Raw genomic sequence first — 113311 nt, 5'->3', positions numbered from 1 at the left:
GGCAGCGCCAGCAGCACCAGCGCCACCTGCCACTGGACGACCATCACCGGGACCAGGAGCACGAAGGGCAGCAGCAGCATCGCGGTGAACAGAAGGCGGGTGCCGCGCTCCCCGAGCCGGACGGCGAGGGTGCGCTTGCCGGCGATCGCATCGGTGGGGATGTCGCGCAGGTTGTTGGTCAGCATGAGCGCCACGGCGAGCAACCCGATCGCGACGGAGACCAGCAGTGCGACCCAGTGCGGATGCGGCGTGATCGCATAGGCGGTGCCGTTCACAGCGACCAGCCCGAAGAAGAGGAACACGAAGACCTCGCCCAGCCCGAGATAGCCGTAGGGCTTCCGGCCGCCGGTGTAGAACCAGGCTGCGGCGATCGCGGCGGCGCCGATGAGCAGCGCGCCCCAGATCTGCGCGAGCACGATGAGCACGAGACCGAAGACTCCGCCGGCGGCGAGCGCACCGAATGCGGCGGCCTTGACGGTCCCCGGGGCGGCGGCTCCCGAGCCGGTGAGCCGGAAGGGGCCCACCCGGTCGTCGTCCGTGCCGCGGATCCCGTCCGAGTAGTCATTGGCGAAGTTCACGCCGATCTGCAGACAGAAGGACACCGCCAGGGCCAGCAGCGCGCGCGGCACGACCAGCGACCAGTCCACGGTGCCGGTGGTCTCGGCCAGCTGCCAGACGGCGACGCCGGTGCCGGCCGCGACGGGCGCGAGGGCGGCGGGCAGGGTGCGGGGGCGGGCGCCCTGCACCCACTGCGACAGGCTGGCCATCGTGCTCCTCAAGACAGGGGCCGCCCGATCGACGGCCTCCACGAGAATACGCCGCGGTCAGGGCCGGCGCCCGGGTCGTGGCCGACGGCACACGCCTGCCGGCGGGGCTCGTCGGCGAGTCGCTCAGCCGCCGAAGGGTCGGCCAGCCCCCGGGTGGGTCGCTCAGTCCCCGGTGGGCCGCTGGCCCTCGGCGAGGCGGCGCGCGGCGGCGCGGTCCAGCTTCCCGATGCCGAGCCGGGGCAGCTGCTCGACCGCGTGGACCCGCTTGGGGATCATGTGCGCCGGGACGTCGCTGGTGCGCAGCGCGGAGCGCACCAGGGCGGTGGCCTCCTCGGGATCGCTCCCCTCGGCCAGGGTGACGAGCGCTTCGACGCGCTGGCCCCATTCCGGATCCTCCACGCCCACGACGAGGCTCGAGAGGACCAGATCGCGCAGCATGAGGGAGCGGTCGATCGCCCGCTCGACATCCTGGGGGAGCACCTTGCGCCCGCCGGTGTTGATGACGTCGTCGGCGCGGCCCAGCACGGTCAGCGCGCCGTCCTCGGCGATCTGCGCGAGATCGGAGGTGGTGAAGCTGCGCATGATGGCGTCGCTGTCATGGACAGTCCCGCTGGTCTGGCTGGTCTGGCTGGTCTGGCTGGTCTGGCTGAACGGGCTCGTGTCGATGCCGCCGTCGGCCGTGAGATAGCCGAGCGCGAGCGTGGGGGAGGAGACGACCAGACGGCCCGCTCCCTCGGCGTCGGGGGACTGAGCGTGCAGGCGCACCCCCGGCAGCGGGAAGCGGTCGTAGACGCAGCCGCCGGCAGTCTCCGAGGAGCCGTAGGTGGTGCGGACGGCGATGCGCTGGGCGCGGGCGGCGGCGAGCACCTCCGGCCCGGTCGCCGCACCGCCCACGAGCACGCCCGCGAAGCGCTTCAGCACGGAGCGGGCCCTCGCGTCGGCCCCGGTGGCGCCGGTGAGGATCCGGGTGAGCTGCGTGGGCACCAGCGAGGTGAAGGCGGGCAGTCCGCGCTGCTCGGCCTGGGCGAGAGCCGGCTCGGCGAGCGCCACGAAAGCGTCGGCGTCGAAGTGGCCACGCAGGTCCGGCAGCGGATCCGGGAGCGCCGGAGAGTCCAGACCGAGCACCTCGGCGGTGCGATGTGCACGGGCGATCACCTGCACGCCGGCGATGTGCGTGGGCGGCAGCAGGGGCAGCCAGAAACCGTGGCCCCGGGTGCCGGTCGCCGTCCCGTCGGCCGCGAAGAGAGCCGCCGTCGCCTCCTGGGAGGCACGCAGCGCTGCGCGGCTCAGGGCCACCGCCTTCGCCGTGCCCGTGGATCCGGAGGTGGGCACCACCAGGGCGGTGTCCTCGAAGTCGGAGGGCAGGGCGGCGGGCGCCGGGAAGGGCCCCAGCCACAGCCGCCCGGTGCCCGTCATCACCTCGCCGATCGCGCGCACATGGGTCGTGAGCGACGCGGCCGAGGCGTCGTACGTCGGCGGGATCAGCCAGGGCGCGGTGCGCGCGGCGGAAGCGCCCGCTCCGGAGGGGCCGGAGGGGCCGGAGGGACCGGGGGGAAGGGTCATCGCCGTCAGCCCTGCGGGTGGGGGAACTGCGACCAGTCGGGCTCGCGCTTGTCCAGGAAGGCGTCGCGCCCCTCCACGGCCTCGTCCGTCATGTAGGCCAGGCGGGTCGCCTCGCCGGCGAACACCTGCTGGCCCATCAGGCCGTCATCGGCCAGATTGAAGGCGAACTTCAGCATCCGGATCGCCTGCGGGGACTTCGTGGCGATGGTCGCGGCCATCTCGAGCGCCACCGCCTCGAGCTGGTCGTGGTCCACGACGCGATTGACCGCGCCCCAGTCGTAGGCGTCCTGCGCGGAGTACTCCTCGGCGAGGAAGAAGATCTCCCGGGCGCGCTTCTGCCCCACCTGCTTGGCGAGATAGGCGGAGCCGTAGCCGCCGTCGAAGGAGCCGACATTCGCATCGGTCTGCTTGAACCGGGCGTGCTCGCGGGAGGCGATGGAGAGGTCCGAGACGACGTGCAGGGAGTGGCCGCCGCCGGCCGCCCAGCCGTTGACCACGGAGATCACGACCTTGCCCATGGTGCGCATCAGGCGCTGCACCTCCAGGATGTGCAGCCGGCCGCTGGAACCGGCGCGCACCTGGTCGGTCTGACCCAGCTCCTCGGCCTCGGAGTACTCGTAGCCGGCGCGACCGCGGATGCGCTGGTCGCCGCCGGAGCAGTAGGAGCGGCCGCCGTCCTTGGGGGAGGGGCCGTTGCCGGTGAGGAGGATGACGCCCACGCCGGTGTCCAGGCGGGCGTGGTCCAGGGCGCGGTACAGCTCGTCCACGGTGTGCGGACGGAAGGCGTTGCGCACCTCGGGACGGTCGAAGGCGATGCGCACGCACGGCAGATCCCGGGGCGCGCCTCCTGCCGTCCCTGCGGCCGCGGCCTCCCCGGCCGGGCGGTCCACGGCGCGGTGATAGGTGATGTCGGTGAAGGCCGGCCCGCCGTGCTCCTGCGCGGGGACGTCCCGCCAGCGGGAGGGGTCGAAGGTCTCGGAGACCTGACGGGGCAGAGGGGCAGGCGCGGAGGTCATGGCCTCAGGGTATCGCCGACGCCGTCAGCCGCGGGCGGGCTCCTCGTGCCACGGGAGCTCCGCCGTGGTCGGGACCGGATCGGTCCTCAGACGGCCGTGGGTGAGCACGTCGTGACGCTCACCGTCGATGAGGAACTTCGCCCTCTCCGTCCCCTCGTGCACGAACCCGGCCGCCCGGGCCACCGCGCCGGAGGCGGGATTGTTCGCCCGATGGCCGAGCTCGAGCCGCTCCAGGTCCCAGCCGCCCTCGGCCTGCGGGCGCAGCGCCCGGTTCGCGACGGTCGCCGCGGCGCGACCGCACACTCCCCGGCCGCGCGCGTCGGCGGCGAGCCAGTAGAAGAACCAGCCCAGACGGTCCTCGGGCTCGACGCTCACGCCCACCACGCCGACCAGCCCGTCGGTCGAGGTCTCGACGATCGCCATGCCGTGGCGGGACGGCGCGGCGAGCCAGGCAGCCATCTCGTGGGCCTGGTCGAGCGTGGAGACGTTCCCCTGACGGGCCATGTCCGCCGCGGAGGAGAACGCGGCGAGGATCGCGGTGGCATCGCTCTCACGGACGCGTCGCAGGGCGTGGGTGCTGGTGCTCATCAGGACCGATCCTAGGCGGGTCCTGGGCGTGCAGGGCCCGAGTTCGGTGGGGGAGGCCACGTCCGGCGGAGAGTCAGGGCGGCGGGTTCCCGGCCACGGCCCTGCGCCCGCTAGCCTCGTGGGATGCTCATCCCCTCCGCACTGCGCGAGCGCGGCATCGATCGCGTGCACGCCTGGACGATCCCCATGACCACGCGCTTCCGCGGCATCACCGAGCGCTCGGGCCTGCTGCTGCACGGCCCGGCCGGCTGGGCGGAGTTCTCGCCGTTCTGGGACTACGACGCCGAGGAGTCCTCGGCCTGGCTGCGTGCCGCGCTCGCCGACGCGACCGCGCAGCGCCCGGAGCCGCTGCGCCAGGAGATCCCGATCAACTCCACGATCCCGGTGGTCCCGGCCGTGCTCGCGCACCGCATCGCGACGGTCGGCGGCGCGGGCACCGCGAAGATCAAGGTCGCCGACCCCGGCTCGACCCTCGCGGAGGACGCCGAGCGGATCGAGGCGGTGCGTGATGCGATGGGCCCGTCCGCCCGCCTGCGGATCGACGCCAACGCCGCCTGGACCCTCGAGCAGGCCCTCGACGCGCTGCCCGTCCTGGACCGCGCCGCCGGCGGTCTGGAGTACGCCGAGCAGCCGTGCGCGAGCATCGAGGACCTCGCCGCCGTGCGCCGCGCCCTGGACATCCCGATCGCGGCCGACGAGTCCGTGCGCCGCGCCGGGGACCCGCTGCGGGTCGCACGCGCCGAGGCGGCCGACGTGCTGGTGATGAAGGTGCAGCCGCTCGGCGGCGTGCAGCGCTGCCTCGATCTCGCGGAGCAGGCGGGGCTCCCGGTGGTCGTCTCCTCGGCGCTGGAGTCCAGCGTCGGCCTCAGCGCGGGGCTGGCGTTCGCGGCCGCACTGCCGGAGCTGCCCTACGCGTGCGGTCTGGCGACCGCCTCCCTGCTCACCGGCGATCTCGTCGATGACCCCCTGCACCCGCGCGACGGTGTGCTGCCGGTGGGGCGCCAGGCCCCCGCCGAGGCGCCGCTGGACCGGCACGTCGCGCCGTCCGACCTCGCTGACCAGTGGCAGCAGCGCCTCCAGGAGTGCGCCGACGCCCTCTGAGGGGCACGGAGAGAACTACCCTGGCAGCATGCACGAGACCGCCGACATCGCCGCCCCGTCCGGGATCACGCCTCCCACACCCACCGGGTCCGGCGCGGTGGATCAGGCCTGCGCGATCTGGCACGCCCTGGCCGAGCTCGGTGTCCGGGACGCGGTGCTGGCCCCCGGCTCCCGCAGCGCCCCGCTCGTCTACGGGCTCGCTCGCCCTGATCTCGAGGCCAGGATCCGCGCGCACGTGCGGATCGACGAACGGGCCGCGGCCTTCACGGCGCTGGGCCTGTCGCGGCATGATCCGGCGCACCCCGCGGTGGTCGTGACGACCTCCGGCACCGCCACCGCCCATCTCCACGCCGCCGTGATGGAGGCCCACCACTCGCGGATCCCGCTGCTGGTGGTCACCGCGGACCGGCCAGCCGAGCTGCGTGAGGTCGGCGCGAACCAGACCACCCGCCAGGCGGGCATGTACCGCTCGCTGGTGCGGTTCGAGGCCGATCTGCCCGCGCCCACCGCCCGCCGTGCCACCGACGTCGAACTGCGCACCGCCGTCTCCACCGTCGCCCGCGCGCTGGCCGCCGCGACCTCCGAGCACCCCGGCCCCGTGCACCTGAACCTCTCCTTCCGCGATCCGCTCGTGCCGCACGTCGAGCCCCCTGCGGCCGACGCAGCGGGTGCATCCGCCGCAGCGGGTGCGCCGGCCGCGGACGAGGACGAGCACGCGACGGGCGAGAGCCGGGACGCGATCGTGCTCACCCGGCGCGCCCGCCCCGTCCCGCCGCAGCCGCAGCCGGTGCCGATCTCCTCGCGCACGGTCGTGGTCGCCGGCGACGGCGCCGGGCCGGCCGCTCGCGAGCTCGCCGAGCAGCATGTGCTGCCGCTGCTGGCAGAGCCCAGCTCGGGAGCGCATGCCGGCACCTCTCTGGTACCCGGCTATCCCGCCCTGCTCGCCCAGGTGATGGCCGACCGCGGGCATCCGCTGCGCCCGGACCGTGCGATCGTGATGGGCCGTCCGACCCTCTCGCGGTCCGTGATCGGCGCGCTGCTCGGCGCCGACGACGTCGACGTGATCGTCGTGGACCCGCACCTGGATTGGGCCGACGCCGCCCGTCGCGCCCGCCTCGTGGTACCTGCCGCGATCGGCGAGGACCCGGCCCTTGCGGCAGACGCGACAGACGAGACAGACACGACTGATGCGACTGATGCGACTGATGCGACTGACGCGACCGATGCGGCAGGTGCGTCAGCCGGGACCGGCGCGACCGAGCGCGACCTGACCGCCGTGACCGACACAGCCGAGCTCGCCGCGCGCCGGGCGCATCTCGCGGCCTGGAGCCGTGCCGCGGCGCAGATCTCCTCCGGGCTCCCACGCAGCTGGCAGCAGACGGCGGCGCTCGCCGTCTGGGACGCCTCCGGGGCACGGGACACGCTGGTCCTGGGCTCCTCCAGCCTGGTGCGCGATCTCGAGCAGCATGCCGGCCCCACCTCCGCCCGGGTGATCGCCAACCGCGGTCTGGCCGGTATCGATGGCACCACCGCGCTCGCCGGCGGCATCGCCCTGGCACAGCAGGACCCGCGCCGCGGCGCTGCGGACCCCGGGCGGGTGCGACTGCTGGTCGGGGACCTCACTGCGCTGCACGACCTCACCGGCCTGATCATCGGCCCCGAGGAGACGCGGCCCGACCTCGACGTGGTGATCGTCGACGACGGCGGCGGCCGGATCTTCTCCGGGCTCGAGCACTCCGCAGCGCCCCCGGAGCTGCTGCGCCGCTTCTTCACCACCCCGCACGGCACGGACCTCGCGGCGGCCGCCGCTGCACTGGGCGCCGAGGCCCGCGAGCTGACGACGGACAGCCTCGGCACAGCTCTGTCACAGCCGGGACCCGGGCTGCGGGTGTTTGTTGTGGTGCAGGAAGAGCACAGCACTCTCTCGTCGACCCTGTAGCTGGAGGTGTTCCCATGGCGGACATGAACGATCCGTACGAACCGACCGAGCGCCCGGAGGGCGCCATGCCCCCCGCCGACCACCCGAGCACCGGCACTCCTCCCCGTGACCAGCAGGCGTTCGACGACGGAGGGCAGCAGCCGACCAGCGGCTATGGCGCACCGTGGCAGCCCGCCTCCGGAGACGGCGAGGGCAGCCGGCAGCCCGCGCCCTATCCGGGCCCCGACGCCCGGACCGAGCAGCTCTTTCCCGCGCCCGGTTCCGCGCACGGCGTCGCACCGGCCCCCGGGACCGCCGATGGCGCTGACCCCTCCGCTCACGGGATGCCGGCCTTCGGCCCCTCGACTCATGGGGCGTCGGCCTTCGGCGCTGCCACCCACGCGGCTCCTGCCGCCGGTGGGGGCTCCCACGGGGCTCCTGCCGTCGGTGCGGCGGCTGCTGCCCCTGCGCGTCGACGCGGGCCCGGCTGGGCGGGCGTGACCGGTCTGGTCGCCCTGGGCATGCTGGTCTCCAGCGGCCTGACCCTTTCCGGAGTGGTCGCCTACGACCAGCTGCTGGGCCCGGAGACCGCTGCGACCTCGCAGGCCGGCTCGAGCACCGAGGAGCCGAGCACCGCTCGTCCCGCGTCGGTCTCCACGACCGACACCCCGGACTGGGGGACGGTCGCCGAACAGGTCTCGCCCAGCGCGGTCGCCATCCAGGTCGCGACTGATTCCGGCGCCGGGGAGGGCACGGGCGTGGTCCTGGACGACAACGGTTCGATCCTCACCAACAATCACGTGGTCGACGGCGCGCGCTCGATCCAGGTCACCATGAACGACGGCCTCGGATACACCGCGACCGTCGTCGGCACCGACACGACCACCGACCTCGCCGTGATCCGCCTGGACTCGCCGCCCGATGATCTCCAGCCGGCGACCTTCGCGGACTCCGCGACCGTCGAGGTCGGCCAGCCGGTGATGGCGCTGGGGACACCGCTGGGCCTCGAGAACACGGTGACCACGGGGATCATCTCCGCCGTGGATCGCCCGGTGACCGCCGGCGGCGAGGATCCCAGCGGCTCGGACGCCACCTACACCTCGGCGCTGCAGACCGACGCCGCGATCAACCCCGGCAACTCCGGCGGGCCGCTCATCGACGCCGCCGGGCAGGTGATCGGTATCAACTCCTCGATCGCGGGGATCGCCAGCAGCACGGGACAGGCCGGCAGCATCGGGCTCGGGTTCGCGATCCCGTCGAACACCGCCACCATGATCGCCGAGCAGCTCAAGGACAGCGGCTCCGCGGATCATTCCTTCCTCGGCGTCACCAGCAGCGACGGCACCGAGACCGTCGGCGACGTCTCCTATCGCGGAGCGCAGGTGCGCGGTGTGGAGGGCGGCAGCCCCGCTGCCGAGGCCGGGCTGCGCGAGGGTGACCTGATCACGAAGGTCGACGACACCCCGGTGGGCGGCGCCGCCGCCCTGACCGGCGTGGTGCGAGGGCTTCCCGTCGATTCCTCGCACACGCTCACGGTGGTGCGGGACCAGGACGAGCAGACCCTCGACGTCACCCTGGCGGGCCAGCCCTCCTGAGCCGAGCGCCGACGCGGATCGCGCGTCAGGCGCCGAGAGTGCGCGAGATGCGCGAGGTGTCGACCTCGCCGGTGCGCGGGGTGGAGCGACGCAGCGCCCGCAGCATCGGCCGGCATTTGGCGAGCGTCTCGGCATGCTCGGAGACGGGATCCGACGCCGCGACCAGACCGCCGCCCGCCTGCAGCGTCACCGTGCTGTCGCCGTGCAGATGAGCCATCCGCAGGGCGATCGCCCACTGGCCGTCGCCCGCCGCGTCCAGCCAGCCCACCGGAGAGGCATAGCCGCCGCGGTCGCGGGGCTCCAGGCGCGCGATGATCTCGTCGGCCCGATCCCGCGGCGTGCCGGAGACAGCGGCCGACGGGTGCAGCCGCGCGGCGACGTCGAGACTGGTGACGCCCTCGCGCAGGCGGGCGGAGACATCGGAGGCCAGATGCTCCAGCCCCGGCAGGCGCAGCACGAACGGGGCGGGGGAGACGTCCAGGTCCTCGGCGAGCCCCTCGAGACGGTCCACCACCGAGTCGACCGCGAAGGCGTGCTCGGAGAGCTCCTTGGCATCGGTGCGGAAGGCACGGCGGTCCACCTCATCGAGCTCGCTGTCGTCGGCGACCGGGCGGGTCCCGGCCAGGACCCGGGAGAAGATCCGACCCTCCTGGGTCTGGGCGAGCATCTCCGGGCTCGCGCCGATCACGTCATCGAGGTGGTACACCCAGGTGCTCGGATAGTCATGGGCCAGGCCCGCGAGCAGCAGCGCCGGCTCGAGGCGCTGCGGGGCGGTCACCGTGGTGCGCTCGGACAGGACCACCTTCTCGGCACGGCCCTCGCGGATCTCCGCCACGGCCTGCTGCACGAGCGACTGGTATTCGTCCGGCGTGTGATCCGCCTCGACCTCCAGCTCCGCCGGAAGATCCGACGCGGCAGGCGTCGAGCCGAACAGATCACGCCAGGACCTCGGCATCACCGGCTCCTCGTCGACCCCGACCACCGTCAGGAAGGCCTCGCCGTCGTGCACCCCCAGCAGGGCGCGGGGGACCACCAGGCGCGAGGGCCGCTCGGATCCGTCGGCGTAGGAGAAGCTGCCCAGGGCGATCAGCCCGGACATGCGCGTGCGCACCTCGTCATCGACCCGGGCGCGGGCCGCGATGCCCTGGAAAGCGGCACCCGCTGCGGCGAAGCGGTGCGCGCCGGCCGTCTGCACGCTCCAGGCGGTGCCGCGGGCGACCACGCCCTGGCCATGGCGCAACCATGCTCCGCTCACGTCGGCAGGGATATGGCCGAGCAGGTCGACGGGTTCCTCGATGCGCACGGTGCGCACCACCAGCGTCACCTCGGCAGCGGAGGGCTCAGGGGAAGACAGGGAGGCGGGCATCGGAGTCATTATGCGTCACCTGCCCGGCTCTGCGCCGTGACTCGCGTCCCGTCCCGAGGTGCGCGGGTGCGGGGCACGGAGGTGCGACCATGGACCGGCGACCGCGCCCGCGAGGTCGCTCGGCCCGTATCCGGGGCCGCTTCCCCCGTCGTGACCCGCTCAAGGAGCAGTTCGTGAACAGCACCGGCGACAGCATTGCGACGCCCCTGGTCCGTGGGACGATCGCCGCCGCCGTGTCCCTGGGCACCGCCATCGCCCTCGTCGTCGTCCCCGCGCTCGCCGCGCAGGTCGCCGGCACCCGATCCACCGCGACCGCGCTCGACGCGATCATCATCGCGCTGAACGTCCTGGTGCTCGGCCACGGCGGCGGGATCGTGCTCAGCACCGGTGTGGTCGACGGCGCGGTGACGCTCACTCCCTTCGGTCTGCTCGCGCTGTTGATCCTCGTCTCCACCCTCGGCATGCGCCGCGTGGGAGGCGCGCTGGAGCTGGTGCGCGACGACGGCGTGCTGCGCGTGCGCGCCCTCCGTGACGCCGGCGGTGCACTCGGCGCCTACGTCGGGGTGTACGCGATCGGCTTCACGGTGATCGCCGCGATCGGGCGCAGCAGCGAGAGCAGTCCCGTCGTGACCTCCGCGATCGTCTCCGGCGCGATGGTCGCCGTGGTGGGCGGCCTGCTGGGCCTGCTGTGGTCGCTGCGCCGCGAGCCGACGTCCACCGTGCCCGGCGTGCGGGTGCTCGGCCTGCTCCCCGCCCCGTACGGCGACGTCGCCCGCGCCGCGCTCATCGCCCTGATCGGGATGCTCAGTGCCGGGATGCTGCTGGTGCTGGTGATGATGCTGGTCTCCCTCCCCGCGCAGTCCTCCCTGTTCCAGACCCTCGACCCCGGAGCGGTGGGCGGCATCGTGCTCACGCTCGTCCAGCTGGCGCTGCTGCCGCTGCTTGCGGTGTGGGCGCTCGTGGTCGCCCTCGGCGGCACGATCGGCGTGGGAACCGCCACCTCGCTCTCGCTGAACGGCTCCGAGACCGGCGTGCTGCCGGCCCTGCCCCTGCTCGGGGCACTGCCGGGCCCGGGAGATTTCGGATGGTGGGTGTGGCTGCTGATCGTGCTGCCCGCGGTGCCCGTCGTGCTCGGTGCGCTCCGCCTGGTGCGGGACACCGGCGACCTCGGGCGGCGCGACCGGATCTCCGCGTGGGTCGCCTATCCGCTGACCGTGATGGTCGGCGTGCTGCTGCTCGCGGGGCTGTCCACCGGCGGCATCGGCGAAGGCCGGCTGGTGCATCTCGGGCCACAGATGGCCACGCTCATCCTGCCGCTGCTCGGCGTGGTCGTGGTCAGCACCGGTGGCGTGCTCCTCGTGCGCGTCTCGCCGCTGGTGCCGTGGGTGCAGGCGCAGATCGCCGCACTGCGGGACAGGGTCGAGAGCGCCGAGCGCACCGAGCGTCTGGGAAGGCCAGACGGCGCCGAGAGCGGCGCCGACTCCGATGAGGAGGGTGACGCCGACGACGAGGGCGGCGCCGGTCCCGACACCGACGCCAGCGCCGAGGACGAGCAGGACGGGTCGAGAGACCAGGAGAACTGATCAGCAGCCCTGACCAGCGGCCCAGATCAGCACGCCCGATTGACCGACCAGCGGCCCTGATCGGCACGCCTGACCGGTGCGCGGTGCCGAGGGTGATCAGCCGCTCAGCCGCTCAGCCGCCCAGCAGCTCGCTGACCCACGTGGCCATCGAATCCTGCGCGTCGGCCGTGCAGGAGGACCGCGCGTGCTCGGTGAGCGCGGAGGCGTGGCACTCCTGGATGTCGAGCATCGGACCATAGAACAGCAGCGAGAGCAGCGACCCGGTGACGATCATCAGCGTGGCCGGGACGCCCACGACGAGCGAGAGCACGGCCATGAGGTGACGACCTTGACGGAAGGTCTGCACCGCGGCCAGCACCAGCAGCACCATCGCGGCCAGCGCGGTCACACCGGCGGCCAGCGAATAGGGGAGCGGCGCGAGCAGCAGCAGCCAGGACGCGAGCATCGTCAGCAGCAGCGCGGTCAGCGTGCGGGGGCGTCGCGTGGTGGCCGGGTCCTGGGGGCGTTCCTGCCGCTCGCCGTCGTGTTCGCTGCTCATTCGTCCTATTGTGCCCGTTCCGGCGGCTGTGCGTGCGCCCGGCCCGAGCCCGCCCACATCGCCGTGGCCGCGGGGATTATCCTGGCCCGGTGACCCGCACCCCCATCACCGTTCTCATCTCCGGCACCGGTTCGAACCTCTCCGCCCTACTGCGGGCGACCGCCGAGCCCGACTGCCCCTACACCGTGGTGGGAGTGATCGCGGACCGGGACGCGACCGGGCTCGAGCATGCCCGCACCGCGGGGATCCCCACCGAGGTGGTGCGTCTGCGCGACCATGCCGACCGCGCCGCCTGGGACGAGGCCCTGGCCGCGGCCGTCGCCCGGACCGAGCCGCAGCTGGTGGTGCTGGCCGGCTTCATGAAGCTCGTGGGCCCGCCGCTGCTGGACGCCTTCGGGGGCCGCATCGTCAACACCCATCCCGCGCTGCTGCCCTCGTTCCCCGGCGCCCACGGCGTGCGCGACGCCCTCGCCCACGGCGTGAAGATCACCGGGGCCAGCGTGATCGAGGTCGACGCCGGCGTGGACACGGGGCGGATCCTGGCGCAGGTCGCCGTGGAGATCCTCGAGGACGACACGGAGGACACCCTCCACGAGCGCATCAAGACCGCCGAGCAGCCGTTGCTGGTGGACGTGGTGCGTCGCCTCGCCGCGGAGTCGACCGGCCGCTGAACAAGTCGTGCGGAGCGCGAGGGCGACTGGCTAGGATGGCCCCACACGACTGGCGAAGGTGGGCGACCACCGGGGAGTGACCGATACGAGCATCGACCGCCTGGGTGCTCGACGCAAGGACCCGATCCGAACAGGAGCACGCCTCGTGACCACCACTCAGCGCCGCCCGATCCGCCGCGCCCTCATCTCCGTCTTCGACAAGACCGGCATCGTCGACCTCGCCCGCACCCTGGCCGAGCATGATGTCGAGATCGTCTCCACCGGTTCCACCGGTGCGACCATCCGGGAGGCCGGGATCGACGTGACCGACGTCGAGACCGTGACCGGTTTCCCCGAGATGCTCGATGGCCGGGTGAAGACCCTGCACCCGCGCGTGCACGGGGGGCTCCTCGCCGACCAGCGCCTGGACTCCCACCGTGCGCAGCTCGCCGAGCACGGTATCGAGCCGTTCGACCTCGTCGTGGTGAACCTCTACCCGTTCAGCGAGACCGTCGCCGCGGGCGGCAGCTTCGACGAGATCATCGAGAAGATCGACATCGGCGGCCCGTCCATGGTGCGCGGCGCGGCGAAGAACTTCGCCTCCCTCGCCGTGGTCGTGGATCCCGAGAACTACTCGACCGCCGCCGAAGCGGTCGCCGTCGGCGGGTTCTCGCTGTCCGAGCGCCAGGAGCTCGCCACCATCGCCTTCACCCGCACCGCCGAGTACGACGAGGCGATCAGCGACTGGATGCTCTTCCAGCTCGCGGACGACGACGCCGAGGCCGAGGAGCAGGAGGACGAGCAGGAGGCGGAGTCCCTCAACATCCTCGACCTCAGCGAGGAGGACGCCGCGGAGCTCGGCTTCACCGCCACCCTGCGCTACGGCGAGAACCCCCACCAGCGCGCGCGCCTGGCCGTCACCGATCCCGACGTCCCCGGGATCGCCGGTGCGGAGCAGCTCGGCGGCAAGGCCATGAGCTACAACAACTACGTCGACGCCGACGCCGCCGTGCGCGCCGCCTACGACCACGAGCGGCCCTGCGTCGCCGTGGTCAAGCACAACAACCCGTGCGGCCTCGCCGTGGCCGAGGAGAGCGAGGACATCGCCGTCGCCCATCTGCGCGCCCACGGCACCGATCCGCTGTCCGCCTACGGCGGCGTCATCGCCACCAACCGGACGGTGACTCTCGCCATGGCCCAGCAGGTCAAGCCGATCTTCACCGAGGTCATCCTGGCCCCCGCCTATGAGGACGCGGCGCTCGAGCTGCTGCGCACCAAGAAGAACCTGCGGATCCTGCGGCTGCAGGGCGAGTACTCCCGCGAGATCGAGATGCGCGAGATCTGGGGCGGCCTGCTGATCCAGGACGCCGACGTGATCGACGCCGACGGCGATGACCCGTCGGCATGGACGCTCGCCGCCGGAGAGGCGGCCGACGAGGCCACCCTGGCCGATCTCGCCTTCGCCTGGCGCTCGGTGCGCGCGGTGAAGTCCAACGCGATCCTGCTGGCCTCGGGCGGTGCCGCCGTGGGGCTCGGCATGGGGCAGGTCAACCGCCTGGACTCCTGCCGCCTCGCGGTCTCCCGCGCGAACTCCCTGGGCGAGCACGCCGAGGGAGAGGCCGCACCGGAGCGCGCCCGGGGTGCGGTCGCCGCATCGGATGCCTTCTTCCCGTTCGCGGACGGCGCCCAGATCCTGCTGGACGCCGGCGTGCGCGCGATCGTGCAGCCGGGCGGATCCATCCGCGACGAAGAGGTCATCGAGGCCTGCCGCGCCGCCGGCGCGACGCTCTACCTCACCGGCACCCGCCACTTCGCGCACTGAGCGCATCCCGGGCCCGACACCGCACGCCGGGCCCGTCCAACCGACCGGTCGCCCCGAGATCCCGCTTCCGGGCTCGGGGCGACCGCCCTCCCGGCGTCCGCTGCACGGATCCGAGCCCGTCGTACGATGATCCGTTCACCGTCGCGACACCCGCGCCCCCTAGAGTTGGGGCCATACATCTGCGTGATCCCGAAGGAGTGGACGTGAAGATCCCCGATAACCAGAGCCTGCGCGAATACATCGAGCATCTGCGCGAAGAGGGGTATTCGGTCAAGGACGGGCACACGCCGGACCCGGATCTCATCGATCCGCAGGGCAACCCCGTCTACACCTGGCAGGAGGGGTACCCCTACGAGACGCGCATGGATCGCGACGAGTACGAGCGTGAGAAGTACAAGCTCCAGGTCGAGCTGCTGAAGTACCAGTACTGGCTCGAGGACAACGATCAGAAGTCGATCATCATCTTCGAGGGGCGCGACGCCGCCGGCAAGGGCGGCACGATCAAGCGCTTCACGGAGCACCTGAACCCCCGCACCGCCCGGGTGGTGGCGCTGAACAAGCCCAGCGACCGCGAACGCGGCCAGTGGTATTTCCAGCGCTACATCCAGCATCTGCCCACCGAGGGCGAGATGGTGCTGTTCGATCGCTCCTGGTACAACCGTGCCGGCGTGGAGCGGGTCATGGGCTTCGCCTCGCCGGAGGAGTACGAGACCTTCATGAATCAGGTGCCGTACTTCGAGCGCATGCTCGTGGACTCCGGCATCTTCGTCACCAAGTTCTGGTTCTCCGTGTCCCAGAAGGAGCAGCGTACCCGTTTCGCGATCCGTCAGCTGGACCCGGTGCGCCGCTGGAAGCTCTCGCCGATGGACCTCGAGTCGCTGGACCGCTGGGAGGCGTACACCGAGGCCAAGGAGGAGATGTTCCGCCGCACGGACAAGAAGTACGCGCCGTGGACGATTATCCGCTCCAACGACAAGAAGCGTGCGCGCCTGAACGCGATGCGGTACTTCCTGTCCCAGTTCGAGTACGAGGGCAAGGACCATGAGGTGGTCGGCGTGCCGGACCCGAAGCTCGTCATGCGCGGCAAGATGGAGGAGGCCGACGAGTGATCCCGGGCTCCCCGCGCGACGCTCAGCGCCCTGCCGCCTCGACGACGCCCTGCCCCGTTCCTCGCCACGGTGGCGGGGCGTCGTCGATCAGGGGCGGCGTCAGCCCTCGGTGGTCGGATCCAGCGGCAGCCGCGTGATCTCCCCGGAATCCAGTCCGGCGTCCGGTATCACCGGCATGGTGCCGGTGTTCGTCGTGCGGTGCGGGCTCGTCATCGAGTCGGGGGAGAGCAGGCTCTCCAGGCGCCGCTCGTCGAGCAGACCCCGCTCGAGCACCAGTTCCGCGACCGGCCGGCCGGTCTCCAGCGCGGTGGAGGCGACATCGGTGGCGGCCGAGTAGCCGATCACCGGCACCAGCGCGGTGACCACGCCGATCGAATGCCGCAGGTAGTCCTCGAGCACGTCCGTGTTCAGGGTGATCCCGGAGACGCAGCGGTCGGCCAGGGTGTTCATCGCCCGAGTCATGATCCGGGTCGACTCCAGGATGTTGAAGCAGATCACGGGCTCGAAGGCGTTCAGCTGCAGCTGCCCGCCCTCCGCGGCGAAGGTCACGGTGAGGTCGTTGCCGATCACCTCGAAGGCGACCTGGTTGACGACCTCGGGGATCACCGGGTTCACCTTGCCCGGCATGATCGAGCTGCCCGGCTGCACGGAGGGCAGGTTGATCTCGTGGAAGCCCGCCCGCGGCCCGGAGGAGAGCAGCCGCAGGTCGTTGCAGATCTTGGAGATCTTCACCGCGATGCGCTTGAGCACCCCGGAGTAGGTGACGAACGCCCCGGTGTCGCTCGTGGCCTCGACCAGGTCGTCGGCCACCACGAAGGGCACGCCGGTGAGCTCGGCGAGCTCCTGCGCCGCCATCTGGGAGTACCGCGGATCGGTGGTGATCCCGGTGCCGATCGCGGTGGCGCCGAGATTGATCTCCTGGAACAGCGTCGCGGAGCGGGTGAGGCGCTCGACGTCCTCCTCGATCGTGGTGGCCCAGGCGTTGAACTCCTGGGCCACCGTCATCGGCACCGCGTCCTGCATCTGCGTGCGGCCCATCTTCAGCACGTCCGCGAACTCCTCGCCCTTGGCGCGCAGCGTGGTGATGAGATGGTCCATCGCCTCGGTCAGCGCCGGGAAGGTGAGCAGGATCGCGAGCCGCACGGAGGTGGGATACACGTCGTTCGTGGACTGCGAGAGGTTCACATGGTTGTTGGGGTGCAGGAAGTCGTAGTCGCCCTTGGCATGCCCCAGGATCTCCAGCCCGCGGTTGGCGATCACCTCGTTGGCATTCATGTTCGTGCTGGTCCCGGCGCCGCCCTGGATCATGTCCACCACGAAGTCCTCGTGCAGGGACCCGTCCACGATCTCGGCGCACGCCTGCTCGATCGCGGCCGCGTGCTCGTCGTCCAGTGCTCCGAGGCGGTGATTCGCACGCGCCGTGGCCCGCTTCACCTGCGCGAGCGCCTCGATCAACCGGGGGAAGTGGTGCAGGGGCACATCGGTGATGTGGAAGTTCTCCTGCGCGCGCAGGGTCTGGACGCCGTAATAGGCATCGGCGGGGACCTCGCGGTCGCCGAGCAGATCGTGCTCGATGCGGTGCGCGGAGGCGGTCGTCGAACCGGGGCTGGTCATATCGGGGGAGTCCTCCAGGTCGTCTGCGGCCGACGTCGTTGCCGACCACGGCCAGCGTAGCCCCGGGCGGCCCGTAGCATGGGGCCGTGCGTGATGACCGATCCCCCTTCACCCTCGGCGCCGCCTGCAGGCGGCAGGCCGTGCTGGTCCTGACGGTCCCCGCCGTGATCGTGATCGTCGTGGTCGGAGCGGTGGTGGGAGCGCCCGTGGCCGGAACGGCGCTCGCCGTGCTGCTGGGCGTGCTCGCCCTGGCACGAATCGTGCTGCCCGTCCGCGTGGTCGGGGCGCTCGCCGTGCGCTCCCGAGGCCTGGACGCGAGCGTCCTGGCGCTGCTCGCGATCGGCCTCGCGGTGCTGTCGGTCTCCCCGAACCTCTGAGACGCCGGGGCGTCCCGGGAATGTGAGCAGAACACCGCGGGCGGAGCCTGTATGCGGTGAACCTCCTTGTGGGACGATCGGTGCGTGCCCACCGATTCTGTCCGGCTCCATGCCGTGTTCGACCTCGCCATGAGGATCGGAGAAGGCCTGCTCACCAACGGGGCCGCGGCGTCCGAGGTGACGGCGACCGTCCTCCGGATCACCAGCTCGTCGGGCCTGCGCAACGTCTCGGTGCAGGTCACCTTCGACGAGGTGGTCATCTCCTATCTCGCGGACGAGACCTCGACCCCCTTCACCAGGGTGCGCTCCGCAGCGGCCCGGGTGCAGGACTTCGCGCGCCTGTCCGCCTTCGAGGACATCACCCACGGCTACATCGCCGGTGATCTCCCGCTGGAGGAGGCCCGGCGGATGGCCGAGTCCATCCCGCGCACGCCCCCGGCCTACAAGCTGCCGCTGGTGGTCCTCGGCTTCGCCGTGATGGGCGGCGCCGCGGCGCTCAGCTTCGGCGCCGGCACGCTCGTGGTGCTGGCGGCGACCGTCGCCGCCGGGTTCCTCATCGCCTCCGGGGAGCTGCTGGGCCGCAAACAGATCCCGCCCTTCTACGGGCAGGCCATCGGCGGCTTCCTCGCCGTGGCCGCGGCGATGCTGGTGAGCCTCATCAACCCGAACGTGAACTCCTCGATCGTGGTCGTCTCCTGCATCATCGTGCAGCTGTGCGGACTCTCCTCGATCGCGGCCGTGCAGGATGCCGTGACCGGCTGGTACGTCACGGCCGCCGGGCGCATCCTGGAGACCCTCATGCTCACCATCGGCCTCGTGGTCGGGGTGCGCGGGGGCATGCTCCTGGCCGACGGGCTGGGCGTGGACATCTCCGTGAACGAGTCGATCCCGATCTCCCTGATCACGATCGCGTGGGTGGTCGTCTCCGGCATCGGGATGGGCATCGGCTTCGGTGTGGGCACCCAGGTGCCCTGGCGGGTGCTGCCCTGGATGGCACTGGTGGCCACGATCTCCGCCCTGATCTCCCACGTCGTCACCGGCCTCCTCCTGGAGCGGGTGTACGCGGTGACGCTCGCCGGGCTCGTCACGGGACTGCTCGCCGTGGTGCTCGGGGACCGCCTGCGCCGGCCCACCCTGCTGTTCGTCATGGGCGGGATCATCCCGCTGGTGCCCGGCAGCCTCATCTACCGCGGTCTGCTGCTCCTCGGGGAGGACGTCAGCGCAGGCGGTGCCCAGCTGTTCGGCGCGGCCGAGATCGCGATCGGGATCGCGGCCGGTGCGGTTCTCGGGCAGCTGCTGGCCTCGCGCGTGCTGCCGTACTTCCGTCGCAGCGAGATCGCCTACACCCCGAGCATCTCCTCGCCGTTCACCACCATGCGCCGGCGTCGTCTCAGCCTCGGCTCGCGCAGTCTCCGGCGTCGCAACGGCCCCCAGCTGGTCGAGCCGTCTACGATGACGGGCGAGATGACGGCGCTGTCACCCGCGATGTTCGACGAGCTGGAGGACTTCGATCCTCCCGCCCATGCGACGGGGACGGCCGCGGACCCCGAGGAGACCCCATGAGCCCCACCGCCCTGATCGCCACCGGCGGCTACTCGCGCAGCGGCACCGGCCGTGGCAGCGGTATCGAGCTGCTGCGGATCACCACCGCTGATGCCGACTCCGAGGCGGGAGCCGCGCAGCACCTGCAGGACGTCGAGCACCTGGCGACCGTCGACCTCCCGGACCCCTCGTTCGTGCTGTGGAGCGCCGAGGGCACCCTGCTCTACGCCGTGCTCGAGACGTCCCCCACCCGCGTGGTCGCCATGCGGGTCGCGGCCGACGGACGCAGCGCCGAGGTGGCCGCCGATCTCCCGCTCGAGGGCTCCGGCGGCTGCCACCTGGCCATCGGCCGCAGCCCCTCGACCCTGGTGGTCGCGGACTACGGCTCCGGGACCGTCGAGACGGTGCGCCTGGACGCCGACGGTCTGCCCACCGAGGTCATCGACGTGGACGATCACCACGACCGCGCCGACGGCCAGGATCCGCACCCCCACCAGGTGAGGACCCTGCCGGGGACCGAGACGCTCGCGGTGCCCGACCTCGGCCTGGACCGGGTCTTCCTCTACCGGCAGGATCTCGAGGGCCAGATGGGGCTGTGCGGCGAGATCCCCCTCAGCCGGGGCAGCGGCCCGCGGCACATCGCCCCTGATCACGAATCCGAGCTGCTGCACATCTCCTGCGAGCTGTCCGGCATGGTCGCCACCGCGGCCCGCCAGCCGCTGGAGTCCACGCGCTCCGCCCCGGCGGCTCTCGGCGGCACCGTGCACCGGTGGAGCGTGCGCTCGATGATCCCGGCCAGCACCCGCCCGGGAGAGAACTTCCCCTCCCACATCGAGCTCGCCGGCGAGGACGCGCTGCTGCTGGTCGCCAACCGCGGGCCGGACACGCTCTCGGTGCTGTCGCTGACGATGATGCGCCCGGAGATCGTCGCCGAGATCGAGGTGGGCGCCCATCCGCGGCACTTCACCCGTCTGGGGGACCTGGTGCTCGTCGCCGCCCAGGAGGCCGACCGCATCGACGTGCTCCAGCTGCAGGGCGAGGAGCTCTCCGTGGCCGGCGAGCCCATCCCCGCCCCCTCGGTGGCCTGCCTCGCCGTCCGCCCCTGAGGGACGGCTCAGCAGCGATGCGAGGGTGACGGCTAGACTCTTCCCGGCCGCGTCGGAGAGTGCCGCGGGGTTTTCGTCCCGCGCTCCGGCTCCTGATCGTCCTGGAGGAACAACCATGACCACTGCCGCAGATGCCGGCGCCGCTGATACCCGATACCCCGGTGCCACGGCCGCCCAGCCATCAGTGGTGGAGCTGTCCTCCGCCCCTGATCGCGGCGAGGCCGCTGCACGGGCGGAGGCGCTGTTCGAGGAGGCCTTCGGCTATGCGCCCGACGGCGTCTGGTCCGCTCCGGGCCGTGTGAACATCATCGGTGAGCATGTCGACTACCAGGACGGCCTGTGCCTGCCGATGGCGATCTCGCATCGCTGCTTCGCGGCCGCGGCCCGCACGCCCACCGACCGGGTGCGCCTGCGCTCCGCCCAGGACGACCTCGTGCTCGAGCTCGACGCTCGCGACCTGCGACCGGGCGCCGTCGAGGGCTGGCCGGCCTACGTGGCCGGCGTGCTGTGGGCGCTGCGGCCGCACATCTCCGGCGTCTCCACCCAGGGCATGGACATCATGATCGACGGGCAGGTGCCGCTGGGCGCCGGGCTGTCCAGCTCCGCCGCGCTCGAGTGCGCCGCCGGTGAGGCGATCGAGGCGCTGCTGTCGCTGGGCACCTCGCCGCTCGAGCGCGTACGGGCCGCGATCACCGCGGAGACCGACTTCGCCGGTGCCTCGACGGGTGGCCTGGACCAGTCCGCCTCGGTGCTCTCCCGCGCGGGCCACGCCCTGTTCCTGGACTGCCGCGACTTCTCGACCCGCGCCGTCCCGTGGGACCTGGCCTCCCAGGGCCTCGCCCTGCTGATCACCGATACCCGCGCCGAGCACTCGCACGTGGACGGCGAGTACACGGCCCGACGGGCCGACAGCGAGGCGGCCGCCTCCGTGCTGGGCATCGACACCCTGCGCGATGCGGACGTCGAGCAGCTCGACGAGCTGCTCGGCCGGATCCAGGACGAGGTGGTGCGCCGCCGTGCCCGCCATGTGCTCACCGAGATCCAGCGCGTGAAGGACTTCGACGCCCTGCTCGCCGCGGGCACCGTGCGGGAGAACGTCTCCGCCCTCGGCGCCCTGCTGAACGCCTCCCACGACTCGCTGCGCGAGGACTACGAGGTCACCGTCGAGCAGCTCGACGTGGCGGTCGACGCCGCCCGTGCGGCCGGCGCCCACGGCGCCCGGATGACCGGGGGCGGCTTCGGCGGCTCGACGATCGCTCTGGTCGAGGCCGACCAGGCGCAGATCGTCGCCGAGGCGATCGCGGCGGCTTTCGCCGAGCACGGCTTCACCGCCCCGGAGTTCTTCCTGGCCCTGCCCTCGGAAGGCGCCGGACAGGACCGCTGAGCCTCAGGAGGCGGCTGGGGGAGGGGCCGCGAGCCAGTCGCGCACCCCGTCCAGGAGGCGTGTCCTGGTGGCGTCGTCGGCCGCGGAGATCCGGATCGAGGAGGCGGCGAGGGCCGCGAGCTCCTCGTCGCTGAAGCCCATCTGGCGCGCGATCTCGTACTGCGCGACGAGCCGCGTGCCGAACAGCAGGGGATCGTCGGCGCCCAGAGCGATCTGGGCACCGGCATCGACCAGCTGACGCAGCGGCACGTCGGTGGGGTCCGCGACCACGCCGAGCGAGGCGTTGGAGGCAGGACACACCTCGAGGCCGACGCCCGCCTGCACGATGCGGTCCAGCAGTGCGGGGTCGTCGGCCGAGCGCACTCCGTGGCCCAGACGGTTCGGGGCGAGGTGGTCCATGACCGCCTCGACATGGGCGGGCCCCAGCAGTTCGCCGCCGTGCGGCACCGAGAGCAGGCCGGCCCGTCGAGCGATCGCGAAGGCGGGCCCGTACTCGCTGGTCACACCACGACGCTCGTCGTTGGACAGACCGAAGCCGATCACCCGGCCCGCGTGCTTCGCGGCGAGACGGGCCAGGGTGCGCGCGTCCAACGGATGGCGGGTGCGGGAGGCCGCGATGACGATCCCGACGCTCACCCCGGTCTCCTGCTCGGAGCGGTCGGCCTGGTCCAGCACGATCTCTGTGGCCGGCGTCAGACCGCCCACGAAGGGCGCGTAGCTCGTGGGATCGACCTGGATCTCCAGCCGGCCGGAGCCTTCCGCGGCGTCATCGAGCACCGCCTCGTGGAGGATCCGCCGCATCGCGGCCTCTGAATCCACCACGGTGCGCGCGGCGTCGTACTGCCGCTGGAAGCGGAACCAGCCCCGCCGCGTCGGCTCGACCTGCAGTGCGACGTCGTCGACCAACGAGCGCGGCAGGCGGATGCCGCGCTCGTCGGCCAGGTCCCACAGCGTCGTCGGCCGCATCGACCCGGTGAAATGGAGGTGCAGATGCGCCTTGGGCAGCGCGGAGAGATCCCGGCCGGCTGAGGCGGTCGCTGAGGAGGCAGCCGCTGCGGTCATCGCGTCTCCGCCCCGTGCAGGGGGCGGGGCCGTGTGCTCACTCGCACGTCGGGCTCATTCCGACAGCAGTGCCGCCACGCGGTCGATGCCCTCGGCGAGGTCCGCGTCGTGGAGCGCATAGGAGAAGCGCAGGTGACCGGGCGCCCCGAAGGCTTCACCGGGAACCGCCGCCACCTCGGCCTCCTCGAGGATCACCGTGGCGAGCTCGGTCGAGGTGGTGACACGGGTGCCCCGGATCTCTCGACCCAGCGCCCCGGAGACGTCCGGGAAGGCGTAGAAGGCACCGGTCGGGGTGGGCACCGAGAAGCCTGGCACCGCGGAGAGCTTCTCCACGATGGTGCGCCGGCGACGGTCGAAGGCCTCGCGCATCTCCTGGACGGGCTCCATCGGGCCGGTCAGCGCTGCGACCGCTGCCCGCTGCGCGATGTTGTTGACGTTCGAGGTCAGATGCGACTGCAGGTTCGAGGCCGCCTTGACGACGTCCTGCGGGCCGACCATCCAGCCCACCCGCCAGCCGGTCATCGCGAAGGTCTTGGCGACGCCGCCGAGGAGCACGGTGGTCTCGGCGAGCTCGGGCACCTCGGCGAGGATCGAGACGAACGGGACCCCGTCGTAGGTGAGGTGCTGGTAGATCTCGTCGGTGATCACCCACAGCCCGTGCTCGTGGGCCCAGCGGCCGAACTCCCGGATCTGCTCGGCGCTCATCACCGACCCGGTCGGGTTCGAGGGGGAGCACAGCACCACTGCCCGCGTGGCCTCGGTGCGGGCCGCCTCGAGCTGCTCGATCGTGGGCAGGTAGTCCTGGTCGGCACCGGCCAGGACGGGCACCTCGCGCGCACCGGTGAGCCGGATCGCCTCGGGGTAGGTGGTCCAGTACGGAGCGGGCAGGATCACCTCGTCGCCCGGGTCCAGGAGCGTGGCGAAGGTCTGGTAGACGGCCTGCTTGCCGCCGTTGGTGATCAGCGTCTGCGCCGACTCGATGGTCAGTCCGGTGGTCGCGGAGACGCTCTCCGCGACCGCGGTGCGCAGCTCGGGCAGCCCGGCGCCGGGGGAGTAGTGGTGGTTGGCGGGATCCTTCGCCGCCTCGATCGCCGCATCGACGACGTGCTGGGGCGTGGGGAAATCGGGCTCGCCGGCTCCGAAGCCGATCACGGGCCGACCGGCGGCCTTGAGCGCCTTGGCCTTCGCATCGACCGCGAGGGTCGCCGAGGGAGCGATCTCACGGACGCGCCGCGAGATGCGGTCGTGCGCGGCAGGCTGAGCGGAACGGGGGGCGGGGGCGGAGTCGTCGGAGGTCACACGCCTATCGTGGCAGAGGTCTCGCTCCGCTGCCAGGCCGACCGGTGTGCGGATGTCTCGGAGCATGTACTCTCGTGCCCGGTCCTCAGGCACGTCGCAGCACCAGCGCGGCAACGCGATGTGACGTGATCTGCGGCCGACGGATTCGCACCAGGTCCTTGCGGCTTGTATGCTGATCGCTGGTCAGAATCATGAATTCCGGCAACGGACTCATGGCACGACCGTTCGAGGGTTCTCCCTCGTGAAGGGCAGTGGCGCAATTGGTAGCGCAGCGGTCTCCAAAACCGCAGGTTGCAGGTTCGAGCCCTGTCTGCCCTGCCGGTCCGACCGGGTTCACCCGGTCGGATGCGGATGACCTCGACGAGATCGGACAGCTCAGACGTGAATTCCAGTCAGAACGCGCCGTCGACGCCCACCGGCGCCGACGCGGCGGGCCACAGGTCCCGCAACCCGTTCGTGGCTATCGGTCTGTTCGTCCGTCAGGTCATCGCCGAGCTCCGGAAGGTTGTCGTCCCGACCCGCAGGGACCTGGTCGTCTACACGATCACGGTCCTCGCATTCGTCGTGGCGATGATCCTGATGATCTTCGGCCTCGACGCAGCATTCAGCTGGTTGTCCCGGATCGCCTTCTCGGATCCCAGCGCGGGACTCTGAGTCCGGCCCGCGCCGTCGTACGCCGCACCGTGCCCGATCAGTCCCACCGCTGTCAGGAAGGCAGGTTCCCGCTGATGAGCGAGCAGACCTCATCCCCCGAAGACTCCTACCAGGACGTCGACGACTCCCTGTCGTTCTCGGCATCCCCCCAGTCCGAGGCCGCCGCGCCCCAGGGCGAGGACTCGGATCCCACGACGTCCGACGTCCAGGACGTCGCCGGCGAGGCTCCCACCGAGGATGAGGCCGCCGTCGAGACGCCCTCCGAGGGTGAGCCGGCCGCCGAGAGCGACGCGACCGTCGAGGGCGAGGCAGTCGCCGAGGGCGCGGAGGCCGACGCCGCTGATGCGGGCGACAGCGCGGAAGCCGGCGAGGCGGAGGAAGCCTCCGAGGAGACCGCCGCCGAGGACGAGGAGGAGGACCCCCTCGTCCAGCTCAAGCGCCACCTGCGCTCGGCCTTCGGCGAGTGGTACGTCATCCACTCCTACTCCGGTCACGAGAACCGCGTGAAGACGCAGCTCGCCACGCGCACCGAGACCCAGGACATGGAGGACTACATCTTCGAGGTCCAGGTCCCCATGGAGGACGCGACCGAGGTCAAGAACGGCCAGAAGAAGATCGTCCGCCGAGTGCGCATCCCCGGCTACGTGCTGGTCCGTATGGACCTGACCACCGAATCCTGGCGAGTCGTGCGCGATACGCCCGGCGTGACCGGCTTCGTGGGCAACGCCACCGAGCCCACTCCGCTCACGTTCGACGAGATCTACTCGATGCTCGAGCCGTCCGTCGGCCTGCCGGAGAAGAAGCGCTCCAGCGGCGGCACCCCGGCCAAGGCCCCGGCCGCGCAGAAGATGCCCGACTTCCACGTCGGCGAATCCGTCACGGTCATGGACGGGCCGTTCGAGACCATGCCGGCCTCGATCTCCGAGATCCACACCGAGTCGCAGAAGCTGCAGGTACTGGTCTCCATCTTCGGTCGCGAGACCCCGGTCGAGCTCGGCTTCGACCAGGTCGCGAAGATCTGACCCCGAGAACTGCTCGGCACTGCGGTCCTCCGACCGCAGGAGTACGACCAGGATCACTCGTGATCACGGTCGACGCCGACGCGGCGTGCAGGTAACGTCGCACCGGACCTCCTCGCGTTCCGCGCGAGCGGGGTCCCGCTGTGGGAGGAGCGCATGATGAGCTCCGCCCGAACCACGACAGAATGAGGAAGAGCAATGGCTCCCAAGAAGAAGATCGCGAGCGTCATCAAGCTCCAGATCCAGGCCGGCCAGGCCACACCTGCGCCGCCCGTGGGTCCCGCGCTCGGCGCTGCCGGCGTGAACATGATGGAGTTCGTCAAGGCGTACAACGACCGCACTGCTGATCAGCGCGGCAACATCGTCCCGGTGGAGATCACCGTGTACGAGGATCGCTCGTTCACGTTCATCACCAAGACCCCGCCGGCCGCTGAGCTCATCAAGAAGGCCGCAGGCCTCCAGAAGGGCTCGGCAACGCCGCACACCGACAAGGTCGGCAAGATCACCCAGGCTCAGGTCCGCGAGATCGCGGAGACCAAGATGCCTGATCTGAACGCGAACGACATGGAGGCCGCGGCGAAGATCGTCGCCGGCACCGCTCGTTCCATGGGCATCACGGTGGAGGGCTGACGATATGGGTTTCCGTAGCAAGGGTTACAAGGACGGCGCTGCCAAGATCGAAGAGGGCCGGGCGTACGCGCCGCTGGACGCTCTCCGTCTCGCGCAGAAGACCTCTCCCGCCAAGTTCGACGCGTCCGTCGAGGTCGCCATGCGTCTCGGCGTCGATCCCCGCAAGGCCGATCAGATGGTGCGCGGCACCGTCAACCTGCCCAACGGCACCGGCAAGACGGCCCGCGTGATCGTCTTCGCCACCGGCGCCCAGGCCGAGGCCGCGCTCGAGGCCGGCGCCGACGAGGTCGGCGACGACGAGCTCATCGCCAAGGTCGCAGGCGGCTGGACCGACTTCGACGCGGCTGTGGCCACGCCGAACCTGATGGGCAAGGTCGGCAAGCTGGGCCGCGTGCTCGGCCCCCGCGGCCTCATGCCGAACCCGAAGACCGGCACCGTCACGATGGACACCGCCAAGGCCGTGTCCGACATCAAGGGCGGCAAGATCGAGTTCCGCACCGACCGTGCAGCCAACCTGCACTACATCGTCGGCAAGGTCTCCTTCTCCGATCAGCAGCTCGTGGAGAACTACGTCGCCGCGCTGGACGAGATCCTTCGACTCAAGCCGTCCGCTTCCAAGGGCCGCTACATCTCGAAGATCACCGTGTCCACCACCATGGGCCCGGGCATCCCGGTCGACGTGAACCGCACGCGCAACCTGCTCGAGGAGACCGACGAGGCCTGATCCGGCCCGTCACCTCCTCAGGTGCGTCTCGGCGCCCCGTCCACCATCACGGTGGGCGGGGCGCCGTCGTGCCTGCCGTGCACCGCTGTGCGGGGCCCTTCCCCGCACAGGGGGAGGTGACGCGCGCAGTCGGCTCGGGCAGGGCGCGGATGTGACGCAGACCGCCGCTCTCAGCATGGCGTCGGGGTGCCCTCTGGTCTACGCTGGAGATACCGAAGACCGCCGGTTGTCGTGCTCGACCTCGAGGACGACCGAAGAGATCCCATGGGATGGCCTGCGCAGGTGAAGAAGCGACTTTCGCATGGTCGCCCGTCCGGCTCCGGCCGGCGCCCTCGTGGCGTGGGTGAACAGTGCGTTCGAGGCCTCGACACTTGCGTGTCGAGGCCTTTCCTGTTCCTGGACTTCTTCACCCGGTGGCGAGAGACCTCTGGAAGGAGGGCCATGGCGAACCCCGAAAAGGTGGATGCCGTCTCGGAGATCGCGGATCTGTTCCGCGAGTCCGATGCCGCCGTCATCACCGAATATCGCGGTCTCAGCGTGGGGGACCTCAAGGAGCTTCGTCGCTCCCTGGGTTCCGAGACGACCTACGCCGTGGTGAAGAACACGCTCACGGAGATCGCTGCCCGCGAGGCCGGCATCACCGCTCTGGATGGCACGCTCAGCGGTCCGACCGCTATCGCGTTCATCAAGGGTGAGCCGGTTGCGCCTGCAAAGGCTCTGCGTGACTTCGCCAAGACTCACGAGCAGCTCGTGATCAAGTCCGGCTACTTCGAGGGCAATGCGCTCTCGAAGGAGGACGTCCAGAAGCTCGCGGACCTCGAGTCCCGCGAGGTGCTGCTGTCCAAGACCGCCGGCGTCATGAAGGCGTCGATGGGCAAGGCCGCCGCTGTGTTCGCAGCGCCGCTGTCGAAGGCAGCGCGCACCGTGGACGCACTGCGCGAGAAGCAGGACGCCTGAGGAGCCTGAGTCCTCGGACTCGGTCCCCTCAGCCCCAGCGCTGTATCCCCGTCCGTCCCCTCCGGGATGCACGGACCGCATGACCTGGCGCGTAAGCGCCGCCTCACACCGCAGGGACTCCGGTCCCGCCCAAAGGAAGGAACGCCACCATGGCGAAGCTCAGCAACGACGAGCTCATCGAAGCTTTCAAGGAAATGTCGCTCATCGAGCTCTCTGAGTTCGTGAAGCAGTTCGAGGACGTCTTCGACGTCACCGCTGCTGCTCCCGTGGCCGCTGCCGCCGCCGGCCCCGCCGCCGGTGCGGAGGCGCCCGCCGAGGAGGAGAAGGACGAGTTCGACGTCGTCCTCGAGTCGGCCGGTTCCGCGAAGATCGCCGTCATCAAGGAGGTGCGCGGCCTCACCTCCCTCGGTCTGAAGGAGGCCAAGGCGCTCGTCGACGAGGCCCCCAAGGCCGTCCTCGAGGCCGTCAAGAAGGACGACGCCGAGGCTGCCAAGATCAAGCTCGAGGAGGCCGGCGCGACCGTCTCCGTCAAGTGATCTCCGGCGCTCGCTGACGTGAGCGCCGCACCTGATGGCAGTCGCACTGCTCCTGAAGGGCCGTCCCGCATCTGCGGGGCGGCCCTTCTGCTGTGCCCGGGAGCCGCACCTGTCAGGAGTGTCCGTCGGCGGCCCCCGTCGGGCGTGCCGGTCGGCAGCCCCCGTCGGCAGCCCTGGCCCGACGTGCCCGTCGGCAGGGCCCGCCTGCTGCCCCGGGTGACTCTGCGCCCGACCGGTCCCGTCGGGCCCCGCCTTGTCCGCGGGGCAGGATCCACGAGGTGTGCTCGACGATCCCGCTGAGGGGCTCGGTTGAGGATCGGCCTGGCCCGGTGAGCAAGGACACGACGGCGCGAGGCTCCCGGCACGACGGCGCAGGCCGTCACACTGCGCCGTCAGCCCGCGCTCGTGGGGGCGAGCGGCTTGGCCGTCGGGGGAGTGCGCGGGCCACGCGGAGCGGCGAGGAGCGGCGGGGAGGGACGGTCGCACCGACGATCGGCGGAACGGGCCGTCAGCGCTCCGACGTGCCGCGACACCCCGGGAACGACCCCTCCTGCTTGACTCCAGCACGATTTCCCTTCATTCTGTGTGCCGTACGGAGCTGTTCCTGCCGCATGCGTCCCGCTGAGCCGAGCTCGCGAGGGCCGGTCGAGCCAGACAGGCAGGGAGCACCGCAGAACTTCCGCGCCAGGCATATAGCGGCCGACGCGGATGGACCTCTCGCGTCGCGAGCCTTGTGTCCATCCGCGATTTTATGTATGCTCGGTCCTTGCGCTGCGCGTCGCCCGTGGGTTCTGCTGTTCTGACAGCATGATCGTCTTGCTCCACTGCCCTTTTGACGGGCCTCGCCGCGCCTGGGATTCCGTCATCGGCCTGTGGAAGGACCCCCCTTGGCTGCCTCGAGCACCGATCGCACTACCGACATTGCACTTCGTACCGCCTCTCCTCGCGTCACGTTCGCGAAGCTCGGCGACCCGTTGGACGTTCCGGATCTGCTGAGTCTGCAGACCACGTCGTTCGACTGGCTGCTGGGCAACGAGCGCTGGCAGGAGCGAGCCGAGGAGGCCGCTTCCGCCGGACGCGAGGACGTCCCCCAGACCTCTGGTCTCGCCGACATCCTCGAGGAGATCTCTCCGATCGAGGACTTCGCGGGCAACATGTCGCTGTCCTTCCGGGACCACACCTTCGACGACCCGAAGTACACGGTCGACGAATGCAAGGAGAAGGACCTCACCTACTCCGCTCCGCTGTACGTCATCGCGGAGTTCATGAACAACGAGACCGGCGAGATCAAGACTCAGACGGTCTTCATGGGCGAGTTCCCGCTCATGACCGGCAAGGGCACCTTCATCATCAACGGCACCGAGCGTGTCGTCGTCTCCCAGCTGGTCCGCTCCCCGGGCGTGTACTTCGAGGAGAGCATCGACAAGACCAGCGACAAGCGCATCTACAGCACGAAGGTGATCCCTTCGCGCGGCGCCTGGCTCGAGTTCGAGGTCGACAAGCGCGATCAGGTCGGTGTGCGCATCGACCGCAAGCGCAAGCAGTCCGTCACGACGCTGCTGCAGGCCCTGGGGATGTCCCATTCGGACATCCTGGAGGAGTTCGGCGAGTTCGAGTCGATGCGCTCGACGCTCGAGAAGGATCGCGTCTCCTCCCAGGACGAGGCGCTCATGGACATCTACCGCAAGCAGCGCCCGGGCGAGCCGCCTACGCGCGATGCGGGCGAGGCCATGCTGAACAACCTCTACTTCAACGCCAAGCGCTACGACCTCGCGAAGGTCGGCCGCTACAAGATCGACAAGAAGCTCGGTCTCGACGGCAGCCTCTCGGAGTCCACCCTGCGCCTCGAGGACATCGTGGCGTCGATCAAGTACATCGTCGCGCTGCACGACGGCGTCTCGGAGTACACCAGCAAGGATGGCAAGACCATCCGCGTGGAGACCGACGACATCGACCACTTCGGCAACCGTCGCATCCGCGCGGTCGGCGAGCTGATCCAGAACCAGGTCCGCACCGGCCTGTCCCGCATGGAGCGCGTCGTGCGTGAGCGCATGACCACGCAGGACGTCGAGGCGATCACCCCGCTGACGCTGATCAACATCCGTCCGGTCACCGCGGCGATCAAGGAGTTCTTCGGAACCTCCCAGCTGTCGCAGTTCATGGACCAGAACAACCCGCTGTCGGGCCTGACGCACAAGCGTCGCCTGTCCGCGCTCGGCCCGGGCGGCCTGTCCCGTGACCGTGCCGGCATGGAGGTCCGTGACGTCCACCCGTCGCACTACGGCCGCATGTGCCCGATCGAGACCCCTGAGGGCCCGAACATCGGTCTGATCGGCTCGCTGGCGACCTTCGCGCGCATCAACCCCTTCGGCTTCATCGAGACCCCGTACCGCAAGGTCACCGATGGCGTCGTCACCGACGAGATCGTCTACCTCACCGCCGATGACGAGGATCGCCACGTCATCGCGCAGGCCAACGCGAAGATCGACGAGACCGGCCGCTTCCTGGAGGAAGAGGTCCTCGTGCGCCTCACCGGCGGCGAGCCGGATCTGGTCACGGTCGACGAGGTCGACTTCATGGACGTCTCCGCACGTCAGATGGTCTCCGTCGCGACCGCGATGATCCCCTTCCTCGAGCACGATGACGCCAACCGTGCGCTCATGGGCTCGAACATGCAGCGTCAGGCCGTGCCGCTGCTCCGTGCGGAGATGCCGCTCGTCGGCACCGGCATGGAGCGTCGCGCGGCGGTCGACGCAGGCGATGTGGTCGTGGCGCAGAAGGCCGGCGTCATCGAGGAGCTCTCCGCGGACATCATCTCGGTGATGGCCGACGACGGCACCCGTCAGACCTACACGATCGGGAAGTTCCAGCGCTCCAACGCCGGCAACTCCTACAACCAGCGCGTGCTCTTCGACGAGGGCGACCGCGTCGAGGCCGGGTCAATCCTCGCCGATGGCCCCTCCACCGACGAGGGCGAGCTCTCGATCGGCAAGAACCTGCTGGTCGCGTTCATGTCCTGGGAGGGCCACAACTACGAGGACGGCATCATCCTGTCCTCGCGCATGGTCCAGGACGACGTCCTCACCTCGATCCACATCGAGGAGCACGAGGTCGACGCCCGCGACACCAAGCTCGGCAAGGAGGAGATCACCCGGGACATCCCGAACGTCGGCGACGACGTGCTGGCAGATCTCGACGAGCGCGGCATCATCCGCATCGGTGCCGAGGTCGGCCCCGGCGACATCCTCGTCGGCAAGGTCACCCCGAAGGGCGAGACCGAGCTGACCCCGGAGGAGCGCCTGCTGCGTGCCATCTTCGGCGAGAAGGCCCGCGAGGTGCGCGACACCTCGCTGCGCGTCCCGCACGGCGAGTCCGGCACCGTCATCGGTGTGCGCGTCTTCACGGAGGACGAGGACGGCGACATCCTGCCGACCGGCGTCAACGACATGGTCCGCGTGTACGTGGCCCAGAAGCGCAAGATCACCGATGGTGACAAGCTCGCCGGCCGTCACGGCAACAAGGGCGTCATCGCGAAGATCCTGCCGGTCGAGGACATGCCGTTCCTCGAGGACGGCACCCCGGTGGACATCATCCTGAACCCCATGGGCGTTCCGGGCCGCATGAACATCGGCCAGGTCATGGAGACGCACCTCGGGTGGGTCGCCAAGGCCGGCTGGGACCTCGACGAGTCGGATCCGGTGGCCGCCGAGCTGCCGAGCTCCGCTCTGCACGGCGAACCCGGCACCCCCGTGGCCGTCCCGGTCTTCGACGGCCTCTCGGCCGAGGAGGTCACCGGTCTGATCGCCAACCACCGTCCCAACCGCGACGGTGTGCAGATGGTCAAGGAGGACGGGAAGGCGCAGCTGTTCGACGGCCGCTCCGGCGAGCCGCTGCCCGAGTCGATCTCCGTGGGCTACATGTACATGCTGAAGCTCCACCACCTGGTGGACGACAAGCTGCACGCCCGCTCCACCGGCCCCTACTCGATGATCACGCAGCAGCCGCTGGGCGGTAAGGCCCAGTTCGGCGGCCAGCGCTTCGGCGAGATGGAGGTGTGGGCCCTCGAGGCCTATGGCGCCGCCTACGCCCTGCAGGAGCTGCTGACCATCAAGTCCGATGACATCGCCGGCCGCGTGAAGGTCTACGAGGCGATCGTCAAGGGCGAGAACATCCCCGAGCCGGGCATCCCGGAGTCCTTCCGCGTGCTCCTCAAGGAGATGCAGTCCCTGTGCCTGAACGTCGAGGTCCTGTCCTCCGACGGCACGGCCCAGGAAGTTCAGGAAGGCGATGAGGAGGTTTTCCGCGCTGCGGAGGAGCTCGGCATCGACCTGTCCCGCCGACCTCACGAGGGCGTCGGCTCCATCGAAGAGGTCTGAGGGACGCGGGCTCGGGAGAGCGGGACGTCACGACGCCGTCCCCCTCCCTGAGCCCCGCCCTCGACCCCCGTTCCCTCAGACACCACTCTTCCGATCGAGAGAAGGACACCTGTGATCGACGTCAACACCTTTGACGAGCTGCGCATCGGCCTCGCCACGGCCGACGACATCCGCGGCTGGTCCCACGGCGAGGTCAAGAAGCCGGAGACCATCAACTACCGCACGCTCAAGCCCGAGATGGATGGGCTCTTCTGCGAGCGCATCTTCGGTCCCACCCGGGACTGGGAGTGCTACTGCGGCAAGTACAAGCGCGTGCGCTTCAAGGGCATCATCTGCGAGCGCTGCGGCGTGGAGGTCACCAAGTCCTCCGTGCGCCGTGAGCGCATGGGGCACGTCGAGCTCGCCGCTCCCGTCACCCACATCTGGTACTTCAAGGGCGTGCCGAGCCGCCTCGGCTACCTGCTGGACCTGGCGCCGAAGGATCTCGAGAAGATCATCTACTTCGCCGCGTACATGATCACCTCCGTGGACGAGCAGGCTCGCCACGAGGACATGCCGGACCTGCAGGCCCGCTTCGACCTCGAGGTCAAGGAGCTCGCCAAGGATCGCGACGCGGCCCTGAACGACCGCGCCCTGTCCGCCGAGAAGGATCTCACCCAGCTCGAGGAGGAGGGAGCCAAGGCCGACGCGAAGCGCAAGGTCCGCGACTCCTCCGAGCGCGAGCAGGCTCAGATCCGCAAGAAGTACGACGCCGAGATCGACCGCGTCACCCGCGTGTGGGACCGCTTCAAGTCGCTCAAGGTCGCCGACCTCGAGGGCGATGAGCAGCTCTACCGTGCGATGAAGCTGCGCTACGGCACCTACTTCGAGGGCGGCATGGGCGCCGAGGCGCTCCAGCGTCGCCTGCTCGACTTCGATCTCGACGCCGAGGCCGAGCTGCTGCGCGAGGTCATCGCCACCGGCAAGGGCCAGAAGAAGGCTCGTGCGCTGAAGCGCCTGAAGGTCGTCTCGGCCTTCCGCTCCACCACGAACTCGCCCGCCGGCATGGTCCTGGACTGCGTCCCGGTCATCCCGCCGGACCTGCGTCCGATGGTGCAGCTGGACGGTGGCCGCTTCGCGACCTCCGACCTCAACGATCTGTACCGTCGCGTGATCAACCGCAACAACCGCCTCAAGCGGCTGCTGGATCTCGGCGCCCCCGAGATCATCGTGAACAACGAGAAGCGGATGCTGCAGGAGTCGGTCGACTCGCTGTTCGACAACGGCCGTCGCGGCCGTCCGGTCACCGGACCGGGCAACCGTCCGCTGAAGTCGCTCTCGGACATGCTCAAGGGCAAGCAGGGTCGTTTCCGACAGAACCTGCTGGGCAAGCGCGTGGACTACTCCGCTCGCTCCGTGATCGTCAACGGCCCGCAGCTCCACCTGCACCAGTGCGGCCTGCCCAAGGGCATGGCGCTCGAGCTGTTCAAGCCGTTCGTCATGAAGCGCCTGGTCGAGCTCTCGCACGCCCAGAACGTCAAGGCCGCCAAGCGGATGGTCGAGCGTGCACGCCCCGAGGTGTGGGACGTCCTCGAAGAGGTCATCACCGAGCACCCGGTGCTGCTGAACCGTGCGCCCACCCTGCACCGTCTCGGCATCCAGGCGTTCGAGCCGCAGCTCGTCGAGGGCAAGGCCATCCACCTGCACCCGCTCGTCTGCGCCGCGTTCAACGCGGACTTCGACGGCGACCAGATGGCTGTCCACCTGCCGCTGTCGGCGGAGGCGCAGGCCGAGGCCCGCATCCTCATGCTCTCGAGCAACAACATCCTCAAGCCGTCCGACGGTCGCCCCGTGACCATGCCCGCACAGGACATGATCATCGGTCTGTACCACATCACGACGGTCCGAGAGGACGTGCCGGGCAAGGGTCGCTCCTTCTCCTCCGAGGCGGAGGCCATCATGGCCGCCGACCGCGGGGAGCTGCACCTCAACGCCCCCGTCACCATCCGCTTCACGGACATCGTGCCGCCGAGCGACTGGCAGGCCCCCGAGGGCTGGACCGAGGGCGATCCGATCCTCCTCGAGACGACCCTCGGCTCGGTCTACTTCAACGAGACCCTCCCGCCGGACTTCCCGTTCGTGCAGGGCCAGGTCGGCAAGAAGCGTCTGGGCGGAATCGTCAACACGCTCGCCGAGCGCTACGAGAAGGGCCAGGTCGCCGCGTCCCTGGACGCGCTGAAGTCCTACGGCTTCTCGTGGTCCACCCGGTCGGGTGCGTCCTTCGCGCTGTCCGACGTCGTGACCCCGCCGAACAAGGCCGAGATCATCGCCAAGTTCGAGGCGAAGGCCGCTCAGGTCCAGGAGAACCGCGACCTCGGTCTCGTCTCCGAGAACGAGCGCAACATGGAGCTCATCGACATCTGGACCGAGGCGACCAACGAGGTCGACCAGGCGATGCGCTCCCACTTCGACTCGACCAACACCATCTTCCGGATGGTGGATTCGGGTGCACGAGGCAACTGGATGCAGGTGCGTCAGATCGCCGGTATGCGTGGTCTGGTGAACAACCCGAAGGGCGAGATCATCCCGCGCCCGATCCTCTCCAACTACAAGGAGGGGCTCTCGGTCCTGGAGTACTTCATCGCCTCCCACGGTTCCCGCAAGGGGCTCGCGGACACGGCGCTGAAGACCGCTCAGTCGGGCTACCTGACCCGTCGTCTGGTCGACGTCTCGCAGGACGTCATCGTCCGCGAGGACGACTGCGGCACCACCAAGGGCCTGGTCCTGCCGATCGCGGTCGAGGAGGGCGGCACGCTCCGTCCCCACGAGCACGCCGAGTCCACGGTCTACGGCCGTGTCCTGGCCACTGCGGCGATCGGCGCCGACGGCACCGAGGCGGCTCCGGCCGGCACGGAGCTGGGCGATGTGCTCATCGAGCAGCTCGTCGAGGCCGGCGTGCGCGAGGCGAAGATCCGCTCCGTGCTGACCTGTGACTCCGCTGTGGGAACCTGTGCTCAGTGCTACGGCCGTTCGCTCGCGACCGGCCAGCTCGTCGACATCGGCGAGGCCGTCGGCATCGTCGCGGCCCAGTCGATCGGTGAGCCCGGCACCCAGCTGACCATGCGTACCTTCCACTCCGGTGGCGTGGCCAGCGCGGATGGCGACATCACCCACGGTCTGCCCCGTATCCAGGAGCTCTTCGAGGCCCGTACCCCGGCCGGCTTCGCGCCGATCTCGGAGTTCGCCGGTCGCGCGGAGATCGAGGAGAACGACAAGCAGCGTCGGATCACGGTGACCCCGGACGACGGCTCCGAGCCGGTCGTCTACACCGTGTCCAAGCGCGTGACCCTGCTGATCGCCGACGGGGACAAGGTCGACGTCGGCCAGCAGCTCACCCAGGGTTCGGTGGATCCGAAGCAGGTGCTGCGGATCCTCGGCCCCCGCAAGGTGCAGCAGCACCTGGTGGACGAGGTGCAGAAGGTGTACATCTCGCAGGGTGTGGACATCCACGCCAAGCACATCGAGGTCATCGTGCGCCAGATGCTGCGTCGCGTGACGATCATCGAGTCCGGTGACACCGACCTGCTGCCCGGAGACTTCGCCGAGCGCGTGTCCTTCGAGCGGGAGAACCGTCGTGTCCTGTCCGAGGGCGGCCAGCCCGCCTCCGGTCGACCGGAGCTCATGGGCATCACCAAGGCGTCTTTGGCGACCGACTCGTGGCTGTCGGCGGCCTCCTTCCAGGAGACCACCCGCGTGCTCACCGAGGCCGCCCTGAACCGCAAGAGCGATCAGCTCATGGGGCTCAAGGAGAACGTCATCATCGGTAAGCTCATCCCCGCCGGTACGGGCCTGTCTCGCTTCCGTCGGATCGCGGTCGAGCCCACCGACGAGGCCAAGGCGCAGATGTACCAGGTGCCCGGATACGACGAGCTGGACTTCTCCGGCTTCGGTCAGACCGGTGCGGTCAACCTGGACGACATCGACTACGCCGATCCGTTCCGCACGGACTTCCGCTGAGTCGCTGAACGCCCCCGCGGCGGCCTGAGGGCCGGCGCGGGGAGCGGACGATGAAGGGCGGTCCCACTCCGGTGGGGCCGCCCTTCGTCATGCCCGACGACCGGCTGCGCTGGCAGTGCCCGACGGGGGAGCGGGCACCGATGCCCGAGCGGGCGCGCACCACCTGTGAGCCCGGACAGTGACGCACGACCGTGGCCGCCGCCACGGAGCACAGCCCGAACACGCCGCGAGGGTGATCTGTCGGACGTCCTGAGTCACGGGCGGGTAAAGACCTTCTGGTGGCTGCCCCAAAGTCTTGGCGTTGCCCTTCACGGGGAGCGGCTCGCGAGAAACGATGGGTCCTGGCTCCCCGTGCGACTTCCTCGCTGCGCTCCGATCGCGGACGCGCGCACGCATAGGGGGTGTCGGGCCCCGTCTCCGGGGCACTCGTGCTCAGGGATTGACGGCGCCGCCGGACGGTGGCAGAAGAACAGGTGGAACAGTGAAGAAGACCCCGTGGATCGTCGCGGCCGCAACCGCGTGCGTCGTCGTGGTGGGCGGTGGCGGCACCGCCTTCGCGATGTCGAACGAAGCGGCGCTCTCCGTGTACGGCGAGCAGTCGATGGTGCGCACGTTCTCGCAGCCCACCGTCGGTGAGCTGCTCGAGGCCCAGGGCATCTCGCTGAAGGACACCGACCTGGTGCTGCCGGACACGAGCGCACAGATCACCGACGGCATCGAGATCCAGATCATCCAGCGCACGCCGGTCACCGTGACCGTCGACGGCGAGGAGCAGGAGGTGCTCACCACCGGTGACACCGTCGCCGATGCGCTCGACGAGGTCGACTACGACGCCGACGGCGCGGCCATCTCCCCGGCCCCCGAGACCGAGCTGACCGGTGACTCCGCCGAGGTGGACGTCGTCACCCGCAAGACCGTCACGTTCAAGGGCCAGAACGGCCAGGACACCTTCGACGTCACCGCGCTGACCGTCGACGACGCGATGAAGAAGGTCCTCGGCGACATCGAGGACACCGACAAGGCCTCCGTCGACCGCGACTCGATCCTCGAGGACGGCGCCACCATCACGGTGAAGCGCGTCCGCGAGGCCGAGCGCACCGAGACCGAGGAGATCCCCTTCACGACCAAGACGGTCGAGGACGACACCCTCCTCGAGGGCAAGACCAAGACCAAGACCGAGGGCAAGAAGGGCACGGCCGAGAAGGTCTTCGCCGAGACCACCGTCGACGGCGAGGTCACCGAGTCCGAGCTGGTCTCCGAGGAGACCACGGCCGAGCCGGTCACCGAGGTCGTGCTCAAGGGCACCAAGAAGGCCCCGCAGCCCGAGGCCCCCGCCGAGACGACGAGCGAGAAGTCCTCCTCCTCCGATTCCTCGAGCTCCTCCTCGAACGAGAAGAGCGAGAAGAGCACCAAGAGCGATTCGAAGGACAGCAGCTCGCGCAGCTCCGAGCGGAAGTCCACCGACTCCGGATCCAGCAAGAGCGCACCGTCGGTGTCCGACGGCTCCGTGTGGGACCGTCTCGCCCAGTGCGAGTCCGGCGGCAACTGGTCGATCAACACCGGCAACGGCTACTACGGCGGCATCCAGTTCAACAACCAGACGTGGGCTGCCTACGGCGGCACCTCGTACGCGGCACGGGCCGACCTCGCGACCCGCGAACAGCAGATCGCCGTCGCCAAGAAGGTCCAGGCCAACCAGGGCTGGGGCGCCTGGCCCTCCTGCACCTCGCAGCTCGGGATCCGCTGAGCGGAGCCCTTCCTCGGCAGCGGTGCCCCCACGGAGCATCCGCCGGCGAGAATCCTGCACTGTGCACGAGCGCGTCGCGGATCACCGCGGCGCGCTCGTCGCTCGTCGAGTGGGAAACCGGAGCGCGCCGTCCGACGCACTGCGTCATGTGATCTGCGTCGGATGCCCGAAGAAGCTTTGACCGCGTACCACAGGCGTCAGTAGACTGCGAGTGCGTCCGGAGTGCCCTCTGGTCGTGACCCGGGACGAGAACCGCGGAACCCTTCGGGGCCTGCGGGGGGTGTCCCCCGCGAGGAGCGGATCCTCGCGGCGTGCCCGAATACGGAGAAGGCGGCCATGCCCGGCCGCTCTCCGCGGGCACCGATCACGGTCCTCCTGGACGCCCGGCAGGTGCCATCACCTGACGGGCGGGTCGATCCGCCGACTATCCCCGGGCCATGGGGACGGTGCTTCGGGTCGCCGGCCGCGCAAGCGGTCGAAGAAGTTGATCCTTCGGGGCGAACAGTTCCGAGGGCTGAACAGGAAGAGAAGCTGTGCCTACTATTCAGCAGTTGGTGCGCAAGGGGCGGGACGCCAGGTCCTCCTCCTCCAGCACGCCTGCGCTCAAGGGTTCGCCCCAGCGCCGCGGCGTCTGCACGCGCGTCTACACCCAGACCCCCAAGAAGCCGAACTCGGCGCTGCGCAAGATCGCTCGCGTGCGTCTGTCGACGGGCATCGAGGTCACCGCATACATCCCCGGTGAGGGCCACAACCTGCAGGAGCACTCCATCGTGCTCGTCCGTGGCGGCCGTGTGAAGGACCTCCCCGGTGTGCGCTACAAGATCGTCCGTGGCGCCCTGGACACCCAGTCGGTGAAGGGCCGCAAGCAGGCTCGTTCGCTCTACGGCGCGAAGAAGGAGAAGAAGTAATGCCTCGTAAGGGCCCCGCTCCCAAGCGCCAGCTCGTCGTCGACCCCGTCTACGGCTCGCCGATCGTCACGCAGCTCATCAACAAGATCCTCCTCGACGGCAAGAAGACCGTCGCCGAGGGCATCGTCTACGGCGCGCTCGAGGGCGCCCATGAGAAGAACGGCCAGGATCCGGTCGTCACCCTGAAGAAGGCCCTGGACAACATCCGTCCGAGCCTCGAGGTCCGCTCCCGTCGAGTCGGCGGCGCGACCTACCAGGTCCCGATCGAGGTCAAGCCCGGCCGCGCCACCACCCTGGCGCTGCGCTGGCTGGTCAGCTACTCCCGCGCCCGTCGCGAGAACACGATGACCGAGCGTCTGATGAACGAGATTCTCGACGCCTCCAACGGCCTCGGTGCCGCTGTGAAGCGTCGCGAGGACACCCACAAGATGGCCGAGGCCAACCGGGCCTTCGCGCACTACCGCTGGTGAGTTCCGGTGGGGCCTTCCCCTCCGGGCAGGCCCCACCGACCGCCCTCCGGCGCGTCGACCAGCTTCCGTTCTCCAGAAAGGCACAAGCCAGTGGCACTTGCAGTGCTCAGTGACCTCAACAAGGTCCGCAACATCGGCATCATGGCCCACATCGATGCCGGTAAAACCACGACCACCGAGCGCATCCTCTTCTACACCGGCGTCAACTACAAGATGGGCGAGACCCATGATGGCGCCGGCACCATGGACTGGATGGAGCAGGAGAAGGAGCGCGGCATCACCATCACGTCCGCCGCGACCACCTGCTACTGGCATGACAGCCAGATCAACATCATCGACACGCCCGGTCACGTCGACTTCACCGTCGAGGTGGAGCGCTCGCTCCGCGTGCTCGACGGCGCGGTCGCAGTGTTCGACGGCAAGGAGGGCGTGGAGCCCCAGTCGGAGACCGTGTGGCGTCAGGCCGACAAGTACGACGTGCCCCGCATCTGCTTCGTCAACAAGATGGACAAGCTGGGCGCCGACTTCTTCTTCACGGTGAAGACCATCGTCGACCGCCTCGGCGCCAAGCCGCTGGTCATGCAGGTCCCGATCGGTGCCGAGAATGACTTCAACGGCGTCGTCGACCTCGTCGAGATGAAGGCCTACGAGTGGCCCGACAAGCTCGAGGAGGACATGCCCGCGATCAACTCGAAGAAGGGTGATCCCTCGCTCGGCCAGTGGCAGCGCGAGATCCCGATCCCCGCCGACCTGCAGGACACGGTCGACGAGTACCGTGCGAAGCTGGTCGAGGACGTGGCCGAGAGCTCCGAGGAGCTCATGGACAAGTACCTCGAAGAGGGCGATCTCACCCTCGACGAGCTCAAGGCCGGCATCCGCTCGATGACCGTGAACTCCGAGGCATACCCGGTCTTCTGCGGCACCGCGTTCAAGAACAAGGGCGTCCAGCCCATGCTCAACGGTGTCATCGACTACCTGCCCTCGCCGCTCGACGTCCCCCCGATGGTCGGCCACAAGCCGAATGCCGAGGACGTGGAGCTCACGCGCAGGCCCGACTGGGACGAGCCCTTCTCGGCGCTCGCGTTCAAGGTCGCCTCGCATCCGTTCTTCGGATCGCTGACCTACGTGCGCGTGTACTCCGGCCAGGTGAAGCAGGGCGATCAGATCCTGAACGCCACCACCGGCAAGAAGGAGCGCGTCGGCAAGCTGTTCCAGATGCACTCCAACAAGGAGAACCCGGTGGAGGAGGCCTTCGCGGGCCACATCTACGCCTTCATCGGCCTCAAGGACACCACGACGGGTGACACGCTCGCCGACCCGGCGAACCCCATCCAGCTGGAGTCCATGAGCTTCCCCGAGCCCGTGATCTCCGTGGCCATCGAGCCCAAGACCAAGGGCGACCAGGAGAAGCTGGGTGTGGCCATCCAGAAGCTCGCCAAGGAGGATCCGACCTTCCAGGTGGAGCTCGACGAGGAGACCGGGCAGACCGTCATCAGGGGAATGGGCGAGCTGCACCTCGACATCCTCGTGGACCGCATGCGTCGCGAGTTCAACGTCGAGGCCAACATCGGCAAGCCCCAGGTGGCCTACCGCGAGACGATCAAGCGCGTCGTGGAGAAGTACGACTTCACCCACAAGAAGCAGACGGGCGGCTCCGGCCAGTTCGCGAAGATCCAGGTCACCTTCGGTCCTCTGACGGACGCCGAGGACGGCGTGTTCTACGAGTTCGAGAACAAGGTCACCGGCGGCCGCATCCCGCGCGAGTACATCCCGAGCGTGGACGCGGGCATCCAGAGCGCCCTCGAGTCGGGCATCATCGCCGGCTACCCGGTGGTCAACGTCCGGGCCACGCTGCTCGACGGTGCGTTCCACGACGTCGACTCCTCGGAGATGGCGTTCAAGATCGCCGGCTCCATGGCGGCCAAGGAGGCCCTGCGCAAGGCGCAGCCGGTCCTCCTCGAGCCCCTCATGGACGTCGAGGTCCGTACTCCTGAGGAGTACATGGGAGATGTCATCGGCGACCTGAACTCGCGACGCGGGCAGGTCCAGTCGATGGAGGACGCGAGCGGGGTCAAGATCGTCCGTGCTCTCGTCCCGCTGTCCGAGATGTTCGGGTACGTCGGCGACCTGCGGTCCAAGACCCAGGGTCGCGCGATGTACACGATGCAGTTCGACAGCTACGCGGAGGTCCCCTCCAGCATTGCTGAGGAGATCATCGCGAAGACCCGGGGCGAGTGAGACGAGGGGGAACAGGTAGGCTCCTTCTCCTGCTCCCCCTCTTCCATCGGGCCGCCTCCCACCAGGAGGGGCACCGATCCCGATCCAGAAGTACCACGATTAGAAGTCCTAGGAGGACAACATCATGGCCAAGGCCAAGTTCGAGCGGACCAAGCCGCACGTCAACATCGGCACCATCGGTCACGTCGACCATGGCAAGACCACGCTGAGCGCAGCGATCTCCAAGGTTCTGTACGACCGGTTCCCGGAGATCAACCAGAAGCGTGACTTCGACACGATCGATAACGCGCCCGAGGAGAAGCAGCGCGGCATCACGATCAACGTCTCGCACATCGAGTACGAGACCGACAAGCGCCACTACGCGCACGTCGACGCCCCCGGTCACGCTGACTACGTCAAGAACATGATCACCGGCGCCGCTCAGATGGATGGCGCGATCCTCGTGGTCGCCGCCACCGACGGCCCGATGGCTCAGACCCGTGAGCACGTCCTGCTCGCCAAGCAGGTCGGCGTTCCGTACCTGCTCGCAGCTCTCAACAAGTCCGACATGGTCGACGACGAGGAGATCCTCGAGCTCGTCGAGATGGAGGTCCGCGAGATGCTGGCTTCCCAGGGCTTCGACGAGGAGGCGCCTGTCATCCAGGTGTCCGCACTCAAGGCGCTCGAGGGCGACGAGAAGTGGGTCAAGAAGGTCGAAGAGCTCATGGAAGCCGTCGACGAGAAGATTCCGGACCCGGTCCGCAACCTGGACCAGGCCTTCCTCATGCCGATCGAGGACGTCTTCACGATCCAGGGTCGTGGCACCGTCGTCACCGGCAAGGTCGACCGCGGCAAGCTGTCGATCAACTCCGAGGTCGAGATCGTCGGCATCCGCGAGCCGCAGAAGACGATCGTCACCGGCATCGAGATGTTCCACAAGCAGATGGACGAGGCCTGGGCCGGCGAGAACTGCGGCCTGCTGCTTCGTGGCACCAAGCGTGAGGACGTCGAGCGCGGCCAGGTCGTCGTGAAGCCGGGCTCCATCACCCCGCACACGAACTTCGAGGGCCAGGTCTACATCCTCTCGAAGGACGAGGGCGGCCGTCACAACCCGTTCTACTCGAACTACCGTCCGCAGTTCTACTTCCGGACCACCGACGTCACCGGCGTCATCACGCTGCCCGAGGGCACCGAGATGGTCATGCCCGGCGACAACACCGAGATGACGGTCGAGCTGATCCAGCCGATCGCCATGGAGGAGGGCCTCGGCTTCGCCATCCGTGAGGGTGGCCGCACCGTGGGCTCCGGCCGCGTCACCAAGATCATCAAGTGATCTGAGCGGGGGTGACCCCGCAGCGGTGAGGCGTTCGTCCTGCGGACGCCGAGCAGCCTGAAGGCCCCGATCCGGGATACCGGATCGGGGCCTTCATGCATTCCGGAACAATGACTCCTGCGGCTCCTGCGGCTCCTGCGGCTCCTGCGACTCGTGCGACGAAGGGCGTGCACCGGGTCCGAGACTCGGACGATGCCAGGGCCGCCGACTGGGGGCAGAACGACTGGCTTGGCCCCGGGGCGCAACGGCTGCGCAGGTCCTCGCCTGGAGGGGCCGGCAGAGAAGAACCCCAGAGAAGAACCCCTGCTCCACACGACGTGGAACAGGGGTTCGGCCAACCCCGGGGAGCTGTTCGGTCAGCGACCTCGGTGGTAGTAGTCCTGAGGATCCTCGGGGCGATCCTCGCCGAAGCGGGGCTCAGCGGCGGGATCCACCTCGGGATCGGAGGAGTGAGGCCGAGAGTCTTCGTGCAGGGGAGTGCCGGCCGGCTGTCCGAAGCTGGGACGCGAGGGTCGCCCCGGGGTCTCAGAGGTCGGGGCCGACGGAGCACTCGGAGCCGGTTGGCCGTAGAGCGGGCGGCCCGTCGGAGTCTCTGCTCCCGGCGCAGCCGGTGCCGACGGGGCGGATCGCGAACCCGGCTGGCCCCCACCCGGCTGCTGCGGCGCGTTCTGCCGCGGTGCGGCCGGGTGATCGGCACCGGAGGACGGGCGGCCTCCCTGCTGGCTGGCGCCGAACGATCCCGATCCCTGCGGGCTCGCGCCGAAGGGGCCTGAACCCTGCTGCTTCGCGCCGAACTGACCGGCAGGGCCGCTGTGGCCCGGCAGCGGGGTGGCAGGGGAGACCGGTGCCGGGGCGGGTGACGCCCCCGACTCCGCGAGCAGGCGGCGCGCCTGATCAGCATGCTTGTGCTCCACGAGGAGCTCGTACTGCATCGGGATCGTCGCGACCATCGAGGTGAAGTCCCGCTTGCCGCCGGACATCGCGTACCCGATGACCGACCACACGGTGAAGAAGACGATGCCCAGCAGCACGCTGGTGAGCACCACGAGCACGTTGCTGGGCGTGATGAACATGAGCAGCAGCCCGAGGAACAGGCCCATCCACAGGCCCGACAGCACGCCCTGGCCGATCACCCGCCCCCAGGTCTTCCGGCCGGTGACCCGCTCCATCAGCTTGAGGTCGGTGCCGACGATGAGAGTGCTCTGGACCGGGAAGTGGTTGTCGGCGAGCGTATCCACCACGGCCTGGACCTCCTGATACGTGCTGTAGACCCCGAGGGAGCGCGGATACTCCAGGTCGTACAGTCGCGCGGTCAGGGGCGAGGCGGATCGTGGTGGCTGTGTCATGGGGCTACCGTAATCGAGCAGACCCGGAGCGGGCTGGATGTGCGCAGGACGCCCCGTGTGAGCAGCTGGCGAGATCGCCGCCGATGGCGCCGCCCGGGTGGCGCACTGGTGCCGCCCGGGGGAGCGGTTCGCGCCTGTCACGCGCAGCGACATCACAGTTCGATGACACGTGTTCACCTTCGACGTACCTCCGACCGGAAGTGGGCTGGACCACGTAGCATGTCGAGCACCACTCGTCCCGTGGGACGAGCAGCTGTGCAGCTTCGTGGTGCACGAGCGACCTTTTCGACGACGAAGACGAAAGAGGACCCGATCATGGGCACTTCCCCTGAGGACATGACCCCGCTCGACAGGCTCGGCGCCTCTCGACGCAATTTCCTGGCGCTCGCCTCAGCAGGCACCGGCGCCGTCGCTCTGAGCGCCTGCGCCGCCGGCGGAGGCGGGGACGACGACGAGTCCGATGCGGGCGGCGCGCCCGAAGGCGGCGGCGAGGTCAGCGACGACAACCCGTTCGGCATGGCCGAGGACGAGCCGGTCGATGTCGTCATCTTCAATGGTGGCTATGGAGATCAGTACGCCAAGGACTCCGGCGAGAAGTATCAGGAGCTGCACCCCGACTCCGAGGCGAAGGTCAGCTCGACGGTCAACATCCAGTCGGACCTCCAGCCCCGCTTCATCGGCGGCAACCCGCCGGATCTCTTCGACAACTCCGGCGCCCAGTCGATGAACGCGTCGGCCCTGATCTCCGAGGGCAGCCTTGCAGAGCTCGACAGCCTGATCGACGCGCCCTCCCTGGACGGCGACGGCACGATCGGAGACACGCTCCTGCCGGGGGTCCTCTCGCCGGGGACCTATTCGGGCAAGCTCTTCGCCCTGAACTACATGTACACCGTCTTCGCCCTGTGGTACTCGGCGAAGCAGTTCGAGGACAAGGGCTGGGAAACGCCCAAGACCTGGGACGACGTCATGACCATCGGCGAGGCGGCGAAGGGCGAGGATCTCGCGCTGTTCGCCTGGGGCGGCCAGAACGCGGCGGACTACTACCACGAACTCGCGATCTCGATGGCGATCAAGGAGGCCGGGCCGGACCTGGCCAAGAAGCTGGACTCGCTCGATGACGACGCCTATTCGCAGGACGCCGTGGTCGCGGCGTTCACCGCGATCGAGGATGCCGTCTCCGCCGGCTACTTCCTCTCCGGCGGCGCCGGCATCAAGCACACCGAGGCGCAGACCGAATGGGTGACGGGCAAGGCCGTCATGTACCCCTCCGGATCCTGGATCGAGAACGAGCAGCGCGACACCACGCCCGACGACTACGAGATGACCGGCGCGGCGACGCCCATGCTCAGCGAGTCCGCAGCGATGGGTGAGGCGGCGATGCACGGCGCCGCCGGAGAACCCTTCATGGTGCCGGCGAAGGCGGCCAACGGCGCCGGTGGCCTCGAGTTCCTGCGCGTCATGCTCAGCAAGGAGATGTGCCAGAACTTCTCCGAGCTCACCTCGTCGATGACGATCGTGCAGGACACCATCCCCGAGGATGCCTTCGGCTCCACCGCGCTCGCCTCCGTCAACGCGATGACCGAGGCTGCGGGCGATGACGTCTTCAACTTCAACTTCACCGACTGGTACGGGCTCGGAGACGACTTCAAGCCGCTGTGGGCCGAGTTCCTCAACGGTGACCTGACCGCCGAGCAGGCGCTCGAGAAGTCCCAGGAGGTCATCGACAAGGTCCGGGAGGACGACGGCATCGAGAAGTTCGACGTCGAATGATGGCTGCAGTCCCCACCGCCGCACCCCCCGCGGCCACACCGTCGGCCCGGGGGATGCGGCGCCGTCTGACGCCCTCGCGAGTGCTGTTCTTCGCCTTGTTCCTCGGGCTGCCGCTGGTGGTCTACGTGGTCTTCGTGGTGTCGCCGTTCCTGCAGGCGTTCTACTACTCGATGACCGACTGGCGCGGCCTCGCCCGCGCCCCGCAGTGGATCGGGCTGGACAACTACGTCACGCTCGCGAACGACCCGATCTTCCGCAAGGCGCTCTCGAACAACCTGATCCTCATGATCCTGCTGCCCACGATCACGATCACGCTGTCGTTCGCGCTCGCGGTGCTGGTCACCGTGGGCGGGAACAGCAGGGGGAAGATCTCCGGGATCCCGGGAGCGGCCGTCTTCCGCATCGTGAGCTTCTTCCCGTACGTGATCCCGGCGGTCGTCGTCGGCATCCTGTTCGGGTTCATCTACTCGCCCAACGGGGGCCTGCTCAACGGTGGGCTGAACGTGCTCGGGCTGGACGTCTCGATCGCCTGGCTGGGCGACCGCCGACTGGCGATGCCGGCGGTGATGGCGGCAGTCATCTGGAGCCTCGTGGGCTTCTACATGGTGCTGTTCGTCGCGGCGATCAAGTCCATCCCGTCCGAGATCGTCGAGGCCGCGCGTATCGACGGTGCCGGGCGTCTGCGCCTGGCGGTGCGGGTCATCCTGCCGATGGTGCGGGAGAACGTCTCCACCGCCGCGGTCTACATGGGGATCATGGCGCTGGACATGTTCGTCTACATCAATGTCATGACGCCCAGCGGCGGCATCGGCAAGAGCACCGAGGTGGTCTCGCGGTACCTGTACGAGACCGCGTTCAGCGAGTCCCGCTTCGGGCTCGCCTCCGCCATGGGTGTCGTGATGGCGCTGGTGACCATGCTGATGGCCGTGATCGTCCTGTTCGGGACCCGGCAGAAGGGGGACGAATGAGCGTCTCGCACACCACCGCGCCGGCCGGCACCGAGCAGCCCCGGCCGCCGGCGCAGCAGCGTCGCAACCGCGGCCCTGCAGGCGACCGGATCTTCACGGTCGTCGCCCAGATCATCCTGGGCATCTGGTCGCTGCTGGTGATCCTGCCGCTGGTCTGGACCGTCTTCAGCTCGTTCAAGTCGACGAAGGGGATCCTGTCCTCGCCGTTCGCGCTGCCCGAGGAATGGAACTTCGACAACTTCGTGCGGGCGTGGAGCCAGGCCGGCATCGGCCGCTTCTTCGGCAACACCGTGCTCGTCGTCGGCTGTGCATTGATCCTGGTGATGCTGCTGGGGGCGATGTGCGCCTATGTCCTGTCCCGGTACACCTTCCCGGGTCGCAGGATCATCTATTACGCCCTCATCGCGGGCCTCACGTTCCCGCTGTTCCTCGCCGTGGTGCCGCTGTTCTTCATCATGGAGTCGATGCACATCCGGGGCACGTACTTCGGACTGATCATGGCCTACGTGGGCTTCGCGCTCCCGTTCACCGTGTTCTTCCTGTACGCCTTCTTCCGGCAGCTGCCGGAGGAGATCGCCGAGGCGGCAGCGATCGACGGTGCGGGGGACTTCCGCACCTTCTTCCAGGTGATGCTGCCGATGTCGGGACCGGGGATGGCCAGCGTGACCATCTTCAACTTCCTGGGACTGTGGAACCAGTTCCTGCTCCCGATCGTGCTGAACACCGATTCGGACAAGTTCGTCCTCGCGCAGGGCCTGGTGAATCTGCAGGCTCAGCAGGGATACCGTTCGGACTGGGCGGCGATGTTCGCCTCGGTGACGATCACGATCCTGCCGGTGCTGATCGTGTACATGATCTTCCAGCGCCAGCTCTCCGGCGGGATCGGTCCGAGCACGAACAAGTGACCGCCCCTCTCGAGGCGGCGCCGTTCCCGGCGTCGCCGTGGAGGGTCTGTCGTCGAGGACCAGGTCTGCCTCCGAAGCAGTCTCGAGGCCCTCGACGCGGCTCCCGCCACGGCACACCCGCATACCCGCATCCCGGCGCACCGGCCGCGTCCCGCGAAGTCCGCAGGACGCGGCCGGTCCGCTGTGCTGCGTGATCTGTGACGGGGTGCACGCGACCTCCCCTTGTGAGGCACTCGGAGGCGTGGCAGACTAGACGAGTTGTCTGCGTGGGCCGATATTCCCGGTTCCGTTCTCCCAGGCTCTTGGCCCGGGCGAATGATCACCGGATGAGGTCCATCCCGAGGATGCGAACTGTGCCATTGCGCAGATCGCGCATCGAGACGAGGGAACAGACGCAGAAGCAGCCGATACTCGGCGGCCGCAGGCTGGGCTCGTGTGCCCCGCGGAGGCCGACACGCCCGTCCTCGGGTACCGGGGATCGGGTGTATCCATGCCAGACGAAAGAGAGACAGGACGCCATGGCGGGACAGAAGATCCGCATCCGGCTCAAGTCGTACGACCACGAGGTGATCGACACCTCCGCGCGCAAGATCGTGGACACGGTCACCAGCGCGGGCGCGACTGTTGTGGGCCCGGTGCCGCTGCCGACGGAGAAGAACGTGTTCTGTGTGATCCGTTCTCCCCACAAGTACAAGGACTCTCGTGAGCACTTCGAGATGCGTACGCACAAGCGACTGATCGACATCGTCGATCCCACGCCCAAGGCCGTGGATTCGCTCATGCGTCTCGATCTGCCCGCAGATGTCAATATCGAGATCAAGCTCTGAGGCAGGTGGACATGAGCAACGAACTGACCGGCCAGAAGGCCCGTCCGGTGTCCGGCGTGCTCGGCACCAAGCTCGGCATGACCCAGGTCTGGGACGAGAACGGAAAGCTCGTCCCGGTCACCGTCGTGCAGACCGGTGCGAACGTCGTGACCCAGATCCGGTCCGTCGAGACCGACGGCTACGACGCCGTGCAGATCGCCTACGGGCAGATCGACCCGCGCAAGGTGTCGGCCCCGCTCAAGGGCCACTTCGAGAAGGCCGGCGTGACCCCCCGCCGTCACCTCGTCGAGCTGCGCACCGGCAACGCCGGTGACTACTCCCTCGGCCAGGAGATCGACGCGTCGATCTTCGAGTCGGGCCAGAAGGTCGACGTCGTCGGCACCTCCAAGGGCAAGGGCACCGCGGGCGTCATGAAGCGCCACGGGTTCGCCGGTGTCGGCGCTTCTCACGGCCAGCACCGCAACCACCGCAAGCCGGGTTCCATCGGCGGCGCCTCCACCCCCGGTCGTGTCTTCAAGGGTCAGCGCATGGCTGGCCGTATGGGCAGCGACCGCACCAGTGTCCAGAATCTGACCGTTCACGCGGTCGACGCCGAGAAGGGCCTCGTGCTCGTCAAGGGTGCCGTTCCCGGCCCCAAGGGCGGCCTCGTGCTCGTCCGCTCGGCTGTCAAGAGCCCCGCGAAGGAGGCCTGAGCCCGATGGCAGCGAACCTGACTGTCGACGTGCTCGATACGGCCGGTAAGAAGTCCGGCACCGTCGAGCTGCCCGCGTCGATCTTCGACGTGCAGACGAACGTGGCCCTGATCCACCAGGTGGTCGTCGCCCAGCAGGCGGCCGCTCGTCAGGGCACCCACAAGGCCAAGACCCGCGCCGAGGTGCGTGGCGGCGGCAAGAAGCCCTGGAAGCAGAAGGGCACCGGTCGTGCCCGTCAGGGCTCCCTCCGTGCGCCGCAGTTCGCCGGTGGCGGCACCGTCCACGGGCCCGTCCCGCGTGACTACAGCCAGCGCACCCCGAAGAAGATGAAGGCCGCCGCCCTGCGCGGAGCCCTCTCGGATCGGGCCCGCAACGGCCGCGTCCACGTGGTGTCGTCCCTCCTGACCGGAGATGTCGCCTCCACCAAGGCCGCGCGCATCACCCTGTCCCACGTCTCCGACCGCCGGCACGTGCTGGTCGTCGTGCGTCGTGACGACGATCTGGGCGCGCTGAGCTCCCGCAACCTGCCTGTCGCCCACGTCCTGTACGCGGACCAGGTGAACACCTACGACGTCATGCTCGCCGACGACGTGGTCTTCACCTCCGGTGCGCTCGAGGACTTCGTGGCCCAGGCGACCCTGACGCTCCCCACCTCGACCTTCGCCACGGCGAGGTCCGCTGCTGCCGCTCCGGCCGCCGCTGTCGAGGAGGCCCCCCACGGTGCAGGTTCGGCGGCCCCCCTGGCCGACGGCTCCGCTCCCGAGGGCTTCACGATCAAGGGCAACCAGGGCTCGATGAAGTTCCACACCGAGGACTCCCCGTGGTACGGCCGCACCAAGGCCGAGGTCTGGTTCACGACCGAGGAGGCCGCCAAGGCCGCCGGATTCGTGAACGCGGTCAAGGAGTCCACCCCGGCCGATGAGGCCGCCGAGGAGGAGTCGAAGTGACCTCGCTGAACAAGGATCCCCGCGACGTCCTGCTGGCCCCGGTCGTCTCCGAGAAGAGCTACGGGCTGATGGACAACGGCAAGTACACCTTCCTGGTGGCTGCCGACGCCAACAAGACCGAGATCAAGATCGCCGTCGAGAAGGTCTTCGACGTCAAGGTCGCCTCGGTGAACACGATCAACCGTCAGGGCAAGTCGCGCCGCACGCGCTTCGGCACCGGCAAGCGCAAGGACACCAAGCGCGCCATCGTCACCCTGAACGACGGAGCCATCGACATCTTCGGAGGGTCGGTCGCCTGAGGCGGCCGATATCCGAGGAGCCGAAGAGAGTCTGAGGGAAACCCACATGGCAATTCGTAAGAGCAAGCCGACCACCCCCGGTCGTCGCGGCTCGAGTGGCGCCGACTTCGTCGAGGTCACCCGGTCCACGCCGGAGAAGACGCTGGTCCGACCGCTGTCCAAGTCCGGCGGTCGCAACAGCAACGGCCGTATCACGTCCCGTCACCGGGGCGGCGGCCACAAGCGTGCCTACCGCGTGATCGACTTCCGTCGTCACGACAAGGACGGCATCAACGCGAAGGTCGCTCACATCGAGTACGACCCCAACCGCACCGCGCGCATCGCGCTGCTGCACTACGTCGACGGCGAGAAGCGTTACATCCTCGCTCCGGCCAAGCTGCGCCAGGGCGACTGGATCGAGAACGGTCCGGGCGCGGACATCAAGCCCGGCAACAACCTGCCGCTGCGCAACATCCCCCTGGGCACCGTGGTGCACGCGATCGAGCTCCGGCCCGGTGGCGGCGCCAAGATCGCCCGCAGCGCCGGCGCCTCCGTGCAGCTGGTCGCCAAGGAGGGTCAGCATGCGCAGCTGCGCATGCCCTCCGGGGAGATCCGCAACGTCGATGCGCGCTGCCGCGCGACCATCGGCGAGGTGGGCAACGCCGAGCAGTCCAACATCAACTGGGGCAAGGCCGGCCGCATGCGCTGGAAGGGCAAGCGCCCTCACGTGCGCGGCGTGGTCATGAACCCCGTCGATCACCCCCATGGTGGCGGCGAAGGCCGTACCTCCGGTGGTCGCCATCCGGTTTCGCCCTGGGGTCAGCCCGAGGGCCGCACCCGTCGGCCGGGCAAGGAGAGCGACAAGCTCATCGTGCGCCGTCGTCGGACCGGCAAGAAGCGCTGATAGGGAGAAGCAGAGACAATGCCTCGCAGTATCGCCAAGGGCCCCTTCGTGGACGATCACCTTCAGAAGAAGGTCGATGTCCAGAACGAAAAGGGCACCAAGAATCTCATCAAGACCTGGTCGCGTCGTTCGGTGGTCACCCCGGACTTCCTCGGCCACACCTTCGCAGTGCACGACGGCCGCAAGCACGTCACGGTGTTCATCACCGAGTCGATGGTCGGCCACAAGCTCGGCGAGTTCGCTCCCACGCGGACTTTCAAGGGCCACGAGAAGGACGACAGAAAGGGCCGTCGTCGCTGACCTCGAGTCAGCACGGCAGCACGTCCCGACACCCAGAAGAAAGCAGGACAGCAATGGAAGCCAAGGCGCAGGTGCGGCATCTCCGCATGTCGCCCATGAAGGCTCGCCGCGTTGTGGACCTGATTCGTGGCAAGAGCACGGCCGAGGCCCTGGACATTCTGCGGTTCGCTCCGCAGTCCGCCAGTGAGTCCGTCCTCAAGCTCGTCGAGTCCGCGATCGCCAACGCGCGGGTGAAGGCAGATCAGGCAGGGGAGCGCTTCGATGAGCGCGAACTCGCCATCTCCGCCGCCTTCGTCGATGAGGGTCCGACCATGAAGCGGTTCCAGCCGCGTGCACAGGGTCGAGCCTTCCAGATCAAGAAGCGCAGCAGCCACGTCACCGTGGTCGTCGCTCCCGTGAACAAGTAAGGAGTCCCGAATGGGCCAGAAGGTCAATCCGAACGGGTTCCGTCTCGGGATCACGACGGAGCACACGAGCCGTTGGTTCGCCGATTCCTCCAAGGAGGGTCAGCGCTACCGCGACTACGTGAAGGAAGACGTCGCGATCCGCGAACTCATGTCCAAGGGCATGGAGCGGGCCGGCATCTCCAAGATCGAGATCGAGCGCACCCGTGACCGCGTCCGCGTCGACCTCCACACCGCCCGCCCGGGCATCGTCATCGGGCGTCGTGGTGCAGAGGCCGAGCGTCTGCGCGGAGCACTGGAGAAGCTCACCGGCAAGCAGATCCAGCTGAACATCCTCGAGGTCAAGAACCCCGAGGCCGACTCTCAGCTGGTCGCACAGGGCATCGCCGAGCAGCTCGCCGCCCGTGTCTCCTTCCGTCGTGCGATGCGCAAGGGCATGCAGTCCGCCCAGCGTGCCGGCGCGAAGGGCATCCGAGTGGCCGTCTCCGGTCGCCTCGGTGGCGCCGAGATGAGCCGTAACGAGTTCTACCGCGAGGGTCGCGTGCCGCTGCACACCCTTCGCGCGAACATCGACTATGGCTTCTACGAGGCCCGCACCGCCTTCGGCCGTATCGGCGTGAAGGTGTGGATCTACAAGGGCGACGTCACCGCCAAGGAGCTCGCGGCTCAGCAGGCCGCCTCGCAGGGTCCCCGCTCCGGCGGCCGTGGTCCTCGTGCCGAGCGCCCCCGTGGCCGTCGTAACGAGCGCAACGCCTCCGCGCGTCGGGAGAACACGGACTCTGCACCGCAGAGCGCCGCTCCCGCCGAGCAGACCGCGTCCGCTCCCGCACAGCAGTCCGGAACGGAGGCCTGAGCGACATGCTGATCCCCCGCAGGACCAAGCACCGCAAGCAGCACCACCCGACCCGCAGCGGCATGGCCAAGGGCGGCACCGAGCTCGCGTTCGGCGACTACGGCATCCAGGCGCTCGCGCCTGCCTACGTCACCAACCGTCAGATCGAGGCTGCACGTATCGCCATGACCCGCTACATGAAGCGTGGCGGCAAGGTGTTCATCAACATCTACCCCGATCGACCCCTCACCAAGAAGCCTGCCGAGGTCCGCATGGGCTCCGGTAAGGGCTCTGTGGAGTGGTGGATCGCCAACATCAAGCCGGGACGGGTCATGTTCGAGATCGCCGGTGTCGACGAGGACGTTGCTCGTGAGGCCCTGCGCCTTGCGATGCACAAGCTCCCCATGAAGTGCCGCATTCTGAGCCGAGAGGGTGGTGACATCTGATGGCAGCGACCAAGCTCACCGCCGAGGAGATCGACAAGCTGGACGACCTCAAGCTTGCCGAAGAACTGGCCAAGGCCAAGGACGAGCTGTTCAAGCTTCGTTTCCAGTCCGCTACCGGTCAGCTCGAAAGCTCCGGCCGCCTGCGGTCCGTCAAGAAGGACATCGCACGGATCTACACGATCCTGCGCGAGCGCGAGCTGGGCATCCGTCAGGCCCCCGGCTCCGCCGAGTGACCGCGAAGCGAGGAACAGAGATGACTGAGAACAGCAAGGCCGAGTCCCCGGCCGTCGAGGAGCTCGACAAGGAAGGCGCTCACGCGTCCTCCCAGGAGCGTCCCTACCGCAAGACCGTTCGCGGCTTCGTGGTCTCCGACAAGATGGAGAAGACGATCGTCGTCGAGGTCGAGGAGCGTGTGAAGCACGCTCGCTACGGCAAGGTCACGACCAAGACCAGCAAGTTCAAGGCCCACGACGAGGAGAACACCGCCGGCATCGGCGACCGTGTCCTCATCATGGAGACCCGTCCGACCTCCGCTTCCAAGCGGTGGCGTCTGGCGGAGATCCTCGAGCGCGCCAAGTGATCCAGCGGTCCTCGTGACCGCAGCTGGAATCTGAGAAGGGCCGGTCCTCCCACAGGGAGGGCCGGCCCTTCTTGTCTGCGAGCGGCTACTGGTCGCCGGAGGTGGGGGAGGGCTCCGCGCTCTGCGGACCGTCTGCGGTGAGCCGCATCAGCAGGGCGCCGGCGTAGGCGTCCTCCGCGTGGGGCGCCCGCACCTCCTGGACCTCGCCCCGGGGGTCGAGGACAGCGGAGACGACGAAGCCGCCGTCCTGCTCGCGCCGCAGGGAGACGAAGTCCGTGCCGAGCGCGTCACGCAGCTGCTCCTCGCGGGGGATCCAGAGGGCCTCGTGCTGCTCCACGGAGTCCAGTGCCCATTCCGTGGTGCCGTTGAAGCGGAAGATCTTCTGCCCGGAACGCCCCTCGGCGGACTCGATCACCATCGACGAGAGCATGAACGCCTCGTCGCGCAGCTGCTCGGTGTCGATCGCGAACAGATCCCCCTCCGCGGGGAACCATGGAAGTCCTGCATGCTGGAGCCGTCGGGCGACGTCGATGTCGATCATGCGTCGAGTCTAGGGGTGCCCCTCGGCGCTGCGCCGAACGGATGGGCGCTGCCGTCGCAGAGCCGTCCTCTCCCGCTCCCTCTCGGCGGGACGTTCTATCGGGAGTGCGGGCCAGGAGAGCAAGGACACACCCGCTTCTTGTCCTTCGCGGGGTGACACCGCAGCGTGGTAGCGCGTAGTCTTGAGCAGTTGCCGGACGACTGTCCCCATGCGCCCCTGCGGTGTGAGAGGACGGACGTCCGTGACAGGATCCGGTAGCACCAGATCCATCCTCGCCGGAGACCTTGCACGAGACAGCGAACGTTCCGCGTTCTCCACGCTAGTGCTTGAGTCCGGCAGAGGGTTTTTTGGTGCCCGGGACCCGTCGGCGGTGACGCCAGAGGTCGCAGCTGCGACCAGCGGCGATATCGGGCATGGTCCACATTCCGTTCCGCAAGGCTCGGCCGGCTCGCTCCCGCGGGCGGGAAGAGAACCGGTGAGACGATAGGAGAACGAGTGATTCAGCAGGAGTCGCGACTGAAGGTCGCCGACAACACGGGTGCCAAGGAGATTCTGTGCATCCGCGTTCTCGGTGGCTCCGGTCGCCGTTACGCCAGCATCGGCGACACCATCGTGGCGACCGTCAAGGACGCCATCCCCGGTGGCAACGTCAAGAAGGGCGACATCATCAAGGCTGTCGTCGTCCGCACGTCCAAGGAGCGTCGTCGCGTCGACGGTTCCTACATCCGCTTCGATGAGAATGCAGCGGTGATCCTCAAGGCCGACGGGGAGCCCCGCGGTACGCGCATCTTCGGCCCGGTCGGTCGCGAGCTGCGCGACAAGCGCTTCATGAAGATCATCTCGCTGGCACCGGAGGTGCTGTGATATGGCAAAGATGAAGATCAAGAAGGGCGACCTCGTCCAGGTCATCACGGGGCGCACGAGCGACGGCGACAAGGCCGCCGCACGCAGCCTCAAGGCCGGCGACAAGGGCAAGCAGGGTCGAGTGCTGCAGGTGTTCCCCGACACCCAGCGTGTCCTCGTCGAGGGCATCAACCGTCGCACCCACCACCTCAAGGCGGACCAGGCCGGAGGCGCGGGCGGCATCGAGCAGCGCGAGGCTCCTCTGCACGTCTCGAACGTGGCCCTGGTCGACCCGGAGGACAACAAGCCGACCAAGATCGGTTACCGCGTCGAGACCGTTGAGCTCGAGAACGGCCGCTCCAAGCAGGTGCGCGTCCGCTTCGCCAAGCGCTCCGGGAAGGACATCTGATGTCAGAGACCACTGCCACGCAGACGCCCACCCCGCGTCTGAAGGCCCGCTACAACGAGTCCATCAAGACGGAGCTGACCGAGCAGTTCGGTTACCAGAACGTCATGCTGGTCCCCGGGCTGACCAAGATCGTCGTGAACATGGGCGTCGGCGACGCCGCTCGCGACTCCAAGGTCATCGACGGTGCCATCCGCGATCTCGCGGACATCACCGGACAGAAGCCCCAGGTCACCAAGGCCCGCAAGTCCATCGCGCAGTTCAAGCTGCGTGAGGGCATGCCGATCGGTGCGCACGTCACCCTGCGCAACGCTCGCATGTGGGAGTTCCTGGACCGTCTGCTGTCGACCGCGCTGCCGCGCATCCGCGATTTCCGCGGACTGTCGCCGAAGCACTTCGACGGCAACGGCAACTACACCTTCGGTCTCACGGAGCAGGTCATGTTCCACGAGATCGACCAGGACAAGATCGACCGCGTCCGCGGTATGGACATCACGGTCGTGACCACTGCGAAGACCGACGACGAGGGACGCGCGCTGCTGAAGCTGCTCGGCTTCCCCTTCAAGGAGAACTGATATGGCGAAGACAGCCCTGATCAAGAAGTCGGAGCGCAAGCCGAAGTTCGGCGTCCGCGCCTACACCCGGTGCCAGCGCTGCGGTCGACCGCATTCCGTGTACCGCAAGTTCGGGCTCTGCCGAGTCTGCCTTCGCGAGATGGCTCACCGCGGTGAGCTCCCCGGCGTGACCAAGAGCAGCTGGTAAGAACTACCGCCAGAGGTCCCGAGGCACAGCAATGATGCCGAGGGAAACCAGGTGAGGAAGAAGCAACAGACATGACCATGACCGACCCGATCGCGGACATGCTGACGCGGATCAGGAACGCCTCAGGGGCGTTCCACGAGACCGCGTCCATGCCGTACTCGAAGTTGAAGGCCCGCATTGCGGACATCCTGAAGGCTGAGGGCTACATCCTCGGTTGGACCGAGGAAGAGGCCGAGGTGGGCAGCAAGCTCGTCCTCGAGCTCAAGTACTCCGACAGCCGTGAGCGTGCCATCTCCGGGATTCGTCGAATCTCGAAGCCCGGCCTGCGTGTATACGCGAAGTCCACCAATCTGCCCAAGGTCCTCGGCGGGCTGGGCGTGGCGATCCTGTCCACGTCCTCCGGCCTTCTGACCGACAAGCAGGCTGCCACGAAGGGTGTGGGTGGGGAAGTCCTCGCCTACATCTGGTGAGCGGGAGAGGAGCAAACAACTATGTCCCGCATCGGACGCCTCCCGGTCGCAGTGCCGGCCACTGTCCAGAACGTCACCATCGATGACCGCACCGTCACGGTGACCGGTCCCAAGGGCGAGCTCAAGCACTACGTGCCCGAGCCCCTGACCGTCGAGCGCGCGGAAGACGGCTCCATCGTCGTCAGCCGCCCCGACGACGAGCGTGAGAACCGGAGCCTTCACGGCCTCACCCGCACGCTCATCAACAACATGGTCCTCGGTGTCACCGAGGGCTACACCAAGAAGCTGGAGATCGTGGGCACGGGCTACCGTGTGACCGCGAAGGGCACCGACCTCGAGTTCGCCCTCGGTTTCTCCCACCCTGTCGTGGTGAAGGCGCCCGAGGGCATCACCTTCACCGTCGATACCCCGGCCAAGTTCTCGGTCAGCGGCATCGACAAGCAGCAGGTGGGCGAGGTCGCCGCGAACATCCGCAAGATCCGCCGGCCCGAGCCCTACAAGGGCAAGGGCGTGCGGTACGCGGACGAAGTCGTGGTGCGCAAGGCCGGAAAGGCTGGTAAGTGATCATGGGTTACGCACTCAAGCACACCAAGGGCAAGGTCGGCAGCAAGCTGCGTTCGCGCGGTCGTCGTCACCTGCGTGTTCGTCGCCGTGTCATCGGCACCGCCGTGCGTCCGCGCCTGGTGGTCACCCGCTCGTCGCGCCACGTCTTCGTCCAGATCGTCGATGACTCGCTGGGCAAGACCATCGCGTCGGCGTCGACCATGGAGGCCGACCTGCGCGGCACCGAGGCACCCAAGACCGACAAGGCCCGCAGCGTCGGCGCCCTCGTCGCCGAGCGTGCCAAGGCTGCCGGGATCGACTCCGTCGTGTTCGACCGCGGCGGCAACAAGTACCACGGCCGTGTGGCAGCCGTCGCCGACGGCGCTCGCGAAGCCGGCCTGGCGCTGTGATCGCCCCCGGGACACAGGACGAGAAGAGGATCTGATATGGCTGCACAGCAGCGGAACAACGGTCCCGCGGCCTCCGGCCGGCGGGATGACAACACCACCAACACCAGCAACGACCGCGGAGGCCGCCAGGGCGGCGACCGCGGTGGCCGTCAGGGTGGCCGCGGCCGCGGACAGGACGCCGAGAAGTCGGCATTCCTCGAGCGCGTCGTGAGCATCAACCGCGTGTCGAAGGTCGTCAAGGGCGGCCGTCGTTTCTCCTTCACCGCTCTCGTGGTGGTGGGTGACGGCGACGGCACCGTCGGCGTCGGCTACGGCAAGGCCAAGGAGGTGCCCGCGGCGATCTCCAAGGGTGTCGAGGAGGCGAAGAAGAACTTCTTCCGCGTCCCGCGCATCCAGGGAACCGTCGTGCACCCCGTCCAGGGTGAGGATGCGGCAGGCGTCGTCCTGCTCCGTCCCGCCGCTCCGGGTACCGGCGTGATCGCCGGCGGTCCGGTCCGTGCGGTGCTCGAGTGCGCCGGAGTGCACGACGTGCTCTCCAAGTCGCTCGGCTCCACGAACCAGATCAACATCGTGCGGGCCACCGTCGATGCCCTGAAGCAGCTCGAGGAGCCGGAGGCCGTGGCAGCACGTCGTGGCCTCTCGGTCGAGCACGTCGCTCCGGCTGCGCTCCTGCGGGCCCAGGCCGAGGGCCGTGCAGCGGCTCGGGCCACGAAGGTGGGTGCCTGATGCAGATCAAGGTGACCCAGGTCCGTTCCGACATCGGCGGCTCCCAGAGCCAGCGCGCCACCCTGCGGGGCCTCGGCCTCAAGCGCATCGGTGACACGGTGGTGAAGGAAGATCGCCCTGAGATCCGCGGCATGGTCCGCACTGTCACCCATCTGGTGACGTTCGAAGAGGTGGACTGACTCTCATGACTGATTCCAACCAGAGTCCTCTGAAGCTTCACGACCTGCGCCCCGCGCCGGGTTCGAAGACCGCGCGCACGCGCGTCGGTCGTGGTGAGGCCTCCAAGGGCAAGACCGCCGGTCGCGGCACCAAGGGCACGAAGGCCCGTTACCAGGTGCCCGTCGGCTTCGAGGGTGGCCAGATGCCTATGCATATGCGCCTCCCGAAGCTTCGCGGCTTCACCAACCCCTTCCGCGTCGAGTACCAGGTCGTGAACCTGGCGACCCTGCAGGAGCTGTTCCCCGAGGGCGGCTCCATCACGGTCGAGGATCTCGTCGCCAAGGGCGCCGTGCGCAAGAACCAGCCCGTCAAGGTGCTGGGTTCCGGCGAGGTGAGCGTCAAGCTCGACATCACCGCGCAGAAGTTCTCCGCCTCGGCGGAGCAGAAGATCGCGGCGGCTGGCGGGTCCGTCACCACCGCGTGAGTCTCTTTTGACGGGGCACCGTCGCGCAGAATAATCTGTGCGGCGGTGCCCCGTCGTCATATCGGGGCCGGTCCGATAGCTGCAGAACATCTGCCGCGCCGGGACGGGCCGGGACGTCCTATACGGTCCTGTCCCCGGACCTCCAGGAGGGAAACTCGTGAACTCGTTCGTGCGCGCGCTGCGCACCCCCGAGCTGAGGGCGAAGATCCTCTTCACGCTCGGCCTGCTCGCGATCTATCGCCTCGGTGTCTTCGTCCCCACTCCGGGATTCGACTACACCAACGTGATGATCTGCTCCGACCAGGCGAGCTCGGGTCAGGGCGCTTCCGCGATGGGCATGATCAACATGTTCTCCGGCGGCGCTCTGCTGCAGCTCTCCGTCTTCTCCCTCGGCGTGATGCCCTACATCACGGCGTCGATCATCGTGCAGCTCCTGCGCGTGGTGATCCCGCGCTTCGAGGCCCTCCACAAGGAAGGCGCCTCGGGCACCGCGAAGCTCACCCAGTACACGCGCTACCTGACGATCGGCCTGGGCGTGCTCCAGGCCACCACGATCATCACGCTCGTGCGCTCCGGCAACTTCTTCGTCGGCTGCAACCTGCCCCTCGTGCCGGACCAGTCGATCCCCACCCTGCTGCTGATGGTGCTCGCGATGACCGTCGGCACCGTGCTGATCATGTTCATGGGCGAGATGATCACCGAGCGCGGCATCGGCAACGGCATGTCGCTGATGATCTTCACGTCCATCGCCGCCTCGTTCCCCGGCGCCCTGACCCAGGTCTTCCAGCTGCAGGGCTGGATGGTGTTCGCCCTGGTGCTCCTCGTCGCGCTCGTGGTGATGGTCGGCGTCGTGTTCGTCGAGCAGTCCCAGCGCCGCATCCCCGTTCAGTACGCCAAGCGCATGGTGGGTCGACGCATGTACGGCGGCACCTCGACCTACATCCCGATCAAGGTCAACCAGGCCGGCGTCATCCCCGTCATCTTCGCCTCCTCGATCCTCTCGCTGCCGCAGATGCTCGCGGGCTTCGGTGATCCGGAGGCCCCGTGGGTCGCCTGGATCAACCAGAATCTGGTGATGGGCTCGTCGTTCTCCCTGATCTACGCGCTCTCCTACTCGGCGCTGATCATCTTCTTCGCCTTCTTCTACACGTCGATCACCTTCAACGCCGAGGAGATCGCCGACAACATGAAGAAGTACGGCGGATTCGTGCCCAACGTCCGTGCCGGCAAGCCCACTGAGCGGTACCTGCGCTACGTGATCAACCGGATCCAGACCCCCGGCGCGCTCTACCTCGCGGTGATCTCGCTGATGCCGCTGCTCGCACTCACATTCCTGGGCGCCTCGCAGGACTTCCCGCTCGGCGGGGTGTCCCTCCTGATCATCATCGGCGTCGGCCTCGACACCGTGAAGCAGATCGACGCGAAGCTCCAGCAGCACCACTACGAAGGGATCCTCCGGTGACCAGCCCCGACCTCTCCAGCGACTCCGCCGCCTCGTCCGCCCCGCAGGGGGAGGGCGCCCCCCGACGCCTGCTCATCGTGGGTCCGCCCGGAGCGGGCAAGGGCACGCAGGCCGCGCGGCTGGCGGACGCACTGTCGATCCCGGCGATCTCCACCGGTGACATCTTCCGTGCGAACGTCTCCCAGCAGACCGAGCTCGGCGTGCTCGCGAAGTCCTACATGGACAAGGGCGAGTACGTCCCGGACTCCGTCACCAACGACATGGTGCGCGCACGCCTCGCGGAGGACGACGCCGCGGCCGGTTTCCTGCTCGACGGCTACCCCCGCACCCTCGATCAGGTCGAGGCCCTGGACGGGGTGCTCGACTCCCTGGGCACGTCCCTGGATGCAGTCCTGCTGCTCGTGGTCGAGACCGAGGCCGTCGTGGAGCGGCTCGTCGCTCGTGGCGAGGCCGAGGGACGCAGCGACGACACCGAGGAGACGATCCGTCATCGTCTCTCGGTGTACAGCGAGCAGACCGCTCCGCTGATCGACGTCTACGACGCTCGGGGCCTGGTGCGCCGGGTGGACGGCATGGCCTCCATCGACGAGGTGACCGCGGCTCTGCAGGACGCGCTCGGGGCCCGATGAGCCTGCTGCCTGAACGGGTGGAGCTGAAGACTCCCGAGCAGATCCTCGTGATGCGGCGCAGCGGCCTGCTGCTGCATCGTGTCCACGAGATGCTCTCGGAGAGCATCCGGCCTGGCATCACCACGAACCAGCTGGACTCGCTCGCCCACCAGATGATCCGGGACGAGGGCGCCGTCCCGAACTTCCTGGGCTACCAGGGATACCCCGCGACGCTCTGCATCAGCGTCAACGACGTCGTCGTGCACGGCATCCCCGATGACGTCCCGCTCGAGGAGGGCGACATCGTCTCGATCGACGGCGGCCTGATCATCGACGGCTGGCATTCCGATTCGGCCCGCACCCACATCGTGGGAGAGCCCCGCTCGCGGGCCGACGAGGAGCTCGTGCGCGTCACCCGCGAGGCCCTGTGGGCCGGCATCGCCGCCCTGGCGGCCGCACAGCGGGTGGGCGACGTGAGCGCCGCGATCGAGGACTTCGTGGGTCAGGAGGCGGGGGAGACCCTCTCGCATCTCGAGGGCTTCGGGGGCCACGGCATCGGCACCGCCATGCACCAGGCTCCGGACGTCATGAACTACAGGACCCGCTCCCGCGGCCCCAAGGTGCGCACCGGCATGTGCCTCGCGATCGAGCCGATGCTCATCCAGGGCTCCGGCGACTGGGAGCTGGAGGACGACGACTGGACGGTGCGCGCCACCGGCGGCGGTCGGGCGGCCCACAGCGAGCACTCGACCGCGGTCACCGACCAGGGGCTGCTCGTGCTCACCGAGGGTGACGGAGGCGCGGCCGAGCTCGCGCGACGCGGCATCACCGCCGCACCGGACCCGCTGGCCGCGTGACGAGCCCGTCCCGGGTGTGACGTGATGGGCGTCATCCCGGCATCGATGGCCGTGGCGGAGCAGTCCGTGTAGGCTCGTCCACTGGGTGTGCTCCGTGCGCGGTGTCTTCGTCGTGCGCAGTCTGCAGTCCCGTCGTGCAGAGGCGTCGTCCGGCTTGGCCGGGTCGATCTGTCACGCCGATGACGCGCTCCGGCGCCACCTTCGTCGACCACCGTACCGTCACCCGACGGTCGGTGTGCATGGACAGAGAATGCGGAACTCAGCCCCCGGTCCGCCGGTGGCGAGAGATTGGGGAGGCATGGCGAAGAAGGACGGCGTGATCGAGGTCGAGGGCCGAGTTGTGGAGGCGCTCGCGAATGCGCGTTTCCGGGTCGAGCTCGACAACGGCCACAAGGTGCTCGCGCACATCTCCGGGAAGATGCGCCAGCACTACATCCGTATCCTTCCCGAGGACCGAGTGGTCGTCGAGCTGAGCCCCTACGACCTCGACCGGGGCCGCATCGTCTACCGCTACAAGTGATCGTCCCGGGAGAAGGAAAGCTATGAAGGTCAAGCCGAGCGTCAAGCCGATCTGTGACAACTGCAAGGTGATTCGTCGCCACGCCCGAGTCATGGTGATCTGCTCGAACCCGCGTCACAAGCAGCGCCAGGGCTGAGCGGAGCACTCCGCGCATCCCGGCAGCTGCCGTGACGACCGCCCACGAGGCGGCAGCCCGATACAGGGCATCGTCCGATCCGTCGGACACACAACAGAAGAGACGGCACCACCGGCCCTCGGGCCGGACACCCGCAGCGCGGAGGCTGCGGCGTCCAGGGAACAGACCCGGGCGGGGTGTCGGATCAGGCCTCCGAGACAGTAGGAGAATCTGCACATGGCACGTCTGGTGGGAGTGGACCTTCCGCGCGAAAAGCGCCTCGAAGTCGCCCTGACGTACATCTTCGGCGTGGGACGCACCCGCGCCCTGGAGACCCTGGCCGCAACCGGCGTCTCCGGTGACAAGCGCGTGCGCGAGGTGACCGACGACGAGCTCGTCAAGCTGCGCGACCACATCGAAGAGAACTATCGGATCGAAGGCGATCTGCGACGTGAGGTCGCAGCCGACATCCGCCGCAAGGTCGAGATCGGCAGCTACCAGGGCCTGCGCCACCGTCGTGGCCTCCCGGTCCATGGTCAGCGCACGAAGACCAATGCGCGCACCCGCAAGGGCCCCAAGCGCACCGTCGCCGGGAAGAAGAAGACTCGCTGATCGACGGCCTCCGCCGTCGAGCCGAGTCGGCTCTCGCCCCCGTAGTCACTTCGCGCCGCTGAGGGATTCGGCGCCCACACACCACCAGAGGAGTTCCGCCGCATGGCATCCACGACCCGCCAGGCCGCTGCGCGCAAGCCGCGCCGCAAGGACAAGAAGAACATCGTCAACGGCCAGGCTCACATCAAGAGCACGTTCAACAACACCATCGTGTCCATCACGGACCCGACCGGTGCCGTCATCTCCTGGGCCTCGGCCGGGCAGGTCGGCTTCAAGGGCTCGCGCAAGTCGACGCCCTACGCCGCCCAGATGGCCGCAGAGGCCGCCGCGCGTCAGGCGCAGGAGCACGGCATGAAGAAGGTCGACGTCTTCGTGAAGGGCCCCGGATCCGGCCGTGAGACCGCGATCCGCTCGCTGACCGCGACCGGCCTCGAGGTCGGTTCGATCCAGGACGTCACCCCGCAGCCGCACAACGGCACCCGTCCGGCCAAGCGCCGCCGCGTCTGACCGCGTCGGCCGCGACGGGGCCGGCCCCTGTCGATCCCGGCCGACCCCGGTGCCGGGCGCAGCCGCTGCTGCGCCCGGCACCACCTGGACATCACTCACCCTCTAGGCCCACCGCCCCCTTCTGAGCGTCATATGGCGGACGCTCGCGGAAAGGATCCACAGTGCTCATTGCACAGCGCCCCACGCTGACCGAAGAGGTCGTGTCGGACAACCGCTCCAGGTTCGTCATCGAGCCGCTCGAGCCGGGCTTCGGCTACACCCTCGGCAACTCCCTGCGCCGCACCCTGCTGTCCTCCATCCCCGGCGCTGCGGTCACCTCGATCCGCATCGACGGTGTGCTGCACGAGTTCAGCACGGTCCCCGGTCTCAAGGAGGACATCACCGAGGTCATCCTCAACATCAAGAACCTCGTCGTCTCCTCGGAGAACGATGAGCCCGTCGTGATGTACCTGCGCCGTGAGGATGCCGGTCGCGTGACCGCCGCCGACATCACCCCGCCGGCCGGTGTGGAGATCCACAACCCCGATCTGCACATCGCGACCCTCAACGAGAAGGGTCGGCTGGAGATCGAGCTGATCGTCGAGCGTGGCCGCGGCTACGTCTCGGCCTCGCAGAACAAGGGCGTCGACGGAGAGATCGGCCGCGTGCCGGTCGATTCGATCTACTCGCCCGTGCTCAAGGTGACCTACAAGGTCGAGGCGACCCGTGTCGAGCAGCGCACCGACTTCGACAAGCTCATCGTCGACGTCGAGACCAAGCCGGCCATCTCCCCGCGTGACGCGGTGGCCTCCGCCGGCAAGACCCTGGTCGAGCTGTTCGGCCTGGCCCACGAGCTGAACCAGGAGGCGGAGGGCATCGAGATCGGCCCGTCGCCGACCGATCAGGCGCTGGCTGCCGATCTGGCGCTGCCGATCAACGACCTCAACCTCACGGTGCGGTCGTACAACTGCCTCATGCGCGAGGGCGTGCACACCGTCGGTGAGCTGACCGCCCGTTCCGAGGCCGACCTGCTCGATATCCGCAACTTCGGGCAGAAGTCCATCGACGAGGTCAAGGCGAAGCTCGCCGAGCTCGGACTGTCGCTGAAGGATTCCCCCGCCGGGTTCGACCCCTCGGCCCTGGAGTCCTACTCCGACGACTTCGGCGACCAGTACTGACCTTCATCTTTATCTAGGAGAACGACCATGCCTGCACCCACCAAGGGCGCGCGCCTCGGCGGATCCCCCGCTCACGAGCGGATGATCCTCGCGGGCCTCGCCACCGAGCTGTTCCGCCACAAGGCGATCACCACGACGGAGACCAAGGCCAAGCGCCTGCGTCCCTACGCCGAGCGCCTCGTCACCTTCGCGAAGAAGGGCGACCTGTCCTCGCGTCGTCGTGTCATGCGCACCGTCCGCGACCGCTCCGTCGTGCACGCGCTGTTCGAGGAGATCGCCCCGACCTTCTCGGAGCGCCCCGGCGGCTACACCCGCATCACCAAGGTGGCCCCCCGCAAGGGCGACAACGCCCCCATGGCGGTCATCGAGCTCGTCCAGGAGGAGTACTCCCCGAAGCAGGCCGTGGTGAAGGAGGCCGAGGGCGCCGCCAAGAACGCGTCCAAGGCTGACGACACCGCCGCCGCCGAGGCGACCGCTCCCGTCGAGTCCGCGGAGGGCTCGCAGGACGCAGCCGAGGAGAAGCCCGAGGCCTGAGCCTCAGGAATCGCACCACGCCGAGGGCGGGTCGACGGGAGAGATCCCGACGGCCCGCCCTCGGTCTGTGCGTGTCGCCCGCGAACGCAGGCGACGCCGTCCAGAGCAGCGACGCCTTCGAGGGCAGGTGACGCGTACGAGGGCGGGCCACGCGTACGAGGACAGCGACGCCCGCCGTCCGCGCGTCACGCCCGTCCATGGAGCGGAACGGGACTCCTGCGCTACTGTGGCCCGTGGGACCCGCCGGTGGTGCTCGAGGGTGTCGACGTGCCCGTCGGCCGCGAACAGCCTCGCAGGATCGTCTCGGCCACGGCCCCGTCCGTCCGCGCATCCCTTCCCCGAGCACCGGAGCAGTCTCATGTCCCCGTGGCACCTTCCCCCCGCCTCCGACAGCACCAGCCGTCCCTCCACCTCCCCCTCCGTCCCCACGTCGATGTCGGGCGGGGAGGCCGCGCACGGCCTCAGCCGTCGTGCGCTGCTGGCCGCCACCGCGGCAGCGGTACCCGGCACCGCAGCCGTGCTGAGCGCCGCCCCGGCGATCGCCGATCCGACCGTGGCAGACGGTGACACCCGCGTGGTCGACGTGCCGCTCGACGACGCCGAGACCCTCGACGTCGAGGGTGTCACCACCCGTGATCTGCCCGAGCAGCCCGCCACCATGGTGGGTGTGACCTGGCCGGAGGGCAGCGAGGAGCGCGAGGTCAGTGCCCGCGGTCTGACGGCCGACGGCACCTGGACCGACTGGCTCCCGCTCGAGACCGCTGAGGACCCCGAGACCGGGGATCAGGCGTCGGGCACCGAAGCGGCGTGGCTCGGCGCGGTCTCCGCCCTGCAGCTCCGCGTGGAGATCGACGGGGCCGACGCCAGCACGGAGACCACTGCGCACGTGGTCACCACCTCGCCGGCGGCGAGGGACGAGGAGGCTCCGGAGCTCAGCGGCCCGGACGCGACGGTCACCCAGCAGAAGCAGATGACGACGATGGCCGCCACGGCCACCGCGAACCCGGCCACCCCGACACTCGGCCCGGGCATGCCCTCGTTCATCACCCGCGCCTCGTGGGGCGCGGACGAGTCGACGGTGCGCGGCACGAGCGCCGCCGACTCCGTCAAGGCCGTGATCATCCACCACACGGCGGGCACGAACAGCTACACCAAGGCGGAGTCCGCACAGATCGTGCGCGGCATCCTCAGCTACCACACCGGCACGCTGGGCTGGGCGGACGTCGGCTACAACATCCTGGTCGACAAGTACGGCCAGATCTTCGAGGGGCGCAGCGGCGGTCTGCACCGCAACATCGTCGGCGCCCACGCCTACGGCTTCAACACCGGTTCCTTCGGGATCTCCGTGCTGGGCGACTACTCCTCGACCACGCTGCCCGCCGCTGGGCGTCAGGCCGTCGGCCGCCTCGTGGCCTGGAAGCTCCTGACGACCTTCCAGACCTCGGTCACCGCGAAGTCCTCCTGGACGCCGGGCAGCGGCACCCGCTTCACCCCGGGGAAGACGATCTCGCTGGCCAAGATGATGGGCCATCGCGACGTGAACTACACCGAGTGCCCCGGGCTGAACCTGTACAACCAGTTCGGCACCATCCGCAAGGAGGCGCAGGGTTACCTCGACGGCGGCTGGAAGGAGCACCTGTGGGCCTTCGAGGGCGCCGGCGGCGCCTCGAAGCTCGGCACGGTCGTCAAGAGCAACCACGTCACCGGCAGCTACCACGCCACGATCCTCACCAAGGGGCTGGTGCTGCAGGAGGGCAGCGGCAAGGCGTCCGGCTACGCGACGCCGTTCTCCGCGCAGTGGCGCAGCTCGTGGGGCCGTCCCTCCGCGTCCGCCGTCACCCACGGCACGCAGACCGCCCAGAAGTTCGAGAAGGGTGCAGCGGTCAGGACGGGCTCCGCCTCCGTCGTGTTCCACGACTCCCGGTTCATCGATGTCCCTCCGGAGATGATGTACCGGGCCGAGATCGAGGAGCTGGCCTCCCGGAAGATCACCACCGGCTGGGACGACGGCACCTACCGTCCGCTCGAGGAGATCCAGCGGGACGCGATGGTCGCGTTCGTGTACCGGGCTCTCGGCAGCCCGGCGTTCACGCCGCCGAAGACGTCCCCCTTCTCGGACATGCCGCCCAGCCGCCAGTTCTACAAGGAGATCACCTGGGCGCACGCGCAGAAGATCACCAGCGGCTGGGATGACGGGACGTTCCGTCCCACGGCTTCCGTCGAGCGCGGGGCGGTCGCCGCTTTCCTGTACCGTGCGTCGAAGGCGACCTCCACGAAGACCTCCAACCCGTTCTCGGACGTTCCGGCGAACCACCAGTTCGCCAAGGAGATCACGTGGCTCGCTGATCGGGAGATCACCACCGGCTGGGAGGATGGAACCTTCCGGCCGACCGCTCCCATCGCCCGTGACGCGATGGCGGCATTCATGATCCGTTGGATGAAGGACCGCGGGCTCTGACATCTGCGGAGGTCGGCCTGCCGAGAAGGAGATGCCGGTGAAGGTCGCCCTGCTGTGCGATGTCGATCAGACCGTCTACCACGTCGGGGACGAGGCGATCGCGACGATGAGCGCACGTCGCCTCCGGTCCCGCGGGCATGAGGTGGTGCGGATCTCGCGCCACGAGAAGTACGGTCCCGGGGGGTCGGCGCCGGAGCGGAGCATGCCGGCGCTCACCTTCCCCTGGCCGCTCGATGCGCGGGTCGTCTACCTCGACGAGATCCGGCGCGTGCTCGCGGGGGAGACGGACGCCCTGCCCGAGCAGGACAAGCTGTTCCGCATCATCGAGCAGCTGGCGGCCGTGGATGCCGTGGTGATCGGCGGTGGCGGGAGCCTCACCTCCCGCTTCGGCTGGCTGCTCGACGAGCGCCTGGCCACGGCCCTGGTCGCACGGAGCCTCGGCAAGCCCGTGGTGCTCAGCGGCCAGAGCCTCGGCCCGGAGCTCACCGACACCGACCGCGGCAGCGTGCGGGAGCTGCTGCTGGCGTGCGACCTGGTGGGGCTGCGCGACGCGCACAGCGTGCGCATCGCGCGCGCCCTCGTACCCGAGCACCCCGCCCTGGTGCAGACTCTCGACGACGCCGTGGGACTCGGTGCGACGGAAGCGGCCGGGGACGGGGCAGAGCTCGATGAGTCGCTGCTCAGCGTCACCCTCGGCGGCGACGGGGACCCGCTCCCGCGCGAGGACTACATCGCGGTGGCGACCGCCGTGATCGAGGCGCTGGCCGAGCGCACGGGGGCGCGCGTCGAGCTCGTGCCGCACATGGCCGACCCCGACTCCGGAGGCGGGGATCTGCAGCTGCACCTCGAGGTGGCCGAGCGGCTCGCGCTCCCCGCCACGGTGCATCCGATCGAGCTGGACGCCGCAGCCGCCGCGCGGACCACGCGCGCCGCCTGGGTGCTCAGCACCCGCTTCCACCCGGTCGTCTTCGGCACCGCCGCCGGTGCCTCGGTGCTGGCCCTCCCGCTGAACCGCTACGGCGCCTCACGGATGGACGGGGCCCTGCGCAATGCGGGCATCGCCGGGGGAGCGGTGCCGCTCGCAGCGCTCTGGGATCCCACCACGGCAGGCCCGTCCGCATTGGTCGGCCCGGTGGTCGACGCGCTCGTGGCCGGACGGGACGCGGAGCGTGCGCGCCTCGCGGCCGCGCGCCCCGCGCTCCTCGACGCCGCCGAGCGCTGGTGGGACCGCGTGGTGAGCGCGCTCCATGCGTCGGCTGCCGGCGGGGCACGTGCCCGCGGGGCTGACGCCGACGGTGCGCCTGCGGACGGAGGACCAGTCGGCTCAGGCCCTGTCGCAGCTGGACACGGCGGCCGGGACTCGATCATCACCGCTCTGGACCGCACCGATCCCGTCGGCGCCGGGCTGGAGCCCCGTCAGCGCTGGGACGACTCCCTGCGCGCCGCGCTCGGCCCGTGGACCACGACGGTCGACGCCCCGGCCTCCTCGGCGTCGACCTCGATCATCATGCGCACCCGCGACCGCGCTCGGATGCTCGATCGCGCCGTCCAGGACGTCCTCGCCCAGAGCAGGCAGGACTGGGAACTGGTGGTCGTCAACGACGCCGGCGATCGCGCGGCCGTGGACGACGTGCTCGCCCGGTATTCCGGCGAGGCGGCCGGACGCATCCAGGTCCTGCACCGAGAGCGGTCCACCGGGATGGAGGCGGCCAGCAACGCGGGTCTCGACGCCACCTCGGCGCCCACCGTCGTGGTCCATGACGACGACGACACCTGGCACGCGACCTTCCTGCAGGAGACGCTCGCGCATCTCGCGACCCATCCCGAGCAGGAGGCGGTCGTGGTGCGCACCCTGATCGTCCACGAGCACGAGACGCCGTCGGGCTTCGTGGAGGACGACGCCTTCCTGTCGTGGCCGGAGCTGCAGGGCGCACGGCTGCTGGACTACATCGCGGTCAACCGCAACGTGCCGATCTCGATGCTGCACCGGCGGCGCGTGCACGAGACCGTCGGCGGGTACGACGAGTCGCTGCCGGTCGTCGGCGACTACGCCTTCCACCTCGCTCTCCTGCAGCGCTACGACGTCGGCTTCCTGGACCGGCCGCTCGCCCAATGGCGCCAGCGGCCCACCGCCACCGGCACGAGCAGCAATTCGATGTACGCGCTCAGCGACGGGCACCGGCATCACGATGCCGAGCTGCGCGAGCGCTACTTCCGGCAGTGGACGCGCGAGAACGGCATCGGGCTGCCGATGTTCCTGTCGAAGAACACCGAGACGCTCCTGGATCGCAGCGAGGAGCGGGTGCTCGCGGAGCTGCGCACCCTGCGCGAGGAGCTCGCACAGACCCGTGCCGAGCTCGCCGCCGTGCACGAGCGTCTGGACGGCGCGGGTCTCGCCCGGGCCGGCGGCCGCGCCCGGGACCTGGCACGGCGAGTGCGGCGGCGCGCCGTCGCCTCCGGACGGGCGATCCTGCCCGCGCGCCCGGCGGACTAAGGCAGGGCCGGCCCCGGCACCAGCCTCGCCCCTGGTGAGGGCCGCCGGTGTCGGGGCGCGGAGCGCACCTGGAGCATCCGCGTCAGCCCGTCATCACGCAGATGCCGCGTCCCTCCGGGCAGGAAGGTCCGCCGCCCACGCGTAGGAGGTCTGCGTGCCCGGTCGCGTCACCGAGTCCGACGCGTACGCACTGCCGGCCCGGATCGCCTCGAGCACGTCGCCCGAGCGCACCCAGGCGTTGCTGAAGCAGCCGATGAAGGCATCGCCCGCCCCCGTGGTGTCGATCGCCTGGACGGCCGGGGCGTCGACGAACTCCTGACCGTCGGCATGCGCCCAGAGCGCGCCCCGCGACCCGAGGGTGACGATGACGTTCGTGATCCCGGCGGAGAGCAGCACGTCGGTCGCCCTGGTGATGTCCTCGAGGCTGGAGGCGGGCATGCCGGTGAGCAGCTCGAGCTCGGACTCGTTGGGGACCAGGAACTCGATGCCGGCGATCCGGGCCAGATCCAGCTCGGGAGAGGCCGGGGCCGGGTTCAGCAGCACCGGGATGCCCAGCTCCCGGCCGAGATCGATCGCGGCGTAGACGGTCTCCAGCGGGATCTCCAGCTGCAGCACGATGAGCCGGCAGCGGGCGATGTCCTCGCGGGCGGCCTCGACGTCCTGTGGCGTCAGGAGTGCATTGGCGCCCTTGACGATGATGATCGAGTTGTGCGAATCGGGATCCACGAAGATCGGGGCGACTCCGGAGGTGGCCTCGGTGCGCAGCACATGGGTCGTGCTGATCCCGTTGTCCTCGAAGTTCTTCAGGGTGGTCTCGGCGAAGACGTCGTTCCCCACCCGGGAGACCATCACGACCTCGGAGCCCAGGCGCGATGCGGCGACGGCCTGGTTGGCCCCCTTGCCGCCGCAGCCCATGCGGAACTCCGGGGCCTCGACGGTCTCGCCCTCCGCGGGCATGCGGTGGATGTAGGAGATCAGATCCACCATGTTGGATCCGATGACGGCGATGGTCATGCCAGGGGCTCCCTTCCTCCGGGGCTCAGCCGAAGTAGCGGGGCAGGGTGCCCTCGCGCAGGGTGCGCAGCTCGGAGACCGCGAAGGCCCCCACTCCCCGGATGTCCAGGGTGTCCGCGATCGTGGTGCCCAGCTCCAGCTGGGGGACCCCGTGCTCGGCGCACAGCGCCACCAGGCGGTCCGCCTGCTCGGTCGGCACGGCGACCAGTGCACGGGCCTGGGACTCGGAGAACAGGGCGGTGAACAGGTCCACGCCGTCCCGCTCGAGCAGCGCGGCGAGATCGACCTGCGCGCCGGTGCCGAAACGGGTCACGGATTCGACGAGGGCCTGGGCGAGACCGCCCTCGGAGAGGTCGTGCGCGGCAGCCGCCACGCCCTCCTCCGCGGCAGCGATGAGTACGCTGGCCAGCGACCGCTCGGCCTCGAGGTCGACCTGCGGGGGCAGTCCGCCGAGGTGGCGGTGCGCGACGTCGGCCCAGGCGGAGCCGGAGAGCTCCTCGCGGGTGGTGCCGAGCAGCAGCACCGACAGGCCCTCCTCCTGCCAGCCCGAGGCGACGCGTCGGGCGACGTCGTCGAACACGCCGAGCACGCCGACCACGGGGGTGGGGTGGATCGCGGAGTCGATCTTCCCGGGCTCTCCCGTGGAGTTGTACAGCGAGACGTTGCCGCCGGTGACGGGCACGCCGAGGGTCTCGCAGGCCTCGGCGAGGCCGCCGATCGCCTCGACCAGCTGCCACATCGGGCCCGGATCCTCGGGGGAGCCGAAGTTCAGGCAGTCCGTGATGGCCAACGGCACCGCGCCGGAGGTGGCGACGTTCCGGTAGGCCTCCGCGAGGGCGAGCTGGGCACCGGTGCGGGGATCGAGCTTGGTGTATCGGCCGTTCGCGTCGGTCGCGATCGCGACGCCGCGCCCGGTCGTCTCGTCGACCCGCAGCACACCGGCGTCGTCGGGCATCGCGAGCGCGGTGTTGCCGCCGACGTAGCGGTCGTACTGGTCGGTGACCCAGCCCTTGGAGGCGAGGTTCGGGGAGGCGATGAGCTCGCGCAGCGTGCGGGCGATCTCCTCGGCGCCCTCGGGGCGGGGCAGATCCTCGGCGCGGTCGGCCTGGAGGGCGTCCTGCCAGTCCGGACGGGCGAAGGGACGGTCGTAGACCGGGCCGTCGATCGCGACGGTCGAGGGGTCGACGTCGACGATGCGGCGTCCGTAGTGGTCGATGGTGAGGCGGCCGTTGCCGGTGACCTCGCCGATCACGGAGGCCTCGACGTCCCACTTGGCGACGATGGCCTCGAACTCGGCGAGCTTCTGCGGGCTCACCACGGCCATCATGCGCTCCTGGGACTCGCTCATGAGGATCTCGCCGGCGGTCAGGGTGGGATCGCGCAGCAGCACGTCCTCGAGGTGGATGTGCATTCCCGACTCGCCGTTGGCGGCGAGCTCGCTGGTGGCGCAGGAGATGCCGGCGGCGCCGAGGTCCTGGATGCCCTCGACGGTCTCCGCGGCGTACAGCTCCAGGCAGCACTCGATGAGCACCTTCTCCATGAAGGGGTCGCCCACCTGCACGCTGGGACGCTTCACGGGACCGCCCTCGTCGAAGGTCTCCGAGGCGAGGATCGAGGCGCCGCCGATGCCGTCGCCCCCGGTGCGCGCGCCGAAGAGCACCACCTTGTTGCCCGCGCCGGTGGCGGAGGCGAGGTGGATGTCCTCGTGGCGCAGCACGCCCACGGCAAGAGCGTTGACCAGGGGGTTCGTCTGGTAGGCGGCGTCGAAGACGGTCTCGCCGCCGATGTTGGGCAGGCCGAGGGAGTTGCCGTAGCCGCCCACGCCGGAGACCACGCCGTGGACCACGCGGGCGGTGTCGGGATGATCGATGGCGCCGAAGCGCAGCTGGTCCATCACGGCGACCGGACGCGCGCCCATCGCGATGATGTCGCGGACGATGCCGCCCACACCGGTCGCGGCGCCCTGGTAGGGCTCGACGTAGGAGGGGTGGTTGTGGGACTCGACCTTGAAGGTCACCGCCCAGCCGTCGCCGATGTCCACGACGCCGGCGTTCTCGCCCATGCCCACCAGCAGCTTCTCGCGCATCTTCTCGGTGGTGTGCTTGCCGAAGGTGCTCAGGTGCTTCTTGGAGGACTTGTACGAGCAGTGCTCGGACCACATCACCGAGTACATGGCCAGCTCCGCGTTGGTGGGGCGGCGACCGAGGATCTCGCGGAGGCTCGCGTACTCGTCGTCCTTCAGGCCGAGCTCGGCGAACGGCTGGGCCTGCTCGGGGGTGCTGGCGGCGAGCTCGACGGTGTCGAGGTCTCCGGGCCGGTCGGCGGGCGCGGGGGTGGGGGCGTCGTTCGCGGTCATCGCGGGATCGAATCCGTTCGTCACGAGGTCACGGGTGCGCAGGCGGTCGCCGGCGCCGGGGCGCGGGCGGGGGTCCGCCTCGGCGAGCCCAGTCTACGATCGCGGGGCGATGGCGGGCACGAGCGCCCACGGGCGAGGGCCGACCACAGGCAGCTCACGTCCCGGAGGCGTGGCACGGCCCACTCGCGCGGGCCGTGGGTCACACGGACGAACCGGCCGGCACGTCGGGGAACGGTGGTCCCCGACGCGCCGACCGGCTCGCACCGACGGGTCAGCGCTTGGTGCTGCGACGCGCCTTCTTCTCCCGATCCCGCAGCGCCTTCTCGCTGACGGGGGCGTCGGCGCTGGCACGCTGGGCACGGAAGTACGCGGCCGCCTCCTCCTGCCGCTCGTGCTCGCCGCCCAGGGCGATCGGCGCGCGCACGTGTCCCGGGCGCACATCGAACGCCGCGACCAGGTCGAGCACGTGCGGGCGCAGCCGCCACAGCAGGCGTCGCAGATCGGAGCCGATCTGGCGACCGCGCTGAGCGGAGATCATGCCGCCCAGCAGGAACCACGCGAGATCGTCCTCGATGACGCTGAGACCGAACAGATCGCGCACGTCCGTCATGATGCCGCGGGTCGCCGGGTCCTCCATCTGCTCGAGGGCGGCGGTGAAGGCGCGCCACCGGACCAGATCCGCGTGGGCACGGGCGGCGTCGAGCATCTCGACCTGGTGCTTGTTGACCTCGGCGGCGGCATCGGCGGGGCTCATCTTCCCGGCGGCACGCAGCGAGAGGGCCACCTCCTCGACCTTCACCCGGGCGCGCGCGGTGAGCATCTCCTCCTGGAAGTCGCTCTGGCGCATCGAGTCGAAGGCCCGACGGGAGTTGCCACGGTCGCTGAGGTCCTGGGCGAGGCGCGCCCAGGGGGTGTGGCGCTTGGCGAGCACCTCGGCGCGCTGTGCGATGAACCGGCCGATGCCGGCGCGGTCGACGCTCTTGAGCTCGGAGGTGTAGTCGCTGAGCAGCCGCTTCGCGACCAGCTGCAGCAGCACCGTGTTGTCGCCCTCGAAGGTGGCGTACACGTCGAGGTCCTGGTGCAGTCCCACGAGCTGGTTCTCCGAGATGAAGCCGGCGCCGCCGCAGGCCTCACGGCACTCCTGGATGGTGTCCAGGGCGAGCCGGGTGGAGGTGGGCTTGAGCGCCGCGGCGAGGGTCTCGAGGTCCTCGCGCGCTTCGGGGTCATCGGTGTGCCCGGAGAACACGTCGTCGAAAGCGTGCAGCAGCTGCTCGTGGGCGAAGGACCCCGCATAGGTGGCCGCGAGCTTGGGCAGCAGGCGGTGCAGGTGCGCCTGGTAGTCCATCAGCACCGTCTCGCGGGTGGGATCGGAGGCCGTGAACTGGCGCCGCTGGGTGGCGTAGGTGATCGCGATGTGCAGCGCCAGCTGGCTCGCACGGGTCGCGGAGCCGTCCAGGGACACGCGGCCCTGCACGAGCGTGCCGAGCATCGTGAAGAACCGGCGCCCGGGGGACTCGATGGGCGAGGCATAGGTGCCGTCCGCAGCGACGTCGCCATAGCGGTTCAGCAGGTTGGTGCGCGGGATGCGCACGTGGTCGAAGGCCAGGCGACCGTTGTCGATGCCGTTCAGACCGCCCTTGGGGCCGTCGTCCTCGCTGCGCACACCGGGCAGCAGCTCGCCCTCGGCGTCCCGCACCGGCACGTAGAAGCAGTGCACGCCGTGGTCCACGCCCCGAGTGATCAGCCGAGCGAAGACGGTCGCCGCCTTCGCGTGGATCGCCGCGTTGCCCAGGAACTCCTTCCAGGCGGCGCGGAAGGGGGTGTGGAGCACCCATTCCTCGGTGGAGGCGTCGTAGGTGGCGGTGGTGGCGAGCGACTGCACGTCCGAGCCGTGCCCGATCTCGGTCATCGCGAAGGCGCCCGGGGTGGTCAGGTCCATCGCATCGGGCACCCAGGCCTTCTGCTGCTGCTCGTCGCCGAGCTGGACGATCGCGGAGGTGAACAGCCCCCACTGCACGCCGGCCTTGATCTGGAGCGAGGGATCGGCGACCACGAGCTCTTCGAAGGAGGCGACGTTGCCGCCGTTGTCGTTGGGACCGCCGAGGTGCTCGGGCAGCATCAGGTGGGAGACGTTCTCCTCGGCCAGCCGCTTCATCTGCTCGAAGGTGAGGTCACGGTGCTCGGCGACGGTGAGGTCGGTGGGGCGATGGAACTCGGGGCGGGCGGCCCGCTCCCGGGCGTCCCGGCGGGCATCGGCCCAGGTGCCCATCAGCACCTCGGTGACGGCGGCGATGTCGAGACGATCCGATCCTGCGGGCGGCACGGGGATCGGCCCGGTGGGGGTGGGGCTGGTGGGGCTGGTGGGGACCGTGGTCCCGGAGGTGATGGAGCTGCTGCTGCGGTCTGCGTCGACAGTCATGCGTGCATTCCTTTCATGAGCCAGGTGATGAGGTAAGTGACGAGCTCGTCGGAGGTGAGGAGTGGCCGGCGGGTGCCCGGGTCGTCCTGGGTGGCCTGCTGCTGGAGCTCGGTCATCCAGGTGTCCACGGCGGCCTCGACGAAGCCGACGGCACCGTGCGCCCAGATCTGCGGGGCGGGCACGTCGTCGGAGAGGAAGGTGGCGACCAGGCGGGAGACCGAGTTCAGGAAATGGTTCAGCCCATCGCTGGGCCGGGTCACGAAGCGGTAGACGGCGGGGGAGCGCTGGGCGGTCTCGACGTACGCCCGGATCATCGCGTGGATCCGTTCGTCGGCCGCCGGCTCTCGGCCCACCTCGGATTCCAGCTCGCGCATCTCGTCCAGGAGCTTGGCGTGCATCGCGGAGAGGATGCTGCGCCCCAGGGCCTGCTGCAGGGTCGCCTTGTCCTCGAAGTACCGGTACACGATGGACTTCGAGGTGCCGGAGGCCGCGGCGATGTCCTCCATCGTCACGTCCGGTCCGTTCTCGTGGATGAGATGACGGGCGACGTCCAGCAGCTCGGCCCGTCGCTCCTCACGATGGCGGGCCCAGCGGGCCGATCGGCCGTCCACGGGGGCTTGCGTCGTTGCGTTCACGGAACCTACGGTATCAAGTACCGTCGGTTCTATGTAAAGTCGTCTCCGAGAGCCCGTTCCGGAGCGGTCGACCCGACCCCCGTACACAGTGACCACGAAGAGGTGCACCCCCGTGACTGATTTCCCCTCCGACGCCCTGATCCTCGGCGGCAACCGGATCCCGTTCGCGCGTGCCGGCGGCCCCTACGCCGGCATCTCCAACCAGGACATGCTCACCGCGGCCCTCGACGGCCTGGTGGCGCGCTTCGGGCTGCAGGGCGAGAAGCTCGGCGAGATCGCCGGCGGCGCCGTCCTCAAGCTCGCAGGGGACCTCAACCTGACCCGCGAGAGTGCACTGAGCACCCCGTTGGACCCGCGCACCCCCACGATCGACATGTCTCGCGCGTGCGCCACGAGCCTCGAGACCGTGGTCCACCTGTCCAACCGGATCCAGCTGGGCCAGATCGACTCGGGCATCGCCTGCGGCGTCGACTCCGCCTCGGACTCGCCGATCGAGGTCACCCCGCGCCTGCGCCGCATCCTGCACCGCGCCTTCGCGGCGAAGACCGGCATGCAGCGCGTCAAGGCGCTCAGCGCGATCCGTCCCGCGGACCTCGCACCGGTCCCGCCGCGCAACGGGGAGCCCCGCACCGGGCTCTCGATGGGCGAGCACCAGGCGCTCACGGCCACCCAGTGGGCGATCACCCGCCAGGCGCAGGACGAGCTGGCACTGGCATCGCATCAGAAGCTCGCCGCCGCGTACGACGCCGGGTTCTTCGATGATCTGGTCACCGGCTACCGGGGCCTGTCGCGGGACCAGAACCTGCGCCCGGACTCCACCCTCGAGAAGCTCGGCACCCTCAAGCCGGTCTTCGGCGTGAAGTCCCCGCAGGTCGAGGAGCCCACGATGACCGCCGGCAACTCCACGCCGCTCAGCGACGGCGCCTCCTCCGTGCTCATGGGCAGCGCGGAATGGGCCGATCGGCACGGGCTGACCCCGCTCGCCCGCGTGGTCGATGCCCGCAACGCGGCGGTCGACTTCGCTCACGGGGACGAGGGCCTCCTCATGGCCCCCGCCTACGCCGTCCCGGAGCTGCTGGACGCGCAGGGCCTCACCCTGCAGGACCTCGACTTCTACGAGATCCACGAGGCCTTCGCCTCGACCGTGCTGTCGACTCTCGCCGCCTGGGAGTCCGACGAGTTCTGCCGCACCCGGCTCGGCCGCGGCGGTGCGCTGGGCAGCATCGACCGCAGCAAGCTCAACGTGGCCGGCTCCTCCCTCGCCGCCGGGCACCCCTTCGCCGCGACCGGCGGCCGCCTGGTGGCCACGCTGTCCAAGCTGCTGCACGAGCGCGCCCGGGAGACCGGCCGCGTCCAGCGCGGCCTGATCTCCGTGTGCGCCGCCGCCGGCCAGGGCACCGCGGTCCTGCTCGAGTCGGTCACCGATTGATCCTGTCGACCCGGCGCGGCCTCCGCGACGCCGCGCCCGCATCCCTGCTGAGGAGCACCCCATGACCGATACCTATACGAAGTTCATCCGTTCCGCCCCCGGAGCGTTCATCGCCCGACGGACCGGCCTGCCCCGCCCCTCGATGCTCCCGCGCCGCGGCGACCGCCCCGCACCGATCCTCGGCCCGGTCGTCGTGCTCGGCGAGTCCGCGGGCGCCGATCAGGTCGCCCGCGACCTCCTCGGCGAGGGCGCCGACGTGCGCCGACGCTTCGACGAGCTGCGCAGCGTCGGCTCCGTGATCGCGGTGCTCGACGAGATCTCCGCCCCGGCGGATCTCGGCCGCATCCTGCTGCCGCTTGCAGGGGCCATGCGCTCCCTCGCCCCCGGGGCACGAGTGGTGACTATCTCCCGGCCCGCGCAGGGCGAGGACCCCGCTCGCGACGCCGCCCGCGGCGGTGTCGAGGGCTTCCTGCGCTCCCTCGCCCATGAGATGCGCCGCGGCGGGACCGCGAACGGGATCCTGGTCCAGGACGGTGTGGACCTGGACGCTCCGGGCGTGACCGGGGCCCTGCGCTTCCTGCTCTCCGCCCGCAGCGCCTTCGTCGCCGGGCAGTTCCTCACGGTCTCCAGTGCCGCCGGTTCCCTGACCGAGAACCGGGACCGGCCGCTGGCCGGGCGCACCGCTCTGGTCACCGGCGCCGCTCGCGGCATCGGTGCGGCGATCGCCCGCACGCTCGCGGCCGACGGCGCCCGGCTCGTGGTGCTCGACGTGCCCGGTGCAGGGACGGACCTCTCGCAGCTGGCCAACGAGCTGCGCGCGGTCCCGGTGCAGCTCGACGTCACCTCCGAGGGCGCGGGGGAGCGCCTGGTCTCCTTCCTGCGCGAGCGCTCTCTCGTGCTCGACATCGCCGTGCTCAACGCCGGCATCACCCGCGACAAGCTGTTCGCCAACATGACCTCCGACCGCTGGGACCCCGTCCTGGCAGTGAACATCGCCAGCCAGGTCGCCCTGACCGACGCGCTGATCGAAGCCGGGGACGTGCTCGGCGAACAGCCTCGCGTGGTGTCCCTCGCCTCCACCAGCGGGATCGCCGGCAACCGCGGCCAGACGAACTACGCCGCCTCCAAGGCCGGAGTGATCGCTTTCGTCGACGCGCTCGCCGCCCGCCTGGAGTCCCTCGGCGGCACCGCCAACGCGGTCGCCCCCGGGTTCATCGAGACCGAGATGACCGCCAAGATGCCGGCGCTGACCCGCGAGGTCGCGCGCCGGCTGAACTCCCTGCAGCAGGGAGGCCTGCCGGTGGACGTCGCCGAGGCGATCGCCTTCCTCTCCTCGGCGGAGGCGGGCGGCATCCGCGGCGGGACGCTGCGGGTGTGCGGACAGAACATGGTGGGGAAGTGACCGCCATGCAGACAGGCTCCGAGGTCACCCCCGGCGAGCAGATGAAGGACCTCTCCGACGTCCCCTCCTTCCCCGCGATCTATGCGGCCGCGCTCGACCCGCGCTCCTCAGGGCGCCGGGGGTCGAAGGAGCCCGTGCTGCCATCGATCGGATACCGCGTGCGTCAGGTGCGCATCGACGCCGAGCGGGCCCGCGATTTCGACCACCTCATGGGCGGCCCGGCGACCGATCTGGTCCACCCCGGGGTGCTGCACGTGCTCGCCTTCCCGGTCTCGCTGGCCCTGATGGCGCGGCGCGACTTCCCCTTCGCCCTGCTGGGGCTCGTGCATCTGCGCAATCAGGTGCTCCAGCACCGTCCGGTGCGGGTGGGGGAACTGGTGGACGTCGAGTGCCGCGTGCGTGATCTGCAGCCGCACCGCAAGGGGCGCACCTTCGAAGCGGTCTCCACGATCCTCGGGGAGGACGGCGAGATCATCGCGACCGACGTCTCCACGTACCTCGCCAAGGGCGGCGATTCCGGCAACGGCGAGCCCTCGGCGGAGAGCTCCGACGGCGCGAGGACGTCCGCGGGCGGCGACAGCGCCAGCGCTCGCTCCTCGCGCTCGACGCGTCGGGCCTTCGAGGCCCCGCGGCCGACGGGACGCTGGAAGCTCGGGGCCGACACCGGGCGCCGCTATGCGGCGGTCGCCGGGGACGTGAACCCGATCCACCTCTCGGCGCTCAGTGCGAAGGCCTTCGGGTTCCCTCGCGCCATCGCCCACGGCATGTACACCGCCTCGCGGGCGTTCACGGAGTCGCGCGTCGATCTCTCGCGCCCCCTGCGGTGGGATGTCACCTTCGACGCGCCCGTGACCCTTCCGGGCACGGTGCTGCTCGCCTACGAGGAGCGCGGCACGCACGGCGTGCACTGCGTGGGCTGGCGGGCCGGCTCCGGGGACAAGGGGCCCCGACGCTGCTTCGAAGTCGAGGTGACGACGCTGGGCTGACCTGCTCGGCTCCGGAGCTCAGCGGGTGATCGACAGCCCCGTCTCGAGGGTCGCCAGCAGGTGCGCGATGAAGGCGGCGGGCCGCACGTCGGTGAGGACGTCGACGTTCGGTGCCCGGCCCCATCGGCCCAGCTCGTCGCCGACGGTCTGACCGCGGGTCAACGTGCCTGCCAGCTCGACGTCGACGGCCAGGGGCCGGGTGCCCGCGAAGTCGCCGGTGACCGCGTGCGCGGTGACCAGGGGGTCGTGCACGTGCGCCATCCAGCCGAAGCCGTCGGCCCGGTGGAACTCGAAATACCAGCGCAGGGCGTCCACGAGGATCCCCGCGACAGGATGGCCGGTGCGCTCGGCGAGCCCCCGGAGATCGTCCAGGGTGTCCTCGGTGAACCGCACGGTCTCGGTGGCCTCGAGGGAACCGAGCACCGGCCGCTCCCGCGCAGTGCTGAACGCTGCGAGCACCCGCTGCGCGGCCTCCGGGTCCACGGCGATGTTCCATTCGCTGGTGGCCCCGGTGTTCCCACGATGGTTGATGGCGCCGCCCATGATGTGCAGGCGCTTCAGCAGACGCGGCAGCTCGGGATCGATCTCGAGCGCGAGGGCGAGGTTCGTGTGCGGCCCCAGCACGAGGCCGACGAGCTCGCCCGGATGCGCGCGGGCCATGTCGACCCACAGCCGAGCGCCGGATCGGGCGTCCTCCGCGCGCGCCGGGTCCGGGAGCACGGCGTGGCCGATGCCCTGCGGTCCATGGGTGTCGTCGGCGTACATCGGCTCCTGCACGAGCGGGGTCGACTCCCCGAGAGCGACCGGGGCGTCGAGCCCCAGCAGCTCGGCCAGGGAGAGGTTGTTGCGGTGCACGGCCGCGACGGGAACGTTGCCGCCGGTGGAGACGATGCCGGCGATCTCGACATCGGATCGGCAGGCCAGATAGGTCAGTGCGATCGCGTCGTCGATGCCGGTGTCGCAGTCGATCAGCACGGGAAGAGTCATCGCTCCAGCCTAGAGGCGCGGAGCCGACGCCGTCGCAGTGTCCGGATTCCTCGCGGCGGTTGAGAGGGTGGTGGGCTGGAAGTCCGGAATCGGCGTCCGGGGAGGGGCGGACCAGTGGTCCGGAGGGTGGCGGATCCGCGCCGATCGCGGGAGGATCACGGCATGGTTCATCCGCAGATGTTCGACGACGATGATCCGCTCCTCGCTCTGGTGAGGTCGATCGCGCTCGCCGTGCCCGGCTCGCACGAGAAGATCAGCCATGGTCGCCCCGCCTTCCACACGGTCAAGGTGCACTGCTACTACGGCGGCGCCCGGAAGGTCGAGGGGGAGTGGGAGCAGCACCCGCAGTCGGTGCTGCTGCATCTGCTGGCGTCGGAATCCGCCACTGTCCAGGAGTATTCGGCCTCGTTCGTCCCGGCCTATCTCGGCGGTTCCGGATGGATCGGGCTGGATCTCGATGAGCGCACCGATCCCGCCGAGCTCGCGGAGCTCATCGAGGAGTCCTATCGCACGGTGGCTCCGCGGCGCCTGGTGGCCGAGCTCGACAGTGATGCCAGGCCCTCCGCTTGACCCTCACGCGACGTCAGGCCGGAAGGTGGTCCCCATGACCGAGAAGCCCGCTGAGCACGACCTCGCCATGGGGGAGGACCTCGCGGTGGGGGACGACCTCACCGTGGGGCGCGTCGCCGACCTGGTCGGCGTCAGCGTCCGCACCCTGCATCACTGGGACAGCATCGCCCTGGTGCCTCCCAGCGGGCGCAGCTGGGCCGGATACCGGCTGTACGACGCGCAGGACATCGCCCGGATCCACCGGGTGCTCGTCTACCGCGAACTCGGTCTGGCGCTCGCGGAGATCGGTCGGATCCTCGATGATCCGACAGTGGATCCCCGCGAGCACCTCCAGCGCCAGCGGACCCTCCTCCGGGAGCGGATCCGACGGCTCGAGAGGACGGCGCACGCCGTCGACGAGATGATCGAGAGGACCGCCATGACCGACGAGAAGACCATCAACCTGACCCCCGAGGAGCAGTCGCGCATCTTCGGCACCGACTGGGACCCCGCCTACCAGGAGGAGGCCCGCGAGCGTTGGGGGAGCACCGACGTATGGAAGCAGTCGGTGGCCCGCACCGGCTCCTGGGACGCCGCGCGGTGGCAGCAGCTCAAGGCCGAGAACGACGCGCTCGAGCAGGCGCTCGCCGATGCGCTCGCCCAGGGCGTGGAGCCCGGCAGCGAGGAGGCGCACGCCCTGGCCGAACGCCATCGCGCCGCGATCGGTCAGCACTACGACTGCAGCCGATCCCGGCAGGTCGTGCTCGCCCGGATGTATACGGAGGATCCGCGGTTCGCGGCGCACTACGACCAGCTCGCCCCGGGCCTGGCCGCCTGGCTGCGCCGGGCGATCGAGGAGAACGCCCGCGCCCACGGCGTGGATCCGGAGACCGCGACCTGGGAGTGACGTGACGGGCGGGGCCCGAGACGGGGCGCGAGGGGAGGAGAACTGCACTCGACCCCCTCGCGCCGTGAATCTCGATCTTGCGTTCTGCCGCATGAAATCAACGATCTACGGCATCTCACCTGTGGATGACTCCACCGCGATACGTGGACCTACAGGTTGCTTAGCACTTTCGTTAGCACTTTTCGCGGCTCGGGCGACGGCAATGCCTGGAGGTCTGTCGAGGTTTGGACAGCCCAGTTTCGCGGCTCAGACCTGTGCCCAAACTGCCAACTCACGGGGTTGCGGATGGCCCAGACCTGGTTGGTCTTGCCGTTGGCGGAGAGCGATGAGCGGGTGTCGGGGCGTGGGCTTGACTGTGCCGTGGCGTCATAGTTTCTGATGGGTGCATGGGTCGAAACACGTGGGTTTATCTGGGGTCATACAGCCTGTCGCTGTTGGGGAACGGGATCGCGTCGGTGCTGTTCCCCCTGTTGGTACTCGCCAAGACCGGCGACATCCTCGCCGCGGGGATCCTCGCGTCGGTGACCGCTGCGGTCGCCGCGGTCGTCGGGGTGCTGGCCGGGGTCGTCGTGGATCGGGTGAACCGGCGCACGGTCTCGATCACCAGCGACGTGCTCTCGGCGGGTTCGGTGGCCGCGCTCCCGGTCGTGGATGCGGTGTGGGGGTTGAACCTGACATGGTTCATCGTGCTCGGCGTCATCGGGGCATTCGGTGACATGCCGGGCATGACCGCACGCGAGACGATGCTGCCCCGCCTGGTGCAACTCGACGGCGGCAAGCCGGGTGCACTGGACCGGTTGGTCGGAGTGCGCGAGTCACTCTCCGCGGCGCTCATGCTGATCGGGCCCGGTGTCGGTGGTCTGCTCGTGTTCCTGCTCGGGGTCAGCTCGACGACGCTGTTCATCACCGCGGGAACGAGCCTCGCCGCCGCAGCGCTCTCCCTCGCACTCTCGTCGCGGGCCGGAGCGATCGAACCGATAGCTGGCGCTGCGGAGCACAGCGGTTCACCCGGGGTGCGTGGTGTCGCGACCGATCTGGTGCAGGGGTGGCGGTTCCTGCTTGGACACCGGCTTGTACTCGGGGCGAGCATCTTGACGGCGGTGTTTGTCGCAGTCATTGCGGGGTTGCAGGCGACGATCCTGCCCGCCTACTTCCTTCAGGAGCGACTGCCTGAGTTCAGCGGGTTCGCGGTCACGGGCATCGCTCTCGGCAGCCTGTTCGGTGCGGGCCTGTATGCGGCGACGGTCGGCAAGGCTTCGCGGCGGGCCTGGTTCGTGATCGGCATGCTCGGCAGCGTGATCGGCTTCGCCGCCCTGGGGGCGATGGGTGCGCCGTGGCTGGTGATCGCCGCCGCGGTGCTGATCGGTCTCACGAACGCCCCCATGTCAGCCGTGCTCGGCGTCGCGACGATCGAGGCGACCCCTGACCGGATGCGCGGGCGCGTGCTCGGGGCGCAGAACGCGCTCATGCTCGCCGCCCCCGCTCTCACCGCTGCACCGATCGCCGCCATCGCCTCCGGGTACGGGCTCACCACCGCGGGGGTCGGGATCGCGGTGGTCATGGCCGTCACCGCCGTCATCGCGCTGATCGTGCCCGCGTTCCGGTCGTTGGACACAATAGAGACACCGGATTCAGAAACACCGGAACCAGGCGAGCAGGAGGGGTGAGCATGGCGTGGAGCACGAAGCAGCTCGCTGACCTCACCGGGGTCACGCTGCGGTCGATCCGCCACTGGCACGAGGTCGGACTCCTATCGGAACCTGAACGGTTGAGCAACGGGTACAAGCAGTACACCGCCCGGCATCTCGTGCTCGCGCTCCGCATCGCACGCCTCACCGGCCTCGGCTTCACCCTGGAGCAGGTTGCAGGGATGCTCGAATCCGAGGAACAGGGTCAGGAATCCCTGCATGGGCTGCGGACCGAACTCGACGGCAGGATCACCGAACTCACCCGCATCCGCGCAGACATCGACGAACTGATCGCTCGGGGCATCTCACCCGATCTCTCACCAGAAGCACTCCTCGCGATGGAAGCCCTCGGGCCGGGGCCCGGCTCCCGGAACATGGCCATTCTGCTCGCACGGCTGCTCCCGAACGATGCCATGCCCAGCTTCGCCGAAGCCATGCACGGTGCACCCGACGCCCTCACGCAAATCAATACGGACCTGATGGGGCTACCGCCAGACACGTCAGAGGCGGAGATCACCACCCTGGCTGAACGTGGGGCCGCGCTCATCACCGGGTTCCTCGCCGAGCGGGGCGACGCCATCCCGCACTTCGACATCAGCATCGGGGAACAGGAGGGCGCGGACGCGATGACCACGCTCCTGAACGAGCACATGAACCCCGCGCAGCAACGCGTCATGACCCTCATCATCGAACGCCTCACCGGCCCTGACCGGCAACACTGATTCTACGGTCCTGCCACCTTCGCGGAACCGTGGGATCAGGGGTTTTCAGGTTCCTGGGTGAACTCCTTCGCTCCATATGCAAGCGCCGAGCAGAATGCTCAGCACTGATGGCTCCTCGCGCACCCTAAGCACCCCATGCTCGCCCGCCTTACGCTGCCCCTCTGTACACCCCTTACACTTCCCTGTCCTTCCGAACGAACGCACACCTCTGGAGCGCGCACGAGGGCGTCCGGGGGACTACTGCGTAAATGGCAGCGCCTCTGTGGCAAGGGTGAGTGCGTCCGCCTCTCGCGTGAGAGTGGATTCCTTCAACGGCAGCGCCCTCCAGAAGACGAGGCCATTGACCACACTGAGGAGGAAGTGCGCCCGGGCCGTGTTGTCGCCTTCTTCGAGTGCTCCCTGCCCGACGAGGATCGACAGCCATGTCTCGACGCGTCGCGTTGCCTGCTCGTCGAAGGTGGCATATGTCGTGCGGACGTTCTCGGGCGCATCGGGGCTGATATAGCTCTGGAACATCTCGCCCATTCGCGCCCGTGCCTCGTCGCCTGTGCCGATGGTGGCGACGAGTCTGCCCAGGTTGTCGGTGAGGCGCTGGCGCGCTGGCAGCGTCGTGTCGTGGATGCGGTCATCGGGCATCGCCTGCTCGTACATCGACGCGAGGACCGCGTCGAGCAGAGAGCGCTGGTTCGGGAAGTGATGCCGCAGCGTCCCCATGCCGACGCCGGCTCGTGAGGCCACTGCGCGCACCGTCAAGCGCTGTCCGTCGCCCTCCTCCACCATCGAAGTCGCTGCGTCAAGGATCCTGCGTCGCGTGTCCACAACCCCTCCGTAGTCCTGTGAATCGAATTGACATCACACTAGCACATTGTGCTAGTGTGATGTCCTAGCACAATGTGCTAGTGACGGTGGGGCTGCTGTAGACGTTCGTAGGGGCAAGGCCCCACGAACGTCTACCGGGCTCTCCGTCCTTCCACCCCACCGGGCGATCCCAGGTGCCTCCATACAACATCCGAAAGGGAGCAACATTATGCTCGAGACCCTCCAGGACTTCGCTCAGTCCTTCCCCGGCTGGCTTCAGTGGTTCGCCGTCTTCCTTATCGCTGCCGTCCCGTTCGTCGAGTCTTACCTCGGCACGCTCGTCGGCGTCGCGATCGGCCTGCATCCGGCCGTTGCCGTCAGTGCTGCGATCGCGGGCAACGCCGCGGCGGTCGTTCTCATCGTCGTCGTGTCCAGTCGGATTCGGCAGCGCGTGCGATCGACGCCGAGCACGGAGGAGGAAAGCTCACCCAGGCGCAAACGCGTGGGCCGCCTGTTCCAGAGGTTCGGAATCCCGGGCGTGGCCCTCATCGGCCATCCGACGCAGATCTCGTCCGCCGCGATGGTCGGCTTCGGCGCGAATCCCACCAAGGTTCTGATCTGGGAGCTGGTGTCAGTGGCCGTCTGGGGCGCAGCCGTCGCGATCCTCGGCGGGCTGGGCATCCAAGTACTCACGCACTGACGCAGGCCTGTTTCTACGACCTCACAAGGAGAGAAGAATGAACCACACATCCACGATCGACGACGCTACGCGCGACTCAACGACACCGAACGATCGACCTGGGGGTCGTTGGCCCCTGGCCCGTACAGTCCTGTGGTGGGCGCACGCAGCAATACGATTCCTGCTGGCGATCATGCTGTTGTTCAACGGCGTGATCAAGATCGGACTCTGGCAGTTCGGCAGACCTGACGTCGGCGAGTCGCTGATCACGCTCGGTGAAATGAGCCCCATGGGTCTGCTGTCGTACATGGTGGGATTCTCGCCGCTCTTCCAGGCCCTTGCCGGTATGGCCGAGTTGGGGGCGGCTGTCGCGCTCATGTGGCGTCGGACGATGGTCCCGGGAGCGCTGGTCTCCGCCGGCTCCATGGCCTTCATTCTCGTGCTCAATCTTGGCTACGACATGCCTGCGAAGCAGCTCTCGCTCGCCCTGCTCGTGATGAGCCTGATCGTCCTGGCTCCGTGGGCGAAACGCATCGTCGCTGCGGTCGTGGGCAATGGTGCGGTCCCCGCCTCGGTTGAGCCGCGCCCGTTCCGCAGCGCTCGCGCGAACCGCATAGCTGGTCGTATCGCGATGCCCGTGGGTGTTGCGGTGCTGGCGTTGACCGGGGCCTTGGTTTTCGTCGTCCAGCCCACTCAGAGCGTCGATGATTCCGCACCTGCGGGAGTGTGGGCGGTCGAGTCCGACGGCTCCGGTGCAGACGCGTCCTGGTCGCAGCTTGCGCTCGGGAGCACCCTGACCGACGGGGCGGCGACTGCGCAGGTGAGACAGAACGACGGCACCCTGCTCGTGGGCACGTACGTGCGCGAGGGCAACGGGCTGGTTCTGACGCTCAAGCCCTTGCAGAGTCCGGGTCAATCGACACTCGAATATGCAGAGGCACCGGCCGAGAGCATTGAACTCGATTACACGACCGACAGCACCGAGACACTCACGCTGACCGGGGATCGGACCGTGGAACTGAGCCGCAGTCTCGACGCATCGGTGCTCTACGATCGCGGGTTCAGCTGGTCGATCCGCGCCGACGACCCCTTCGAACGGTAGTCGACGCCTCCACCGCGGTCGCCGAATACTTCCTCCACATCCAGCAGCACGAAAGGACAACGCTCCCCATGACCGCATCGACTCATCCCGAAACTCAGACAGCACTGTGGGTGTACGCGCACCCACGGGGCTCCTCCCTGAACGCACACGTCTATCGCGAAGGTGTGAGCACTCTCGCGCAGGATCACCGGATATTGACCTCAGACCTCTACGCGCAGGGCTTCGATCCCGTGCTGAGGGAGAGCGACCTCGGGCGCTTCTCCGGCTCGCCTGGAGGCGTGGCGGACCTTCTCGGCGAGGCGTTCACGGAGCAGCAGCTCCTGCCAGATGTTCGTGAGGAGCAGTGGAAGATTGCTGAGGCGGAGTTGCTGGTCTTGCAGTTCCCCCTCTGGTGGTATGGAATGCCTGCCATCCTGAAGGGCTGGTTCGATCGTGTCCTCACCGCAGGATTCGCCCATGGCGAAGTTGATCCCCGTACCGGACTCCCGCTTCGGTACGGGGACGGCGGTCTCTCTGGTCGCAGGGCGCTCATCATCGTCACCGCAGGCGAGGATGCGCGTTCAATCGGCCCACGCGGCATCAGCGGAGACTTGGATAGCCTGCTCTTCCCCCTCACCCACGGTGCACTCTGGTACTCAGGGGTTGAAACATACGCACTCCACACTATCTACGATGCTGACGACCTCGACACTGAGCGCGTGGACGACGAGATTCAACGCCTCCGCGACCGGCTCCGCGGCCTTTCTGACGAACGAACGCGGCCATTTCGAAGACTCAGCGACGGGCAATACAGGGGCACGAGAGCACTTCACCCAGATCTCGCCCCAGGCCGCACAGATCTCGGCATCCACCTAGCGGGAGACTGATTCGTCGACGAGATGCTCAGGTCGGACTACTGGCGGCATGCGTCGATCCTCGACTCGCGAGACGGATGCTTGCTGTCACGGGAAGCCGGGGCCGATTCAGGCGAGCTTCACGGTCGCTACGGTGCCGAGCGCCGTGAAGTAGGCGTCGAGCAGGGGGCGCAACTTCGAGCCTGGAGTGTGCGCCCACTCCTGCCAGGCGAGGTCGACAGCCGCGACCCCGGCGGCAGCAATGGCCTGGGCGGCGCGGCCGTTGCTGAGGCACTCGCGCAGCACCTCGGCGACGGCAGACTGATCGCCGCGCTGCTGGGACGCCAGATGCCCCTTGAGTGCCGACACTTCATTGATCATGCGGATGCGTGCCCGCAGCGGGTCTCCTCGGGACTCGGCCGTGGCGACCATCGGCTCCGTGGCCGCGCACATGATCGCCCAGAGGCTTGTGCCGGGAGAGGCTGCCTCGACAGCCTCGGCAACGCTCTGGGCGAAGGAACCCGCGCGCGTGGCGGCGAAGCGCGCGGCGGAGACGACCGCGTCCTCCTTCGAGGCGAAGTAGCGGAAGAAGGTGGCGCGGGAGACGCCGATGCCACGCGCAAGCTCCCCGACCGTCACCTCGTCGAAGCCCTGCTCGACGCAGAACGTCGCAGCGGCGTCGGCCAGCTCTGCCCGCAGGATCTCGCGACTGCGGTCGCGCACATCATTCGACATGAATCTGAGTCTATAGCATGATACGGTATCTGCTGGCTGAGACACCGTCTCATCATGATTCACAACGAGCAGGGACGGAAGAACGACCGATGACCTCCACCCGGGCCCAGGGCATGCCCCTGGCCGCCGATGATGACCGCACTCGCATGCCTCGACACCGTTCGGGGGTGATCCTCGCCGTGCTCGCTTTTGCGGGACTTGGGGCGTCGTTCATGCAGACGATCCTCATTCCGATCCAGGGAGAGCTGCCGAGGCTGTTGAATACCACCAGCGAGAACACGGCATGGGCGATCACGGCGACCTTGGTGGCAGCGGCCGTCTGCACTCCCGTGGCCGGGCGTCTCGGCGACATGTTCGGCAAGCGCCGTATCGTCATGTCGCTCTTGCTGCTTCAGGCGGCAGGCGCGATCCTCGCCGCTTTCGCAGGCGATGTGACGACCCTCATCGTTGCTCGTGCCCTGCAGGGGGCGGTCGCAGGCGTCATCCCGCTGGGCATCTCGATCCTGCGCGATGTCCTGCCGCCGCAGAAGCTCGGCGCGGGCATCGCCCTCGTCAGCGCGACACTCGGCGTCGGCGGCGCGCTCGGCCTGCCGCTGAGTGCCCTCGTGGCAGAGCACCTCGACTGGCACGCCCTGTTCTGGGTCGCGGCCGTCATCGCCGTGCTCGCCTTCCTCGGCTGCGCGGTGTTCGTACCTGGGAGCACGCAACGCTCGCCCGGGCGCGTTGATGTCGTCGGCATCGTCGGGCTCTCGCTCGGACTTGTGGGCGTGCTCATCGCCGTCTCGCGCGGTGGCGAGTGGGGGTGGGCAGACGCACGCACCCTGACCCTCCTGATCGGCGGAGCGATCGTGCTCGTGATCTGGGGCGCGATCGAGCTGCGCGTCAAGGACCCGCTCGTCGACCTGCGCGTGAGCGCCCGCGCACCGGTGCTGCTGACCAACCTCGCCTCGGTCACCATGGGATTCGCGCTCTTCGCATCCAATGTGGTGCTGCCGCAGCTGCTCACGCTGCCGCAGGCCAGTGGCATCGGGCTTGGTCTGACGCTCACGGTCGCGGCGCTCGTCGTCGCCCCCTCCGGTCTGGCGATGATGGCGATGTCTCCGGTGGCGGGCAAGGTCGGACAGCGCTGGGGCGCGAAACGGCTGCTCCTCCTGGGGGCGGTGATCCTTGCCCTCGCCTACGGGCTCGCGTTGGCCTTCCATGCACAGGTCTGGCAGATCCTCGTCGTCAGCATCGTGCTCGGCATCGGGGTCGGGCTCGGCTACGCGGCGATGCCTGCGCTCATCATGCAGGCCGTACCGGCGCACGCGAGCGGGGCGGCGAACGGACTCAATGCGCTCATGCGCTCGCTCGGTACCACAATCGCTGCTGCCGTCACCGGCGCGGTCCTCGCACAGTCCGTGACGACTATTGGCGGCGTGACAGGCCCGAGCGAGGGAGGCTTCCTCTTCACGCTCGCACTCGGGCTCGGTGCAGCGATCGTCACCTTCATCATCGCGGCGTTCATCCCGCGCCCACGCGTGGCCCAGGAGGGTACTGTCGAGCCCTCCTGACATTGAGCCGGTCCGCGCGAAGAGCCATGTGCGTCCAACGCTCGCCGGAGCCGCGGTTGACGTGATCGCCGCCGATGCCACCAACAGGCACCGAACGCGCACACCAGCCCCTACCCCTCGTCACTGTTCCCCCAGGAGCCTCGACGCGCATCACTTCTCTTCTCTTTTGAATGGACGTATGCTACCGTGGTAGATATACGGTTCTCTAATTAAGAGAATTAAGGATGGTGGTCCTCATGCATGGCGGCGTGATCCTGTTCCGGGGCACCGGAGCCGACGCGCGCCGCTATGTCGAGGCCGACCGCTCCCGCGCCGATGACTACTATCTCGGCGCGGATGCGTCTGTGGCGGAGTTCACCGCGCTCGACGGCGACGGAAACACGACCGCGACCCTGGGGCTCGACCCGGAGGCCTATGCGGCGTGGGTGGATTGGGTGAACCCGGTCACGGGTGAGTCGATGGGCAAGCCGCGTCTGCCCGGTGCGGGGCGGCAGGGGTCCCCACGATTCGCGGAGATGGTCGTGAACGCCCCGAAGTCGCTGTCGATCGCCGCCGCCCTGCACCCGGAGGTCTCCGACGCCCTCGATGTGGCGCAGCGGGATGCGGTGGCGGAGATTCAGCGGTGGCTCGCTCAGCACTCCGTCACCCGCGTCGGCCCGCGCGGGAAGCAAGAGGTCGTGCCCGCCCGTGAGGTGCAGACGGTGGCGGTGTCGCACCGCACCAGCCGGGCGGGTGATCCGCACCGGCATATCCATTTTCAGATCGGCACCCGGGTCTGGGCGGCCGGGAAGTGGCGCGCGTTGGATACCGCGGCGTTGTTCAAGCAGCAGGGCGCGATCCGTGCCCTCGGCACCGCCGTGATCGCCGCCCACCCCGAGCTTGCGGAGGTGCTGGATCGGCACGGCCTCACCCTCGACCCGGTGACCGGTGCGGTGGTCGAGCTGGAACGGTTCAATCCGGTGATGAGTAAGCGCGGTGAGCAGGTGCGCAAGCATCTCGAACGCTTCGAGGCCGACTGGGAGGCCGCGCACCCCGGCGAGACGATGGGGCCGGTCGTCTCCGCCAGACTCGCCGCGAAAGCGTGGGCGCACGAGCGGCCCGCGAAGAAGCCCACCACCCTGCACGAAGAACAAGCATGGGTAGCAGAGTTGCGGGAGGCCGGCTACGACCCCGAGACATTGCAACGGCCCGCACGGCGTGCACCGGTGTCGCTGGATGACCTCTCCGTGCAGGCGGTGGCGAGCCGGGCGCTGGATCGGTGCGCGGCGGGCGGGTCGGCGTGGACCCGGCACACGGTGCAGGAGCACGCGACTCGGATCATGACCGAGTACGGCGTGCAGGCCGCGCCGTCCGAGGTGCGCGAGTTCGTGAGCATTGCGACATCGTTGGCGGTGGAGGATTGCTTCTCGATCCTCCCGCCCGGCGCGCCCACGCCGGAGCATGTCGCGCACCTCACGTCGCTCCGGGTGGTGCAAATGGAGACGGAGCTGCGCGACCTTCTGGCCGCACGGGTCCCGAAGCGGGAACCGAAGCACCCGGACGTGCGCGAAGCAGCGAGGGCACGAGGCCTCGATGCGGGCCAGGAGCGCGCAGCCGCCGCGGTCGCCTCCCGCGATCCGCTCGTGATTGTGGAGGGCGCAGCCGGAGCGGGCAAGACCACCATGCTCGGGGCTGCAATCGAAGTCGCCTCCGAACACAGCAGGGCGTCGCGGGTGGTTGCGCCGACGTTGCGCGCCGCGCAGGTCGCGCACGATGAACTCCGCGTGCCCGCGAGCAGTGTTGCCGCTTTGGTGCATGCGCATGGGTGGCGGTGGAACAGTGACGGTGTATGGACGCGCCTCACGCCCGGCGACACCGACCCCGAGACGGGCCGCACCTATCGTGGTCCGGCTGCGGGGGCGCGGCTGGTGCGGGGTGAGCGCGTGATCGTGGATGAGGCCGGGATGCTCGACCAGGACACCGCGATCACCCTCCTGACCGTCACCGCTGAGGCGGGTGCGACGGTCGCGCTCGTCGGGGATCGCGCCCAGCTCGCCGCCGTCGGCCGCGGCGGCGTGCTCGACATGGCCGTCCAGATCCGGGGTCGCACGTTCGATATGGCCGAGGTGCACCGCTTTACCGACCCCGCCTACGCCGAACTCACCCTGCGGATGCGCGACGGAGAGAACCCCGGCGAGGTGTTCGACCAGCTCACCCAGCAGGGTCTGGGGCGGCTCCACGCGAGCGGCGAGGATGCGCACGAACAGGTCGCCCAGCAGCGGCAGGACGGTGAGGCGGTGACGGTGAGCACGAATGACGAAGCGAGTACGGTCAACGCCGCCGTTCGTGAGGCGCGCGTCGCCCAGGGCGTCGTCGACGACACCCGCACCGTCTATGGCAGTGACGACCTCCCCATCGGGGCAGGCGACCTGATCCAGACGCGGAAGAACAACACCGATATCGGAGTCGCGAACCGGCAGCAGTGGATCGTGCAGTCGGTCGAGGATGACGGCGCGCTCCACGTGCGCGAGCAGGGGAACGGGCGGAAGCGGCAGCGCACCGTCCGCCTGCCCGCCGGCTACGTGGCCGAGCATGCACACCTGTCGTATGCCGCAACCTCCTACGGCGTGCAGGGCGCAACCGTGACGGCCTCGCACACGATCCTCACCGAGGCAACGAGCGCCGCGAGCGTTTACGTCGGCATGACCCGCGGCCGCGATCAGAACCTGCTGCACGTGGTCGCGGAGAACCTGGCGGATGCGCGGGGGCAGTTCATCGAGGCGATGGAACGCGACCGCGCCGACCACGGCCTCACCGACGCCACCCGCCGCGCGACCGAGCAAGTGGCCGGGCTGGTCGAAGACGGCCCCGCGAAACTCGTCAACACCGAGATCGCGGCGCTCATCGAGCAGGCGGAAACCGCCGAGGCGCAAGCGGAACGCTGGCAACAAGTCCGGACCGTCTTGGCTGACCTGAGTACACGCGAGACGGCGGTGAGAGAGACGGCCCAAGCGGCCGAGGAGGCGGCGAAGCAGCACGCCGATCTGGTGCGGGCCGAGGTCGCCGCGCCTCTCGTGTCCGCGGCAGGGGCGGCGCTGAATGATTGGCAGGACGCGAACGTGACCGTGGAGGCGGCGGCTGAGCAGGTGCGGGCGGCGTCGTGGTTCGGGAAGCGTCGCGCCCGCACTGACCACGAGACCGCCGGGGCCCGTGCCCAGCAGGCGCGGCAGCACCTCACGGACGAGTGGGGCGGCCCGCCGAAGTGGAACGAACGCCCGAACGTGTGGGTGGAGCGCGTGACCCGCCCGCGGGTCGACGCCGACCCCCGCGTGATCGAGGCGGAGCGCGAGCACCGGGCCGCGCGCGACGCGCTCGTGAGCAGGCCCGAACGGGCGCAGACGGCGCGGCTGACCGCGTACGCGCGCGCGTTCGGCACCGACAAGGTGCTCCGCAACCAGTACGCCTATCTCGCGGCGAACCCGGCCCAGCAAGTCGCCAGCGCGACGCAGACCGCGAAACAGGCACGCGAGGAGGCCGACCTGTTGCGCTCGCTCACCCCGGCCGAGGCCGTGGAGCGGATCGAGCAGACCCGCGTTGCCGAAGCAGCCCGCGAAGCGCACCAAGCGGAGCGGAGACAGGCCGCGCTCTACGACCCGGGCCAGCATCGATCTTCCTCAGGCCAGGCGCCGCCCGACCGTGGCCGTAGCCTGTGAGCGTCGCGAACCCCTCCCCACTGTCGGCTCTCAGCGGTAGACTTAGGGCATGACGCCGAAGCTCGCAGAGTACATCGCAGAAGGCCGTAGCCTCTCTGCTGATGAGCGTGAGCTTGCTGCGGTCGCGCTCCAGCAGATCAGTGCCGATGAGCAGGCCGAGGTCGATACGGCCTGGCGTTCGGAGCTTCGCCGTCGCATTGACGACATCGAGAGCGGCAAAATCGAACTGCTCGACGCGGACGAGGTTCACGCGCAGATTCGGGCCAAACTCGCGGCGATGCGCAAGTGACGCTGACGCGCCGCATCCATCCCGAAGCCGCGTCGGAACTGTTCGAAGCTGCCGAGTGGTACGAAGCAGCGCGTACAGACCTAGGCGATGACTTTCTTTCCGAGGTTGGGGCTACAGAGTGGCAGGTGCTCGATTGGCCGGAAGCCGCTCGGGTGTTTCCCGGTTGGAATGAGTTGCCCGTAGTGAGAAGCGCAAGCGTGCGCGTGTTTCCCTACCGGGTGCTCTACTACCTCACCGACACCGAGGTCGTGATCGTCGCCTACGCGCACAACCGGCGCAAGCCGAAGTACTGGGAGCACTGGCTCGACGGCTAACGCCGTGAGTACGGCGGTGCCGAATCGGCACCCCCACCCAGCGCGTCAGGCATCATCACCGGGCGTCGCGTCGGCGAAGAGCGCGAGGAACTTCTCGCGCGGGATCACGACCCGCCGTCCGAGCTTCACCGACGGGATCGTGCCCTCGTTGATGCTCGTTGTGATCGTACGCGGATCAACCCCGAGCGCCTCGGCGGCCTCTTTCCGGGTGATGACCAGGCTGCGCCGCCCGCGCAGGTCTTCCATGTCCAGCGTGCTCTGCCGCATCATCACACCATCCGTTCGAGTTCGCGCGCGAGAAGAGGAGTTCCACTATCATCCGCGCCAGGGATTGCATTGTCAAGAGTCGCGGTGTAGTTTTCCTATATGGAGAACGAACGGATGCGGGGGAACCCCGCCGGACTCACGAACAGCTACGTCGCGCACAACGTCAGGAAAGCACGGCAGTCCATCGGCATGGACTTGCGCACCCTCTCGCAGAAACTCACCGAGGCGGGCCGGAAGCTCTCCGTCTCCGGGGTGAGCAAGGTGGAGCTGGGCGACCGGCGCGTGGACGTGGACGACCTCACCGCGATCGCCTACGCCCTCGGCACCACCCCGGCCGCGCTCCTGGCCCCGCCCGAAGACGAATCGGCATTCACCGGCGTACCCGCCGGACACACGTCGGAGGAAGTGCAGGCGTGGCTGGCCGGGGCCACCGCCCTCACGCACGCCGGGCTCGTGGCCTACTGGCAGAGGCAGGCACAGGAGGCGCTGTACGAGATCGAGACCGCGAAACTCAAACTCGACTCCTACAAGGACAGTGAGACCGCGATGGCCGCGTTCGGCCCCCACTACCAGGAACGCATCGAGCGCTACCGCGAACGCCTCCAGCACGCCAACCTGCGCCTGCTGCACCTCGACCCCGACGCCCGGCCGTTCGGCGAGAGCTAGCAGCCCAATCGACCACCCGAGCGAAGGAGCAGATGAAATGACGACGACGAAGCAGCCCGCCGAGCAGAACAGTGGGGGTGAGAAGCAGCAGCGTCGTTCCCGTTCCCGGCAGCCCGGCTCGATCCAGGCCTACGACACCGACAAGGGCAAACGGTGGCGGTTCCAGATCTACGTCCTGAAAGACCCCGAGTACCCCGAGATGGGATCGCGCCGCCTCACACGTTCCGGGTTCACCAGCACCGACGAGGCCAACGACGCCTTGCAGGAAGCGTTGAAGCAGCGCAAGCAGAACGAGAAGTTCGGCAACAAGGTGCCCACCCTGGGCGCGTACGCGGATGAGTGGGTGGCCGGGTTGAAGCTCGCGGCATCCACGATCAAGGGGTACAAGAAGATCATCCGCAACCACATCAAGCCCCAGCTCGGCACGATCCGGCTCGACAAACTCACCGCCACCAGGATCGCCCGCCACTACCGCGACCTCGAAGATCACGGCCGCAAAGACGAGTACGGCAAGGGCAAACCGCTGTCGGCCAACAGCGTCCACAAGGTGCACGTCGTACTCGGCGCGATCCTCGACGCCGCGATCGACGACGGACACCTGACAGTGAACCCGGCGAAGGAGAAGCGCACCGTCAAGGCCCCGACCACGAGCGAAGTGCGGGCGCAGAAACCCGAGATCGTCACCTGGAGCGCCGACCAGCTCACCCTGTTCCTCACCTGGAACCGCGACGAGCGGGAAGACGAGCTGTTCCCGCTGTGGCGCCTCATCGCCTACACGGGCATGCGCAGAAGCGAAGCCCTCGCCCTGAAATGGAGCGACCTCAACACCAAGACGATGCGGGTCAGCATCCGCCGCGCGGTCGATACCGACGACTGGACAAAGACCAAGACCACGAAGACCGGCAACGCCCGCGTGATCGACGTGGACGAAGACACCCTGAAAGTGCTCGCCTCCTACAAGGTCGCCCGCGCGGAACTCTCGTTCACCCTTGCCAAGGCCGACGCCTACATCTTCGGCGACGACGACGGCAAGCTCCGCTCACCCGACGCGATGACCAGCCGCTGGGATCGCCGCATGAACTGGCTCACCAAGAAGTACGACACCATGCACCGCGTCACGATCAAGGGGCTGCGTCACACCCACGCGACCCTGCTGCTGGAGATGGGCGTGCACCCCAAGATCGTCCAAGAGCGGTTGGGACACTCAACGATCACGACGACGATGAACATCTACTCCCACGTCACCCCGACCATGCAGAGGTCGGCCGTAGACCGCTTCGCCGCCCACCTCGGGAACGCTTAGCACTTTTTCTAGCACCTCCAACGAAAATGGCCCCCGACCTGGAGTGTAAAACTCCTGATCAGAGACCATTTTCCATTCGTGCGCGAGGGGGGACTTGAACTGACCGGCCGTGTCGGCCCATCAGGTGCGGGGCGGGCGCGGTCGGCTCGTGTCAGCCCGGCAGATGCCGGGAGGGCGCGGCTGGCTCGCCGTAGGCCTCCAGCAGCGGCGCGAGGCGCTCGCCGATCTCCACCTGGGTCAGGAGCAGTCCGAGGGTCCCGTCGGGATCGACGAAGAAGTCGGTGCCCGCCCCGCCGGACCAGCCCCAGCGGCCCCGGTGCGGGCCGCCGGTGACCACGCAGACTCCGAAACCCCACCCGGTCCGCTCCCAGAAGCCGGGGAAGAAGGAGTCCGGCTGCTTCACGGCGTCGGGCACCTGGTCGGTGCTCAGCAGCTGCAGGAACCGCGGGGAGAGCAGCTCTCCGTCGCGGAGGGCGCGCAGGAACCGCAGGTAGTCGGGAGCGGTGGAGAGCAGCTCGCTGTGGCTCATGTCGTAGGGCGGCGGGCCCACGTGGAAGCCGCCGCCGGCCGGTTCCCGCTCGACCAGGCTTCCGTCGTCGGCGGCATAGGAGGCGGGCAGCCGGTGCGCCGACCGGGCCGGGACGAAATATCCGGTGTCGCGCATGCCCAGTGGCGTGAACAGCGTGCGCTCGAGGTGCTCGCCGGTGCTCATCCCGCTGAGCCGGGACAGGAGGATCCCCAGCAGACCGAAGGAGTGGTGATACCGCCACACCGTTCCCGGCTCGCCCACCAGGGGCAGGGAGGAGAGGGCGGCGAGCCAGTCGTCGGCCCCGAGCGTCGGCGGCTGAGGGCCGGCCTCGGTCCCGCCGGCCGTCATCGCCCGCTGCAGGGGCGAGTCCGCGAGGATCATGCCGTACCCCGAGGTGTTGGTGAGCAGATGGCGCAGCGTGATCGGGGTGCGCGCGGGGATCGCCTCCTCGAGCGGAGCATCAGGGCGGGGGAGCACGCGCGGAGCCGCGAGCTCCGGCAGCCACGACGCCACCGGGGTGTCGAGAGCGAGCGTTCCCTCGGCCACCAGGCGCAGCGCGGCGACCGTGGTGACGAGCTTGGTCATCGACTGGATGCGGAAGATCGCGTCGGTGCGCATCGGCTCGCCGCCCAGCGCCATCGACCCCGCGGCGAAGGGCTCCGGGTCCGGGCCGACGGCGATCACGCCACCGGGCACCACACCATCCTCGACGGCGCTCCGGAGCAGCTGTGCGGCGGGAGAGGTCTGCGGTGACATGGGGTCACAGTACGCAGGCGGCCCCCGACACCGACAGCCTGCGGAGCGTGTGGGTCTCTGCCTACACTCGAGCGATGAGCGCCTTCGAGGACTTCGTTCTGCTGGACCCCCGTGAGGTCCCGCTCGGCGGGCCGCGCGGAATGACCGTGCACCGCACCCTGCCCGCCCGCCGGACCTCGCTGATCGGCGCCTGGTGCTTCGCCGATCATTTCGGGCCCGACGACCTCTCGGCGGGCGACGGCATGCGTGTCGCCCGGCATCCCCATACCGGTCTGGCCACCGTCTCCTGGCTGTTCGAGGGCGCGATCACCCATCGCGACTCGATCGGCCACCACGCCCTGGTGCGACCCGGCGACGTGGACCTCATGGTCGCAGGCTCGGGGATCACCCACTCCGAGTTCTCCACCCTGGACACGACCGTCCTGCACGGCGTGCAGCTCTGGTATGCGCTGCCGGACCGCGCACGCTTCCGGGACCGGGAGTTCGCCCTGCACACTCCCCGCCCGCGCCGTACGTCGGCCGCCGCGGCGCGGGTGGGCCTGGGCAGGTTCCGCGCGACGGACGAGAACGGCGAGGTGCTGGAGGATGCCAGCCCCCTGGTCACCGACACGGCGCTGAGCATGGTCCAGATCGACCTGCGCGCCGGGCACCGGCTGCAGGTGGAGCTGGACCCAGGGCACGAGTACGGGGTGCTCGTGGATCGCGGCACGGCCCGCCTCGCCGCCGACGGGCGACCGGCCGACGGCCCCGGGGCGAGCGGGCGCCAGGGCGAGGCGCCCGCAGAGAGCGCCGACGGGACGCAGCCGGGTGCGGACGGGCCCGGCGCACGCTCCGTCGAGACCGACGCGCGCTCCCGCGAGACCGACGTGCACCCACGAGAGCTCGCCGTGCTGCCGGACCATGTGGATCACCTGCAGGTGCAGGCCGCCGGCGACGAGGACCTGCGGGTGATGCTGCTGGGCGGGGAGCCGCTGGGCGAGGACATCCTCATGTGGTGGAACTTCGTGGGGCGCACCCACGACGAGATCGTGCAGTTCCGGGCCCGCTACCAGGCGGAGATCGGTGTGGAGGGTACGCTCGCCGAGGCCCCGATCCCTCCGAAGGCCAGAACCCGGGGCGGCCTCGCGGCCGATGCCGAGCAGTACGGCCCGTTCGCCCCGCACACCCCCGCAGCACTGCCTGCCCCCGCACTCCCGAACGGTCGGCTGCGCTCCCGCGGCCGTATCGGACTTCCGAAGGACTGATCCTGTGCCCCATACTCCTGCCGAGCACGAGCCCCTGCTGAGCGACGAGGACTTCGCGGGTGACGGCCGCCACGCGGAGGGGCCCGACACCGACGGGTTCGACGCACCCCGGCGCCGCGGCGTCGGCGCCTCGGAACGGTCCACCCCGCCGCAGCCGCAGGGCCCGGCCCAGACCGACCGCGTCATCATCAGCGCGGCCGAGGAGATCGGCATCGGCGGATCCGACGCCCTGATCGCCATCGACGACGTCACCGGCGAGCTGACCGCTTACGCGCTCGCCGCGATCTCCGAGCAGTCCGACGCGACGGTGCTCAGCTGGGCGTCCTCCTATGCCGTGGCCTCCGGGCTGAGGCAGCGGTTCGCCGAGCAGGTCGACAGCGGTCTGCTGCGGGTCCCGTCCGGCCCGCAGGCTGTGTCGCTCGAGGATGCCGTGTCCGAGGTCGGCGATCACGTGGTGGCGCTGATGCGTCTGCCCAAGGCCCTGCACGCCCTCGAGCACCGCGTGCGCAGCCTCGCGGCGCCGATCGGTGCCCGGGAGCAGTCGAGCCTCCGAGTTGTCGCCGGTGGCCGGGTCAAGCACATGTCCCGGAACCAGAACGACGTGCTCGCCACAGTCTTCTCCGAGGTCCGCGCCAGTCGGGGGATCGGGAAATCCCGCGCCCTCATCGGCAGCGTCCTGCGCGAACGGCCCGCCGGCCCGTCGGTCGCCGAGGGCTCGTCCCAGGTCGCGGTGCGCGGCCAGCAGCGCCCCGTGTCCCTGCGCGCCACCGGCGCGGTGTTCGGCGGGGCGCGGGCCGACGCCGGCAGTCGACTGCTGCTGCAGACACTGGACCAGGCCGTCGCAGCCGGCGAGCTCGCCACCGAGGAGGAGCCGGTCACGACCGCAGTGGACCTCGGCTGCGGGAACGGCCTGCTGAGCGCCTACCTCGCCGCCGCGCTCCCGGAATCCGCCGTGCTGGGCAGCGACGACGACACCGACGCCGTGCTCTCCACCCGCGCGACCCTGGCCGCGAACGGACTTGATCGGGAGGACGTGCAGGTCACCTGGGACGATGCGATCTCCCAGCTGCAGGACCGCAGCGTGGACCTGGTGCTGCTGAACCCGCCCTTCCACGACGGCACCGCGATCGACGCGACGCTCGTGCAGGGCCTGCTCGACGCCGCCTCGCGCGTGCTGCGACCGGGCGGGCAGCTGTGGTTCGTGCACAACTCACATCTGCGTTTCCGCACCGAGGTGGAGCGGCGCGTGGGGCCCGTGCGTCAGCGTGCCCGCGACCGGCGCTTCACGGTGCTGTCCGCTCAGCGCGCCTGAGCCGGACGGGCTCCGAGCCCGCTCGCACCGAGTGCGCTGGCGCTGAACATGCTGGCGCCGAGTGCGCTGCGCCCGAGCACGCTGGAACCGAGCGCTCTGCGCCCCAGCCCGGCGCACAGCATCCCACCGCCCGGCCACGGCGGCGCGGCTCAGCTCGCCGCGACGCGACCCAGTTCACCGCGGTGCGGCCCAGTCCACGGCGCGGTAGCCACCGGGCCGCGGTGCGGGGCCGCAGTTTTGTGCGCGTACGACCGATGTGCGTGCTGACATCGGTCGCTGGCGGACATTTCTCGGTGAGGAGGTGGGGACGGGGGAGAAATCGCGCGGTGGGAGAGGGGCGAGACAGGAGCGCCGCCCCACCCGAAGGTGGAGCGGCGCTCCGTCATACGTTCCTGGATCCGTGGCTCCCTGGCTCCGTGCGTCGGTGGGGCCGTGGGTCGGTGGGTCATGCGTCCCTGTGCGCGGCGCCGCGCCGCGGCGTGGTGCTGAACGTCAGGCCACGAGGCTCCGCAGCACCGAGGTGAACATGCTCAGACCATCCGTGCCCGTGCGGGTGCCCGCGCCGGGCTCGTCCGGGCCGAACCCGGCCTCCACGGCGTGCTCCGGATGCGGCATGAGCCCCACGACGTTGCCTGCGGCGTTGGTGACGCCGGCGATGTCGTGACGGGAGCCGTTGGGGTTCGACTCGAAGCCGGCCGGGCCGTGGGTGGCACCGGCGGCATAGCGGAACACCACGCGACCCTCGCCCTCGAGCTCGTCGAGCGTGCGCTCGTCGGCCACGTACTGACCGTCCTGGTTCTTCAGCGGAACCCGGATGACCTGGTCCTGCTGGTAGTCAGCCGTCCACGCGGTGCGGACGTTCTCGACTCGCAGCGGCTGATCGCGGCAGATGAACGAACGGTGCGCGTTCTTGATCATCGCGCCGGGCAGCAGGTGCGTCTCGCACAGCACCTGGAAGCCGTTGCAGATGCCGAGCACCGGCATGCCGCCCTGGGCGGCGTCGACGACCTTGTCCATCACCGGTGCGAAGCGGCTGATCGCGCCCGCACGCAGGTAGTCGCCGTAGCTGAAGCCGCCGGGCAGCACGATCGCATCGACGTCCTGGAGGTCGTCCTCGCCGTGCCACAGCGCGACGGGCTCGCCGCCGGCGAGCCGTACGGCGCGCAGGGCATCGCGATCATCCAGCGTGCCCGGGAAGGTCACCACACCGATGCGCATCAGGCCTGGCCCTCCGCGGCGGAGTCCTCGACCTCGAGGGCGATGACGTCCTCGATCACCGGGTTGGACAGCAGGGTGGTGGCGGCCTCGCGGAGGGAGGCGAGCACCTCGTCGGTGACCTCGCCCTCGACCTCGAGCTCGAACCGCTTGCCCTGACGCACGGAGCTGATGCCTTCGAAGCCCAGGCGCGGCAGCGCCGCAGCGACGGCCTTGCCCTGGGGGTCGAGGATCTCCGGCTTCGGCATGACATGGACCACGACGCGGGGCATGGGTGCTCTCCTGGAGGACGACGGCCGCACACGGTGCGTGCCGGACGGGTGGATGCTGCAGGGCGGGCGGGAGTCGTTCCCGAGCTCACCGACGGATCGGTGCCGACCGGGCCATCGTACCGAGCCTCGGGGCGCCCGCGCGTGACTGCCCACCATGGACGACGTCCCGTCTGGCATCCGCCGTGGCAGAGGCCCGACCATCAGGTTCCCGGTGTGCGGGACCCCTCGCGCCGGATGGTGATCAGCGCTACGTTCGAGAAGACAGCTCCCCGCACTCGTATCCCTGGAGGCAGCCATGAAGATCCGTCACCTCGTCCACTCCTGCCTGCTCGTCGAGACGGCGGGCCGTCGGCTGCTGATCGACGCCGGCGGCTTCAGCGGCGACGCGGTCCGTGCGCTGGGCTCCGAGGTGCTCGCGGGGATCGACGCCGTCGCCATCACGCATCAGCATCCGGATCACCTCGACCGCGGCCTGCTCGGCGAGGTGCTCGCCGCGAGCCCGCAGGCGGTGGTGATCGCCGAGCCCGGCACGGCGGAGCTGCTCGGTGAGCCGGGGGAGACCGGCGAGGACGCCCCGGCGCTCGGCCCCGAGCGACTGCTCCCGCTGCCAGCCGGCAAGGTCCACGAGTTCGCTCAGGTCGAGGATTACGACGCGCTGCGGATCCAGGCCGTGGGAGGCCAGCACGCGATCATCCATCCCGACATCCCCCGGGTGGGCAACACCGGGCTGGTCCTCTCCGCAGGAGACGGGCCGAGGCTCGGCGTCACCGGAGACTCCCTCGAGCCCGTCGAGGAGTTCCACGGCATCGACGCCCTCGCCTTCGCCGTGGTCGCGCCCTGGTCGAAGATGTCCGAGACCATCGACTTCCTGCGCACCGTCCGCCCCCGTCTCGCGCTGCCGGTGCACGACGCGGTGGCCAGCGAGGTGGGCCGCCCGATCTATCTGCGCCAATCCACCGCCCTCGCGCCGGAGGGCACTGAGGTGCGCGACTGGCCGGCCGACGGTCTCGTCGACCTCGTGCGCAGCTGAGGAGGTCATCATGGCTCACGACGACAGCGTCGATCGTGCTTTCCGTGTCGTGCCGCGTGCTCCGTTCCTGCCTGCTGACCAGCGGCACCGAGCGAGCCGCGACGCCCCGCTCCCGATCGGCCAGGGGCAGACGAATTCGCAGCCCTTCACCGTCGGGGCGATGCTCCGGCTGCTCGACGTGAAGCCGGGCAGCCGCGTGCTCGATCTCGGCTCCGGCTCGGGGTGGACGACGGCGCTGCTCGCACACCTCGTCGGCCCCGAGGGCGCGGTGATCGGGGTGGAGCGTCAGGAGGCGCTGATCGAGCCGTCGCGGCGAGCACTCGCCACCACGGACCACGAGGCCCGGACGGAGATCCGGCTCGCACGCCCGGGCGTGCTCGGGGCACCGGAGGATGCCCCGTTCGATCGCATCCTGGTCTCCGCCGAAGCGCGCGAGATGCCATCTACGCTGCTCGAGCAGCTGGCCGACGGCGGGGTGATGGTGATCCCGGTGGGCTCCACGATGCATCGCGTCGAGCGCGACGGGGACGAGCTGCGGGACACCGAGCACGGCGCGTTCCGCTTCGTCCCGCTCATCGAGGACTGAAGGGACGACCTGGCCGGGCGCGCAGCGAGCCGGAGGAGGCCCCAGGGGCGACGCGGTCGGGACGGCGACCCGCCAGGACGACCTGTCAGATGGACGCGCCGATGAACTGTCCGTCCGCCCGGAGGCCGCGTCGGCGAACTGTCCGTCCGTTCGGCGGACGCGCCGGTGAGACGCTCGCCGGCCTGAAGACCGACCGTCCCGTGCGCCGCTCGCCGGTCAGAAGGTCTGGCCGGTGAGCCGCTCGTAGGCCTCGATGTAGCGGGCACGGGTCTGTGCGACCACCTCGGCGGGGAGCTCGGGCGGCGGAGTGTTCGAGCCCTTGTGCCAGCCGGAGGCGCGGGAGGTGAGCCAGTCGCGCACGAACTGCTTGTCCAGGCTGGGCTGGGCCCGGCCCTCGACGTAGGACTCGGCGTCCCAGAAGCGGCTCGAGTCAGGGGTGAGCACCTCGTCGCCGAGCATCAGCGTGCCGTCCACGCGGGAGTGGCCGAACTCGAACTTGGTGTCCGCCAGCAGGATCCCGCGTTCGCCGGCGATCGCCCTTGCCTTCTCGTAGACCGCCAGGGTGAGGCGCTCGAGCTCGGCGGTGAGATCCTCGCCCAGCAGGTCACGCGCCTGGGCCACGGTGATGTTCTCGTCGTGCTCCCCGGCCTCGGCCTTCGTCGAGGGGGTGAAGATCGCAGGATCCAGCCGGGAGGCGTCGACCAGGCCGCCGGGCAGCACGTGGCCGCCGACGGACCCGCCGGCCCGGTAGTCGGCCAGGCCCGATCCGGTGAGGTATCCGCGTGCCACGCACTCCAGCGGCACCATGTCCAGGCCGCGGCAGCGCAGGGCGCGGCCGGCGACGGCGCCGGGCACCTCGGTCGCGGAGATCACGTGATGGGGCACGAGGTCCGCCAGCTGCTCGAACCAGAAGGTGCTGATCGCGGTGAGCACGCGCCCCTTGTCGGGGATGCCCGGCTGCAGCGAGTGGTCATAGGCGCTGATGCGGTCGGTGGCGACCACGAGCACCTCGGTGGCGGTGGCCGGATCGGTGCCCGCGGGGACATACAGCTCGCGGACCTTGCCGGTGACGACGTGGTCCCAGCCGGGAAGGTCCGGAGCCTCGATCAGCGGCGTGGAGGTGGTGGTGCTCATGCGGAGTCCCCGTCGTCGTCGGTGGGTGGGTCGAGCTGGTCGGAGCCGGAAGAGCCCGAAGCGGGCTGCTCGGCCGGAGCCTGTTGCGCCGGTGCCTGCGCAGCGGCGGCGCGGGCGATGTCCGTGCGGTGGTAGCTGCCGGCGAGGTCGATCCGCTCGGCACCTGCCAGGGCGACCCGGCGGGCGGACTCGAGATCGCTCCCGGCGCCGACCACCGTGAGCACGCGTCCGCCGGCGCTGCGCAGCACACCGTCCTCACCGCGTGCGGTGCCCGCGTGGATCACGTGCGCGCCCTGCTGCTCGGCGGCGTCGATCCCGGTGAGCGGATCACCGGTGCGTGCGGAGGCCGGGTATCCGGCCGAGGCGACCACGACAGTCACGGCGGCGCCGTCGTGCCAGCTGGGCTCCTCGACCGTGCCGAGGTCGCCCTGGGCGGCTGCCAGCAGCAGCGGGCCGAGCGGAGAGGCGAGGCGTTCGAGGACCACCTGGGTCTCAGGATCGCCGAAGCGGGCGTTGAACTCCACCACGCGCAGGCCGCGGGCGGTGAGTGCGAGGCCGCAGTAGAGGATGCCGGTGAAGGGGATCCCCCTGGCGGCGAGCTCGTCGACGGTGGGCTGGGCGACGGTGCGCACGACCTCGTCGGCCAGTCCCTCGGGAGCCCAGGGGAGCGGGGAGTAGGCGCCCATTCCACCGGTGTTCGGCCCTTCGTCGTCGTCCAGGGCGCGCTTGAAATCCTGGGCCGGCTCGAGCGGCACCACGCGGACCCCGTCGCTCACGCAGAACAGGGACACCTCCGGGCCGTCGAGGTACTCCTCGAGCACCACGGAGCCGCCGGCGACGAGCACGGCCGCCCCATGGGTGATCGCGGCGTCGCGATCGGAGGTGACCACGACGCCCTTGCCGGCGGCGAGGCCGTCGGCCTTCACCACGAACGGCACATCTCCCAGCGGGTTCACCCGGTCCAGCCCGGCCTCGAGCTGATCGGGGGCGGTGACGGTGACCGAGGCGGCGGTCGGCACACCGGCCGCGGCCATGATCTCCTTCGCCCAGGTCTTGGAGCCTTCGAGGTGCGCGGCGGCGGCCGTCGGGCCGAAAACGGCGAATCCCGCCTCCAGCAGGCGATCCGCGCTCCCGGCGACCAGCGGCGCCTCGGGCCCGATCACCACCAGGTCCGGAGAGATCTCCTGCGCGAGGCGCACCTGGCCGTCGAGGTCTCCGACGGTGACGTCGTGAGTGGTGGCGAGCTCCGCGATCCCGGGATTGCCGGGGGCGGCGTGGAGCTCAGGGGCGGGGCGGTCGGCGGCGAGGCGACGGATGATCGCATGCTCGCGGCCTCCGGAGCCGATGACGAGGATCTTCACGCGGGCCACAGTACCGAGGACGGGTCGAACCCCGGACAAGTGCCCGCACTGCGGCGCCGCGGGCGCCTCGCAGCCGTTGATCGTGTCTCTTCGGACCTCGCCGATCGCACCGCCCGGGCGCCGCCGCTACGCTCTGGATCATGCCTGCTGTGCCTGCTGACTCCGCTGCGTCGTTCGGGGATCGGGGACCCGCCGCTCCCGCGATGCCTGTGGAGTGGACGGTCCCGACCGAGTCGGTCGCGTCGACCACCGCGGGTCGCCCGACCGGTATGGCCCGCCTGCGTCTGGACCTCTCGTACGACGGCACGGATTTCCACGGCTGGGCCGCGCAGCCCGGTCAGCGCACCGTGCAGGGCGAGCTGGAGCGGGCTCTCGCGCAGGTCACCCGCACCGAGCTGCGGCTCACCGTCGCCGGGCGCACCGATGCCGGAGTCCATGCGCGCGGTCAGGTGTGCCACCTCGATGTGCCCCGCGACGTGCTGGCGACCCTGCCCGGCCGATCGGACCGCAGCCCCGCCGATGCCCTGGTGACCCGTCTGGCCGGAGTGCTGCCCCCGGACGTCGTCGTCCACATCGTCCGCGAGGTCCCCGCGAGCTTCGATGCCCGTTTCGGCGCGCTGTGGCGCCGCTACCGTTACCGGATCTCCGATGGTCCGGCCGTCCATGACCCGCTGCGCCGGGACGTCCTGCGTCATCGTCGACCGCTTGACGTCGAGGCGATGTCCGAGGCGAGCCGCGCCCTGCTCGGCGAGCACGACTTCCTGTCCTACTGCCGCCCGCGCGAGGGCGCGACCACGATCCGGGAGCTGCGCGAGCTGAGCTGGGAGCGGCCGGGGGAGGGGCAGGCCGACGAGGGCCTGATCGTCGCCACCGTCGTCGCCGACGCCTTCTGTCATCACATGGTCCGCTCCCTGGTCGGCGCGATGATCGGAGTGGGAGAGGGCCGACGCCCTCCGGAGTGGCCGGCCGAGGTGCTTTCCGCGCGGACCCGCGAGGCCGCGACCCGCGAGGGGTTGGGGGCCGCGCCGCTGTGCCCGTCCCGCGGGCTCACTCTCGATCATGTCGCCTACCCGCCCGACGAGGAGCTCGCCGCCCGGGCTGCGATCGCCCGCACCCGACGGGCCTGATGCTGCTGGCGCGATGCCAGTCCGAGCGCACGCCAGGAGCCGCAGATCACAGGTGCATGACCCCAGCTCGCGTTGACGGTCGGGTCCTGCACGACCTATCGTTGGGGGTCGTTGTGCCTCGATGTGTGCCCAATTCCGCAGCCGTTCTCTCACGCCCGGCGCGAAAGGGCACCTCACACACATCCAGGACCGCCGTCGCGTCGTGAGCGGAGCGGGCCGGGTGCAACGGTCAGGGCCATGCTTTTCACCCGAAGGAAGCGTGCCCACGGTCCATCGAACCGTGCCTGGTCAGCAGAATGCTGCCTGGGCACCATGACGAGAGAAGAAGGCACGAGTGCGTACGTTCACCCCGAAGCCCGGCGATGTCGAGCGTTCCTGGTACGTCATTGACGCAAACGATGTCGTCCTCGGCCGGCTCGCTTCCCAGGCTGCTCAGCTCCTCCGGGGAAAGCACAAGCCGGTCTTCGCACCCCATGTGGATGCAGGCGACTTCGTGATCATCATCAATGCCGACAAGGTCGCGCTGACCGGAAACAAGCGGGAGGCCAAGCTGGCCTACCGCCACTCCGGCTACCCGGGCGGTCTCCGCGGAACCCCCTACTCCGAGCTGCTTGAGAAGAACCCCGAGCGCGCAGTGGAGAAGGCCATCCGCGGCATGCTCCCCAAGAACAAGCTTGCTGATCAGCAGATCAAGAAGCTCAAGATCTACTCGGGCTCCGAGCATCCGCATGCCGCTCAGCAGCCCGTTCCGTTCACCATCGATCAGGTGGCGCAGTAAGCGGGTGTCCCGCCACTCCGCCCTGCCGCACGGACGAACCAAGGAGAACCGTGACTGAGACCACCCCCGATACCACCGAGAACCTCGAGGCCGTGACCGACGAGTCCGCCCCGACGAGCTTCACCACCGAGTCGACCGGCGAAGCCGCTGTCGGCGCCGGCCAGTCCGCGATCGAGCCGGGCTACGGCACCGGCCGTCGCAAGCAGGCCATCGCTCGCGTCCGTCTGGTCCCCGGCTCCGGCCAGTGGACCCTCAACGGCCGCAGCCTCGAGGAGTACTTCCCGAACAAGCTGCACCAGCAGGAGGTCAACGACCCGTTCACGGTCCTCGACCTCAAGGGACGCTTCGACATCATCGTGCGCGTGCACGGTGGCGGCCCGTCCGGACAGGCCGGCGCCGTGCGCCTCGGCGTGTCCCGCGCGCTGAACCAGATCGACGAGGAGAGCAACCGCGCGACCCTCAAGAAGGCCGGCTTCCTCAAGCGCGATGCTCGCATCATCGAGCGCAAGAAGGCTGGTCTGAAGAAGGCCCGCAAGGCCCCGCAGTACTCCAAGCGCTGATCGGCAGCATTCCCCGGGAATGCTGATCGGCGGCCCCGCCGCCCGATCCTCGCACGCGATGCCCTCGACCTCCGGGTCGGGGGCATCGTCGCGTTCCGGCGCTCGACGCCGTGCATCCATCGGCCGAGGCACCCCCTCTCGCCGGTGCTCACGAGAGAGGCAGCACCGCATCGAGGGCGATCCTTCGCACTGTCGAGGGCGCTGAGGCAGCGAGCGCACGGGGCACAGCGCCGGGAAGGTCGCGGACGTGCAGCCCCTGAAGCTGCGGCGGCGACTCCCCGCTGACCGTCCACCAGGACTGCTGGCTGCGGTCCGGGACGGGGCGGCGCTCCAGACAGAGGTGGGAGGGATCGACTTGCAGGCCCACGCCGGCCGCCTTCAGCACGGCCTCCTTGCGGGTCCACAGCGCGATACGAGCGCGGACGTCCCCATCGTCGTGGAGACGGTGCTCTCGCGGGTGGAGGACTGCCGTGTCGAAACCCGGCCAGATCGAGGCGGGGAGCGCCTGCGCATCGACCCCGATCCGCACCTTCTCCGGTCCGACCGCGACCAGGACGTGCCGCTGAGAGGTCGAGCTGGACAGGGATACCCGGGGGGAGCGCGGCCGGCCATGGTCGGCACCACAGCGTTCGCACGTGCGGTCCACAGGCAGATGCGCGGCGTCAGCAGGCTCGTCGCCCTGCACATGGGCGAGCAGCAGGCGCAGCGCGACCCGACCGGCGAGGGTGCGCTCCCCGTGAGCGCCGCGTCGTGCGCGGGCCGCGGCCAGGTCCGCGGCGGAGACGAGAGCGGCCGGGCCGCCGACGGTTCGCGCCCGATCGAGCACCGACTCGACCGTGGTCCCCAGGATGCAGATCATCGACGGCTGATGCGCCGGTACTGGACGACCGCTGCGGGGGCGAAGACCGCGATGAGAGCGACGCAGCAGAGGACGGAGTACAGCACGGGGTTGTCTCCCGGCCAGCCGCCCGGCCCCACGAAACCCACCGGGACCTCGTTGCCGAATCCCTGCCGCGCGGCGGTCGCGACCGCGGTGACCGGGTTCCAGCGGGCGATGCCCTGCAGACCGGAGGGGAGCGAGTCGGCGGAGACGAACGCTCCGGAGATGAAGCACACCGGGAACAGCCACAGCAGCCCCAGGCTCTGTGCCACCTCGACGGAACGCGCGGTGAGCGCGATCAGGGCGCCCACCCACGAGACGGCGAAGGCGAACAGCAGCAGGAGCGCGCAGGCGAGCAGGAAGGAGCCGGGCCCGTTGGAGGCCCGCCATCCAATCACGAGCCCGCAGCCGAGGATGACGAGCACCGAGATCACGCTCATGACCAGGTCGGAGACGGTGCGGCCGAGGATCACCCCCACCCGGGACATCGGCAGGGCACGGAAGCGGTCGATCAGGCCGGACTGCAGGTCCTTGGCGAGATACACCGCGGTGAACGAGGAGTTGAAGGTCAGCGTCTGGGCGAGGATGCCGCCGACGAGGTACTCACGGTAGGCGCCTCCGCCGAGAGTTCCGCCGAACACGTAGGCCAGGATGATGACGAAGAGGATCGGCTGCGCGATCCCCGTGACGAGAGCACCGGGGGTGCGGCGCAGACCGATGAGGTTGCGTCGTGCGATCACGAAGCCGTCGCGCACGGCACGCACCGGCTTCAGCTCCTCGCCCCGGACGGCGCGGCGGCGGGCTCTTCGGGGCGGGGCCCGGGATCGCCGAGATCCGCGGTCGTATCGGGGGCGTCGTGCCCGCCGGTCAGACCGAGGAAGACCTCATCGAGCGTGGGGCGGCGAAGTGCCGCCTCGCCGACGGCGATGCCCCGACTCTCGAGCACGCTCAACACGTGTGCGAGTCCTGCGCCGCCGGTCTCGACGGCGAACGTGAGGCGTGTGCCCCGCTCGTCGAGCTCGGCCTCGAACCCGGCGCGCGCGAGGGCGGCTCGTGCTGGGGCACCGTTCGCGGAGTCCGCGAGGGCGATGTCGATCCGTGAGCCGCCGACGCGCTCCTTGAGAGCGGCGGCGGTGCCGTCGGCGACGAGCCAGCCGTGGTCGATCACGGCGATCGAGTCGGCGAGCTGATCGGCTTCCTCCAGGTACTGGGTGGTCAGCAGCACCGTCACCCCGTCTGCGGTCAGGGAGTTCACGGCATCCCAGGTGTCGCGACGACCCCGGGGATCGAGGCCGGTGGTGGGCTCGTCGATCAAGTTCAAGGGGCAGAGGGAAGGCAGACGCACCTGATGTCCATGAACACCACCACAACGAACACCAACACGACCACGACGAACAGGCTCTTGGAGCTACCGCTGCTCACGCCGGAGTTGCGGGCCGCGGTCGAGCGACTCCGGGAGATGGCCGAGGACGACTGGACCGCTTCGATCCTGTATGGGCGGGCCTCACAGGACCGGCACAAGCTGATGCGCTCGATCGATGACCAGCTCACTGACATGGTCGGCTGGTGCCTGCCGATCGAATGGTACCCGGAGGCGATCGTCCGCGATGCTGACCGGTCGGCCTCGCAGTGGCGCAGGCGCGAACGCGAGGGCTTCGACGAGGCCATGGCCTTGATCGAGTCCGGCAGGTATGGCGGCTTTGCCTCTTGGGAGCCGTCTCGTGCCGGGCGCGATATGGAGGTTTACGGGCTCTTCGCAGATGAGGGT

General features: G+C 69.4%; 110 protein-coding genes, 1 tRNA gene and 1 riboswitch (1 of these 112 cut by a window edge). Of the genes, 84 read left to right on the top strand and 27 right to left on the bottom strand.

Annotated features, from left to right (window positions below):
• The 4 genes from CIK71_RS00990 to CIK71_RS00975 all read right to left on the bottom strand — a co-directional run.
• Positions 1–767: the 5' portion of a 1,4-dihydroxy-2-naphthoate polyprenyltransferase gene (locus CIK71_RS00990; protein WP_096163326.1), read on the bottom strand. The gene continues 130 nt to the left of window position 1, outside the view; the window shows 767 of its 897 coding nt (coding positions 1–767); it begins with the start codon at positions 765–767; its stop codon lies off the left edge, out of view.
• A gap of 162 nt (positions 768–929) precedes the next feature.
• Positions 930–2330 (bottom strand): AMP-binding enzyme, encoded by a 1401-nt coding sequence (locus CIK71_RS00985; RefSeq protein WP_096163325.1) that lies wholly within the window; start codon positions 2328–2330, stop codon positions 930–932.
• Positions 2331–2335: 5 nt separating this feature from the next.
• Entirely contained in the window at positions 2336–3346 is a 1011-nt protein-coding gene (locus CIK71_RS00980; protein WP_096163324.1) for a 1,4-dihydroxy-2-naphthoyl-CoA synthase, read from the bottom strand.
• Between the two features lie 24 nt (positions 3347–3370).
• Positions 3371–3934, bottom strand: coding sequence for a GNAT family N-acetyltransferase (locus CIK71_RS00975; protein ID WP_096163323.1), 564 nt, complete (start codon positions 3932–3934; stop codon positions 3371–3373).
• Positions 3935–4057: 123 nt separating this feature from the next.
• Here CIK71_RS00975 and CIK71_RS00970 point away from each other — a divergent pair, with 123 nt between their 5' ends.
• From CIK71_RS00970 to CIK71_RS00960, 3 genes are read left to right on the top strand one after another with little or no spacing between them, the layout of a single operon-like run.
• Positions 4058–5035: an o-succinylbenzoate synthase gene (locus CIK71_RS00970; protein ID WP_096163322.1), complete on the top strand. Its 978-nt coding sequence runs from the start codon at positions 4058–4060 to the stop codon at positions 5033–5035.
• 28 nt (positions 5036–5063) lie between these two features.
• Positions 5064–6974, top strand: coding sequence for a 2-succinyl-5-enolpyruvyl-6-hydroxy-3-cyclohexene-1-carboxylic-acid synthase (gene menD, locus CIK71_RS00965; RefSeq protein ID WP_096163321.1), 1911 nt, complete (start codon positions 5064–5066; stop codon positions 6972–6974).
• A gap of 23 nt (positions 6975–6997) precedes the next feature.
• Complete coding sequence (locus CIK71_RS00960; RefSeq protein WP_245857246.1) at positions 6998–8548, top strand: S1C family serine protease; 1551 nt, start codon at positions 6998–7000, stop codon at positions 8546–8548.
• 25 nt (positions 8549–8573) lie between these two features.
• On the opposite strand, the gene CIK71_RS00955 is transcribed toward CIK71_RS00960, so the two are convergent.
• A complete protein-coding gene (locus CIK71_RS00955; RefSeq protein ID WP_158542031.1) occupies positions 8574–9914 on the bottom strand; it encodes an isochorismate synthase in 1341 nt (446 codons plus the stop codon).
• Between the two features lie 173 nt (positions 9915–10087).
• Between CIK71_RS00955 and CIK71_RS00950 the strand changes: the two genes are divergently transcribed.
• Complete coding sequence (locus CIK71_RS00950; protein WP_096163318.1) at positions 10088–11497, top strand: cell division protein PerM; 1410 nt, start codon at positions 10088–10090, stop codon at positions 11495–11497.
• Between the two features lie 112 nt (positions 11498–11609).
• On the opposite strand, the gene CIK71_RS00945 is transcribed toward CIK71_RS00950, so the two are convergent.
• A complete protein-coding gene (locus CIK71_RS00945; RefSeq protein WP_096163317.1) occupies positions 11610–12035 on the bottom strand; it encodes a hypothetical protein in 426 nt (141 codons plus the stop codon).
• An 89-nt stretch (positions 12036–12124) separates the two neighbouring features.
• On the opposite strand from CIK71_RS00945, the gene purN reads away from it, so the two are divergent.
• The 3 genes from purN to ppk2 all read left to right on the top strand — a co-directional run bounded on the left by purN (position 12125) and on the right by ppk2 (position 15616).
• The gene (gene purN / locus CIK71_RS00940; protein ID WP_158542030.1) at positions 12125–12706 is read left to right on the top strand and encodes a phosphoribosylglycinamide formyltransferase; all 582 of its coding nucleotides are present in this window, start codon (positions 12125–12127) and stop codon (positions 12704–12706) included.
• A 35-nt stretch (positions 12707–12741) separates the two neighbouring features.
• Positions 12742–12819, top strand: a riboswitch (ZMP/ZTP riboswitch).
• A gap of 32 nt (positions 12820–12851) precedes the next feature.
• Complete coding sequence (purH, locus tag CIK71_RS00935) at positions 12852–14507, top strand: bifunctional phosphoribosylaminoimidazolecarboxamide formyltransferase/IMP cyclohydrolase (protein ID WP_096163315.1); 1656 nt, start codon at positions 12852–12854, stop codon at positions 14505–14507.
• A 203-nt stretch (positions 14508–14710) separates the two neighbouring features.
• Positions 14711–15616 (top strand): polyphosphate kinase 2, encoded by a 906-nt coding sequence (gene ppk2, locus CIK71_RS00930; protein ID WP_096163314.1) that lies wholly within the window; start codon positions 14711–14713, stop codon positions 15614–15616.
• Positions 15617–15715: 99 nt separating this feature from the next.
• On the opposite strand, the gene aspA is transcribed toward ppk2, so the two are convergent.
• A complete protein-coding gene (gene aspA, locus CIK71_RS00925) occupies positions 15716–17230 on the bottom strand; it encodes an aspartate ammonia-lyase (protein WP_096163313.1) in 1515 nt (504 codons plus the stop codon).
• 86 nt (positions 17231–17316) lie between these two features.
• On the opposite strand from aspA, the gene CIK71_RS00920 reads away from it, so the two are divergent.
• The 4 genes from CIK71_RS00920 (at position 17317) to galK (ending at position 21639) form a co-directional block, all read left to right on the top strand.
• Positions 17317–17607 carry a DUF3017 domain-containing protein gene (locus CIK71_RS00920; RefSeq protein ID WP_096163312.1) on the top strand — a complete coding sequence of 97 codons (291 nt, stop codon included), beginning with the start codon at positions 17317–17319 and terminating at the stop codon, positions 17605–17607.
• 84 nt (positions 17608–17691) lie between these two features.
• On the top strand, positions 17692–19170 hold the full coding sequence (locus CIK71_RS00915; protein ID WP_096163311.1) for a threonine/serine exporter family protein: 1479 nt from the start codon (positions 17692–17694) through the stop codon (positions 19168–19170).
• On the top strand, positions 19167–20255 hold the full coding sequence (locus CIK71_RS00910; RefSeq protein WP_096163310.1) for a lactonase family protein: 1089 nt from the start codon (positions 19167–19169) through the stop codon (positions 20253–20255). Before CIK71_RS00915 ends, CIK71_RS00910 begins: the two co-directional genes overlap by 4 nt.
• Before the next feature lie 115 nt (positions 20256–20370).
• The gene (gene galK / locus CIK71_RS00905) at positions 20371–21639 is read left to right on the top strand and encodes a galactokinase (RefSeq protein WP_096163309.1); all 1269 of its coding nucleotides are present in this window, start codon (positions 20371–20373) and stop codon (positions 21637–21639) included.
• A gap of 3 nt (positions 21640–21642) precedes the next feature.
• Here galK and CIK71_RS00900 read toward each other — a convergent pair whose 3' ends face one another.
• Both CIK71_RS00900 and CIK71_RS00895 read right to left on the bottom strand, forming a co-directional pair.
• A complete protein-coding gene (locus CIK71_RS00900; protein WP_096163308.1) occupies positions 21643–22701 on the bottom strand; it encodes an adenosine deaminase in 1059 nt (352 codons plus the stop codon).
• 54 nt (positions 22702–22755) lie between these two features.
• The gene (locus CIK71_RS00895; RefSeq protein WP_096163307.1) at positions 22756–24000 is read right to left on the bottom strand and encodes a pyridoxal phosphate-dependent aminotransferase; all 1245 of its coding nucleotides are present in this window, start codon (positions 23998–24000) and stop codon (positions 22756–22758) included.
• Between the two features lie 245 nt (positions 24001–24245).
• On the opposite strand from CIK71_RS00895, the gene CIK71_RS00890 reads away from it, so the two are divergent.
• From CIK71_RS00890 to tuf, 14 genes are all read left to right on the top strand, one after another.
• Positions 24246–24318: transfer RNA gene (locus CIK71_RS00890), tRNA-Trp, on the top strand.
• Between the two features lie 63 nt (positions 24319–24381).
• A complete protein-coding gene (gene secE / locus CIK71_RS00885) occupies positions 24382–24654 on the top strand; it encodes a preprotein translocase subunit SecE (RefSeq protein WP_096163384.1) in 273 nt (90 codons plus the stop codon).
• Positions 24655–24728: 74 nt separating this feature from the next.
• Positions 24729–25676, top strand: a complete 948-nt coding sequence (nusG, locus tag CIK71_RS00880; protein WP_096163306.1) for a transcription termination/antitermination protein NusG — start codon at positions 24729–24731, stop codon at positions 25674–25676.
• Between the two features lie 195 nt (positions 25677–25871).
• Positions 25872–26303: a 50S ribosomal protein L11 gene (gene rplK / locus CIK71_RS00875; protein ID WP_096163305.1), complete on the top strand. Its 432-nt coding sequence runs from the start codon at positions 25872–25874 to the stop codon at positions 26301–26303.
• Between the two features lie 4 nt (positions 26304–26307).
• Entirely contained in the window at positions 26308–27027 is a 720-nt protein-coding gene (gene rplA, locus CIK71_RS00870; protein ID WP_096163304.1) for a 50S ribosomal protein L1, read from the top strand.
• Between the two features lie 441 nt (positions 27028–27468).
• On the top strand, positions 27469–27984 hold the full coding sequence (gene rplJ / locus CIK71_RS00865; protein ID WP_096163303.1) for a 50S ribosomal protein L10: 516 nt from the start codon (positions 27469–27471) through the stop codon (positions 27982–27984).
• A gap of 149 nt (positions 27985–28133) precedes the next feature.
• Entirely contained in the window at positions 28134–28520 is a 387-nt protein-coding gene (rplL, locus tag CIK71_RS00860; RefSeq protein WP_096163302.1) for a 50S ribosomal protein L7/L12, read from the top strand.
• Positions 28521–29407: 887 nt separating this feature from the next.
• Positions 29408–32896 carry a DNA-directed RNA polymerase subunit beta gene (gene rpoB / locus CIK71_RS00855; RefSeq protein ID WP_096163301.1) on the top strand — a complete coding sequence of 1163 codons (3489 nt, stop codon included), beginning with the start codon at positions 29408–29410 and terminating at the stop codon, positions 32894–32896.
• Positions 32897–33007: 111 nt separating this feature from the next.
• Complete coding sequence (locus tag CIK71_RS00850) at positions 33008–36892, top strand: DNA-directed RNA polymerase subunit beta' (RefSeq protein ID WP_096163300.1); 3885 nt, start codon at positions 33008–33010, stop codon at positions 36890–36892.
• Between the two features lie 481 nt (positions 36893–37373).
• On the top strand, positions 37374–38639 hold the full coding sequence (locus CIK71_RS00845; RefSeq protein WP_096163299.1) for a resuscitation-promoting factor: 1266 nt from the start codon (positions 37374–37376) through the stop codon (positions 38637–38639).
• A gap of 533 nt (positions 38640–39172) precedes the next feature.
• The gene (rpsL, locus tag CIK71_RS00840) at positions 39173–39547 is read left to right on the top strand and encodes a 30S ribosomal protein S12 (protein ID WP_096163298.1); all 375 of its coding nucleotides are present in this window, start codon (positions 39173–39175) and stop codon (positions 39545–39547) included.
• Complete coding sequence (gene rpsG / locus CIK71_RS00835) at positions 39547–40017, top strand: 30S ribosomal protein S7 (protein ID WP_096163297.1); 471 nt, start codon at positions 39547–39549, stop codon at positions 40015–40017. The genes rpsL and rpsG overlap by 1 nt, the downstream gene beginning before the upstream one ends.
• A gap of 90 nt (positions 40018–40107) precedes the next feature.
• Positions 40108–42255 carry an elongation factor G gene (gene fusA / locus CIK71_RS00830; RefSeq protein ID WP_096163296.1) on the top strand — a complete coding sequence of 716 codons (2148 nt, stop codon included), beginning with the start codon at positions 40108–40110 and terminating at the stop codon, positions 42253–42255.
• Positions 42256–42379: 124 nt separating this feature from the next.
• Positions 42380–43567, top strand: a complete 1188-nt coding sequence (gene tuf, locus CIK71_RS00825) for an elongation factor Tu (protein WP_096163295.1) — start codon at positions 42380–42382, stop codon at positions 43565–43567.
• Positions 43568–43923: 356 nt separating this feature from the next.
• Here tuf and CIK71_RS00820 read toward each other — a convergent pair whose 3' ends face one another.
• The gene (locus CIK71_RS00820; RefSeq protein WP_096163294.1) at positions 43924–44913 is read right to left on the bottom strand and encodes a general stress protein; all 990 of its coding nucleotides are present in this window, start codon (positions 44911–44913) and stop codon (positions 43924–43926) included.
• Between the two features lie 315 nt (positions 44914–45228).
• Between CIK71_RS00820 and ngcE the strand changes: the two genes are divergently transcribed.
• From ngcE to rpsQ, 14 genes are all read left to right on the top strand, one after another.
• Positions 45229–46683, top strand: a complete 1455-nt coding sequence (gene ngcE / locus CIK71_RS00815; RefSeq protein ID WP_096163293.1) for an N-acetylglucosamine/diacetylchitobiose ABC transporter substrate-binding protein — start codon at positions 45229–45231, stop codon at positions 46681–46683.
• The gene (locus CIK71_RS00810; RefSeq protein ID WP_096163292.1) at positions 46680–47651 is read left to right on the top strand and encodes a carbohydrate ABC transporter permease; all 972 of its coding nucleotides are present in this window, start codon (positions 46680–46682) and stop codon (positions 47649–47651) included. Before ngcE ends, CIK71_RS00810 begins: the two co-directional genes overlap by 4 nt.
• Entirely contained in the window at positions 47648–48556 is a 909-nt protein-coding gene (locus tag CIK71_RS00805) for a carbohydrate ABC transporter permease (protein WP_096163291.1), read from the top strand. Before CIK71_RS00810 ends, CIK71_RS00805 begins: the two co-directional genes overlap by 4 nt.
• A gap of 518 nt (positions 48557–49074) precedes the next feature.
• Positions 49075–49383: a 30S ribosomal protein S10 gene (rpsJ, locus tag CIK71_RS00800; protein WP_087484116.1), complete on the top strand. Its 309-nt coding sequence runs from the start codon at positions 49075–49077 to the stop codon at positions 49381–49383.
• An 11-nt stretch (positions 49384–49394) separates the two neighbouring features.
• The gene (rplC, locus tag CIK71_RS00795) at positions 49395–50075 is read left to right on the top strand and encodes a 50S ribosomal protein L3 (RefSeq protein WP_096163290.1); all 681 of its coding nucleotides are present in this window, start codon (positions 49395–49397) and stop codon (positions 50073–50075) included.
• A 5-nt stretch (positions 50076–50080) separates the two neighbouring features.
• Entirely contained in the window at positions 50081–51022 is a 942-nt protein-coding gene (rplD, locus tag CIK71_RS00790) for a 50S ribosomal protein L4, sunset domain variant (protein WP_096163289.1), read from the top strand.
• Positions 51019–51321, top strand: coding sequence for a 50S ribosomal protein L23 (gene rplW, locus CIK71_RS00785; protein ID WP_096163288.1), 303 nt, complete (start codon positions 51019–51021; stop codon positions 51319–51321). Before rplD ends, rplW begins: the two co-directional genes overlap by 4 nt.
• Positions 51322–51367: 46 nt before the next feature.
• Positions 51368–52204: a 50S ribosomal protein L2 gene (rplB, locus tag CIK71_RS00780; RefSeq protein WP_096163287.1), complete on the top strand. Its 837-nt coding sequence runs from the start codon at positions 51368–51370 to the stop codon at positions 52202–52204.
• 18 nt (positions 52205–52222) lie between these two features.
• The gene (gene rpsS, locus CIK71_RS00775; protein ID WP_096163286.1) at positions 52223–52504 is read left to right on the top strand and encodes a 30S ribosomal protein S19; all 282 of its coding nucleotides are present in this window, start codon (positions 52223–52225) and stop codon (positions 52502–52504) included.
• Between the two features lie 53 nt (positions 52505–52557).
• Positions 52558–52911 (top strand): 50S ribosomal protein L22, encoded by a 354-nt coding sequence (gene rplV / locus CIK71_RS00770; RefSeq protein ID WP_096163285.1) that lies wholly within the window; start codon positions 52558–52560, stop codon positions 52909–52911.
• A gap of 10 nt (positions 52912–52921) precedes the next feature.
• Positions 52922–53761, top strand: coding sequence for a 30S ribosomal protein S3 (rpsC, locus tag CIK71_RS00765; protein WP_096163284.1), 840 nt, complete (start codon positions 52922–52924; stop codon positions 53759–53761).
• A gap of 5 nt (positions 53762–53766) precedes the next feature.
• Entirely contained in the window at positions 53767–54186 is a 420-nt protein-coding gene (gene rplP, locus CIK71_RS00760) for a 50S ribosomal protein L16 (protein WP_096163283.1), read from the top strand.
• The gene (rpmC, locus tag CIK71_RS00755) at positions 54186–54419 is read left to right on the top strand and encodes a 50S ribosomal protein L29 (RefSeq protein ID WP_096163282.1); all 234 of its coding nucleotides are present in this window, start codon (positions 54186–54188) and stop codon (positions 54417–54419) included. Before rplP ends, rpmC begins: the two co-directional genes overlap by 1 nt.
• Positions 54420–54439: 20 nt before the next feature.
• A complete protein-coding gene (gene rpsQ, locus CIK71_RS00750) occupies positions 54440–54766 on the top strand; it encodes a 30S ribosomal protein S17 (RefSeq protein WP_096163281.1) in 327 nt (108 codons plus the stop codon).
• Positions 54767–54851: 85 nt separating this feature from the next.
• Here rpsQ and CIK71_RS00745 read toward each other — a convergent pair whose 3' ends face one another.
• The gene (locus tag CIK71_RS00745; RefSeq protein ID WP_096163280.1) at positions 54852–55307 is read right to left on the bottom strand and encodes a hypothetical protein; all 456 of its coding nucleotides are present in this window, start codon (positions 55305–55307) and stop codon (positions 54852–54854) included.
• A 495-nt stretch (positions 55308–55802) separates the two neighbouring features.
• Here CIK71_RS00745 and rplN point away from each other — a divergent pair, with 495 nt between their 5' ends.
• The 21 genes from rplN (at position 55803) to CIK71_RS00640 (ending at position 71434) form a co-directional block, all read left to right on the top strand.
• Complete coding sequence (gene rplN / locus CIK71_RS00740) at positions 55803–56171, top strand: 50S ribosomal protein L14 (RefSeq protein WP_096163279.1); 369 nt, start codon at positions 55803–55805, stop codon at positions 56169–56171.
• Between the two features lies 1 nt (position 56172).
• A complete protein-coding gene (gene rplX, locus CIK71_RS00735) occupies positions 56173–56559 on the top strand; it encodes a 50S ribosomal protein L24 (RefSeq protein ID WP_096163278.1) in 387 nt (128 codons plus the stop codon).
• Positions 56559–57131, top strand: coding sequence for a 50S ribosomal protein L5 (gene rplE, locus CIK71_RS00730; RefSeq protein ID WP_096163277.1), 573 nt, complete (start codon positions 56559–56561; stop codon positions 57129–57131). Before rplX ends, rplE begins: the two co-directional genes overlap by 1 nt.
• Before the next feature lies 1 nt (position 57132).
• Positions 57133–57318, top strand: coding sequence for a type Z 30S ribosomal protein S14 (locus tag CIK71_RS00725; RefSeq protein WP_096163276.1), 186 nt, complete (start codon positions 57133–57135; stop codon positions 57316–57318).
• A gap of 71 nt (positions 57319–57389) precedes the next feature.
• Positions 57390–57788: a 30S ribosomal protein S8 gene (gene rpsH, locus CIK71_RS00720; protein WP_096163275.1), complete on the top strand. Its 399-nt coding sequence runs from the start codon at positions 57390–57392 to the stop codon at positions 57786–57788.
• 21 nt (positions 57789–57809) lie between these two features.
• Entirely contained in the window at positions 57810–58352 is a 543-nt protein-coding gene (rplF, locus tag CIK71_RS00715) for a 50S ribosomal protein L6 (protein ID WP_096163274.1), read from the top strand.
• Positions 58353–58354: 2 nt separating this feature from the next.
• A complete protein-coding gene (rplR, locus tag CIK71_RS00710) occupies positions 58355–58741 on the top strand; it encodes a 50S ribosomal protein L18 (protein WP_096163383.1) in 387 nt (128 codons plus the stop codon).
• A gap of 36 nt (positions 58742–58777) precedes the next feature.
• Positions 58778–59467: a 30S ribosomal protein S5 gene (gene rpsE, locus CIK71_RS00705; protein ID WP_096163273.1), complete on the top strand. Its 690-nt coding sequence runs from the start codon at positions 58778–58780 to the stop codon at positions 59465–59467.
• On the top strand, positions 59464–59646 hold the full coding sequence (gene rpmD, locus CIK71_RS00700; RefSeq protein ID WP_158542032.1) for a 50S ribosomal protein L30: 183 nt from the start codon (positions 59464–59466) through the stop codon (positions 59644–59646). Before rpsE ends, rpmD begins: the two co-directional genes overlap by 4 nt.
• A gap of 5 nt (positions 59647–59651) precedes the next feature.
• The gene (gene rplO, locus CIK71_RS00695) at positions 59652–60110 is read left to right on the top strand and encodes a 50S ribosomal protein L15 (protein WP_096163271.1); all 459 of its coding nucleotides are present in this window, start codon (positions 59652–59654) and stop codon (positions 60108–60110) included.
• Positions 60111–60267: 157 nt separating this feature from the next.
• Positions 60268–61572, top strand: a complete 1305-nt coding sequence (secY, locus tag CIK71_RS00690) for a preprotein translocase subunit SecY (protein ID WP_096163270.1) — start codon at positions 60268–60270, stop codon at positions 61570–61572.
• A 68-nt stretch (positions 61573–61640) separates the two neighbouring features.
• Positions 61641–62201 (top strand): adenylate kinase, encoded by a 561-nt coding sequence (locus tag CIK71_RS00685; RefSeq protein ID WP_377805716.1) that lies wholly within the window; start codon positions 61641–61643, stop codon positions 62199–62201.
• Positions 62198–63037 carry a type I methionyl aminopeptidase gene (gene map, locus CIK71_RS00680; protein WP_096163268.1) on the top strand — a complete coding sequence of 280 codons (840 nt, stop codon included), beginning with the start codon at positions 62198–62200 and terminating at the stop codon, positions 63035–63037. The genes CIK71_RS00685 and map overlap by 4 nt, the downstream gene beginning before the upstream one ends.
• Positions 63038–63335: 298 nt before the next feature.
• Positions 63336–63557 carry a translation initiation factor IF-1 gene (infA, locus tag CIK71_RS00675; protein WP_096163267.1) on the top strand — a complete coding sequence of 74 codons (222 nt, stop codon included), beginning with the start codon at positions 63336–63338 and terminating at the stop codon, positions 63555–63557.
• Positions 63558–63579: 22 nt separating this feature from the next.
• Complete coding sequence (rpmJ, locus tag CIK71_RS00670) at positions 63580–63693, top strand: 50S ribosomal protein L36 (protein WP_015776353.1); 114 nt, start codon at positions 63580–63582, stop codon at positions 63691–63693.
• A gap of 216 nt (positions 63694–63909) precedes the next feature.
• Positions 63910–64284 (top strand): 30S ribosomal protein S13, encoded by a 375-nt coding sequence (rpsM, locus tag CIK71_RS00665; protein WP_096163266.1) that lies wholly within the window; start codon positions 63910–63912, stop codon positions 64282–64284.
• A 102-nt stretch (positions 64285–64386) separates the two neighbouring features.
• Positions 64387–64791 (top strand): 30S ribosomal protein S11, encoded by a 405-nt coding sequence (gene rpsK, locus CIK71_RS00660; protein ID WP_096163265.1) that lies wholly within the window; start codon positions 64387–64389, stop codon positions 64789–64791.
• A 161-nt stretch (positions 64792–64952) separates the two neighbouring features.
• Positions 64953–65948 (top strand): DNA-directed RNA polymerase subunit alpha, encoded by a 996-nt coding sequence (locus CIK71_RS00655; RefSeq protein WP_096163264.1) that lies wholly within the window; start codon positions 64953–64955, stop codon positions 65946–65948.
• A 27-nt stretch (positions 65949–65975) separates the two neighbouring features.
• Positions 65976–66482: a 50S ribosomal protein L17 gene (gene rplQ / locus CIK71_RS00650; RefSeq protein ID WP_096163263.1), complete on the top strand. Its 507-nt coding sequence runs from the start codon at positions 65976–65978 to the stop codon at positions 66480–66482.
• 358 nt (positions 66483–66840) lie between these two features.
• Complete coding sequence (locus tag CIK71_RS00645; protein ID WP_096163262.1) at positions 66841–68940, top strand: S-layer homology domain-containing protein; 2100 nt, start codon at positions 66841–66843, stop codon at positions 68938–68940.
• Positions 68941–68977: 37 nt separating this feature from the next.
• The gene (locus tag CIK71_RS00640; RefSeq protein ID WP_158542028.1) at positions 68978–71434 is read left to right on the top strand and encodes a polysaccharide pyruvyl transferase family protein; all 2457 of its coding nucleotides are present in this window, start codon (positions 68978–68980) and stop codon (positions 71432–71434) included.
• 93 nt (positions 71435–71527) lie between these two features.
• Here the strand turns inward: CIK71_RS00640 and rbsK are convergent, their stop codons facing one another.
• The 4 genes from rbsK to CIK71_RS00620 form a co-directional block, all read right to left on the bottom strand.
• Positions 71528–72448, bottom strand: a complete 921-nt coding sequence (rbsK, locus tag CIK71_RS00635; RefSeq protein WP_096163260.1) for a ribokinase — start codon at positions 72446–72448, stop codon at positions 71528–71530.
• Between the two features lie 25 nt (positions 72449–72473).
• Positions 72474–74804, bottom strand: coding sequence for a phosphoribosylformylglycinamidine synthase subunit PurL (purL, locus tag CIK71_RS00630; RefSeq protein WP_096163259.1), 2331 nt, complete (start codon positions 74802–74804; stop codon positions 72474–72476).
• Between the two features lie 271 nt (positions 74805–75075).
• Positions 75076–77223 (bottom strand): acyl-CoA dehydrogenase family protein, encoded by a 2148-nt coding sequence (locus tag CIK71_RS00625; RefSeq protein WP_096163258.1) that lies wholly within the window; start codon positions 77221–77223, stop codon positions 75076–75078.
• Positions 77220–77858, bottom strand: a complete 639-nt coding sequence (locus CIK71_RS00620; protein WP_096163257.1) for a TetR family transcriptional regulator — start codon at positions 77856–77858, stop codon at positions 77220–77222. Before CIK71_RS00620 ends, CIK71_RS00625 begins: the two co-directional genes overlap by 4 nt.
• Before the next feature lie 112 nt (positions 77859–77970).
• Here CIK71_RS00620 and CIK71_RS00615 point away from each other — a divergent pair, with 112 nt between their 5' ends.
• The 3 genes from CIK71_RS00615 (at position 77971) to CIK71_RS00605 (ending at position 81675) form a co-directional block, all read left to right on the top strand.
• The gene (locus tag CIK71_RS00615) at positions 77971–79287 is read left to right on the top strand and encodes an acetyl-CoA C-acetyltransferase (protein ID WP_096163256.1); all 1317 of its coding nucleotides are present in this window, start codon (positions 77971–77973) and stop codon (positions 79285–79287) included.
• 61 nt (positions 79288–79348) lie between these two features.
• The gene (locus CIK71_RS00610; protein WP_096163255.1) at positions 79349–80689 is read left to right on the top strand and encodes a 3-oxoacyl-ACP reductase; all 1341 of its coding nucleotides are present in this window, start codon (positions 79349–79351) and stop codon (positions 80687–80689) included.
• A gap of 5 nt (positions 80690–80694) precedes the next feature.
• Positions 80695–81675 carry a MaoC/PaaZ C-terminal domain-containing protein gene (locus CIK71_RS00605; protein WP_096163382.1) on the top strand — a complete coding sequence of 327 codons (981 nt, stop codon included), beginning with the start codon at positions 80695–80697 and terminating at the stop codon, positions 81673–81675.
• An 18-nt stretch (positions 81676–81693) separates the two neighbouring features.
• Here CIK71_RS00605 and CIK71_RS00600 read toward each other — a convergent pair whose 3' ends face one another.
• Complete coding sequence (locus CIK71_RS00600) at positions 81694–82662, bottom strand: nucleoside hydrolase (protein WP_096163254.1); 969 nt, start codon at positions 82660–82662, stop codon at positions 81694–81696.
• 162 nt (positions 82663–82824) lie between these two features.
• Here CIK71_RS00600 and CIK71_RS00595 point away from each other — a divergent pair, with 162 nt between their 5' ends.
• The 4 genes from CIK71_RS00595 to CIK71_RS00580 all read left to right on the top strand — a co-directional run bounded on the left by CIK71_RS00595 (position 82825) and on the right by CIK71_RS00580 (position 86528).
• Positions 82825–83232 carry an MmcQ/YjbR family DNA-binding protein gene (locus CIK71_RS00595; RefSeq protein WP_096163253.1) on the top strand — a complete coding sequence of 136 codons (408 nt, stop codon included), beginning with the start codon at positions 82825–82827 and terminating at the stop codon, positions 83230–83232.
• Between the two features lie 34 nt (positions 83233–83266).
• Complete coding sequence (locus CIK71_RS00590; protein WP_241964148.1) at positions 83267–84118, top strand: MerR family transcriptional regulator; 852 nt, start codon at positions 83267–83269, stop codon at positions 84116–84118.
• A gap of 386 nt (positions 84119–84504) precedes the next feature.
• Positions 84505–85785: an MFS transporter gene (locus CIK71_RS00585; protein ID WP_096163252.1), complete on the top strand. Its 1281-nt coding sequence runs from the start codon at positions 84505–84507 to the stop codon at positions 85783–85785.
• A gap of 2 nt (positions 85786–85787) precedes the next feature.
• Positions 85788–86528 (top strand): helix-turn-helix domain-containing protein, encoded by a 741-nt coding sequence (locus CIK71_RS00580; protein ID WP_096163251.1) that lies wholly within the window; start codon positions 85788–85790, stop codon positions 86526–86528.
• A gap of 237 nt (positions 86529–86765) precedes the next feature.
• Here the strand turns inward: CIK71_RS00580 and CIK71_RS00575 are convergent, their stop codons facing one another.
• On the bottom strand, positions 86766–87347 hold the full coding sequence (locus tag CIK71_RS00575; RefSeq protein WP_096163250.1) for a TetR/AcrR family transcriptional regulator: 582 nt from the start codon (positions 87345–87347) through the stop codon (positions 86766–86768).
• Positions 87348–87555: 208 nt separating this feature from the next.
• Here CIK71_RS00575 and CIK71_RS00570 point away from each other — a divergent pair, with 208 nt between their 5' ends.
• The 3 genes from CIK71_RS00570 to CIK71_RS00560 all read left to right on the top strand — a co-directional run bounded on the left by CIK71_RS00570 (position 87556) and on the right by CIK71_RS00560 (position 89973).
• Positions 87556–88026 (top strand): hypothetical protein, encoded by a 471-nt coding sequence (locus tag CIK71_RS00570; protein WP_096163249.1) that lies wholly within the window; start codon positions 87556–87558, stop codon positions 88024–88026.
• A 172-nt stretch (positions 88027–88198) separates the two neighbouring features.
• On the top strand, positions 88199–89107 hold the full coding sequence (locus CIK71_RS00565; RefSeq protein WP_096163248.1) for a hypothetical protein: 909 nt from the start codon (positions 88199–88201) through the stop codon (positions 89105–89107).
• A gap of 68 nt (positions 89108–89175) precedes the next feature.
• Positions 89176–89973: an NAD(P)H-dependent oxidoreductase gene (locus tag CIK71_RS00560; RefSeq protein WP_096163247.1), complete on the top strand. Its 798-nt coding sequence runs from the start codon at positions 89176–89178 to the stop codon at positions 89971–89973.
• Positions 89974–90069: 96 nt separating this feature from the next.
• Here the strand turns inward: CIK71_RS00560 and CIK71_RS00555 are convergent, their stop codons facing one another.
• Positions 90070–90675 carry a TetR/AcrR family transcriptional regulator gene (locus CIK71_RS00555; RefSeq protein ID WP_096163246.1) on the bottom strand — a complete coding sequence of 202 codons (606 nt, stop codon included), beginning with the start codon at positions 90673–90675 and terminating at the stop codon, positions 90070–90072.
• A gap of 89 nt (positions 90676–90764) precedes the next feature.
• Here CIK71_RS00555 and CIK71_RS00550 point away from each other — a divergent pair, with 89 nt between their 5' ends.
• The 4 genes from CIK71_RS00550 to CIK71_RS00535 all read left to right on the top strand — a co-directional run bounded on the left by CIK71_RS00550 (position 90765) and on the right by CIK71_RS00535 (position 96523).
• Complete coding sequence (locus tag CIK71_RS00550) at positions 90765–92228, top strand: MFS transporter (RefSeq protein WP_114355766.1); 1464 nt, start codon at positions 90765–90767, stop codon at positions 92226–92228.
• 224 nt (positions 92229–92452) lie between these two features.
• Positions 92453–95920 carry a MobF family relaxase gene (mobF, locus tag CIK71_RS00545; RefSeq protein ID WP_241964147.1) on the top strand — a complete coding sequence of 1156 codons (3468 nt, stop codon included), beginning with the start codon at positions 92453–92455 and terminating at the stop codon, positions 95918–95920.
• A 49-nt stretch (positions 95921–95969) separates the two neighbouring features.
• Positions 95970–96209, top strand: coding sequence for an addiction module protein (locus tag CIK71_RS00540; RefSeq protein ID WP_096163244.1), 240 nt, complete (start codon positions 95970–95972; stop codon positions 96207–96209).
• A complete protein-coding gene (locus CIK71_RS00535) occupies positions 96206–96523 on the top strand; it encodes a type II toxin-antitoxin system RelE/ParE family toxin (RefSeq protein WP_096163243.1) in 318 nt (105 codons plus the stop codon). Before CIK71_RS00540 ends, CIK71_RS00535 begins: the two co-directional genes overlap by 4 nt.
• 45 nt (positions 96524–96568) lie before the next feature.
• Here the strand turns inward: CIK71_RS00535 and CIK71_RS00530 are convergent, their stop codons facing one another.
• A complete protein-coding gene (locus CIK71_RS00530) occupies positions 96569–96793 on the bottom strand; it encodes a helix-turn-helix domain-containing protein (RefSeq protein WP_199586364.1) in 225 nt (74 codons plus the stop codon).
• Positions 96794–96889: 96 nt separating this feature from the next.
• Here CIK71_RS00530 and CIK71_RS00525 point away from each other — a divergent pair, with 96 nt between their 5' ends.
• Together CIK71_RS00525 and CIK71_RS00520 are read left to right on the top strand one after the other, a co-directional pair.
• Positions 96890–97456, top strand: a complete 567-nt coding sequence (locus CIK71_RS00525) for a helix-turn-helix domain-containing protein (protein ID WP_096163242.1) — start codon at positions 96890–96892, stop codon at positions 97454–97456.
• Between the two features lie 37 nt (positions 97457–97493).
• Positions 97494–98759 (top strand): tyrosine-type recombinase/integrase, encoded by a 1266-nt coding sequence (locus CIK71_RS00520; protein ID WP_096163241.1) that lies wholly within the window; start codon positions 97494–97496, stop codon positions 98757–98759.
• Positions 98760–98910: 151 nt separating this feature from the next.
• Here CIK71_RS00520 and CIK71_RS00515 read toward each other — a convergent pair whose 3' ends face one another.
• The gene (locus CIK71_RS00515) at positions 98911–100044 is read right to left on the bottom strand and encodes a serine hydrolase domain-containing protein (RefSeq protein ID WP_096163240.1); all 1134 of its coding nucleotides are present in this window, start codon (positions 100042–100044) and stop codon (positions 98911–98913) included.
• A gap of 74 nt (positions 100045–100118) precedes the next feature.
• On the opposite strand from CIK71_RS00515, the gene CIK71_RS00510 reads away from it, so the two are divergent.
• Complete coding sequence (locus tag CIK71_RS00510; protein WP_096163239.1) at positions 100119–101288, top strand: pirin family protein; 1170 nt, start codon at positions 100119–100121, stop codon at positions 101286–101288.
• Between the two features lie 4 nt (positions 101289–101292).
• Entirely contained in the window at positions 101293–102600 is a 1308-nt protein-coding gene (locus CIK71_RS00505; protein ID WP_241964248.1) for a class I SAM-dependent methyltransferase, read from the top strand.
• A 492-nt stretch (positions 102601–103092) separates the two neighbouring features.
• On the opposite strand, the gene purQ is transcribed toward CIK71_RS00505, so the two are convergent.
• Together purQ and purS are read right to left on the bottom strand one after the other, a co-directional pair.
• A complete protein-coding gene (purQ, locus tag CIK71_RS00500) occupies positions 103093–103818 on the bottom strand; it encodes a phosphoribosylformylglycinamidine synthase subunit PurQ (RefSeq protein WP_096163237.1) in 726 nt (241 codons plus the stop codon).
• Positions 103818–104087: a phosphoribosylformylglycinamidine synthase subunit PurS gene (gene purS / locus CIK71_RS00495; protein ID WP_096163236.1), complete on the bottom strand. Its 270-nt coding sequence runs from the start codon at positions 104085–104087 to the stop codon at positions 103818–103820. Before purS ends, purQ begins: the two co-directional genes overlap by 1 nt.
• Before the next feature lie 295 nt (positions 104088–104382).
• Between purS and CIK71_RS00490 the strand changes: the two genes are divergently transcribed.
• On the top strand, positions 104383–105117 hold the full coding sequence (locus CIK71_RS00490) for an MBL fold metallo-hydrolase (protein WP_096163235.1): 735 nt from the start codon (positions 104383–104385) through the stop codon (positions 105115–105117).
• Between the two features lie 10 nt (positions 105118–105127).
• Positions 105128–105703, top strand: coding sequence for a protein-L-isoaspartate O-methyltransferase family protein (locus tag CIK71_RS00485; protein ID WP_096163234.1), 576 nt, complete (start codon positions 105128–105130; stop codon positions 105701–105703).
• A 216-nt stretch (positions 105704–105919) separates the two neighbouring features.
• On the opposite strand, the gene CIK71_RS00480 is transcribed toward CIK71_RS00485, so the two are convergent.
• Positions 105920–106837 (bottom strand): phosphoribosylaminoimidazolesuccinocarboxamide synthase, encoded by a 918-nt coding sequence (locus tag CIK71_RS00480; RefSeq protein ID WP_096163233.1) that lies wholly within the window; start codon positions 106835–106837, stop codon positions 105920–105922.
• Positions 106834–108198, bottom strand: a complete 1365-nt coding sequence (purD, locus tag CIK71_RS00475; protein WP_096163232.1) for a phosphoribosylamine--glycine ligase — start codon at positions 108196–108198, stop codon at positions 106834–106836. The genes CIK71_RS00480 and purD overlap by 4 nt, the downstream gene beginning before the upstream one ends.
• Before the next feature lie 269 nt (positions 108199–108467).
• On the opposite strand from purD, the gene truA reads away from it, so the two are divergent.
• The 3 genes from truA (at position 108468) to rpsI (ending at position 110663) form a co-directional block, all read left to right on the top strand.
• Entirely contained in the window at positions 108468–109325 is an 858-nt protein-coding gene (gene truA, locus CIK71_RS00470; RefSeq protein WP_245857251.1) for a tRNA pseudouridine(38-40) synthase TruA, read from the top strand.
• Between the two features lie 334 nt (positions 109326–109659).
• Complete coding sequence (gene rplM / locus CIK71_RS00465; protein WP_096163231.1) at positions 109660–110103, top strand: 50S ribosomal protein L13; 444 nt, start codon at positions 109660–109662, stop codon at positions 110101–110103.
• A 50-nt stretch (positions 110104–110153) separates the two neighbouring features.
• Positions 110154–110663, top strand: coding sequence for a 30S ribosomal protein S9 (rpsI, locus tag CIK71_RS00460; protein ID WP_096163230.1), 510 nt, complete (start codon positions 110154–110156; stop codon positions 110661–110663).
• 148 nt (positions 110664–110811) lie between these two features.
• On the opposite strand, the gene CIK71_RS00455 is transcribed toward rpsI, so the two are convergent.
• Genes CIK71_RS00455 through CIK71_RS00445 form a run of 3 tightly spaced genes read right to left on the bottom strand, consistent with a single transcriptional unit; the run spans position 110812 to position 112864 of the window.
• Positions 110812–111522 carry a 4'-phosphopantetheinyl transferase family protein gene (locus CIK71_RS00455; protein WP_096163229.1) on the bottom strand — a complete coding sequence of 237 codons (711 nt, stop codon included), beginning with the start codon at positions 111520–111522 and terminating at the stop codon, positions 110812–110814.
• Positions 111519–112307, bottom strand: a complete 789-nt coding sequence (locus tag CIK71_RS00450) for an ABC transporter permease (RefSeq protein WP_096163228.1) — start codon at positions 112305–112307, stop codon at positions 111519–111521. Before CIK71_RS00450 ends, CIK71_RS00455 begins: the two co-directional genes overlap by 4 nt.
• Before the next feature lie 5 nt (positions 112308–112312).
• Positions 112313–112864: an ATP-binding protein DrrA1-3 family domain-containing protein gene (locus CIK71_RS00445; RefSeq protein WP_096163227.1), complete on the bottom strand. Its 552-nt coding sequence runs from the start codon at positions 112862–112864 to the stop codon at positions 112313–112315.
• Positions 112865–112891: 27 nt separating this feature from the next.
• Here CIK71_RS00445 and CIK71_RS00440 point away from each other — a divergent pair.
• Positions 112892–113311, top strand: a 420-nt coding sequence (locus CIK71_RS00440; protein WP_176485487.1) for a recombinase family protein, incomplete at its 3' end; no start/stop codon positions are given.

Origin of the sequence: Brachybacterium alimentarium (assembly GCF_002332425.1) — a bacterium.
In the GTDB taxonomy this organism is placed as follows: domain Bacteria; phylum Actinomycetota; class Actinomycetes; order Actinomycetales; family Dermabacteraceae; genus Brachybacterium; species Brachybacterium alimentarium.
The sequence above is the reverse complement of the archived record's forward strand: the minus strand, read 5'-3'. Positions and strand labels throughout refer to the sequence as shown.

Excerpts from the sequence above, each read along its gene's own strand:
- purL (WP_096163259.1), bottom strand. The coding sequence starts at position 74,804 with ATGACCGCGAACGACGCCCCCACCCCCGCGCCCGCCGACCGGCCCGGA.
- rplV (WP_096163285.1), top strand. The coding sequence starts at position 52,558 with ATGGAAGCCAAGGCGCAGGTGCGGCATCTCCGCATGTCGCCCATGAAG.
- CIK71_RS00565 (WP_096163248.1), top strand. The coding sequence starts at position 88,199 with ATGCTGTTGTTCAACGGCGTGATCAAGATCGGACTCTGGCAGTTCGGC.
- CIK71_RS00970 (WP_096163322.1), top strand. The coding sequence starts at position 4,058 with ATGCTCATCCCCTCCGCACTGCGCGAGCGCGGCATCGATCGCGTGCAC.
- CIK71_RS00485 (WP_096163234.1), top strand. The coding sequence starts at position 105,128 with ATGGCTCACGACGACAGCGTCGATCGTGCTTTCCGTGTCGTGCCGCGT.
- map (WP_096163268.1), top strand. The coding sequence starts at position 62,198 with ATGAGCCTGCTGCCTGAACGGGTGGAGCTGAAGACTCCCGAGCAGATC.
- rpmJ (WP_015776353.1), top strand. The coding sequence starts at position 63,580 with ATGAAGGTCAAGCCGAGCGTCAAGCCGATCTGTGACAACTGCAAGGTG.
- CIK71_RS00480 (WP_096163233.1), bottom strand. The coding sequence starts at position 106,837 with ATGAGCACCACCACCTCCACGCCGCTGATCGAGGCTCCGGACCTTCCC.
- CIK71_RS00570 (WP_096163249.1), top strand. The coding sequence starts at position 87,556 with ATGCTCGAGACCCTCCAGGACTTCGCTCAGTCCTTCCCCGGCTGGCTT.
- nusG (WP_096163306.1), top strand. The coding sequence starts at position 24,729 with ATGAGCGAGCAGACCTCATCCCCCGAAGACTCCTACCAGGACGTCGAC.
- CIK71_RS00530 (WP_199586364.1), bottom strand. The coding sequence starts at position 96,793 with ATGATGCGGCAGAGCACGCTGGACATGGAAGACCTGCGCGGGCGGCGC.
- CIK71_RS00805 (WP_096163291.1), top strand. The coding sequence starts at position 47,648 with ATGAGCGTCTCGCACACCACCGCGCCGGCCGGCACCGAGCAGCCCCGG.
- CIK71_RS00605 (WP_096163382.1), top strand. The coding sequence starts at position 80,695 with ATGCAGACAGGCTCCGAGGTCACCCCCGGCGAGCAGATGAAGGACCTC.
- CIK71_RS00645 (WP_096163262.1), top strand. The coding sequence starts at position 66,841 with ATGTCCCCGTGGCACCTTCCCCCCGCCTCCGACAGCACCAGCCGTCCC.
- galK (WP_096163309.1), top strand. The coding sequence starts at position 20,371 with ATGACCACTGCCGCAGATGCCGGCGCCGCTGATACCCGATACCCCGGT.
- infA (WP_096163267.1), top strand. The coding sequence starts at position 63,336 with ATGGCGAAGAAGGACGGCGTGATCGAGGTCGAGGGCCGAGTTGTGGAG.
- CIK71_RS00820 (WP_096163294.1), bottom strand. The coding sequence starts at position 44,913 with ATGACACAGCCACCACGATCCGCCTCGCCCCTGACCGCGCGACTGTAC.
- CIK71_RS00725 (WP_096163276.1), top strand. The coding sequence starts at position 57,133 with ATGGCGAAGACAGCCCTGATCAAGAAGTCGGAGCGCAAGCCGAAGTTC.
- CIK71_RS00595 (WP_096163253.1), top strand. The coding sequence starts at position 82,825 with ATGGTTCATCCGCAGATGTTCGACGACGATGATCCGCTCCTCGCTCTG.
- rpsJ (WP_087484116.1), top strand. The coding sequence starts at position 49,075 with ATGGCGGGACAGAAGATCCGCATCCGGCTCAAGTCGTACGACCACGAG.
- rpsQ (WP_096163281.1), top strand. The coding sequence starts at position 54,440 with ATGACTGAGAACAGCAAGGCCGAGTCCCCGGCCGTCGAGGAGCTCGAC.
- rpsM (WP_096163266.1), top strand. The coding sequence starts at position 63,910 with ATGGCACGTCTGGTGGGAGTGGACCTTCCGCGCGAAAAGCGCCTCGAA.
- truA (WP_245857251.1), top strand. The coding sequence starts at position 108,468 with ATGGCCCGCCTGCGTCTGGACCTCTCGTACGACGGCACGGATTTCCAC.
- CIK71_RS00490 (WP_096163235.1), top strand. The coding sequence starts at position 104,383 with ATGAAGATCCGTCACCTCGTCCACTCCTGCCTGCTCGTCGAGACGGCG.
- CIK71_RS00900 (WP_096163308.1), bottom strand. The coding sequence starts at position 22,701 with ATGACCGCAGCGGCTGCCTCCTCAGCGACCGCCTCAGCCGGCCGGGAT.
- rplP (WP_096163283.1), top strand. The coding sequence starts at position 53,767 with ATGCTGATCCCCCGCAGGACCAAGCACCGCAAGCAGCACCACCCGACC.
- CIK71_RS00455 (WP_096163229.1), bottom strand. The coding sequence starts at position 111,522 with ATGATCTGCATCCTGGGGACCACGGTCGAGTCGGTGCTCGATCGGGCG.
- rpsK (WP_096163265.1), top strand. The coding sequence starts at position 64,387 with ATGGCATCCACGACCCGCCAGGCCGCTGCGCGCAAGCCGCGCCGCAAG.
- CIK71_RS00745 (WP_096163280.1), bottom strand. The coding sequence starts at position 55,307 with ATGATCGACATCGACGTCGCCCGACGGCTCCAGCATGCAGGACTTCCA.
- rplE (WP_096163277.1), top strand. The coding sequence starts at position 56,559 with ATGTCAGAGACCACTGCCACGCAGACGCCCACCCCGCGTCTGAAGGCC.
- CIK71_RS00560 (WP_096163247.1), top strand. The coding sequence starts at position 89,176 with ATGACCGCATCGACTCATCCCGAAACTCAGACAGCACTGTGGGTGTAC.
- CIK71_RS00555 (WP_096163246.1), bottom strand. The coding sequence starts at position 90,675 with ATGTCGAATGATGTGCGCGACCGCAGTCGCGAGATCCTGCGGGCAGAG.
- CIK71_RS00525 (WP_096163242.1), top strand. The coding sequence starts at position 96,890 with ATGGAGAACGAACGGATGCGGGGGAACCCCGCCGGACTCACGAACAGC.
- CIK71_RS00550 (WP_114355766.1), top strand. The coding sequence starts at position 90,765 with ATGACCTCCACCCGGGCCCAGGGCATGCCCCTGGCCGCCGATGATGAC.
- tuf (WP_096163295.1), top strand. The coding sequence starts at position 42,380 with ATGGCCAAGGCCAAGTTCGAGCGGACCAAGCCGCACGTCAACATCGGC.
- rpsH (WP_096163275.1), top strand. The coding sequence starts at position 57,390 with ATGACCATGACCGACCCGATCGCGGACATGCTGACGCGGATCAGGAAC.
- aspA (WP_096163313.1), bottom strand. The coding sequence starts at position 17,230 with ATGACCAGCCCCGGTTCGACGACCGCCTCCGCGCACCGCATCGAGCAC.
- CIK71_RS00980 (WP_096163324.1), bottom strand. The coding sequence starts at position 3,346 with ATGACCTCCGCGCCTGCCCCTCTGCCCCGTCAGGTCTCCGAGACCTTC.
- CIK71_RS00960 (WP_245857246.1), top strand. The coding sequence starts at position 6,998 with ATGAACGATCCGTACGAACCGACCGAGCGCCCGGAGGGCGCCATGCCC.
- CIK71_RS00975 (WP_096163323.1), bottom strand. The coding sequence starts at position 3,934 with ATGAGCACCAGCACCCACGCCCTGCGACGCGTCCGTGAGAGCGATGCC.
- mobF (WP_241964147.1), top strand. The coding sequence starts at position 92,453 with ATGGTGGTCCTCATGCATGGCGGCGTGATCCTGTTCCGGGGCACCGGA.
- CIK71_RS00625 (WP_096163258.1), bottom strand. The coding sequence starts at position 77,223 with ATGACTGTCGACGCAGACCGCAGCAGCAGCTCCATCACCTCCGGGACC.
- CIK71_RS00945 (WP_096163317.1), bottom strand. The coding sequence starts at position 12,035 with ATGAGCAGCGAACACGACGGCGAGCGGCAGGAACGCCCCCAGGACCCG.
- rplX (WP_096163278.1), top strand. The coding sequence starts at position 56,173 with ATGGCAAAGATGAAGATCAAGAAGGGCGACCTCGTCCAGGTCATCACG.
- CIK71_RS00515 (WP_096163240.1), bottom strand. The coding sequence starts at position 100,044 with ATGTCACCGCAGACCTCTCCCGCCGCACAGCTGCTCCGGAGCGCCGTC.
- rplR (WP_096163383.1), top strand. The coding sequence starts at position 58,355 with ATGGGTTACGCACTCAAGCACACCAAGGGCAAGGTCGGCAGCAAGCTG.
- purS (WP_096163236.1), bottom strand. The coding sequence starts at position 104,087 with ATGCCCCGCGTCGTGGTCCATGTCATGCCGAAGCCGGAGATCCTCGAC.
- rpmC (WP_096163282.1), top strand. The coding sequence starts at position 54,186 with ATGGCAGCGACCAAGCTCACCGCCGAGGAGATCGACAAGCTGGACGAC.
- CIK71_RS00810 (WP_096163292.1), top strand. The coding sequence starts at position 46,680 with ATGATGGCTGCAGTCCCCACCGCCGCACCCCCCGCGGCCACACCGTCG.
- rplK (WP_096163305.1), top strand. The coding sequence starts at position 25,872 with ATGGCTCCCAAGAAGAAGATCGCGAGCGTCATCAAGCTCCAGATCCAG.
- rplF (WP_096163274.1), top strand. The coding sequence starts at position 57,810 with ATGTCCCGCATCGGACGCCTCCCGGTCGCAGTGCCGGCCACTGTCCAG.
- rplA (WP_096163304.1), top strand. The coding sequence starts at position 26,308 with ATGGGTTTCCGTAGCAAGGGTTACAAGGACGGCGCTGCCAAGATCGAA.
- CIK71_RS00585 (WP_096163252.1), top strand. The coding sequence starts at position 84,505 with ATGGGTCGAAACACGTGGGTTTATCTGGGGTCATACAGCCTGTCGCTG.
- CIK71_RS00580 (WP_096163251.1), top strand. The coding sequence starts at position 85,788 with ATGGCGTGGAGCACGAAGCAGCTCGCTGACCTCACCGGGGTCACGCTG.
- rbsK (WP_096163260.1), bottom strand. The coding sequence starts at position 72,448 with ATGACCATCGCCGTCATCGGATCCAACATGGTGGATCTGATCTCCTAC.
- CIK71_RS00910 (WP_096163310.1), top strand. The coding sequence starts at position 19,167 with ATGAGCCCCACCGCCCTGATCGCCACCGGCGGCTACTCGCGCAGCGGC.
- rpsE (WP_096163273.1), top strand. The coding sequence starts at position 58,778 with ATGGCTGCACAGCAGCGGAACAACGGTCCCGCGGCCTCCGGCCGGCGG.
- menD (WP_096163321.1), top strand. The coding sequence starts at position 5,064 with ATGCACGAGACCGCCGACATCGCCGCCCCGTCCGGGATCACGCCTCCC.
- rpsS (WP_096163286.1), top strand. The coding sequence starts at position 52,223 with ATGCCTCGCAGTATCGCCAAGGGCCCCTTCGTGGACGATCACCTTCAG.
- CIK71_RS00600 (WP_096163254.1), bottom strand. The coding sequence starts at position 82,662 with ATGACTCTTCCCGTGCTGATCGACTGCGACACCGGCATCGACGACGCG.
- rplC (WP_096163290.1), top strand. The coding sequence starts at position 49,395 with ATGAGCAACGAACTGACCGGCCAGAAGGCCCGTCCGGTGTCCGGCGTG.
- rplB (WP_096163287.1), top strand. The coding sequence starts at position 51,368 with ATGGCAATTCGTAAGAGCAAGCCGACCACCCCCGGTCGTCGCGGCTCG.
- rpsG (WP_096163297.1), top strand. The coding sequence starts at position 39,547 with ATGCCTCGTAAGGGCCCCGCTCCCAAGCGCCAGCTCGTCGTCGACCCC.
- CIK71_RS00590 (WP_241964148.1), top strand. The coding sequence starts at position 83,267 with ATGACCGAGAAGCCCGCTGAGCACGACCTCGCCATGGGGGAGGACCTC.
- rplD (WP_096163289.1), top strand. The coding sequence starts at position 50,081 with ATGGCAGCGAACCTGACTGTCGACGTGCTCGATACGGCCGGTAAGAAG.
- CIK71_RS00955 (WP_158542031.1), bottom strand. The coding sequence starts at position 9,914 with ATGCCCGCCTCCCTGTCTTCCCCTGAGCCCTCCGCTGCCGAGGTGACG.
- ngcE (WP_096163293.1), top strand. The coding sequence starts at position 45,229 with ATGGGCACTTCCCCTGAGGACATGACCCCGCTCGACAGGCTCGGCGCC.
- rplJ (WP_096163303.1), top strand. The coding sequence starts at position 27,469 with ATGGCGAACCCCGAAAAGGTGGATGCCGTCTCGGAGATCGCGGATCTG.
- rpsC (WP_096163284.1), top strand. The coding sequence starts at position 52,922 with ATGGGCCAGAAGGTCAATCCGAACGGGTTCCGTCTCGGGATCACGACG.
- rplO (WP_096163271.1), top strand. The coding sequence starts at position 59,652 with ATGACTGATTCCAACCAGAGTCCTCTGAAGCTTCACGACCTGCGCCCC.
- CIK71_RS00985 (WP_096163325.1), bottom strand. The coding sequence starts at position 2,330 with ATGACCCTTCCCCCCGGTCCCTCCGGCCCCTCCGGCCCCTCCGGAGCG.
- rplL (WP_096163302.1), top strand. The coding sequence starts at position 28,134 with ATGGCGAAGCTCAGCAACGACGAGCTCATCGAAGCTTTCAAGGAAATG.
- CIK71_RS00510 (WP_096163239.1), top strand. The coding sequence starts at position 100,119 with ATGAGCGCCTTCGAGGACTTCGTTCTGCTGGACCCCCGTGAGGTCCCG.
- CIK71_RS00520 (WP_096163241.1), top strand. The coding sequence starts at position 97,494 with ATGACGACGACGAAGCAGCCCGCCGAGCAGAACAGTGGGGGTGAGAAG.
- purQ (WP_096163237.1), bottom strand. The coding sequence starts at position 103,818 with ATGCGCATCGGTGTGGTGACCTTCCCGGGCACGCTGGATGATCGCGAT.
- CIK71_RS00540 (WP_096163244.1), top strand. The coding sequence starts at position 95,970 with ATGACGCCGAAGCTCGCAGAGTACATCGCAGAAGGCCGTAGCCTCTCT.
- CIK71_RS00610 (WP_096163255.1), top strand. The coding sequence starts at position 79,349 with ATGACCGATACCTATACGAAGTTCATCCGTTCCGCCCCCGGAGCGTTC.
- rplQ (WP_096163263.1), top strand. The coding sequence starts at position 65,976 with ATGCCTGCACCCACCAAGGGCGCGCGCCTCGGCGGATCCCCCGCTCAC.